The 115,343-nt window shown below is 62.6% G+C and carries 103 protein-coding genes, 4 tRNA genes and 1 pseudogene (2 of these 108 cut by a window edge); 44 read left to right on the plus strand and 64 right to left on the minus strand.

Annotation, left to right across the window (positions count from 1 at the left end; all coding sequences use genetic code 11):
• Positions 1–430, minus strand: the 5' portion of a protein-coding gene (locus DNK06_RS13800) for a helix-turn-helix domain-containing protein (RefSeq protein WP_242674673.1). Its footprint begins 503 nt before the window's first position; the window shows 430 of its 933 coding nt (coding positions 1–430); the start codon lies at positions 428–430; its stop codon lies off the left edge, out of view.
• 180 nt (positions 431–610) lie between these two features.
• Here DNK06_RS13800 and DNK06_RS13805 point away from each other — a divergent pair, with 180 nt between their 5' ends.
• The 12 genes from DNK06_RS13805 (at position 611) to DNK06_RS13860 (ending at position 18,629) form a co-directional block, all read left to right on the plus strand.
• The gene (locus DNK06_RS13805) at positions 611–1,369 is read left to right on the plus strand and encodes an SDR family NAD(P)-dependent oxidoreductase (protein ID WP_131180573.1); all 759 of its coding nucleotides are present in this window, start codon (positions 611–613) and stop codon (positions 1,367–1,369) included.
• Positions 1,370–1,791: 422 nt separating this feature from the next.
• The gene (locus DNK06_RS13810) at positions 1,792–2,562 is read left to right on the plus strand and encodes an AraC family transcriptional regulator (protein WP_317621891.1); all 771 of its coding nucleotides are present in this window, start codon (positions 1,792–1,794) and stop codon (positions 2,560–2,562) included.
• Between the two features lie 72 nt (positions 2,563–2,634).
• Positions 2,635–4,041 carry an NAD(P)/FAD-dependent oxidoreductase gene (locus tag DNK06_RS13815; RefSeq protein WP_131180574.1) on the plus strand — a complete coding sequence of 469 codons (1,407 nt, stop codon included), beginning with the start codon at positions 2,635–2,637 and terminating at the stop codon, positions 4,039–4,041.
• Between the two features lie 154 nt (positions 4,042–4,195).
• Complete coding sequence (locus DNK06_RS13820; RefSeq protein WP_131180575.1) at positions 4,196–5,005, plus strand: substrate-binding periplasmic protein; 810 nt, start codon at positions 4,196–4,198, stop codon at positions 5,003–5,005.
• A 54-nt stretch (positions 5,006–5,059) separates the two neighbouring features.
• A complete protein-coding gene (locus DNK06_RS13825; RefSeq protein WP_131180576.1) occupies positions 5,060–5,701 on the plus strand; it encodes an amino acid ABC transporter permease in 642 nt (213 codons plus the stop codon).
• 14 nt (positions 5,702–5,715) lie between these two features.
• Positions 5,716–6,483: an amino acid ABC transporter ATP-binding protein gene (locus DNK06_RS13830; RefSeq protein ID WP_131180577.1), complete on the plus strand. Its 768-nt coding sequence runs from the start codon at positions 5,716–5,718 to the stop codon at positions 6,481–6,483.
• On the plus strand, positions 6,480–6,842 hold the full coding sequence (locus DNK06_RS13835; RefSeq protein WP_131180578.1) for a RidA family protein: 363 nt from the start codon (positions 6,480–6,482) through the stop codon (positions 6,840–6,842). The genes DNK06_RS13830 and DNK06_RS13835 overlap by 4 nt, the downstream gene beginning before the upstream one ends.
• 54 nt (positions 6,843–6,896) lie before the next feature.
• A complete protein-coding gene (locus DNK06_RS13840; RefSeq protein WP_131180579.1) occupies positions 6,897–8,396 on the plus strand; it encodes a CoA-acylating methylmalonate-semialdehyde dehydrogenase in 1,500 nt (499 codons plus the stop codon).
• 323 nt (positions 8,397–8,719) lie between these two features.
• A complete protein-coding gene (locus tag DNK06_RS13845; protein ID WP_131180580.1) occupies positions 8,720–17,359 on the plus strand; it encodes a glycoside hydrolase family 94 protein in 8,640 nt (2,879 codons plus the stop codon).
• A 5-nt stretch (positions 17,360–17,364) separates the two neighbouring features.
• Positions 17,365–17,580: a CsbD family protein gene (locus tag DNK06_RS13850; RefSeq protein WP_131180581.1), complete on the plus strand. Its 216-nt coding sequence runs from the start codon at positions 17,365–17,367 to the stop codon at positions 17,578–17,580.
• A gap of 36 nt (positions 17,581–17,616) precedes the next feature.
• Positions 17,617–17,838, plus strand: coding sequence for a hypothetical protein (locus DNK06_RS13855; RefSeq protein WP_131180582.1), 222 nt, complete (start codon positions 17,617–17,619; stop codon positions 17,836–17,838).
• Positions 17,839–17,906: 68 nt separating this feature from the next.
• On the plus strand, positions 17,907–18,629 hold the full coding sequence (locus DNK06_RS13860) for a Crp/Fnr family transcriptional regulator (protein WP_131180583.1): 723 nt from the start codon (positions 17,907–17,909) through the stop codon (positions 18,627–18,629).
• A gap of 49 nt (positions 18,630–18,678) precedes the next feature.
• Here the strand turns inward: DNK06_RS13860 and DNK06_RS13865 are convergent, their stop codons facing one another.
• Both DNK06_RS13865 and DNK06_RS13870 read right to left on the minus strand, forming a co-directional pair.
• A complete protein-coding gene (locus tag DNK06_RS13865) occupies positions 18,679–20,025 on the minus strand; it encodes an ATP-binding protein (RefSeq protein WP_131180584.1) in 1,347 nt (448 codons plus the stop codon).
• Positions 20,022–20,735: a response regulator gene (locus tag DNK06_RS13870; protein WP_131180585.1), complete on the minus strand. Its 714-nt coding sequence runs from the start codon at positions 20,733–20,735 to the stop codon at positions 20,022–20,024. The genes DNK06_RS13865 and DNK06_RS13870 overlap by 4 nt, the downstream gene beginning before the upstream one ends.
• A gap of 167 nt (positions 20,736–20,902) precedes the next feature.
• Between DNK06_RS13870 and DNK06_RS13875 the strand changes: the two genes are divergently transcribed.
• Together DNK06_RS13875 and DNK06_RS13880 are read left to right on the plus strand one after the other, a co-directional pair.
• Positions 20,903–21,694: an MlaA family lipoprotein gene (locus DNK06_RS13875; protein ID WP_131180586.1), complete on the plus strand. Its 792-nt coding sequence runs from the start codon at positions 20,903–20,905 to the stop codon at positions 21,692–21,694.
• Positions 21,684–21,998 carry a hypothetical protein gene (locus DNK06_RS13880; RefSeq protein WP_317621892.1) on the plus strand — a complete coding sequence of 105 codons (315 nt, stop codon included), beginning with the start codon at positions 21,684–21,686 and terminating at the stop codon, positions 21,996–21,998. Before DNK06_RS13875 ends, DNK06_RS13880 begins: the two co-directional genes overlap by 11 nt.
• Before the next feature lie 84 nt (positions 21,999–22,082).
• Here the strand turns inward: DNK06_RS13880 and DNK06_RS13885 are convergent, their stop codons facing one another.
• The 18 genes from DNK06_RS13885 to DNK06_RS13970 form a co-directional block, all read right to left on the minus strand.
• Entirely contained in the window at positions 22,083–22,703 is a 621-nt protein-coding gene (locus DNK06_RS13885) for an RraA family protein (protein ID WP_131180587.1), read from the minus strand.
• Complete coding sequence (locus DNK06_RS13890; protein WP_131180588.1) at positions 22,700–23,482, minus strand: IucA/IucC family C-terminal-domain containing protein; 783 nt, start codon at positions 23,480–23,482, stop codon at positions 22,700–22,702. Before DNK06_RS13890 ends, DNK06_RS13885 begins: the two co-directional genes overlap by 4 nt.
• Entirely contained in the window at positions 23,479–24,270 is a 792-nt protein-coding gene (locus DNK06_RS13895; RefSeq protein WP_131180589.1) for an ABC transporter ATP-binding protein, read from the minus strand. Before DNK06_RS13895 ends, DNK06_RS13890 begins: the two co-directional genes overlap by 4 nt.
• Before the next feature lie 12 nt (positions 24,271–24,282).
• On the minus strand, positions 24,283–25,314 hold the full coding sequence (locus tag DNK06_RS13900) for a FecCD family ABC transporter permease (protein ID WP_131180590.1): 1,032 nt from the start codon (positions 25,312–25,314) through the stop codon (positions 24,283–24,285).
• Positions 25,307–26,296: a FecCD family ABC transporter permease gene (locus DNK06_RS13905; protein WP_131180591.1), complete on the minus strand. Its 990-nt coding sequence runs from the start codon at positions 26,294–26,296 to the stop codon at positions 25,307–25,309. Before DNK06_RS13905 ends, DNK06_RS13900 begins: the two co-directional genes overlap by 8 nt.
• Positions 26,293–27,210 carry an ABC transporter substrate-binding protein gene (locus DNK06_RS13910; protein ID WP_165493633.1) on the minus strand — a complete coding sequence of 306 codons (918 nt, stop codon included), beginning with the start codon at positions 27,208–27,210 and terminating at the stop codon, positions 26,293–26,295. The genes DNK06_RS13905 and DNK06_RS13910 overlap by 4 nt, the downstream gene beginning before the upstream one ends.
• On the minus strand, positions 27,200–29,071 hold the full coding sequence (locus DNK06_RS13915; RefSeq protein ID WP_131180593.1) for an IucA/IucC family protein: 1,872 nt from the start codon (positions 29,069–29,071) through the stop codon (positions 27,200–27,202). Before DNK06_RS13915 ends, DNK06_RS13910 begins: the two co-directional genes overlap by 11 nt.
• A 4-nt stretch (positions 29,072–29,075) precedes the next feature.
• Complete coding sequence (locus tag DNK06_RS13920; protein WP_131180594.1) at positions 29,076–29,849, minus strand: HpcH/HpaI aldolase family protein; 774 nt, start codon at positions 29,847–29,849, stop codon at positions 29,076–29,078.
• Positions 29,843–31,723 (minus strand): IucA/IucC family protein, encoded by a 1,881-nt coding sequence (locus DNK06_RS13925; protein WP_131180595.1) that lies wholly within the window; start codon positions 31,721–31,723, stop codon positions 29,843–29,845. The genes DNK06_RS13920 and DNK06_RS13925 overlap by 7 nt, the downstream gene beginning before the upstream one ends.
• Before the next feature lie 11 nt (positions 31,724–31,734).
• Positions 31,735–33,192 (minus strand): DHA2 family efflux MFS transporter permease subunit, encoded by a 1,458-nt coding sequence (locus tag DNK06_RS13930; protein WP_423228058.1) that lies wholly within the window; start codon positions 33,190–33,192, stop codon positions 31,735–31,737.
• Positions 33,189–34,403 carry a type III PLP-dependent enzyme gene (locus tag DNK06_RS13935; RefSeq protein WP_131180596.1) on the minus strand — a complete coding sequence of 405 codons (1,215 nt, stop codon included), beginning with the start codon at positions 34,401–34,403 and terminating at the stop codon, positions 33,189–33,191. Before DNK06_RS13935 ends, DNK06_RS13930 begins: the two co-directional genes overlap by 4 nt.
• The gene (locus DNK06_RS13940) at positions 34,396–36,132 is read right to left on the minus strand and encodes an IucA/IucC family protein (RefSeq protein ID WP_165493636.1); all 1,737 of its coding nucleotides are present in this window, start codon (positions 36,130–36,132) and stop codon (positions 34,396–34,398) included. Before DNK06_RS13940 ends, DNK06_RS13935 begins: the two co-directional genes overlap by 8 nt.
• A 106-nt stretch (positions 36,133–36,238) precedes the next feature.
• Positions 36,239–37,636: a diaminobutyrate--2-oxoglutarate transaminase gene (locus tag DNK06_RS13945; protein WP_131180598.1), complete on the minus strand. Its 1,398-nt coding sequence runs from the start codon at positions 37,634–37,636 to the stop codon at positions 36,239–36,241.
• 199 nt (positions 37,637–37,835) lie between these two features.
• Positions 37,836–40,262, minus strand: a complete 2,427-nt coding sequence (locus DNK06_RS13950; protein ID WP_131180599.1) for a TonB-dependent receptor — start codon at positions 40,260–40,262, stop codon at positions 37,836–37,838.
• A 211-nt stretch (positions 40,263–40,473) separates the two neighbouring features.
• A complete protein-coding gene (locus DNK06_RS13955; protein ID WP_165493635.1) occupies positions 40,474–41,421 on the minus strand; it encodes a FecR domain-containing protein in 948 nt (315 codons plus the stop codon).
• Entirely contained in the window at positions 41,418–41,930 is a 513-nt protein-coding gene (locus tag DNK06_RS13960; protein WP_131180601.1) for a sigma-70 family RNA polymerase sigma factor, read from the minus strand. Before DNK06_RS13960 ends, DNK06_RS13955 begins: the two co-directional genes overlap by 4 nt.
• A 213-nt stretch (positions 41,931–42,143) precedes the next feature.
• Positions 42,144–42,980: a UTP--glucose-1-phosphate uridylyltransferase GalU gene (gene galU / locus DNK06_RS13965; RefSeq protein WP_131180602.1), complete on the minus strand. Its 837-nt coding sequence runs from the start codon at positions 42,978–42,980 to the stop codon at positions 42,144–42,146.
• 49 nt (positions 42,981–43,029) lie between these two features.
• Positions 43,030–43,530, minus strand: a complete 501-nt coding sequence (locus tag DNK06_RS13970; protein WP_131180603.1) for a CinA family protein — start codon at positions 43,528–43,530, stop codon at positions 43,030–43,032.
• A 163-nt stretch (positions 43,531–43,693) separates the two neighbouring features.
• Between DNK06_RS13970 and DNK06_RS13975 the strand changes: the two genes are divergently transcribed.
• Together DNK06_RS13975 and ubiM are read left to right on the plus strand one after the other, a co-directional pair.
• Complete coding sequence (locus DNK06_RS13975) at positions 43,694–44,131, plus strand: hypothetical protein (protein ID WP_131180604.1); 438 nt, start codon at positions 43,694–43,696, stop codon at positions 44,129–44,131.
• Between the two features lie 85 nt (positions 44,132–44,216).
• Entirely contained in the window at positions 44,217–45,392 is a 1,176-nt protein-coding gene (ubiM, locus tag DNK06_RS13980) for a 5-demethoxyubiquinol-8 5-hydroxylase UbiM (protein ID WP_131180605.1), read from the plus strand.
• A 1-nt stretch (position 45,393) separates the two neighbouring features.
• On the opposite strand, the gene cysW is transcribed toward ubiM, so the two are convergent.
• The 13 genes from cysW to DNK06_RS14045 form a co-directional block, all read right to left on the minus strand.
• Positions 45,394–46,224, minus strand: a complete 831-nt coding sequence (gene cysW / locus DNK06_RS13985; protein WP_131180606.1) for a sulfate ABC transporter permease subunit CysW — start codon at positions 46,222–46,224, stop codon at positions 45,394–45,396.
• A complete protein-coding gene (gene cysT / locus DNK06_RS13990; protein ID WP_131180607.1) occupies positions 46,221–47,069 on the minus strand; it encodes a sulfate ABC transporter permease subunit CysT in 849 nt (282 codons plus the stop codon). Before cysT ends, cysW begins: the two co-directional genes overlap by 4 nt.
• Positions 47,070–47,264: 195 nt before the next feature.
• The gene (gene cysP, locus DNK06_RS13995; protein ID WP_131180608.1) at positions 47,265–48,278 is read right to left on the minus strand and encodes a thiosulfate ABC transporter substrate-binding protein CysP; all 1,014 of its coding nucleotides are present in this window, start codon (positions 48,276–48,278) and stop codon (positions 47,265–47,267) included.
• 243 nt (positions 48,279–48,521) lie between these two features.
• Complete coding sequence (locus tag DNK06_RS14000; RefSeq protein WP_131180609.1) at positions 48,522–49,421, minus strand: transporter substrate-binding domain-containing protein; 900 nt, start codon at positions 49,419–49,421, stop codon at positions 48,522–48,524.
• Positions 49,418–50,179, minus strand: a complete 762-nt coding sequence (locus DNK06_RS14005; protein WP_131180610.1) for an amino acid ABC transporter ATP-binding protein — start codon at positions 50,177–50,179, stop codon at positions 49,418–49,420. The genes DNK06_RS14000 and DNK06_RS14005 overlap by 4 nt, the downstream gene beginning before the upstream one ends.
• Positions 50,176–50,835, minus strand: coding sequence for an amino acid ABC transporter permease (locus tag DNK06_RS14010; protein ID WP_131180611.1), 660 nt, complete (start codon positions 50,833–50,835; stop codon positions 50,176–50,178). The genes DNK06_RS14005 and DNK06_RS14010 overlap by 4 nt, the downstream gene beginning before the upstream one ends.
• On the minus strand, positions 50,816–51,481 hold the full coding sequence (locus tag DNK06_RS14015; protein ID WP_131180612.1) for an amino acid ABC transporter permease: 666 nt from the start codon (positions 51,479–51,481) through the stop codon (positions 50,816–50,818). Before DNK06_RS14015 ends, DNK06_RS14010 begins: the two co-directional genes overlap by 20 nt.
• A gap of 164 nt (positions 51,482–51,645) precedes the next feature.
• Positions 51,646–52,662 (minus strand): ABC transporter substrate-binding protein, encoded by a 1,017-nt coding sequence (locus DNK06_RS14020; protein WP_131180613.1) that lies wholly within the window; start codon positions 52,660–52,662, stop codon positions 51,646–51,648.
• Between the two features lie 160 nt (positions 52,663–52,822).
• Positions 52,823–53,689: an ABC transporter permease gene (locus DNK06_RS14025; protein WP_131180614.1), complete on the minus strand. Its 867-nt coding sequence runs from the start codon at positions 53,687–53,689 to the stop codon at positions 52,823–52,825.
• 13 nt (positions 53,690–53,702) lie between these two features.
• Positions 53,703–54,566 (minus strand): ABC transporter ATP-binding protein, encoded by an 864-nt coding sequence (locus DNK06_RS14030; protein WP_131180615.1) that lies wholly within the window; start codon positions 54,564–54,566, stop codon positions 53,703–53,705.
• A 5-nt stretch (positions 54,567–54,571) separates the two neighbouring features.
• Positions 54,572–55,615 carry an ABC transporter substrate-binding protein gene (locus tag DNK06_RS14035; protein ID WP_131180616.1) on the minus strand — a complete coding sequence of 348 codons (1,044 nt, stop codon included), beginning with the start codon at positions 55,613–55,615 and terminating at the stop codon, positions 54,572–54,574.
• 192 nt (positions 55,616–55,807) lie between these two features.
• A complete protein-coding gene (locus tag DNK06_RS14040; RefSeq protein ID WP_131180617.1) occupies positions 55,808–56,701 on the minus strand; it encodes a TauD/TfdA dioxygenase family protein in 894 nt (297 codons plus the stop codon).
• 461 nt (positions 56,702–57,162) lie between these two features.
• Complete coding sequence (locus DNK06_RS14045; protein ID WP_131180618.1) at positions 57,163–57,942, minus strand: MetQ/NlpA family ABC transporter substrate-binding protein; 780 nt, start codon at positions 57,940–57,942, stop codon at positions 57,163–57,165.
• 222 nt (positions 57,943–58,164) lie between these two features.
• On the opposite strand from DNK06_RS14045, the gene DNK06_RS14050 reads away from it, so the two are divergent.
• The 4 genes from DNK06_RS14050 (at position 58,165) to tcyN (ending at position 61,512) form a co-directional block, all read left to right on the plus strand.
• Positions 58,165–59,172 (plus strand): D-cysteine desulfhydrase, encoded by a 1,008-nt coding sequence (locus DNK06_RS14050; RefSeq protein WP_131180619.1) that lies wholly within the window; start codon positions 58,165–58,167, stop codon positions 59,170–59,172.
• A gap of 90 nt (positions 59,173–59,262) precedes the next feature.
• On the plus strand, positions 59,263–60,063 hold the full coding sequence (gene tcyJ / locus DNK06_RS14055; protein WP_131180620.1) for a cystine ABC transporter substrate-binding protein: 801 nt from the start codon (positions 59,263–59,265) through the stop codon (positions 60,061–60,063).
• The gene (gene tcyL / locus DNK06_RS14060) at positions 60,060–60,728 is read left to right on the plus strand and encodes a cystine ABC transporter permease (protein ID WP_131180621.1); all 669 of its coding nucleotides are present in this window, start codon (positions 60,060–60,062) and stop codon (positions 60,726–60,728) included. Before tcyJ ends, tcyL begins: the two co-directional genes overlap by 4 nt.
• Positions 60,729–60,762: 34 nt before the next feature.
• Positions 60,763–61,512, plus strand: a complete 750-nt coding sequence (gene tcyN / locus DNK06_RS14065) for an L-cystine ABC transporter ATP-binding protein TcyN (protein ID WP_131180622.1) — start codon at positions 60,763–60,765, stop codon at positions 61,510–61,512.
• Positions 61,513–61,524: 12 nt separating this feature from the next.
• On the opposite strand, the gene DNK06_RS14070 is transcribed toward tcyN, so the two are convergent.
• The 3 genes from DNK06_RS14070 to gorA form a co-directional block, all read right to left on the minus strand.
• The gene (locus DNK06_RS14070) at positions 61,525–62,619 is read right to left on the minus strand and encodes an FAD-binding protein (protein WP_242674672.1); all 1,095 of its coding nucleotides are present in this window, start codon (positions 62,617–62,619) and stop codon (positions 61,525–61,527) included.
• Positions 62,620–62,944: 325 nt separating this feature from the next.
• Positions 62,945–63,568 (minus strand): trimeric intracellular cation channel family protein, encoded by a 624-nt coding sequence (locus DNK06_RS14075; protein WP_131180623.1) that lies wholly within the window; start codon positions 63,566–63,568, stop codon positions 62,945–62,947.
• Positions 63,569–63,575: 7 nt separating this feature from the next.
• Positions 63,576–64,931, minus strand: coding sequence for a glutathione-disulfide reductase (gene gorA, locus DNK06_RS14080; protein ID WP_131180624.1), 1,356 nt, complete (start codon positions 64,929–64,931; stop codon positions 63,576–63,578).
• A gap of 119 nt (positions 64,932–65,050) precedes the next feature.
• Here gorA and DNK06_RS14085 point away from each other — a divergent pair, with 119 nt between their 5' ends.
• Complete coding sequence (locus tag DNK06_RS14085) at positions 65,051–65,473, plus strand: VOC family protein (protein WP_131180625.1); 423 nt, start codon at positions 65,051–65,053, stop codon at positions 65,471–65,473.
• 44 nt (positions 65,474–65,517) lie between these two features.
• On the opposite strand, the gene galU (DNK06_RS14090) is transcribed toward DNK06_RS14085, so the two are convergent.
• A complete protein-coding gene (gene galU / locus DNK06_RS14090) occupies positions 65,518–66,354 on the minus strand; it encodes a UTP--glucose-1-phosphate uridylyltransferase GalU (RefSeq protein WP_131180626.1) in 837 nt (278 codons plus the stop codon).
• Between the two features lie 147 nt (positions 66,355–66,501).
• Here galU (DNK06_RS14090) and DNK06_RS14095 point away from each other — a divergent pair, with 147 nt between their 5' ends.
• Together DNK06_RS14095 and DNK06_RS14100 are read left to right on the plus strand one after the other, a co-directional pair.
• On the plus strand, positions 66,502–66,753 hold the full coding sequence (locus DNK06_RS14095; RefSeq protein WP_131180627.1) for a hypothetical protein: 252 nt from the start codon (positions 66,502–66,504) through the stop codon (positions 66,751–66,753).
• 129 nt (positions 66,754–66,882) lie between these two features.
• Positions 66,883–67,104, plus strand: a pseudogene (locus DNK06_RS14100) (outer membrane protein OmpK); the annotation flags it as partial.
• A gap of 133 nt (positions 67,105–67,237) precedes the next feature.
• On the opposite strand, the gene DNK06_RS14105 reads toward DNK06_RS14100, so the two are convergent.
• The 10 genes from DNK06_RS14105 to gacA all read right to left on the minus strand — a co-directional run bounded on the left by DNK06_RS14105 (position 67,238) and on the right by gacA (position 73,347).
• A tRNA-Leu gene (locus tag DNK06_RS14105) sits at positions 67,238–67,324 on the minus strand.
• A gap of 185 nt (positions 67,325–67,509) precedes the next feature.
• On the minus strand, positions 67,510–67,845 hold the full coding sequence (locus DNK06_RS14110) for an ElaB/YgaM/YqjD family protein (protein ID WP_165493632.1): 336 nt from the start codon (positions 67,843–67,845) through the stop codon (positions 67,510–67,512).
• Between the two features lie 92 nt (positions 67,846–67,937).
• On the minus strand, positions 67,938–68,189 hold the full coding sequence (locus tag DNK06_RS14115) for a hypothetical protein (protein ID WP_131180629.1): 252 nt from the start codon (positions 68,187–68,189) through the stop codon (positions 67,938–67,940).
• Positions 68,190–68,282: 93 nt separating this feature from the next.
• Positions 68,283–68,534 carry a DUF1652 domain-containing protein gene (locus DNK06_RS14120; RefSeq protein WP_131180630.1) on the minus strand — a complete coding sequence of 84 codons (252 nt, stop codon included), beginning with the start codon at positions 68,532–68,534 and terminating at the stop codon, positions 68,283–68,285.
• 633 nt (positions 68,535–69,167) lie between these two features.
• Entirely contained in the window at positions 69,168–69,704 is a 537-nt protein-coding gene (locus DNK06_RS14130) for a hypothetical protein (protein WP_131180708.1), read from the minus strand.
• Between the two features lie 324 nt (positions 69,705–70,028).
• Positions 70,029–70,102: transfer RNA gene (locus tag DNK06_RS14135), tRNA-Cys, on the minus strand.
• 39 nt (positions 70,103–70,141) lie between these two features.
• Positions 70,142–70,217, minus strand: a tRNA-Gly gene (locus tag DNK06_RS14140).
• A gap of 66 nt (positions 70,218–70,283) precedes the next feature.
• On the minus strand, positions 70,284–70,844 hold the full coding sequence (pgsA, locus tag DNK06_RS14145) for a CDP-diacylglycerol--glycerol-3-phosphate 3-phosphatidyltransferase (RefSeq protein ID WP_131180632.1): 561 nt from the start codon (positions 70,842–70,844) through the stop codon (positions 70,284–70,286).
• A 33-nt stretch (positions 70,845–70,877) separates the two neighbouring features.
• Entirely contained in the window at positions 70,878–72,716 is a 1,839-nt protein-coding gene (gene uvrC / locus DNK06_RS14150) for an excinuclease ABC subunit UvrC (protein ID WP_131180633.1), read from the minus strand.
• On the minus strand, positions 72,703–73,347 hold the full coding sequence (gene gacA, locus DNK06_RS14155; RefSeq protein WP_131180634.1) for a response regulator transcription factor GacA: 645 nt from the start codon (positions 73,345–73,347) through the stop codon (positions 72,703–72,705). The genes uvrC and gacA overlap by 14 nt, the downstream gene beginning before the upstream one ends.
• A gap of 353 nt (positions 73,348–73,700) precedes the next feature.
• On the opposite strand from gacA, the gene DNK06_RS14160 reads away from it, so the two are divergent.
• Positions 73,701–73,949, plus strand: coding sequence for a DUF1654 domain-containing protein (locus DNK06_RS14160; RefSeq protein WP_131180635.1), 249 nt, complete (start codon positions 73,701–73,703; stop codon positions 73,947–73,949).
• Positions 73,950–74,202: 253 nt separating this feature from the next.
• On the opposite strand, the gene DNK06_RS14165 is transcribed toward DNK06_RS14160, so the two are convergent.
• Positions 74,203–74,293 (minus strand) — tRNA-Ser (locus tag DNK06_RS14165).
• A 180-nt stretch (positions 74,294–74,473) separates the two neighbouring features.
• Between DNK06_RS14165 and DNK06_RS14170 the strand changes: the two genes are divergently transcribed.
• Entirely contained in the window at positions 74,474–75,142 is a 669-nt protein-coding gene (locus DNK06_RS14170) for a Bax inhibitor-1/YccA family protein (protein WP_131180636.1), read from the plus strand.
• A gap of 67 nt (positions 75,143–75,209) precedes the next feature.
• On the opposite strand, the gene DNK06_RS14175 is transcribed toward DNK06_RS14170, so the two are convergent.
• Positions 75,210–75,809, minus strand: coding sequence for an START domain-containing protein (locus DNK06_RS14175; RefSeq protein WP_131180637.1), 600 nt, complete (start codon positions 75,807–75,809; stop codon positions 75,210–75,212).
• A gap of 43 nt (positions 75,810–75,852) precedes the next feature.
• Complete coding sequence (locus DNK06_RS14180; protein WP_131180638.1) at positions 75,853–76,113, minus strand: YkgJ family cysteine cluster protein; 261 nt, start codon at positions 76,111–76,113, stop codon at positions 75,853–75,855.
• 389 nt (positions 76,114–76,502) lie between these two features.
• Between DNK06_RS14180 and DNK06_RS14185 the strand changes: the two genes are divergently transcribed.
• Together DNK06_RS14185 and ppnP are read left to right on the plus strand one after the other, a co-directional pair.
• A complete protein-coding gene (locus DNK06_RS14185; protein ID WP_131180639.1) occupies positions 76,503–77,045 on the plus strand; it encodes a 3'-5' exonuclease in 543 nt (180 codons plus the stop codon).
• 83 nt (positions 77,046–77,128) lie between these two features.
• Positions 77,129–77,410 carry a pyrimidine/purine nucleoside phosphorylase gene (gene ppnP / locus DNK06_RS14190; protein WP_131180640.1) on the plus strand — a complete coding sequence of 94 codons (282 nt, stop codon included), beginning with the start codon at positions 77,129–77,131 and terminating at the stop codon, positions 77,408–77,410.
• Between the two features lie 69 nt (positions 77,411–77,479).
• Here ppnP and DNK06_RS14195 read toward each other — a convergent pair whose 3' ends face one another.
• Positions 77,480–77,956 (minus strand): DUF1289 domain-containing protein, encoded by a 477-nt coding sequence (locus DNK06_RS14195; protein WP_131180641.1) that lies wholly within the window; start codon positions 77,954–77,956, stop codon positions 77,480–77,482.
• A 381-nt stretch (positions 77,957–78,337) separates the two neighbouring features.
• On the opposite strand from DNK06_RS14195, the gene acnB reads away from it, so the two are divergent.
• Positions 78,338–80,962: a bifunctional aconitate hydratase 2/2-methylisocitrate dehydratase gene (acnB, locus tag DNK06_RS14200; RefSeq protein ID WP_423228059.1), complete on the plus strand. Its 2,625-nt coding sequence runs from the start codon at positions 78,338–78,340 to the stop codon at positions 80,960–80,962.
• Positions 80,963–81,255: 293 nt separating this feature from the next.
• Here the strand turns inward: acnB and DNK06_RS14205 are convergent, their stop codons facing one another.
• From DNK06_RS14205 to DNK06_RS14230, 6 genes are all read right to left on the minus strand, one after another.
• The gene (locus DNK06_RS14205; RefSeq protein WP_131180642.1) at positions 81,256–82,422 is read right to left on the minus strand and encodes a HupE/UreJ family protein; all 1,167 of its coding nucleotides are present in this window, start codon (positions 82,420–82,422) and stop codon (positions 81,256–81,258) included.
• Positions 82,419–83,654 carry a DUF3500 domain-containing protein gene (locus DNK06_RS14210; protein WP_131180643.1) on the minus strand — a complete coding sequence of 412 codons (1,236 nt, stop codon included), beginning with the start codon at positions 83,652–83,654 and terminating at the stop codon, positions 82,419–82,421. Before DNK06_RS14210 ends, DNK06_RS14205 begins: the two co-directional genes overlap by 4 nt.
• A gap of 19 nt (positions 83,655–83,673) precedes the next feature.
• The gene (locus DNK06_RS14215; protein ID WP_207389987.1) at positions 83,674–84,990 is read right to left on the minus strand and encodes a carboxylesterase family protein; all 1,317 of its coding nucleotides are present in this window, start codon (positions 84,988–84,990) and stop codon (positions 83,674–83,676) included.
• Between the two features lie 377 nt (positions 84,991–85,367).
• Positions 85,368–86,813 (minus strand): efflux transporter outer membrane subunit, encoded by a 1,446-nt coding sequence (locus DNK06_RS14220; RefSeq protein ID WP_131180644.1) that lies wholly within the window; start codon positions 86,811–86,813, stop codon positions 85,368–85,370.
• On the minus strand, positions 86,810–89,938 hold the full coding sequence (locus tag DNK06_RS14225; RefSeq protein ID WP_131180645.1) for an efflux RND transporter permease subunit: 3,129 nt from the start codon (positions 89,936–89,938) through the stop codon (positions 86,810–86,812). The genes DNK06_RS14220 and DNK06_RS14225 overlap by 4 nt, the downstream gene beginning before the upstream one ends.
• A gap of 9 nt (positions 89,939–89,947) precedes the next feature.
• Positions 89,948–91,135, minus strand: a complete 1,188-nt coding sequence (locus DNK06_RS14230) for an efflux RND transporter periplasmic adaptor subunit (protein WP_131180646.1) — start codon at positions 91,133–91,135, stop codon at positions 89,948–89,950.
• Positions 91,136–91,299: 164 nt separating this feature from the next.
• Between DNK06_RS14230 and baeS the strand changes: the two genes are divergently transcribed.
• From baeS to DNK06_RS14245, 3 genes are all read left to right on the plus strand, one after another.
• Entirely contained in the window at positions 91,300–92,676 is a 1,377-nt protein-coding gene (baeS, locus tag DNK06_RS14235) for a sensor histidine kinase efflux regulator BaeS (protein ID WP_131180647.1), read from the plus strand.
• On the plus strand, positions 92,673–93,356 hold the full coding sequence (locus tag DNK06_RS14240) for a response regulator (protein ID WP_131180648.1): 684 nt from the start codon (positions 92,673–92,675) through the stop codon (positions 93,354–93,356). The genes baeS and DNK06_RS14240 overlap by 4 nt, the downstream gene beginning before the upstream one ends.
• A 410-nt stretch (positions 93,357–93,766) precedes the next feature.
• Positions 93,767–94,105, plus strand: coding sequence for a hypothetical protein (locus tag DNK06_RS14245; RefSeq protein WP_242674671.1), 339 nt, complete (start codon positions 93,767–93,769; stop codon positions 94,103–94,105).
• Positions 94,106–94,113: 8 nt separating this feature from the next.
• On the opposite strand, the gene ampC is transcribed toward DNK06_RS14245, so the two are convergent.
• A complete protein-coding gene (ampC, locus tag DNK06_RS14250) occupies positions 94,114–95,274 on the minus strand; it encodes a class C beta-lactamase (RefSeq protein ID WP_131180649.1) in 1,161 nt (386 codons plus the stop codon).
• 254 nt (positions 95,275–95,528) lie between these two features.
• Between ampC and alaC the strand changes: the two genes are divergently transcribed.
• The 6 genes from alaC (at position 95,529) to DNK06_RS14280 (ending at position 103,481) form a co-directional block, all read left to right on the plus strand.
• The gene (gene alaC, locus DNK06_RS14255) at positions 95,529–96,773 is read left to right on the plus strand and encodes an alanine transaminase (RefSeq protein ID WP_084303342.1); all 1,245 of its coding nucleotides are present in this window, start codon (positions 95,529–95,531) and stop codon (positions 96,771–96,773) included.
• Between the two features lie 87 nt (positions 96,774–96,860).
• Positions 96,861–98,270, plus strand: coding sequence for a sigma-54 interaction domain-containing protein (locus DNK06_RS14260; protein ID WP_131180650.1), 1,410 nt, complete (start codon positions 96,861–96,863; stop codon positions 98,268–98,270).
• 290 nt (positions 98,271–98,560) lie between these two features.
• On the plus strand, positions 98,561–99,952 hold the full coding sequence (locus DNK06_RS14265; protein WP_131180651.1) for a GntP family permease: 1,392 nt from the start codon (positions 98,561–98,563) through the stop codon (positions 99,950–99,952).
• A gap of 55 nt (positions 99,953–100,007) precedes the next feature.
• Positions 100,008–100,778 carry a 3-hydroxybutyrate dehydrogenase gene (locus tag DNK06_RS14270; protein WP_131180652.1) on the plus strand — a complete coding sequence of 257 codons (771 nt, stop codon included), beginning with the start codon at positions 100,008–100,010 and terminating at the stop codon, positions 100,776–100,778.
• A gap of 60 nt (positions 100,779–100,838) precedes the next feature.
• Positions 100,839–102,794: an acetoacetate--CoA ligase gene (locus DNK06_RS14275; protein WP_131180653.1), complete on the plus strand. Its 1,956-nt coding sequence runs from the start codon at positions 100,839–100,841 to the stop codon at positions 102,792–102,794.
• A gap of 168 nt (positions 102,795–102,962) precedes the next feature.
• Positions 102,963–103,481 carry a thioredoxin family protein gene (locus DNK06_RS14280; protein ID WP_131180654.1) on the plus strand — a complete coding sequence of 173 codons (519 nt, stop codon included), beginning with the start codon at positions 102,963–102,965 and terminating at the stop codon, positions 103,479–103,481.
• 7 nt (positions 103,482–103,488) lie between these two features.
• On the opposite strand, the gene DNK06_RS14285 is transcribed toward DNK06_RS14280, so the two are convergent.
• Positions 103,489–104,100 carry a DJ-1/PfpI family protein gene (locus DNK06_RS14285; protein WP_131180655.1) on the minus strand — a complete coding sequence of 204 codons (612 nt, stop codon included), beginning with the start codon at positions 104,098–104,100 and terminating at the stop codon, positions 103,489–103,491.
• A 318-nt stretch (positions 104,101–104,418) separates the two neighbouring features.
• Here DNK06_RS14285 and DNK06_RS14290 point away from each other — a divergent pair, with 318 nt between their 5' ends.
• The 6 genes from DNK06_RS14290 (at position 104,419) to ssuD (DNK06_RS14315) (ending at position 111,519) form a co-directional block, all read left to right on the plus strand.
• The gene (locus DNK06_RS14290; protein ID WP_131180656.1) at positions 104,419–104,697 is read left to right on the plus strand and encodes a peptidylprolyl isomerase; all 279 of its coding nucleotides are present in this window, start codon (positions 104,419–104,421) and stop codon (positions 104,695–104,697) included.
• A gap of 137 nt (positions 104,698–104,834) precedes the next feature.
• Positions 104,835–105,686: a 3-mercaptopyruvate sulfurtransferase gene (gene sseA, locus DNK06_RS14295; RefSeq protein WP_131180657.1), complete on the plus strand. Its 852-nt coding sequence runs from the start codon at positions 104,835–104,837 to the stop codon at positions 105,684–105,686.
• A 1,165-nt stretch (positions 105,687–106,851) separates the two neighbouring features.
• Complete coding sequence (ssuD, locus tag DNK06_RS14300) at positions 106,852–108,009, plus strand: FMNH2-dependent alkanesulfonate monooxygenase (RefSeq protein WP_131180658.1); 1,158 nt, start codon at positions 106,852–106,854, stop codon at positions 108,007–108,009.
• A complete protein-coding gene (locus DNK06_RS14305; protein ID WP_131180659.1) occupies positions 108,006–109,193 on the plus strand; it encodes an acyl-CoA dehydrogenase family protein in 1,188 nt (395 codons plus the stop codon). The genes ssuD (DNK06_RS14300) and DNK06_RS14305 overlap by 4 nt, the downstream gene beginning before the upstream one ends.
• Before the next feature lie 7 nt (positions 109,194–109,200).
• Positions 109,201–110,301 (plus strand): sigma-54 interaction domain-containing protein, encoded by a 1,101-nt coding sequence (locus tag DNK06_RS14310; RefSeq protein WP_131180660.1) that lies wholly within the window; start codon positions 109,201–109,203, stop codon positions 110,299–110,301.
• An 81-nt stretch (positions 110,302–110,382) separates the two neighbouring features.
• The gene (gene ssuD, locus DNK06_RS14315; RefSeq protein ID WP_131180661.1) at positions 110,383–111,519 is read left to right on the plus strand and encodes an FMNH2-dependent alkanesulfonate monooxygenase; all 1,137 of its coding nucleotides are present in this window, start codon (positions 110,383–110,385) and stop codon (positions 111,517–111,519) included.
• Positions 111,520–111,606: 87 nt separating this feature from the next.
• Here the strand turns inward: ssuD (DNK06_RS14315) and DNK06_RS14320 are convergent, their stop codons facing one another.
• The 3 genes from DNK06_RS14320 to DNK06_RS14330 form a co-directional block, all read right to left on the minus strand.
• Entirely contained in the window at positions 111,607–112,326 is a 720-nt protein-coding gene (locus DNK06_RS14320) for an ABC transporter ATP-binding protein (RefSeq protein ID WP_131180662.1), read from the minus strand.
• A 1-nt stretch (position 112,327) separates the two neighbouring features.
• Complete coding sequence (locus tag DNK06_RS14325) at positions 112,328–113,161, minus strand: ABC transporter permease (RefSeq protein ID WP_131180663.1); 834 nt, start codon at positions 113,159–113,161, stop codon at positions 112,328–112,330.
• A gap of 75 nt (positions 113,162–113,236) precedes the next feature.
• Positions 113,237–114,226 carry an aliphatic sulfonate ABC transporter substrate-binding protein gene (locus DNK06_RS14330; RefSeq protein WP_131180664.1) on the minus strand — a complete coding sequence of 330 codons (990 nt, stop codon included), beginning with the start codon at positions 114,224–114,226 and terminating at the stop codon, positions 113,237–113,239.
• A gap of 295 nt (positions 114,227–114,521) precedes the next feature.
• On the opposite strand from DNK06_RS14330, the gene DNK06_RS14335 reads away from it, so the two are divergent.
• Entirely contained in the window at positions 114,522–114,962 is a 441-nt protein-coding gene (locus DNK06_RS14335) for a hypothetical protein (RefSeq protein ID WP_131180665.1), read from the plus strand.
• A gap of 24 nt (positions 114,963–114,986) precedes the next feature.
• Here the strand turns inward: DNK06_RS14335 and DNK06_RS14340 are convergent, their stop codons facing one another.
• Positions 114,987–115,343 carry the 3' portion of an AAA family ATPase gene (locus tag DNK06_RS14340; RefSeq protein ID WP_207389988.1) on the minus strand. The gene runs 138 nt beyond the window's last position, so the window shows 357 of its 495 coding nt (coding positions 139–495); its start codon lies off the right edge, out of view; the stop codon is at positions 114,987–114,989.

Below are 115,343 nucleotides of genomic sequence, written 5' to 3' on the forward strand. Positions count from 1 at the left end.
GCAGCCGTACATGTTGGTCAACGAAAATATCCCGAGCAGCAAGATCCAGTAGACGCTGGCTGAGATACACGTGCACCACCTCGAAGCCAGCATCACTCTCTGTTTGCCAGCGCATCTCATAGGGGACTGGCGACATCGTCAGAAAAAAATCGTCAGCGGCAACAGCATTTGCTGTCCACTTCTGATCTCCTACACGCTCTTCCACGAGCGCAGCGCCTGAAACAACCAAAACGAGCAACGGTTCTGCTACGGCAGGGATGGTCAGGTTCCGACTCGTGGTGCGGTGTCTGAATATTTGTACTTGTACCTCCGAGTCCAGGTGATGGCCAACCAACCGATGCGCGGCAGCGGGCAGGTGGTCAGGCATTTTGTGTGCAGGAATTCGCTCATGGTGGTTTGAACTACGTATCTGCTGTTCGAGCTTTTCCATGGCGTTTTCGCTGGGGATCATTGGGGGAGGCGATTTGGACAGACTACAAATTTTGCGCAACTAAAAGCAAAACCCCAATAGTCTGGCAAAACCGCGTCAGATGCGAACATACCAATGGAGGAAGGTGTAGTTGTCTACAGCGGCAGTCCATGCGGCTGGACACATCATCTGGAGATAAGGATGGCATCTGATACACGTGGTGAGTTTGAAGGTCGAGTCGTTCTAGTGACCGGTGCAGCCAGCGGGATTGGCCGGGCTGTCGCGCTAATGCTGCATGAGCGAGGAGCTAGAGTCATCGCTGAAGACAAAAGCCCGACGGTCGAGCAGCTTGCGAGACCCGGCTTGATTCCACTGATTGCGGACATCACTCAGAATGGCGCTGCCGAAACGGCAGTGGCTACGGCGATTGCCCATTTTGGCCGCTTGGACATTTTGGTCAATAATGCCGGGTTCATCATTAACAAATTAGTTGTGGATATGACTCGCGATGACTGGGAGCGCATCCAGGCTGTCAATGTGACCGCAGCATTCCTGCACTCTCGAGAGGCCATAAAGGCGATGATCCCGAACCGAAGCGGGGCTATCGTCAACATAGTTTCCTACGCCGCTTATCAGGCATTTCCCACGATTGCGGCTTATACCGCCTCCAAAGGAGCGCTGGCCCAACTTACGCGGACACTCGCCCTGGAGGTCATCGACCATGGTATACGCGTCAATGCAGTCGGCTCCGGCGATGTAGTCACAAACATTCTGAACGATGTCGTTGATGACGGCCCGTCATTCCTAGCCCGGCATGGCGAGAAAACGCCTATCAAACGCGCCGCTCAGCCAGAGGAAATAGCCGAAGTAGTCGCGTTTCTGGCCTCTGAGCGGGCTTCCTATATTTTGGGTGCCATAGTCATGGCAGATGGGGGGATGAGCGTGCCAGCTGGCTCTTAACGGGAGTGGCTACGGAAGGCCATATTCCATATTTAAGATACCGGGTGTCTAAGCTTGATTTCATAGCTACAGCAGCCAGCAGCCGCGGCGTTTGCTGTAGTGATTTTTCTAGGGGGTGTGTTGCTTCGGCCTTACTCTTAGGTTCGCATAATGTATATTATGTTAAATTCAATATTATGTCAGAGCCCCTGAATACTATGAACTGGTCAGCCTTCGTTATTGCTGGTCTCCTCGAAAAACTCTTAAACTGGTGCCTTCTATCTAACAAGGGAGCAATCCCGCAGAGCGTTGTGGCGTTGTGGCGTGCCGCCGACCCGCGCGCTCCCAGCCTACCTGCTTCAGCTCATACAAGGATCGATAGCAGCCCACGGGCAGCTCCCCGTTTGACGCCCTGCACGGCTTTCGGCTTATGGAGGTATCCGTTGGATCCTGTTACCCGCCGCACCCGGGAGGTCATGACCCGTTACCACAAGGCCTGGATCGAACGAGACGTCGAAAGCATCCTGCAGCTCTATCACCCCGAGCTCGAATACTACGACTTCTTCAACAACCTGCGGCTCTCCTATGCCGACATGCAGGATTACGTCCGCACCGGCATGCCCAGGAATGCCGAGCAGCACATCGAGCATATCGACCGCATCCGGGTGGACGGCGACACGGCCTTCATCCAGTACTGCTCGCGCCTTTCGCTCAGGCGCAGCAGCCGCCTGGCCTCCTTCCGCGCCAGCGAGGCCATCACCGTCAAGGATGACCTGATCTGGCGTGTCCACGAATACGCCACCATGGTTCGCGACGAGCCGCTGGAGAGCCAGAGCAAGGTGCAACGCCTGGGCCTGTCGAGGCAGCAGCTGAGTGTCATGCTGCTGGATCTGGAGCAGTTCTTCGCCACGCGCAAGACCTTCCTGGAAGCCGACTTCGACCTGACCCGGCTGGCCACGACCATCGGCTACACGCGCAACCAGATGTCCTACCTGCTCAATCAGGTGCTGGGCCAGAGCTTCTACCAGTACCTCAGCCAGGCGCGGATCGACTGGCTGCTCGAGCGCCTGCGGGAAAATCCGCGACTGCGTCCGGACGACCTCGCCTTCATGGCGGGTTTCAATTCGCTGTCGGTGTTCTACCGCTGTTTCCGCGAACGCACGGGCATGTCGCCCAAGGCCTACATGAAGCAGCTGGCCAGCAAAAATTCCTGACGGGCACGGAAGAAAGACGCCGGGCCGCCCGCACTCCTAACCTCCGTCATGCACGTTGATTGGGAGTCGCAAATGCCGGCCTGGAAACATGTCAGTCTGTGGATGGATCAGCTTGGCGAGACGGTCGCCGCTCGTCCCTGCCTGGATCAGGATCGCGATGTGGACGTCGCCATCATCGGCGCCGGCTTCACCGGCCTGTGGACGGCGTACTACCTCAAGCGCCAGGCGCCGCAGCTCAACATCGTCGTCCTCGAAGCCCAGACCAGCGGTTTCGGCGCCTCCGGCCGCAACGGCGGCTGGCTGATCGGCGGGATGCTCGGCGAGGCACGCCTTCTCGGCCACCTGAGCGCCGAACGACGCAGGCAGGCGTACCGGCTGTTGCAGGCCATCCCCGACGAGGTTCAGGGCGTCCTCCAGCGCGAGGGGATCGATTGCCACTACCGCAAGGCGGGCATGCTCAACTGCGCGGCGCGCTACCCGGAACAGGCGACCCGCCTGCGCCAGGAGTTGCAGGCCCTGTACGAAGAGGGCCACGACGAAAACGATTACCGCTGGCTGGATCAGCAGGAGCTGGCGGCCCAGGTGCGCATCCCCGGCGCCTATGGCGCGATCTACTCGCCGCATTGCGCGACCATCAGCCCCGCCCGCCTGGTGCGCGGCCTGGCCGATGCCGTCGAACGCCTCGGCGTGAGCATCCATGACCAGAGCCCGGTCAGCGACTGGCGCGGACGTGAAATCCGTACCGACAAGGCGCGTATCCGCGCGCAGTGGGTGGTGCCCGCCGTGGAAGGCTACGCCGCGGATTTCGCCGCCCTGAAAAGAATCCAGATCCCCGTTCAGAGCATGCTGGTGGCCACCGAGCCGCTGTCGGCGGAGCGCTGGGAACGGATCGGCCTCGAGCGGGGCCAGGCCTTGTGCGAGCACAGCCGCCAGGTCACCTACGCTCAGCGAACCCTGGACGACCGCCTGGTGTTCGGCGCCCGCGGCGGGTATCGCTTTGGCGGTCGCCTGCGCGCGGACTTCCAGCTCAGCGAGGGTGAAATAGGCCTGCGCCGCATGCTCATGGAATCGCTCTTCCCCTCGCTGCGCGGTGTGCGCCTGACCCATGCCTGGGGCGGCAACCTGGGCATGGCCCGCCGCTTTCGCCCGCACATGCTGTGCGACAGGCAACAGGGCCTGGCCCTGGCCGGCGGTTTCGGTGGCGAGGGCGTGGGCGCCACGCACCTGGCGGGGCAGACCCTCGCCGACCTGATCCTCGAGCGCAGCAGCAGCCGCGTCGAACAACCCTGGGTGATCCGGGAGAAGCCCCTGTCGACACTGCCGACCTGGGAACCCGAGCCCTGCCGCTGGCTTGCCTACAAGGGAATCATGTCGGCATTCGCCAACGAGGATCGCCTGCTGGCAGATCCGAACACCGCGCCCTGGCGCAGGACGCTGGCGAGCAGCATTGCCGCGAGCCTGGAACGGCTGATGCGCTGAACCGAATCACCCATAAGAAAGAGCCACACGACTGCCGGCGCAGAGCCGGCCCGCAACACTTGCCAACTGCCTAGAACGCCTCGTGATGCCGGTACGCACCCGCCGCCGGCCGCGGAGCGCTCAGTTCCAATATCAATAATGAAAGGAGTTGACCATGTCCATGCAGTGCACACTCAGCAAGTCCCGGTTCAACGGAACCGCAGCGAGTCTCACCAGGCTCCTGCGCCCGCTCACCTCGCTGTTGCTGGCCGGCTCGCTGGCCTTCGCCGGCGTTGTCCAGGCCCAGACCTACAAGGTCGGCACGACCACCTCCGGCATGCCCTTCACCTTCCTCGACCTGGATTCGGAAGAAATCCAGGGCTTCGTTCCGGATCTCATGCAGGCCCTGGCCGACGAGCAGGATTTCACCTACGAGCTGGTGCCCAGTCGCTTCGACTCGCTGATCCCGGCCATCGGCACCGGCAAGATCCAGATCATCGCCGCCCCCATGTACATCACCGAGGAAAGGGAGAAGGTCGTCGATTTCACCCAGCCCATCTACACCTATGGCGAAGGCTTGCTGCAGCAGGCCGGCGACGCCACCGACTACCGCAGCCTCGACGATCTGAAGGGCAAGGTCGTCGGCGTCGAAACCGGCACGACCTTCATCGAAATCCTGCGCAAACGTGGCGACATCAAGGACATCAAGACGTACGGCTCGTCGGTGGATCTGATGCGCGACGTGGCCCTCGGCCGCGCCGATGTCGGCCTGTGGGATGCGCCGATCCTCGCCTTCCAGTTGCAGAAAAACCCCAACGCCAAGCTGAAGATGGCACCCGACTACCGCGCCCAGATGGCCGGCAGCATCGGCTTCTCCGTCAAGGATGGCGATAGCGAGCTGTTGAAGAAGCTCAATGACGGCCTCGACGCGCTGAAGCAGGATGGCCGCCTCGACGCCCTGTTGAAGAAGTGGACGCTCGAGTGACATCGGGTTCTCGAACCGCTGGTTCCTTTCAAGCTGTGACGAGATCGCCTAGTCATGATCGATAACGTTCTTCAGTTCCTGCCGCTGCTGCTGGCGGCCTCGGTGGTGACGGTGAAGGTTTCGCTGCTGGCCCTGCTCGTGAGCAGCGGGTTGGGCCTCGTTCTGGCGTTGCTGAAACTCTCGCCCAAGCGGGCGCTTGCCTATCCGGCAGGCGCCATGATCAACATCATCCGGGGTTTGCCGATCCTGATCGTGCTGTTCTACATGTACTTCGTCCTGCCGGAGCTGGGTATCGACCTGACGGCTTTCGAGGCCGGCGTACTCGGCCTCGGGATCGGCTATGCGGGCTACCAGGCGGAAATCTTCCGTGCCGGCATCCAGGCCGTCGACCAGGGCCAGGTCGAGGCGGCCAAGGCCATCGGCATGAAGTCCAGCATGACCATGCGCCGGGTCGTGCTGCCGCAGGCCCTGCGCATCAGCCTGCCGCCCTACGCCAACACCTTCACGATGATCCTCAAGGATTCGTCGCTGGTCTCGACCATCACGGTGGCGGAGATGACCCATGCCGGACAGCTGATCGCCTCCGCCACCTTCCAGAATCTGACGGTTTACACCCTGACCGCCCTGCTCTACCTCGCCATGAGCCTGCCGCTGCTGTTCCTGGTCGGCTGGCTCGAACGGCACCTGCGTCGATAAGGGAGGGAGTTTCCATGATCAAGCTATCCAACGTGCGCAAGCACTACGGCAACCTCGAGGTGCTCAAGGGCATCAGCCTGGAAGTGGCCAGCGGCGAAGTGGTCTGCCTCATCGGCCCCTCGGGCTCCGGCAAGTCGACCCTGCTGCGTTGCATCAATGCCCTGGAAACCTACGACGGCGGCGACATCCTCATCGGCGACAAGCGCGTCGATGCGCGGAGCAAGGACATCCACGAGTTGCGCACCCAGGTGGGCATGGTGTTCCAGCGCTTCAACCTGTTCCCCCACCGCACGGTGCTGGAGAACGTCATCGAAGGCGCCGTGCACGTTCGCCGTGAACGCAAGCAGCACGCCATCGACTACGCCATGGCGCTGCTGGAAAAAGTCGGCCTGCACAGCAAGCGGGACTGCAAGCCCCAGCAGCTTTCCGGCGGGCAGCAGCAACGGGTGGCCATCGCCCGCGCCCTGGCCATGCGGCCGGCGGCGTTGCTGTTCGACGAACCCACCTCCGCGCTCGATCCGGAACTGGTCGGCGACGTGCTGGGCGTCATGCGCGAGCTGGCCGACGAGGGCATGACCATGGTCGTGGTCACCCATGAAATGGGCTTCGCCCGCGAGGTCGCGGACAAGGTCTGCTTCCTCTACGACGGGGTCATCGCCGAGAGCGGGCCCGCGGCCCAGGTACTCGAGGCGCCACAGCATCCACGCACCCAGGACTTCCTGCGTCGCGTTCACCGGCACACGCCGCCCATCCCCCTCACTCCAGCAGAGACTTCCGCATGACCTCTATCAAACGCATCCAGCCCTATTCCGGGCTACTCAGCCATGCCTCCGTCTACAACGGCGTGGTCTACGTGACCGGCCAGGTCGCCGATGACTGCAGCCAGGATGTCCACGGCCAGACCGAGCAGATCCTGGCGCGCATCGACGCCTTGCTGGCCGAGGCCGGTTCCGACAAGAGCCATGTGCTCTTCGCCCAGGTGTGGCTCAAGCACGCCGTGCAGGACTTCGAGGAGATGAACAGGGCCTGGCGCAGCTGGGCGCCGCAGCAGTCGCTGCCCAGCCGCGCCACCGTCGAAGCCAACATGGCCGGCGAGGACATCCTCGTCGAGATCGCGGTTCAGGCGGCAGTCAAGGCCTGAGGCCTTCGCCCATCATCTGACGCCGGGTACGTACCCGGCCCTTGCGGAGCAACCATGACGAAAAGAATCCCCCACCTGATCGACGACAGCCACGTGGTGAGTACGGGGCGCAGCGCCGATGTCTACAACCCCTCCACCGGGCAGGTCATCGCCCAGGTCGGCCTGGCCGATACCGATGTGCTGCGCCAGGCCATCGACGCGGCCAGCGCGGCCTACCCCGCCTGGCGCAACATGCCGCCGGCCAAACGCGCCCAGATCATGTTCCGCTTCAAGCAATTGCTGGAGACGCACGAAGCGGCCATCGCCCGCCTGATCAGCGAAGAACACGGCAAGACCCTGGAAGACGCCGCCGGCGAACTCAAGCGCGGCATCGAGAACGTCGAATACGCCTGCGCCGCGCCGGAACTGCTCAAGGGCGAATACAGCCGTAACGTCGGCCCCAACATCGACGCCTGGAGCGACTTCCAGCCGCTCGGCGTGGTCGCCGGCATCACCCCGTTCAACTTCCCGGCCATGGTTCCGCTGTGGATGTATCCACTGGCGATCGTCTGCGGCAACTGCTTCATCCTCAAACCCTCGGAGCGTACCCCCAGCTCTACCCTGTACATCGCCGAACTGCTCAACGAGGCCGGTCTGCCCAAGGGCGTCCTGAACGTCGTGCAGGGCGACAAGCAGGTTGTGGATGCCCTGATCGAGGCCCCGCAAGTCAAGGCGTTGAGCTTCGTCGGCTCGACGCCCATCGCCGAGTACATCTACCGCGAAGGCACCAAGCGCGGCAAACGCGTGCAGGCGCTCGGCGGCGCGAAGAACCATGCCGTGGTGCTGCCGGATGCCGACCTGGACAACACCGTCAACGCGCTGATGGGCGCCGCCTACGGCTCCTGCGGCGAACGCTGCATGGCGATCTCGGTGGTGGTGGCTGTGGGCGACCAGGTCGCCGACAGCCTGGTCGACAAACTGCTGCCGAAAATCCGCGGGCTGAACATCGGCGCCGGCACCTCCGTCGGCCTGGACATGGGCCCGCTGGTCAGCGCGGCAGCGCGGGACAAGGTCGTGGGCTACATCGCCAGCGGCGTCGAACAGGGCGCCAGGCTGTTGCTGGATGGCCGCGACCTGAAGGTGCGGGGTAACGAGGCTGGGTTCTTCGTCGGCGGCACCCTCTTCGATCACGTCACGCCCGGGATGACCATCTACCAGGAGGAAATCTTCGGCCCGGTGCTGTGCATCGTGCGGGTCGCCAGCCTGGAAGAGGCGATGGCCCTGATCAACGCCCACGAATACGGCAACGGCACCTGCATCTTCACCCGCGATGGCGAGGCGGCCCGGCTGTTCTGCGACGAGATCGAGGTCGGCATGGTCGGCGTCAACGTACCGTTGCCGGTACCGGTGAGCTACCACAGCTTCGGCGGCTGGAAGCGCTCTCTGTTCGGCGACCTGCACGCCTACGGCCCGGACGGCGTGCGCTTCTACACCCGGCGAAAATCGATTACCCAGCGCTGGGTCAAGCGCAAGAGCCATGAGGCGGCGCAGTTCGCCTTTCCCAGCAACGGCTGATTGCGGGATCTGGAACGTGGAGCACGGCGGGCCTCGCCAGCCGTGCCTACGCTCCTCGCCCTATCGCGAGGCTCGGCCGAACGTTAGGGGCGCAAGCCCTATCCTGGTCTAATTCCCACGCCCTCCTCCCTACGGCTACGCGAGGTTTTAAAGCCAAGCGTGATCGGCTGGCGACGCCGCTATGTGCGCTAGCAGACAGACGCCCTAACGGGAGGATTTCACACTGTAGGACTGTACCCTCCTCATTCGTCATGCCCGCAGCACTTGCGTGACACGCATCACGGCAACGTTGCCAGCGCTTCACGTTGCACGCCAAGGAAAACATGGACAGGCAATGGCTTCGAGCAATCCAACGGTTGTGGCGGCCCGCGCCGCGCACCTTCGAGTACGAGCCGGCCCTGCGCGCGGAATTGTTCAGCGCAGAACAGATGGCCACCCACGGCGCCCAACTGGCCCGGCAGCATCACCTCAGTCCCGACACCACCTCCGACGCCCTGCTCCACCGGCTCGCCGAAAACACCGCCGTACTGGCCAGTAGTTGCCAGGCCATGACCGTGGCCGCACTTTCCAACCGGCGCGCGACGCCAGCTGCGGAGTGGCTGCTGGACAATTTCTACCTGGTCGAAGAGCAGATACGCACGGCGCAGAAACATCTGCCCAAAGGCTACTGCCGCGAATTGCCCGGCCTGGCCGATGGGCCATCACGCACGTTGCCGCGGGTTTACGATATCGCCCTGGAAACCATCGCCCACGGTGACGGCCGGGTCGACAGTGACAGCCTGGGCCGTTTCGTGGCGGCCTATCAGGCGGTCATGCCGTTGACCCTGGGCGAACTATGGGCCATTCCCATCATGTTGCGTCTGGCGCTGATCGAGAATCTGCGTCGAGTCGCCTCCAAGGTGATGGCCAACTGGAACGACCGTAACCTGGCCAATGACTGGGCGGATCGCCTCACCGCGACCGCTGAGCGCGACACCAAGAGCGTGGTGCTGCTGGTGGCCGACCTGGCACGCTCGGCACCGCCCATGACCAGCGCCTTCGTTGCCGAACTGGCGCGGCGCCTGCAGGGTCAGAGCACGGCGCTGATCCTGCCGATGACCTGGGTCGAACAGGCTCTGGCCGAATCCGGCCAGAGCGTCGAGCGTCTGGTGCATCTCGATGCCCAGTTGCAAGCGACGGATCAGGTGTCGATCAGCAACAGCATCAACAGCCTGCGTCTGCTCTCGGCCACCGACTGGCGCGAGTTCGTCGAGCACATGAGTGGCGTCGAGCACGCACTCGCTGAAGACCCGGCTGCCGTCTACGCCAGCATGGATTTCGCCACCCGCGACCATTACCGCCACGCCGTCGAGCGCCTGGCGCGCACCTGTCCGCACTCGGAAATCGACATCGCCCACGCGGCCATCGGCCTGTGCCATGCCGCGTCGGCCGAAGATCCGTTGACGAAGCATGTCGGCTTCTATCTGCTGGGCGCAGGGTTGCCCGAGCTGGAGCGGCAACTGGATGTGCAGCCAGCCGTAACCGAGCGCTGCCGGCGTCTGCTGCGCCAGTCGCCGCTGGTTTTCTTTATGGCTCCGGTGGTGGTGCTCAGCGGTCTGCTGGCCTGGCCCTTCTTCGCCATGCTGCGAGCTGACGGCTGGAGCCCCTGGTCGTTGCTGCTGCTCGCCGTGCCGACGCTGTTGATGACCAGTCACCTGGCCATTGGCCTGGTCAACCGGCTGGTGACCCTCAGCCTGCCGCCGGACATTCTTCCGCGCCTGGATTACAGCGCGGGCATTCCGCCTCAGGCACGTACGCTGGTGGTGGTGCCGACGCTGATCGGTAGCGCCCAGGATGTAGAGGAATTGGTGGACGGTATCGAGGTACGCTTTCTCGCCAACCGTGATGCCAACCTGCACTTCGCCCTGCTCACCGATTTCATGGATGCCCAGAGCGAGGTACTCGACGCCGATGCGGCACTGTTGCAACAGGCCAGCCAGGCGATCGAAGCGCTGAACCTCAAGTACCTGGAACCCGGTGCGCCACGGTTCTTCCTGTTGCATCGCCCGCGGCGCTGGAACCCCACCGAACAGTGCTGGATGGGGCATGAGCGCAAGCGCGGCAAGATCGCCGAGCTCAATGCACTGCTGCGCGGCCATGGCCGTGAACGATTTTCCCTCATCGTAGGCGATATCGCCGCGCTGCCGAGCATCAGCTATGTCATCGCACTGGACACCGACACCCAACTGCCGCGCGATGTGGCGCGGCAGTTCATCGGCGCCATCTGCCATCCGCTCAACCAGGCCCGCTTCGATCCGCTGCAACGACGCATCGTCAGCGGCTACGCGATCCTGCAACCGCGCGTGGGCATCAGCCTGCCGAGCATCGCCCGCTCCGCCTACGCCCAGCTGTTCGGCAGTGACGCCGGCGTCGATCCATACACCCGCGCGGTGTCCGACGTGTACCAGGATATGTTCGGCAACGGTTCCTTCATCGGCAAGGGTGTCTACGCCGTGGATGCCTTCGAGCAGGCCCTGCAGGGCTGTTTTCCCGACAACCGCATTCTCAGCCATGACCTGATCGAGGGCTGCTACGCCCGTTCCGGGCTGATCAGCGATGTACAGCTCTATGAAGAACACCCGGCGCGCTACAGCGCCGATGCCAAGCGCCGTCATCGCTGGATCCGCGGTGACTGGCAGTTGCTGCCCTGGCTGATGCCCTGGACACCGAAACCCGGTGGCGGCCTGGAGCATAACCGCCTGACGAATCTGGCCTGCTGGAAGATCGTCGACAACCTGCGCCGCAGCCTGGAACCGGCCACCTTTCTCTGCATGTTGCTGTGGGGATGGTTCGCCAGCACCCAACCGCTGTTGTGGAGCCTGGGCGTATTCCTGCTGATCATCGCCCAGCCGCTGCTCAGCACCTTGCTGGAACTGCTGCAAAAAGGCCACGACATCACCCTCGGCCAGCACCTGAAGGTCACTTTTCGCGGTGCAGCGCAGAACTTCAGTCGTGCGCTGCTGACCCTGGTGTGGCTACCCTTCGAGGCATTCAGCAGCCTGGACGCGATAGCCCGCACGCTGTGGCGCATGACCGTCAGCCAGCGCCGCCTGTTGCAATGGAATCCCTCGCGAGAAGTGGAACGCAGCAGCCGCAACGACCTGCCAAGCCTGTACCGGCTGATGTGGGTGGCGCCGCTGCTGGCGGTCGCCGTGGCCGTGCTGCTGTTCGGCCAACCCGTGGTGCTGGCAATCGCCGCGCCCTTTCTGCTGGCCTGGTTGCTGGCACCTGCCATCGCCTGCTGGCTGAGCAGGCCTGCAACCTATGTGGCCTTCGCCCCCTCGCTCGAAGAGCAGCAGTTTCTGCGTCGCCTGGCGCGCAAGACCTGGGCCTTCTTCGACGATCACCTGGGCCCGGCGGATAACTGGCTGCCGCCGGACAACATCCAGGAGCAGCCAACAGCGGTAACCGCCCACCGAACCTCGCCGACCAACATGGGCATGGCGTTGCTGTCGCACTTGGCCGCTTACGACTTCGCCTACCTCAGTGGTGGTCGCCTGCTCACGCGCCTGGATAATGCCCTGACCAGCATGTCGCGGCTTGAGCGCCATCGCCGCCACTTCTACAACTGGTACGACACCCAGACGCTGAAACCGCTCTCGCCGCACTACGTCTCCACCGTCGACAGCGGCAACCTGGCCGGCCTGCTGCTGACCCTGCGCCCCGGCCTGTACGAGCTGCCGGATGCGGCGTTGATCGGCCCGAACTGGCTCAGCGGCCTGGCCGACAGCCTCGGCGTGCTGCACGACGCACTGCTGGCCAGCGAACTGGACGGGCACCTGCTCGATGAAGCATTTAGCGAACTGGCGGCGGCACACACCCTTGAACCCGAGAGCCTGACGGAGATCAGTGCTGTCCTGCAGCGTCTGATCGTTCTCGCCCAGGGTCTGGAAACCGCTCTGTCAGCGGTTCCCGAAACGGACTACTGGCGCCAGGCCCTGCTCGCCCACTGCCAGGATCTGCACAGCGAACTGGCCTGTCTGACCCTGCCCGGCAACCCCCTGGCATCGTCCAGTTGGCGAGAACTGGCGCAGCTCGACGCCGATCAATGGCCAGCCGCCGAGCAGGCCCAGGCTCGCGCGGTCATCAGCCACGCTGCCGAACGCATCACTACCACACTGCGCCTGGCAGATCTGGCCGCCGCGCTGGCGGACATGGATTTCACCTTCCTCTACGACCCGCAACAGGAGCTGCTGGCTATCGGTTACAACGCCGATGAGCAGCGCCTGGACAGCGCTTACTATGACCTGCTGGCATCGGAAGCACGGCTAACCAATTTCGTGGTCATTGCCCAGGGGCAACTGCCCCAGGAAGGCTGGTTCACCCTAGGCCGGTTGCTGACCAGCAATGGTGGCGTTCCCGTGCTGCTGTCCTGGACCGGCTCCATGTTCGAGTACCTGATGCCGATGCTGGTCATGCCCAGCTATGCAGGCACCCTGCTCGACCAGACCTGCCGCGCAGCAGTGGCGCGGCAGATCGAATACGGCCAGCAACTGGGTCTGCCCTGGGGTGTATCCGAGTCCGGTTACAACACCCTGGATGCGCAACTGAACTATCAATACCGAGCCTTCGGTGTTCCCGGCCTGGGTCTCAAACGCGGGCTTGGCGAAGACGTGGTGATGGCGCCCTATGCCTCGGTGCTGGCCCTGATGGTGGCACCGGAAGCCGCCTGCAAGAACCTCCAGCGTCTGGCCGGCATGGGCATGGCCGGACGTTACGGCCTGTACGAAGCCATCGATTTCACCAGCGCCCGCCTGCCACCGGGACAGAGCGCTGCGCTGATCCAGTCCTTCATGGCCCACCACCAGGGCATGAGCCTGCTGGCACTGGCTTATGTACTACTCGACCGCCCCATGCAGCGCCGCTTCGAAGCCGACCCGCAATTCCAGGCCACGGCTCTGCTGCTCCAGGAGCGTGTGCCGAAAAGCGCGGCGCAGTACCTGCACACCGCCAATGCCTCGCTGGAGGGCAAGGTCGCCCGGATCGACGAGAACAAGCTGCGGGTCTACACCGACCCGGGGCGCCGGCACCCGGCCGTGCAACTGCTCTCCAACGGCCGTTATCACGTGATGATCAGCAATGCCGGCGGTGGTTACAGCCGCCGCGACGATATGGCGGTCACCCGCTGGCAGGAGGATATAACCTGCGATAACACCGGTACCTTCTGCTACCTGCGCGATGTCGACAGCGGTGATTTCTGGTCGTCCGCGCACCAGCCCACCTTGCGCGTGACCGAAGGTTTCGAGGCGATCTTCACCGATGCCCGTGCCGAGTTCCGCGTGCGCGAACGTGGCTTCGACACCCACACCGAGATCGTTGTCTCACCGGAAGACGATATCGAACTGCGCCGCCTGCACATCAGCAACCGTGGTGCGCAGCGCCGTACCCTGGAGCTGACCAGCTACGCCGAAGTGGTGCTGGCCCCCGCACGCAGCGACGCCCTGCACCCGGCCTTCAGCAAGCTGTTCGTAGAAAGCGAATTGCTGACGCCGCTGCAGGCGATCCTGTGTAGCCGACGACCACGCTCCAGCGAAGAAAAGGTGCCCTGGCTGTGCCACCTGCTGGCAGCGCACGAGGTGGACATCGCAGCGATTTCCTATGAAACCGACCGTGCCCGCTTCATCGGTCGCGGACGCAATCTGACGCATCCCGCGGCGATGGACAGCGAGGTGCTTTCCGGTACCTGCGGCGCAGTGCTCGATCCCATCGTGGCGATCCGCTGTCGGATCACCCTGGAACCTGGCCAGACCGCGACCATCGACCTGGTGACCGGAGTCAGTGACAGCCGTGACGGTTGTCTGCAACTGATCAACAAGTACCGCGATCGACACCTGGCCGACCGGGTCTTCGACCTGGCCTGGACCCACAGCCAGGTGCTGTTGCGCCAACTCAACACCTCCCATGCAGAGGCCCGTCTGTTCGAACAGATGGCCGCGTCGATCCTCTATACCAACCCCTCGCTGCGCGCCGCACCCGGCGTACTGACGGCCAATCAGCGCAATCAGAGCGGCCTGTGGGGTCAGGCGATTTCCGGCGACCTGCCCATCGTGCTCCTGCAGATTTCCGCGGTCGCCCATATCGACCTGGTGCGGCAACTGGTGCAAGCCCATGCCTACTGGCGACACAAGGGCCTGAGCGTGGATCTGGTGATCTGGAACGAAGACCAGGCCGGTTACCGACAGGATCTGCAGGATGTCATCATGGAACTGGTCACCTCCGGCAGCGAGGCCCACCTGCTGGACAGGCCTGGCGGTATTTTCGTACGCCCCGCCCAACAACTCTCCAGCGAGGATCGCGTGTTGATGTTGGCTGTGGCTCATCTGGTGCTCAGCGACGAGCGCGGCAGCCTCGCCGAACAGATTCACCGGCGCCGGGCAGAACCCGCCCTGCCCGCCTTCGACTCCAGGCTGCTGCCCAGGCCGGCGCCGGCTGTAGTCGTTCCGCTAGCCGATTCGTCGTTGATCCTGAGCAATCCCCATGGTGGCTTCAGCGCCGATGGCAAGGAATACGTCATCCACCTCCATGCAGGCCAGCCTACGCCGGCGCCCTGGGTCAACGTACTGGCCAATCCGAACTTCGGCAGCGTGATCTCGGAAAGCGGCAGCGCCTACACCTGGCATGAAAATGCCCATGAGTTCCGCCTTACGCCCTGGCGCAACGACCCGGTCAGCGATCCCGGCGAAGAAGCCATTTACCTGCGCGATGAAGACAGCGGCCACTACTGGTCGCCAACGCCACTGCCCCGCGCTGGCAAGGGCGGCTACGTGACCCGCCACGGTTTCGGCTACAGCGTCTTCGAACACGAGGAAGATGGCATTCGCAGCGAACTGTGGGTCTACGTATCGCTACAGGATCCGGTCAAGTTCTCGCACCTGAAGATCCACAACACCTCCGACCGGCCTCGGCGCCTGTCGGTGACCGGCTACGTGGCCTGGGTACTGGGTGATCTGCGGGAAAAATCGTCCATGCACGTGGTCAGCGAGGCCGACCCGAACAGCGGCGCGCTGTTCGCGCGCAATGCCTACTCCATCGAATTCCCTGGCCGGGTGGCATTTTTCGATGTCGACGCACCGCTTGCCAGCAGTACCGCTGGGCGCAGTGAGTTCATCGGGCGCAACGGCAACCTCAGCGCCCCAGCGGCCATGGCCCAGCCGCACCTGTCGGGGCGCAGCGGCCCAGGCCTCGATCCTTGTGCGGCGTTGCGGGTCGATCTGCAACTGGAGCCCGACGAAAACGGCAGCGTGATCTTCCGCCTGGGCGCCGCACGGGATAGCAATGCGGCCTCACGCCTGGTACAGCGCATGCGCGGCAGCAGCACCGCCAAGGTCGAGTTGGAGCATGTGCGCAACCATTGGCACAAGACCCTGAGCAGCGTGCAGATCGAAACCCCGGAGCCCGCCGTGGATGTACTGGTCAATGGCTGGCTGATGTACCAGGTGATCGCCTGCCGCTTCTGGGCCCGCAGCGGCTATTACCAATCCGGTGGCGCCTTCGGCTTTCGCGATCAATTGCAGGACAGCATGGCCATGCTGCATGCCGACCCGGCAGCGGTACGCCAGCACCTGCTGCTGTGCGCCGCCCATCAGTTCATAGAAGGCGACGTGCAGCACTGGTGGCACCCGCCGCTGGATCGTGGCGTGCGTACCGGCTGCTCCGACGATTACCTGTGGCTGGTTCTGGCGACCAGCCGCTACGTGCAGGTCAGCGGGGATCACAGTGTGCTCGCGGAAACCGTGGGCTATCTGGAAGGCCGCATGCTCAATAGCGGCGAGGAGTCCTATTACGACCTGCCGAACCACTCTCACCTGCAGGAAACCCTCTACCAGCACTGCGTACGGGCCATCGAGCACAGCCTGGCGCGCGGCATTCACGGCCTGCCGCTGATGGGCCACGGTGACTGGAACGACGGCATGAACCGCGTCGGCGAACGGGGCAAGGGCGAAAGCGTCTGGCTCGGTTTCTTCGGTTACGACGTGCTGCGCCGTTTCTCCACCATCGCCCTGCTCAACGGCGACGCCGAATTCGCCAGGCGTTGCAACGAACAGGCCGATGCCCTGAACCTCAGCCTGGACGCCCACGCCTGGGATGGCGCCTGGTATCGCCGCGCCTATTTCGACGATGGCACGCCATTGGGCTCGGCCAGCAATGACGAATGCCGCATCGACTCCATCGCCCAGAGCTGGTCGGTACTGTCCGGCGCGGCACCCGATAACCGCCGGCGTACCGCCATGGACTCGCTGGAACAGCATTTGCTGCGCCGCGACATCGGCCTGGTGCAACTGCTTGCACCGCCCTTCGATCGCGGCGTGCTCGACCCGGGCTATATCAAGGGCTACGTGCCCGGCGTGCGCGAGAATGGCGGCCAGTACACTCATGCGGCGGTGTGGGCGAGCATGGCCTTCGCCGAACTGGGCGACAGTGCACGAGCCTGGGAACTGCTGCGCCTGATCAACCCGGTCAATCACGGCAACAGTGCAGAAGCCATCGCCACCTACAAGGTCGAGCCCTATGTGATGGCCGCCGATGTCTATGGCATGCCGCCCCATGAAGGACGCGGAGGCTGGAGCTGGTACACCGGTTCGGCCGGCTGGATGTATCGGCTGATCGTCGAGTCGCTGCTCGGTGTGCAGCGCAGCGGTACGCAGTTGCGCATACAGCCGGTGCTGCCGGCGCACTGGCCTGGGTTCACCCTGCACTACCGCTTTGGCGCGACGCTCTACCGCATCGCCCTGTGCTGCACGGATACAGGCGATTCGAGCCTCCATCTGGACGGTATCGCAGTGCTAGGAGACAGCATCACCCTGCTCGACGACGGCCAGGAGCATCAGGTCGAGATCCAGTGGCCTCATCCGGAGCCTGGCACACCGACGGACATGGCAAAACCGGCCAGAGTAGCTCCTAAGCCGCAACCAATACGAGGGTAGATGTCATGGACAGACCACTGACCGAGATCATCAAGGGTAAATGGCGGCTATTGGCGGGCCTGGCCCAGATTGTCTGGGACGAGCTCACCCTGGACGAGCTGCTCAAGTCCGACGGCGACCTGGACAAGCTCACCCACCTGGTACAAAAACGCTACGACATGACTCACGATCAAGCGCACAAGCAGATCGTGAGCTTCTTCGAGCGGCACCGCACGACCTGACAGGCAAACCATCCCAACGCCTCTGGAGGCTGCCCCATGCTCGACGCCTACTTCGTCGTTTCACACAGTTCGGGCAACATCATCCGGGTGACTCGGCGCAACGCCAGGCCTGCCGATTCGGCAACCGTCACCCACGTTTATGCTTCATTGAACCACCTCGAATGCTATGAGCGGCTGTTCGCCGCTGGCCAGGATCTGATCAGCGTCGACAACGTACTGCACGGCGAAGCGGAACACTCGACGAACTATATTCGCTAAGCAACGGAGCAGCGTGTTTTCCAGGCGTATAGTGAGGGGTCAACAGGAATAAATAGCGAAGGAATTTCATGCTCGAAGACTGCATGCCGCAGCAGAACCACTTGTTGGCTGCTCTGCCTGGCGAAGTCCAGCAGAGGCTCTTCTCGCACCTGGAACATGTCCCTCTACCACTCGGTCAGGTTCTCTATGAGTCCGGCGAATCCGTACGCCATGTGTACTTCCCGACCGATTCCATCATCTCCCTGCTCAATGTCACGGAAAGCGGCGCCTCTGCGGAAATCTCCGTAGTCGGCAACGAAGGGCTGGTGGGCATTTCCCTGTTCATGGGGGGCGAAAGCACGCCAAGCCGTGCCGTGGTGCAAAGCAGTGGCTACGCCTACCGCCTGCAGGGGCAGCGCCTCAAGGATGAATTCAATCGTCATGGCGAACTGTTGGTGCTGATGCTGCGCTACACCCAGGCACTGATCACCCAGATGTCGCAGACCGCCGTATGCAACCGCCACCACTCGATCGACCAGCAGCTGTGCCGCTGGTTGTTGCTGTCACTGGATCGCCTGCCCGGCAACCAGCTGACCATGACCCAGGAACTGATCGCCAACATGCTCGGCGTGCGCCGCGAGGGTGTTACCGAGGCCGCCGGCAAGCTGCAACGCCAGGGCGTGATCGAATACAGCCGTGGACATATCACCGTGCTCAACCGCAAGCGCCTCGAACAAATGAGCTGCGAGTGTTATGCCGTGGTGAAAAAGGAAACCGACCGTCTGCTGTCCTACATGCCGATGCGCCACTGAGGCGCTCGGCGGCAAAGCTGAAGGTGATGAGGTAGCTAGCGTAATCGTCTTAGGCGAAAGGCAGAACGATGCTGACCGCCAGGCCCCCATTGCGTCGATTGCGAAGCGTCATGGTACCGCCATGCTCGAGCACCGTTGCACGGGCCGCCGACAAACCCAGACCAACGCCGCCCGTATGCTTGTTGCGGGAACCCTCGATTCGAAAGAAGGGTTTGAACACGGCCTCATGAAATTCGATGGCGATGCCGGGCCCGCGATCCAGCACACGGATATCGAGCTTGTCCCCGCCCTTCTTCAGTCGGATGGCGGGTTCCTGGCCATATTTGATGGCGTTATCCAGCAGGTTGGTCAGCATCCTCTTGATGCCGATGGGCCGGCCCACGTAAACCACTCGGCCCGGCCCGCTCAGGAGAACCTCGACACCTGCGTCCTTGTAATCATCGACCACGGTATGCAACAGCTCGGCCAGGTCGAAAGCGGTCGCCGGTTCGAGCCTGGCGTCATCACGAAAGAACTCCAGGGCGCTGTTCACCATCGCCTGCATCTCATCCACGTCCCTGAACAACTTGGCTTGCTGGTCGACGTCTTCGATGAATTCGCCACGCAGGCGCATACGGGTCAGCGGCGCACGAAGGTCATGGGAGATGGCCGCGAGCATCTGCGTACGGTCATTGATGAAGTGCTGCAGTTGCGCCTGCATGGCATTGAACGCGATGATCGCCTGGCGAATTTCCTGCGGCCCTTCCACGACAATCGATGGCGCACGGAAGTCCGTGCCAAAGCGCCGCGCGCCTCTCGCGAAACGCTCCAGCGGGCTGGCCAGATGCCGGGTGGCGACCAGGGCGACGATGATGGTCGAGAGCAACACCAGGGCGATGACGATGAGGTTGCGCGGCAGCTCGTTGAGGCCCCAGTTGCGTGTTAGCGCGGAGAACTTCACCCAGGAGCCGTCGCGCAATTCGACCAGCAGGGCGTAACTCGCATCGGGATCATTCGCTGGCCAGTCGGCAGGCTCGTAGCCTTCGATCCTGGCATCTGGGTTGCGCAACTGACTGCGCAGAAAGTCTTCGCCGGTGCGAAAGTCCACGTCGTCGTCCGTCCCTGGCAGTCCCGCATCTTCGTATTTCTGTAGCCAGGTGGTGGTGTAGATATCGTCACTCGCGGATCTGGCGATGGCCGGCCGTTGCTCGCGCGGCGCTGCGTCGATGATGCGGCTGATGCTGCCCAGGCTTTCCAGCAAGCCGGTTTCCTGCAGCGGCGGCCGGGCCCAGACACCAGCCAGTTGGCTGAGCAGCCAGGTGAGTGCCAGCGCCGTCAACATCGCCGCCATCGTGGTCAGTGCAATCCAGCGCGCCACCGTATCGCGGGGGCGATGAAGCCTCTCTAGCAGCCTCATCGCTTCACCAGCACGTTGGGGGTGAACAGATAACCGCTGTTGCGCACGGTGCGAATCACCGGTGAACCACTGAGATCGCTCTCCAGCTTGCGGCGCAGGCGACTGACCTGAACGTCGATGCTGCGATCGAAGGCGTCGTGGGCTTCACCCCGCGTCATGTCGAGCAACTGCTGGCGGGTCAACACTCGGCGCGGATGTTCGGCGAACACCAGAAGCAGTTCGAATTCGCCGCCGGAGAGCGGAATCATCACCTTTTCCGGCGAGCGCAACTCACGGCGCGTGACATCCAGCTGCCAGCCGGCGAACTCCAGGGTTGGTCGCGGTTTGTCGTTCAACACGCTCTTGACCTCCCCTGTGCGGCGCAGCACCGCACGCACCCGGGCCAGCAGCTCGCGGGCATCGAAGGGCTTGGTCAGGTAGTCATCCGCACCGAGCTCCAGGCCCACCACGCGATCACTGAGCTCGCCCATGGCGGTGAGCATGATCACCGCCACCGCGTGCTCGCTGCGCAGTCGCTGGCACAGCACCAGGCCACTCTCGCCGGGCAGCATGACGTCGAGAATCACCAGATCCGGCAATTGCCGCTCCATCGCCTGCCACAGGCTGTGGCCGTCGGTTGCCACATCGACGCAATAGCCGTGTTGCTCGAGGAATTTCTTCAGGAGGGCGAGAACTTCGAGGTCATCGTCCACAAGCAATAAATGGATCACGGAAAACACGCTGCACGGTAGGTTCTGGAACGGCTATCTAAAACCATTGGCTGAGGCGCGTCATATATTTCAATTCGGCAATAAAGCTGCCGCTTTGCAACACGAGAGAAATCCTCGGGAAAAAAGCCGTAGGCAGCATGCGGGCAGTCCCTATCGAGGTTTCACGCATGCCGACCATCACGATCGCTCCGCCCCTTGCTCGCAGCCTTTCGCTTGCCGTCGTCGTAGCACTTGCCAGTGGCTGTGCGAGTTCACCGCCAAGCATTACGGCGGAAACCTGCCTGGCCACGGTCTATACGCCCCATGATCCTGTCGAGCCCGTCAATCGGGGCATCTTCGCGTTCAACAAAACGGTCGACGACTACCTGCTGTCGCCGGTTGCGCGGGGCTATCGACACCTGCCGGGCTTCATGCAGAGCGGCGTGCACAACTTCGTCGCCAACTTCGGCGAGCCCAAGGTGTTCATCAACGATGTGCTGCAGGGCAACGCCAGGCGCTCGGCGACGACGGTGGGTCGCTTCGCGCTCAATACCACCGTGGGCATCGTCGGCCTGGTCGATGTATCGGGGCGGCTGGGCATGGAACGGCACAAGGCCGATTTCGGCCAGACCTTCGGCGTATGGAATATCGCCGACGGCCCGATCATCGAGCTGCCGCTATTGGGCACCGCCAACCTGAGAGACGCGACAGGCAAGGTGCTGAGCTTCGCGGTATCACCGTTGGGCAGCAACAGCGATACGGTGGAGACCTTGAGCACCGTGAGTACGGTGGGCGGTATCGTCGATGGCCGCGCAGAGGCCTTGCCGCTGACCGACGAACTGAGAAAGGAGCCTGACTACTACGCGGCACTTCGTGATGCCGTGGCCGAGCAACGGGCGCACTTCGTCAGCGAAGGAAAGCTCGGTGCGGAGATGGATCTTCCCGAGGGTTGTGAGAGCGGAGCGAACGATGAGCAATGAAGGCGTGCTGGTTCTGCATCGGCGGATAAGAACGCCCGATCTGGCATCGCTGCATTGCCGCGAACTCGAATTGCGCCTGGCCGATGACGGGCGCCACCTCGTACTGAGCCGCTATACCGAGCTGTATTGCGAGGACAGATCCATCTGGGGCGCCACCCACGATCACAAGGTGCCACTGGTAAGCCTGATTCGCTGGGTGATCAGCCAGGGGAACATGTCCAAGTCGGTCGACCAAGGCCCTAAAGAGCCTGTTCACGATTTTTCGACACGAATCCACGTTCAATGGCAGCAAAGTAGAGCGTAAGCGGCCGTTCGTAGGGTGGATCGGGGCGCGCAGGTGCAACCCATCGGCAATTGATGGGTTTCACCCATCCTACGACTGAGCCCGCTATAGGCGTTCGGCGAGCAGCCGCGCCTGCAGTTCGGCACGTCGCGAAGCATCGGCGGCTTCTTTGTTCTGCAGCCGTGGCAGCAACTGACTGGCCTGCTGCGCCTCCAGCACGTAGATACCATCGTCATCGGCTATCAACAGGTTGCCGGGCTGCACGCTGACGCCACGGAGGGTCACCGACACGTTCACGGCGCCGTGCTCACCGATCGAGCGCGTGGTGTAGGCGCTGACGCCGTCGCAGAAGATCGGCAGGCCGAGTGCCCTCAGTGCTCGTATGTCGGTGACAGGGCCATCGATCACCACACCGGCCAGACCTTTGATTTTTGCGGCCAGGGTGCGCAGCTCGCCCCAACAGGCACAGCCCTGCTCGCCTCGGTTGGCGACCACCAGCACGTCGCCGGGATGGCTGGCGATCAGGGCGTCGCGCAGGACGCTGCCGTCCGGTGCATGGATTTGCGCCGTGGTGACACGGCCAACGATGTGCACATCACCCACCAGCGGCGACAGGCCACGAATATGGCCTTCGCGCAGGAGGTGGCCGATGGTCGACGCGGCGATGCCTCGGTAGGCGTCGATCAGCGCTGCCGGGATGGTTTCGGTTGGTGCTGCGAACGTCATCGTGCGGCCCTCGGTCGGATCAATGGGCAGGTCGAGCAATACTCCACCGGGTCGCTGGCCTGGTAGTAGAAACAGCAGGTTCTGCGAAAGCGCACGGCGCGAGCACCGTCGTCGACCAGCGTCACCGGCCGGTTGAAATGTTTGAGCGGGTTGTAGTCGAGGCCGAACACGCTGCCAGGCGCCTGCTCGGTCAGCCACCTGAAATCCTCGGCACAGCGCTGACGGGTTTCGGCGCACTCGAGTTTTGCCAGGCGACGCTCATACAACGAGTACACCCGCACCGCCGTGTTTTCCCAGAGGATGCGCCGTGACACGCCAGTGACGCCGTAGAAGGTGCCCCACAAGGGCTGCAATAGGCCGGCGAACAGCTGCGTGGCGACGGCCTGACGCCAGTCCGCTCTTCTGCCCGGTTCAGGCCGGGTGATGGCGAGGCTGTACAGCGGCAATGACGAGACCCACACGCCCGCGTCGTGACCGTACTCGATGAGCGTATTGTCCAGGGACAGCTGTAGCCCTTTGTCGTAGGCCGACATCGCATACAGGCAGGCGCCAGTGAACAGGAACGACAGGCGCTTGCCCAGCAGGGACGCGGTGATGCGCCTCGACGGCGAGATGATGATGGGCCCAAGCTCGTCCAGCAGCGCGACGCAGACGCTTTCGTCCAGCAATTCGGTTGCCGCCAGGCTGCGCGGCAGATCCCGCTCGGCTTCGCTTCTCAGCCGCAACGGCCCCGAAAGCATGGCCCATTCGGGCTCGGTGAATGGGTGCAGGTGGCTCATCGCGGGATATCCCGGCCGAAGGGGATGCACAAGGGCGTATGGAAGAACGGATCGGGGATGATGCGACAATCCAGATCGAACACGGTCTTGACCAGGGCTTCGGTGAGAATCTCTTCCGGGCGGCCCTGGGCATAGGCCGTTCGCTGGTGCACGGCGACCATGTGATCGGCGTAGCGACAGGCCAGGTTGAGGTCGTGCAGCACCATGACGATAGTCTTGCCCTCCTGGCGGTTGAGCTCGCGCAGCAGATCCAGCACTTCGATCTGATGGGCCAGATCGAGGAAGGTGGTCGGCTCGTCGAGCAACAACAAGGGCGTTTGCTGGGCCAGGGTCATGGCGATCCAGGCGCGTTGCCGCTGGCCGCCGGACAAGGCGTCCACCGGGCGCTCGGCCAGATCATCCAGGCCGGTGCGGCTCAGGGCACGGGCCACCACGGCCTCGTCTTCGGCGGACCATTGCTGCATCCAGCTCTGGTACGGATAGCGCCCCAGAGCGACCAGCTGGCGCACGCTGATGCCCTCGGGCGGCACCGGCATCTGCGGCAGGATCGCCAACTCCCGGGCCACGGCGGCGGTCGCCTTGCGCTGAATGTCGGTGCCATTGAGGATGACCGTTCCCGCCTGGGGCTTGAGCAGCCGCGCGAAGGACTTGAGCAGGGTGCTCTTGCCGCAGCCGTTGCTGCCGATCAGTACCGACACTTTTCCGCGCGGCAACTGCAGATCCAGGGACTCGATGATGGTTTGTCGTTGATAAGCCAGCGTCAGGTTGCGGCTCGCGATCGATGTCATGTCGAGGGTTCCTCACTGCCGCTGCTTGATCAGCAGGTACAGAAAATAGGGTGTGCCGAACACGGCGACGAAGATGCCGGCGGGCAGATCCAGCGGCAGGAACAGGGTGCGCCCGGCCAGATCCGCGAGCATCACCAGGTTGGCGCCGACCAGCGCGGCCATGCAGGCCTGGGCGGCGAAGCCGATGGGAATCAGTTGCCGGGCGATATGCGGTGCGATCAACCCCACGAAGGCCATGGCGCCGCCCCAGGCGATGGCGGAACCCGCCAGGGCCACGCTGACGGCCAGCAACGCGGCGCGCAGCCACTGCACGCGCACGCCGATGCCGCGGGCCAGACCTTCATCCAGCTGCTGAACCACCACATGCCGCGACAGCAGCATCAGGATCGGCAACAGGCAGACCAGCCATCCAGCCAGGGCACGCACTTCGGGCCAGCCGGCGCCGTATACGCTGCCGGTCAGCCAGACGTAGGCCGACAGCGTGGTGGTCAGTGGGCTGAATACCAGCATGAAGGTGGTGGCGGCAGCCAGCATCGCCGACACACCGACACCGATCAGCACCAGCCGCAACGGTGAGGTGCCCTGCTTCCAGGCCAGCGCATAAACCGCCAGCGCAGCGGCCCCCGCCCCCAGCATCGCCGCCAGGGGCAAGCCGCCCATGCCCCATGCGGCGGCGAAGCTGGACAGGTACAACACCGCTGCCGCACTGGCGCCGCTGGACAGCCCGAGCAGATCCGGCGAGGCCAGCGGATTGCGCACGATGGCCTGGAGAATCAGCCCGGAAACCGCCAGAGCACCGCCGATCAGTGCGCCCAGCAGCAACCGGGGCAGGCGCAGCTGCTCGACGATAAACGACAAGGCTGCACCGCCCTCGCCTGCCAAAACCTGCAGTACGCTCTGCGGCGACAGCACGACCTTGCCCAGACACAGGCTCAGCAGCATCACCGCTGCGCTGAATAGCACGGCCAGCAGCAGACGCAACGAGCCCTTGCGCTCGATACGACGGGAGAAGCCGCGCCAGCGCAGCACGACGGGGTTAAGCATGACGACCTCCGCGCCTGGCTAGTGCAATGAAGAATGGCGCGCCGAACAGCGCCGTCATCACCCCCACCGGGACTTCCTGCGGGAGAATCACCACCCGGGCCAGCATATCCGCCACCAGCAGTAGCGTGGCACCGAGCAGCGCACAGCCGGGCAACATCACCCGGTGATCGATGCCGACCAGGCGGCGTACCACGTGCGGCACGATCAGGCCGATGAAACCGATGCTGCCCGCCAGGGCCACCGCGCTTCCGGCCAGCATCACCACCAGCACGCCCAGTTGCAGGCGAATCAGCCCGGTGCGCTGGCCCAGCCCGATGGCGATCTGCACACCGGCGTTGAGGACGTTGACCTGGGCGCCGAGCAGACAGGCGACCAGCAAGGCCACCAGGGCGCAGATCAGCAACGGCTGGGCGGTCGCCAGGCTGCGCTCGCTGAGGGAACCGGCCAACCAGAACAGCACCGTATCCAGTCCTTGCTGATCGATCACCAGCAGCGCCTGGCTGAACGCCGTGAACAAGGCGGTGATCGCCGCGCCGGCGAGTACCATGCGCAAGGGGTTGAGCGCGCCCTGTCCGGTATTGCCCACCAGCCAGACCAGCGCACCGGCCAGCGCAGCACCGATGAAAGCACTCCACAGCCACTGCTCGGGCGAACTGATGGAAAACAGCGACAGGCAGAGAATCAGCGAAAAGGTCGCGCCGGCGTTGATACCGAACAGCCCTGGCGAGGCCAGCGGGTTGCGGGTCATGGCCTGCATCAGCGCGCCGGCCACCGCCAGGCTGGCCCCCACCACCGCCGCGACCAGGGTGCGCGACAGCCGTGTGGTGCTGACCAGCAGTTGCTCGACGTTCAGCGGATCGGCATGCAGCAGCGCGGTGAGCACCGTACGCGGCGCGATCCAGCTGGCACCGATGGACAGGCTCAGCGCACAGCAGCCCAGCAGCACCAGCAGTGCGATGCCCAGTTTGCTTACCGGCCTCATGACTGGGCGTCCCGCAGAATCGTCCGCTCGATATCGTCGAGCATGCGGTTGGCGCCGAGGATGCCTCCGGAGAATATCCAGGCCACCCCGTCGACCCACCAGACCCGCCCCGCCTGTGGCGCCGCCATGCGCTGCCACATCGGGTGCGCGGTCAGGCTCTGGTAATGGCGCTGTACGCCCGCGCTGTCGGCGCGCCCGAAGACGAAGAATATGTCGGCATCCACCACTGGCAGGCTTTCCCGGCCGCTGATCTTGATGGACACGCCCTGGGCACTACGGCCCTGCTCGTTCCATACGAAACCCAGTTGGCCGAGCACGCTGCCGGCGAAACTGTCGGGCAGGTAGCTGCGCAGGTGATCCTCACGGATATCCAGCACCGACACGCTGAGCGGCCAGCGTTCGCCGAAATGCGCTTGCAGGCGTTCCCTGAGCGCGGCGATGCGTGCGTTCCAGCTCGCCTGCAAAGCGTCCGCCTCGACCCTGCGCGCGGTGGCAACGCCCATCACGCTCAGGGTCTTCTGGAATTCGAAAACCTCGTCCAGCATCACCACCGGGCACAGCTGTTCGAGCAGCCCCTTGATCCGCTCATGGCGAAAGCGCGAGGCGACGATCAGATCCGGTGCGAGCAAGGCGATGTCCTCTAGGCTCGGCTGGGTTTCCAGGCCGACATGGGGCACACCCGCCAGGGCTGGGCGCAGGTAGCGATACATGGGCTTCTCGCTCCACGAATCGACCACGCCAGTTGGCCGAATGCCGAGCGCCACCGCGGTATCGGTGGCGCCCTGAAACAAGGTGATGACGCGCTGCGGTGCAGATCCGGCCTTGGCCAGTGGGATTGCACCTGCAGCGAGAGCTCCCAGGGACAGGCGCATCAATGTGCGCCTGGACAACGACCCGGTCTTTTCAGGTTTCAAACTCGATCCTATTGAATGGATTGACGACCAGCCCCTTGCCGAACGGCATACTGCCAGGCCCACCGGCTCGTTCGATCATCGGGCGCAGCAGGAGTTTCTGCGGCCAGGTCTCGGACTCGAACAACTCGCGACGCAGCAACGCACGGGCGGACTCATCGAACGGCAAGGTAGCGATACACTCGCTCAGCGAGTCACGCAGTACCCGCCAGGCCTGGGCCGAGGGCACTGCATAGACCCGTTCCAGGGTGTCGATGATGCCACGCAGGTTGACCTGGATGCCCAGCGTTTGCAGCCAGAACAGCAGATCCTCCGGGCGCTCGTGGTAGAGCGTCTGGGCATGGCCCTTCTTGATCCGGTATTGCGGATCGAGCATACCGTTGCGCTCCAGCCAGGGCACGTACAGGCGCAGCGAGTCATGGTCACGCAGCAGCAGGCCCCTGGCCTTGCCCGCTTCGTACACCAGCACCGCGTTCTGGCCATGCACCTCACCCAGCATGCCGAGGCGGAACATGCGCAGGTTGACGTCGAAGAACAGCTCGCACAGTTCACTGAACAGCTGCAGCACCGAGGACGAACCGGCTGGCAGGCCGCGCTGGCTCATGCAGTCGTCGAAGAAATGCCGCTCGCTATCGGGCAGCGGGGTGCCCAGCGCAGCCATGGGCAGCAGGCGCGTGGCGGCATCTTCGAACAACTTCGGCGGATAGCCACGTACCATGGCCGAGAGGTGCCGGGGCGCCTCGTCGAACAGCGTGCCGCCGTCCGGCATGTAGCCCCACCATTTGCTTTCGTCGCAGATATGCAGGGCCTCGCGCAGCACCGGGTCGCGCTCGCGACCCTGGCGCAGCAAGGCTTCGCTCAGCCCGCCGTTGATCATCTTCACCGCCGGCAGGTAACGGGAGGCGCCCAGGGAATACACCGCCATCGGCAACTTGATGTGATCCGCCGGCGCCGCCGCACAGGCCAGCGAACGCAGGGATGAAGTGGGGTTGAAGCTGCCGTCCTGGAAATCAAGGCGGCGGCACTCGCCGCGCTCGAAAGCCGCACCGAGCTGCGCGGGCAGCACCCGCTGCAGTTGCCAGGGGTGCACAGGCAGGGCGACGTGGCTGTCGGCGATGCCGAGCGCGCGCAACTCGGCGTCGAGGCTGGCGCGCTGGTCGGCGCTGAGGATGTACTGGGCCGGCTGGCAGCCGTCCAGCCCGTCGATGCCAGCGCCGAAGGTCAGGCTGGCCTTGGCCACCGCCACCCAGTTGAGCGCCAGGGACTGGTCGAACTCCGCCTGGTACTGACGGTACTGAGCGTCGTCCAGGCCCTGCTTGGCCTTGGCCAGGGGGTGGAACGGACGGTCGCGCAGCGAGGCCCATTGCTCCATGGCCAGGAAGAAGGCGGCGCCGTCCTTCTCCAGCAGACCGCTGGTAGCGACCTTGTGGTCGAGGGACAACGCGGTCTGCCGGACGCTGGTACGCAGCACGTCCATGAACAGCTCGATGCCCTTGTCGTTGTCGAGCGCATCGACTTTCACGCCCTTCAGGGCCAGGGTCATGAACGAATCGGGGCTTAGCACCCGGGTGCTGTCGCCCTGCACATCCAGCACCGGGGTACCCGGCACTTTCTCCCAGGCCTGGGTGATGCCGGCCCGCAGGGCGACCGCCAGACCGCGCTGTTCGGCGGCGTCGTAGTGCCAGTGCCAGACCTTGTGCGGCACCTCCAGGTCGGCGAACGGCGCCTGGGGGTGAGCTGCGTGCCAGGCGGCAGGTTCGATCAGGTTGGCGTCGAGAGTGCCGAAGAAGTCTTCGGCCAGCAGGCAGTCGAGCAGATCCTGCATCACCAGGTCAGCGGCAATCGAATGGTGGGTGTTTGTCATGAGATCAGTTTCCTCTCGTCGAGGTGGCGGCCAGTCTGGCCTGGAGGGCACGGAACGCGATGCCGCGTTCGTCGCCCAGCACGAAGGTATTGACGCCCCGCTCGAGCCACCGCAGGTGGTCATCGGGCTGGCGTGGAATGGCGCAGTACGGGATACCGGCAGCCTGGGCGGCACGCCAGGTATCGATCAGCGCTTCCTGCACCGCAGGCTGGTCGATACGCCAGGGCGTGCCGAACGACTGCGAGAGATCGGCAGCGCCCTCGAGGATCATGTCCAACCCCGGTACGGCAGCCAGTTCGGCGGCACGGCGCACGCCCTCGACGCTCTCGATCATGGCCACGACCATGATCTGGCCGTTGGCCCGGGTAACGTACTCGGCCAGGCTGGCCTTGCCGAAGGCACCGGGACGACCGGCATTCAGGCTGCGCTCGCCCAGCGGGTAGTACTTGCAGGCGCGAATCGCCGCGCTCAGATCCTCCGGCCGTTCCATCTGTGGCAGGACGATGCCCTGGGCGCCGCCGTCGAGCAGCCGCAGCATGCGCTTGGGGTCGAAATCCGGCACCCGCACCAGGGGCGTGAGCGAATAGCTCTCGGCGGTGCGGATCATGTGCTCGACGGTTTCCGGGTTGATCAGCACATGTTCCAGGTCGATGATCACGAAGTCGTAGCCGGCCTCGGCGATCAGCTCGATGGATGCCGGCGCGGGAATCGACGCGATCAGGCCTCGAGCGCCCTCGCCCGCGGCCAGTTGCGCCTTGAGTCGATTGCTTCTCAGCATGTGCGTGGCCCATGGCTGTGCAGTGGATTGGGCACCCGCTTGAAGCGTCGCTCACCGTCGCCGAGCAGTCGGCGCTTGGTCAGTTCTTCCACTTCGTACTCGGCGGCGAACACGTCGAACACGGCGAAGCGTGCCGCGTGCTGCGGGTGTTTGCGCTGGTAGTCGAGCACCACCTCGGCGGTCATGCGCCAGAACTCGCCCTCCTCCAGGCTGTAGTGCTGACGCAGGAAGATCGCCAGCTCGGCTAGGCAGATGAAGAAGAACGCATCGCAGGAAAAGTCCCGCACCGCATCGACATCCTCGGTGAGGATGAACGAGTTGCGGTTCAGCCGCGCATGGCTCTCGGGCAGCGGCACCAGCTGTGGCGCCAGTTCGGGGCGGGCCAGGTGCGCCGGCGAGTAGCGCACGCCATCGTGGAAGTCCTTGAGGGCGATACGCTGCGGCCAGCCATCGCGGTGAATCAGCACGATGTTCTGGCCGTGGGACTCCATGCCGATGCCTTCGGCGTAGAGCATGTGCACGATGGGCGCCACGCTCACGCGCAGCAGTTGCTCCACCCAGGCGTGCAGGCCGTAGCGGGCGATCCAGGCGTCGATGAAGGGCTGCTGATCGCCTTCGGCATAGCGATTCTCGACATGGCTCAGGCCATTGAACGGCACGCCCTGCTCGCCCTCCTTCAGGTAGCCATTGAGGTTTTCCCGCCAGATCGCGCCCAGGGTGCCGTAGGCCTGGCTTTGCCGGATGGCAGGCAGTTGCGCGTAGTCGAAGCTCACCCCGGCGACCTCGCCAAGAATCACGAAATCCAGCTCCCGCGCCGTGGCATCGGTGGCGATCAACTGCTGCAGCCAGTCATTGATGATCGGCCCGTTCAGCACCGTGTGCCGCGCCAGGATGCGCGTGCTGGAGGTGTTGGTCATGCTTAGCGCGAGCTTCACGTAGGGCTTCGCCGGCTCCTCGACATTGGCCAGGGTGCGGATCGACTGTTGGGCCCGGTAGTGGGCACCCGAGGTGCCGAGGTAGAGCAGCTCGCCCTGGGCCAGCTCGGCCTGGAAGGTCGGCACTATCACCTGCTCCCACTGCCAGGGGTGCACGGGGATCGGCCAGTAGTCGTCCAGGGAACGGCCCTGCTCGGCCAGCGCCCGGTCGATCTCGGCCCAGCGCTGCTCGCCAAAGGCTTCCTGTAGAAAAGCCTGCAGATCCACATCGCGCGACTGATTGGCCGAACCCAGGTGGCGGGCGATGCCCAGCCAGACCACGGCCAGCGGCTGGCCGAACTCGGGGCCGTAGCGGCGGTTGTCGTCCAGGGAAAAGCCGATGCGTGACTTGTAACAAGGGTGGTAGCTGTGGGCATCCATGAAATGCCGCTCCAGGGCGTCGGCATCCAGGGTGTGCGGCGCGGCGGCGGGTCGGTAACTCTGGGTGCGCGACTGCAGATCCTTGAGCAGCGTCTGTTCCAGTTCCTGGATGAACCGCGGCATGTGCGGGCCATCGGACAGGGCGCCGAGCAGCTCCGACAGCGCCTGGTGCAGATCCGGCTGGCTGGACTGACCTTGCGCATCGACGCGCTCCAGGGTCGCCGGATCCAGGCGGATGATGGCGAAGCTGTCGCTGAGCAAGCCAAGGCAGCGGTACTCGACCACGGCCTGACGCTCATCGACGCCCTCGACGATAAAGCGTTGGCGACCCTCTTCGAGTGGCCCGCATTCGAGTGTCTCGCAGCGATAGCTCAGCACATCCTCGAAGAGCAGGGTTTGCAGCAATTGCCCGATCACCCGTTGTGACACCTGGCGGTAGCGCTGGGGATCCGCCGGAGTCAGCCACTCGTGGGCATGGGCGATGAGTTCGGGCAGGCGAAGTGGAGAAAAGGAAGACATGGATAGACACCTCATGAACGGTGTTCGGACAGGGCCGAGCCTGGCTCGACCGGGTCGTTGGAAAGGGAATACGGAAAGCGCCAGGCGAAAGGCAGCGCGAGCAGGATCAGGGCACCGGTGGCGATGAAGACTTCGCCGATGGCGCTGGCCGTACCGGCATGGGCCACGCCAGCATGGGCTGCCCCCCAGTTATCACCCAGGCGGATCTGCAGCCACAGCGAGGCCAGCACGATGGCCAGGGACGACAGCAGGCGCCGCGAGATGTTGTTCATCGCCGCGCCCTGGGTAACCAGCGCCTCGGGCAGCACGTCCAGCCCGGCGGTGGTCACCGGCATGTAGGACAGCCCCAGGCCGGCACCGCGTACCACCATCAGCAGGCAGATGGCGAGCATCCCGACATCGTGATCGATGGTGCCCAGGGCGAAGGTCGCCAGGCCGGTCAGCAGCAAGCCGGCAGAGACGATGCCTCGTGGCCCGTGGCGGTCGAGCAACTTGCCGCCGTAGTGGCCGAACAGGCTGGCTGACAACGCGGTGCAGAGCAGCGCGATACCGGTCCAGATGGCGCTGTGACCCATCACCATCTGTACCAGCAGCGGCACCAGCACCAGGCACTCGAACATGCCGATGGACTGCACCACGGCGATGATCACGCTCGACCGATAGCCTTTCAGGGCGAAGATGCGCAGCTCCAGCAGGGGCGACCTGTGCCGCAACTGGTGCCTGACGAACGCCACCAGACAACCCGCCGCCAGCAACAGGCCGAGCAGATTGAGCGGATCCTGCAGGGCCTGCATGTGGCGGAGCCGCCCCACGGTAACCATCAGCGCGCCGATGCCGACCGCGACCAGCAGGTAGCCGGTCAGGTCGAACGGCTTGCCCGCCCCCGCCTCGTTTCTGGGCAGCACCTTGACGCCCAGGCCGAAGGCCAGCAAACCGATGGGCACGTTGACCAGAAACAGCGCACGCCAGTCGTACCACTGCAGCAGCAGGCTGCCGCACAGCGGCCCGACCGCGGGCGCGAGCATCACCGCGGCGCCCCAGAGGCCGGTGACCGCGCCACGCGCGCCCTTCGGGTAGACCGAAAAGATGATCGCCAGGGACAGCGGAATCATCAGCCCGCTGGCGATGCCCTGCACCACCCGCGCGGTGATCACCCAGGCGATGGAGTCGGCCATGGCGCCCAGCAGCGAGCCAGCCACGAACAGCGACAGGCCGGCCAGATACATAACCTTACGCCCCACGCGCTGGGCCAGGTAGCTGGTCAGCGGCATGCTCATGCCCATGCTCACCATGAAGGCCGCCACGATCCACGTAGCCATCACCGGGCCCAGTCCGAACGCCTCGATGAAGGCCGGCAATGCCGGATTCAGCGAGGTGTTGTTGAGGCTCACGGTAGTGGTACCGAGGATCACGGCGACCACCACCAGCCGGCGCGACATCGCTGCTGGCGCCCGTGCCGGCGCCATCATCCGTCACCTCCCCGACTGCCCTCGCCCCTGACGAACAGCTGTTCGGGGCGCGGATGGCAGAGGAAATCGGCATGCGAGATGTTGTAGCCGTAGGCACCGGCCAGCGGCAGTACCAGCAGATCGCCCACGGCGGCATCGACCAGTTGGCGACCGCGGCTGAGCACATCCTTGGGCGTGCACAGTTGCCCAACCACCGTCCACAGCCGGGGCACGCCACTCGCTGCACGACCGGGCGCCGGTACATGGATCACCGGATGATCGTGACCCTGGGCGACCGGCAGGCGGAACTGGTGGGTACCGCCCCGGCAGACCAGAAAGTGCTGGCCGTGACTGGATTTGGCGTCCAGCACCTCCATGGCGTAATAGCCGCAGAACGCACTGATGAAACGCCCCGGCTCGAAGCGCACCACCGGCGCATCGTGCAGTGCGCCCAGGCGCTGCTCCAGATGGCGGCAAAGCCGCGGCCAGTCGAAGCGCTCGCCACTCAGGTAGTCCACCCCGATGCCACCCCCGACGTTCAGATGGGTGACGGTCTCGGGCCGCGTGGCCAGAGCCTTCCATTGCGCCCAGCGCTGCAGATACAGATCGAGCAGCTGCTCGTGGCGTTCCACCTGCTGCTGATGGGACATCGCATGCACATGGAAGCCCTGCAGGCGCAGGTGGCTGCAGGCTTCCACCCGCCGGATCGCCTGCGCTACCTCGGATTCATCCAGGCCGAAAGGCGTCGCGGTGCCCGCCATGGCCAGCCGGCTGGACAGCGTGGCCGGCAGTTCCGGGTTGATACGGATGAACACCGCTTGCACGCGGCCGAGCTGTGCGGCGATGCGTTGCAGGCGGTCGATCTCGTTGAGACTCTCGATATGGATCGCTTCCACGCCGTGCGTCAGGGCGGCACGCAGGTCGGAGTCGAGCTTGCCGGGGCCAGAGAATACGAACGGCTTGTCGCTGGCGGCCGCCTGCAGCCGCTCGATCTCGCCACCGGACGAAATCTCGAAGCCATCGACCAGGGGCAACAGCGTCTGCAGGATCGGCGCCTCGCTGTTGGCCTTGATCGCGTAGTACAGCTCCACGCCTGGAGGCAGCGCAGCCATCACCTCGCGGACATGCTGCGCCAATGCATCGAGGTCATAGACGAACACCGCCAGGGGATCCGCCGCACGGCTGCGGGCCTGCTCGATGGCGTCGAGCACCGCGGTGGGCAGCTTATCCATGCTGCACCCCCTCGGCCCATGGGCACGCCAGCTGCACGTAACCGGCATGACGGTCGGCCTGGGCCGACAGACGCACCTTGAGGTTGGTCTTGCAGGCGATGGGCTCCCCGGCGAGCAGCGCGTCCAGCTCCGGCGCGGGCCTGACCAGTTCGCCACGCAGCTCACGCAACTGGCGCTCGACCCGCTGCCACATGGTCGCGGCCCGGTGCGGACGATCCCAGCTCAGCGCCAGGATCGCTTCGGACAGGTTGTTGACGAACAGGCAGTAGCTGATGCGTTTCCAGCCTTGCTGACGCGAGTAGGTCAGCGATTGCCGAACACGCTCCTGCACACCCTCTTCGAGGTAGCGCACGCCCAGATCATCGGTGAGTTTCACGCCTTCGAAGTCGCGCAACAGCAATTGCGCTGGCCAGCCGTTGTCGTGCACCAGCACCGCGTTCTGCAGGTGTGGCTCCAGCACCACGCCATGGTTGAAGAACAGCGACAGCACCGGGCGCAGCAATAGCGCCTGGTAGGCGTCGAACCAGCCCAGCAGGTGTTCGTCGCTGGGCTTTTTCGCCCTCTGCTGCAGAAAGCCATGGATCAGCGGCTGCAACTGCAAGTCCCTCGCGAACAGCGTGCCGGCCATCAGGCAGGATTCGGCAGGCGCATAGCGGCAGAAGTTCTCCCGCAGGATGGCGCCGGTCTGCTCGCGAAACCAGTGGCTGTCCTCGGCGCTGCTGCCCGCCGGCGCCCAGCTGAGCGAACCCGGCTCGCTGACCAGGGTGGCGCCGCCGATCGTGGCCTTGTGCTCGCGCTGCAGGCGCGTGAACAGGTGGTCGATCAGCAAGGCGCTGTCCAGCTCGTACCAGGCATTCTTGCGCACGCAATTGGTGATGCGCACGTTGAGCGACCCTTTGAGGAAGTAGCCGCTGCCTTCCCCGTACCAGGTGCGCATCGAGGCCGTCGGGCTGGCCAGCGGCCCCTTCTGGCCGAGATCGACGATCTCGCCACGGTCGATCAGCCCCTTGACCCGCGGATCGGCGAGAAACAGCTGGGCCTGCACCGGGTGCAGACAGATCGCCGCACGGCCGCTGTGCGCCAGTCGCTGGTTGGCGAAACCCTCGAGCACCTGCTCATCGCTCAGATCATTACCACGTAATTGCAGGCCGTCACGGGGCACTTCGAGGACATGCAGCGGAACGCGGGCGCGAAACTCCGGCGCATAGGTCTTCTGCCCCAGGTGCTCGGGCCACAGCCGGGCCTTGGGCGCTGGGTGGTTGGGGTGGCCGAACCAGAGCCCCTGTTCACTGGCGAGATAATCGCGCAGTGGGTCGTTCTCTTCGGACTCCAGCGCGCTGTCGACGATAGCCGCGGTAACGCCCTGGCTTTGCATGACCTGCTCGAGCAACTCCTCATTGCGCGAACCGGTGAGTTGTTGGCAGGCCTCCAGCAGTTGCGCGGCGAACTCGGCGAATGGCGGGCAACGCCAGTCGGCATCGCCCTGGCGCGTGTACACATCGCTCAGGTATCGCTGGCTACCAAGCGGATCGCGGCGATCCACCAGCACCAGAAACTGCCACTTTTGCGGCAGGTCGATGACCAGCGGCATGCCCTTGCCCTGAATGGCCCGCAGGTAGCTGGCGGGTGCGATACCCCGCACATGGGACGGCCAGGCATAGCGCGCGCGGTTCTCCGGCAGCGCGAATTCCTTGATCAGGCAGTTGAGCAATGCATGGGACGCGGCCATTTCACTGACCACCTGCGCCAGGCTGGCGCGCACGGAATCGATGCGAGTGACGTCGACTGGCTGCACATCGAGGTCTGGGTAAGCGCGCACGGCGCTTGCGGACAGATCAGCCACGGGCACCTCCCGGCGCAGCGGCTAGTGCCGCATCCAGCGCGCGTTCGAAACGCACGATCACTTCGCCGCACTGCGCCTCGTCGATGATCAATGGCGGCAACAGGCGGATGACACTGCCGTGGCGCCCGCCTCGTTCGAGCAGCAAACCCTGCTTGAAGCAGTGGCTCTGGATGGAAGCCGACAGCGCAGCATCCATGGGATGGGCGCCCAGGGCGTCGGCTGGCTGGCGTTCGTCGACGATCTCCAGGCCCAGCATCAGCCCACGGCCACGTACCTGCCCAATCGCCGGGTAGCGCTCACGCAGCGCGTTCAAACGCTCTTTCAGCCAGTCGCCGCGTACCCGGGCCTGTTCGGCCAGGGCGTCGTTCTGGATGATCTGCAGGGTGGTCATGCCGCTGGCCATGGCCATCTGGTTGCCGCGGAAGGTGCCGGTATGGGCGCCTGGCTGCCAGGCATCGAACTCGCGCTTGATGGCCAGCACGGCCAGGGGCAGACCGCCGCCGACCGCCTTGGACATGACGATGATGTCGGGTTCGATATCGGCGTGCTCGAAGGCAAACATCCGCCCGGTGCGGCCAAAACCGGCCTGGACTTCATCGACGATCAGCAGGATGCCGTGGCGCCGAGTGACTTCACGCAGGGTACGCAGCCATTCATTGGGTGCCGGGTTGGCGCCGCCCTCACCCTGCACCGCCTCGACGATCACCGCCGCCGGCAGGCAGACGCCGCTTTCGACATCCTCGATGAACTGGGTGAAGTAATACGACAGCGCACGGGTGCCCGCCTCGCCACCGATGCCCAGCGGGCAGCGATACTCGTGGGGATACGGCATGAACTGCACGCCGGGCATCAGCGAGGCCACGGCATCTTTCGGGCCGGTATTGCCGGTCACCGCCAGGGCGCCGTGGGTCATGCCGTGGTAGCCACCGGAAAAGGCGATGACGTTGCTGCGCCGGGTCACGGTCTTGGCCAGCTTGAGCGCGGCCTCCACTGCATCGGCGCCGGAGGGGCCGCAGAACTGCAGGCAATAGCCCTGGCTCGGCAGCACGCCCAGCAGTGTCTCGCTGAAGGCATCCTTCAGCGGCGTGGTGAGATCCAGGGTGTGCATGGGCACCCCGGAAGCCAGAAAACCGGACAGGCTATCGACAATGGCGGGATGGTTGTGGCCCAGCGCCAGGGTGCCAGCGCCGGCCAGGCAGTCGAGATAACGCCGCCCCTCTACATCTGTCACCCATACGCCCTGCGCCTTGGCGATCGCCAGGGGTAGTTTGCGTGGGTAGCTGCGCACATTGGATTCGAATCGCTCCTGGCGTTCCAGGTAATCCGCATTGTTGCTCTGGGCCGAATCGCGATGGACTCGATCCAGCGGGATGGTTCGTTCACTTAACATGGTGCTCGCCTCTATCTGTTCGAGGCTCCGGGTGGAGCCGTTGAAAGTCGTCAGCACTGCACTCATCAGTCAATGGCAGGTCACGCAAAATGCGGAGCAACCCCTTTGGGGTCTCCCGCGTCATCCCTGAGTAATTGGTTTTATTGTGTGCAGCGAACGCCCGGTGCACAGGCGTTCGCTACAGAGGTGCTACGGACGCTCAGAACCCAACGGTTGCCGACAGAATGAAAGTACGTGGCGTGGAAATGGTCAGTCCCGGCTCGCTGTCGTCCGACGCGCCGGCCGAGATCCAGTCCCGGGAGTCGAGCACGTTCTCGACGGTGCCGCGCAGGGTGATGTCCTTGTCGTCGACCTTGAAGGCGTAGCGCGCGCCGACGTCATAGCGCGTCCACGAATCGATTTCCTTGGTGTTGGCCTGGTCGAGGTACTGCGAGCTGCTGTAGATGCCGCGCCCGGTCAGGGTCAGCCCCTGTAGGCCAGGCACATCCCACTCGGCACCCAGGTTGGCGTTCCATTTCGGCGTGGCCGGTGCGCGGTTGCCGTCGGTGGCACCGCCAATGGTGTCGCGCAGTTCGCTGTCGATATACATCACCCCGCCAAGCAGGCGGAAGCCATTCGCGGGTTCACCGAAGACACTGAGCTCGACGCCATCGTTGACCCGCTTGCCGTTGGGGCCGAACAGCCGCGATGTGGAATTGGTCTCATAGGCCGGTTGCTTGATGCGGAACACCGCGGCAGTGACGGCAAAGCGTCCCATGTCGTACTTGGCACCCGCCTCGATCTGACGGCTGATGAAGGGTGGGAAGATTTCGTCGTTGTTGTCCGAGGTCGATGGCGCGATCTTGCCCTGGCTGAGCCCCTCCATATAGTTGGCGTACAGGGACAGCTGGTCGGTGGCCTTGAACAGCACGCCAACCGACGGCGATACCTTCTCCTCGTCGTAGCCGGTAGGTCGTTCGACACCGTCGCTCCAGTCGTTGATCTTGACCCGCTGCCAGCGGGCGCCGAGGGTCAACAGCAAGCGATCCTCTATAAAGCCCAGGGTGTCCGAGAGCGCCACACCGCTGAAGCGGCTCTCGGTGTAGATCTTCGCATCGAGACGCGTCGGGACGAGCGGCTTCGGCGTCTGCACCGGATCGTAGAGATTGCTGTCGCCGTTGGCGTAGCGAGCGCCACCGTTCTCGAAATCCAGCTCGAAGTAGTCGGCGGCCAGATTGACTTCATGGCTGACAGCACCGGTGTGGAACCACTTGCGTACCCCCATGTTCACCGTGCGTACTTCCTCGTCGCGGGTGAAGTCGCGGGGCTGCACGGTGAAGTCGCCCGCCGCATTGGTGATCGAGACGTTGTGGCGGAGGAAATCGTGGTTGCTCTTGCGTGCGCCCACGGCACCATAGACCAGGGTCGAATCATCGATATCGAACTCGCCGCGCAGGGCGCCGAAGGTGTCGTCGGTCTTGGCCTTGCTCCAATGCTGGGCATAATTGTGGCGTACGTCACCGGCCTTCGGCACCGGCGCCGCATCGGCGATCAGCACACGCTCCTGGGGCGCGTCGGTATCGCGCTCGGTATGCCCCAGATCCATCGACAGACGCAGGCGCTCGTCGCGGTAATCCAGCCCCAGCACCGCCATTTCGCGGTTGACCTTCTGGTGATCCCACTCGGTGTCGCCGGACTGCTTCACGCCGTTGAAACGGATGCCGAAGCGGTTGTCCTCGCCGAAGCGGCGGCCCACGTCCACCGCGCCGCCGACCTGGCTATCCGAGGCGTAGCTGCCGGTGAACTCGGTGATCGGCTTGTCGGTGGCACGCTTGGGCACGATGTTGATACCGCCGCCTACGCTGCCGCGCGGCGAGATGCCGTTGACCAGTTGGGTCGGCCCACGGAGGATATCGACGCGATCGGCCATTTCCATGTCGATGGAATAGGTCGGCATGATGCCGTACAGGCCACCGTAGGACACATCGGTGTTGAACAGGCTGAAGCCGCGAATGGTGAACTGCTCGTAGCGGCCGCCCGCCGGGTTGGTGGAACGCACCGCCGGGTCGCTGGAGGTCAGGTCGGCCAGGGTGCGCGCCTGATTGTTCTTCACCGTCTCGCTGGTGTAGGTGGTCATGCTCAGCGGCGACTCCATGAAGTCCCGAGAGCCCAGCAGCCCTTGCGAACTGCGACGCGCCACCTGGCCACCGGCATAGCGCTCGCCTTCGAGACTCTCGGAAGGAACCGTGACGCCAGTGATCGCCGTTGGTGCGATTTCCATGGCGTCGGCCCCCTCATTGGCCAGTACCAGGGTATAGGCCTCGCTGCCTACCGCCTGCAGACGCAGCCCGCTGCCCTGCAACAGGCGCGCGAAGCCCTCATCAACGCTGTAACTGCCGGAAATCCCCGGAGTACTGCGGCCACTGACCAGTGCCGGATCGACGGAAAGACTCACCCCAGCCTGGCTGGCGAAGCGGCTCAATGCCGCGCCGAGGTCACTGCCCGGCACGTTGTAACTGCGCTCCTGAGCCTGGGCATGACTGATGAACGGCGCAATGGGCCCGAAGCCGAGCAACAGGCTCAGGCACACCGTGGGGTAGGAAATGGATGACACCAGACGTGGCCGATGACGTGTCATTGATAGCATGGCAAACGCTCTCTTTTTAATTCACTTACTTCCCATGACAGGTCAGTGAAAAAAAAGGGACAGGTTTCAGGAAAAAACTTCAGCGCCCTACATGTAGGAGCTGGCTTGCCGGCGATTGGTGGGGGCTCCACGGATGGTTCGCAATGGCTACGATCGTATCGCCCGCAAGGCTATGCGCCCCCGCAGCTCCTGCCGGTTAATGGAGGCAGGTTTAGGCCGCTCGCTCGCGGGGTACGAGGGTCACCCAGTAACGCGTGCGGGCACGCACCTCCAGCGGCAGGCTGGCAGCGAGAAGAGCAAGGATCTGATCGGTGTCGGCGAGGCGGAAACTGCCGGTCACCCGTAATGATTCCAGCGCTGCAGACCAACGCAGGATGCCCGCTCGATAGCGGTCGAGCTCACGCAGGAAATCGCCCAGCGGCTGGTCGTTGGCCATGAGCACGCCGTCACGCCAGCCTGGCACTCCGGTGTCGAAGGTCTGTCTGGATTCGATACGCCCTTCGCGCAGCCGCACGCGCTGGCCAGGCCTCAGCACGAACGTGTCGTACCCCGTTGGCCGTAGCTGCGCGCTACCGCTGAAAACCGAGAATTCGCAGGTATCGCCTTGCTGGCGCACGCAGATCTCACCCGCACCGAGCGTCGCCCTCCCCTGAGCCGTATCGATGATGAACGGTGAGGCTCCAGCCACGCGCAAGGCAATTTCGCCACGTACCAGCGTCAGGCGTTGACGACCTGCGTCGATATTCACCGCCGAGGCGGTATTCATATCCAGCACACTGCCACTGGCGAGCGTCACGCTGCGCCGCTCGCCGGTGCCCGTGGAGAGATCCGCACGCCAGGCATCGATGGGCAATTCCCGCGTTACCAGCCAGGCCGCAGGTGCCACCGCCGCAATACCGAGCATGCCCTTGAGCATTCGCCTACGGCCCTGATCAGGGCGATCGAGGCTGGCCATGGCCAGTTCGGGCGGCAGACCATCGAAACGGGTGCGCAGTGCCTGAATCCGCTGCCAGGCATGTTCGTGGCTGGCACTGTGCTCACGCCAACGCTGCAGACCAGCGTGGTCGCGCTCCCCGGCTTCGCCAGATTCGATCAGCGCCAGCCAGCGTGCTGCGGAACGCGCGACACGGCGGGTATCGTCACTGGCCTCGCGGTTCAGCACAGCTCGACCAGCAGGCAGTGTTCGTAGGCTTGAACCATGTAGCGTTTGACGCTGCGCTCGGAAACTTCCAGCCGTTCGGCGATTTCCCGATAGCCCAGCCCTTCGAGCTGGCTGAGTAGAAAGGCGCGACGCACCATTCGCGGCAGGCCATCGAGCAATTCGTCCAGGGCTTGCAGGGTTTCGAGCACCAGCCAACGCTGTTCGGGCGACGGTGCGCAGGCTTCGGGCAATTGCATCAGAGCATCGAGATACGCCTGCTCCAGGCTGCGGCGCTTGTGCAGATTGATCAGCAAGCGCTTGCCGATGGTTTTCAGGTAGGCGCGCGGCTCTTGCAGCTCGGCGATAGCCTGAGAACCGGCCAGTACACGAATGAAGGCATCCTGGCTGAGATCAGCCGCATCCCAGCCGTTGCCCATCCGCCGGCTCAGCCATTGCTCCAGCCAGCTGCGGTGGTCACGATAGAGATCGTGAAAAGCCTGTTCATTTGATAAAGCCGAACCGAACATGCCGGGCACCCGTCGCGAGAGTCAATAACGAGATCGATTCTAATTAACAACTGACTCGAACGGTAGTCTTGCTTGTGGATACTGAGCCAATGAAGGTAACACCGGCCTTTATGGCGTGTTCAAGCAACGGTTTCGAGCCCTCGTAGCCGGTTCTGCTTATCGCAGGTACAAAAAACCGGGCTCATGGCCCGGTTTCTCATTCAGGTTCGCGTGTTAGCCGCTACCTTCGCGGTAGAGGTTTTCGAAGCAGAAGTTGGTCGCTTCGATGTAGCCCTCGGCACCACCGCAGTCGAAACGACGACCCTTGAATTTGTACGCCAGTACGCAGCCTTCCTGGGCCTGCTTCATCAGCGCGTCGGTGATCTGGATTTCACCGCCCTTGCCTGGCTGGGTGTCCTTGATCAGATCGAAGATATCCGGAGTGAGGATGTAGCGGCCGATGATCGCCAGGTTCGAGGGTGCATCTTCGGCCTTCGGTTTCTCGACCATGTGGCTGACGCGGAAGATATCGTCACGGATCATCTCGCCGGCAATCACGCCGTACTTGTGGATTTCTTCCATCGGCACTTCCTGGACAGCCACGATCGAGCAGCGGAACTGGTTGTACAGTTTGACCATCTGGGTCAACACGCCATCGCCGCCGAGGTTGATACACAGGTCATCGGCCAGCACCACGGCGAACGGCTCGTCACCGATCAGTGGGCGGCCGCTGAGAATGGCGTGTCCCAGCCCCTTCATTTCCACCTGGCGGGTGTAGGAAAAGGTGCAGTTGTCGATCAGACGACGGATACCGACCAGGTATTTTTCCTTTTCGGTGTCGCGGATCTGGTGTTCCAGCTCATAGCTGATGTCGAAATGGTCTTCCAGGGAACGTTTGCCGCGACCGGTCACCATGGCGATCTCGTTCAGGCCGGCGTCGAGTGCTTCTTCCACGCCGTACTGGATCAACGGCGTGTTGACCACAGGCAGCATTTCCTTGGGCATGGCCTTGGTCGCCGGCAGAAAGCGAGTGCCGTAACCGGCGGCTGGGAACAGGCATTTCTTGATCATGTTTTTTCCTTGAATGGTCGATGTTGCACGAGTCGCTGAACCGGTGGCGTCAGGAGGTCTGACGCAGCCGTTCATAGTAATAAGGCAGTTGCAGCAAGGCATGGCACGCCGCAGCAGCGCGCCTTTCGTTGTTGTCTCCGGGGAAAGTGATGGTCTCGCTGGTCACACCCTGATGTTCGGCAAGGCGGGTGACGCAGGCAAAACACATGGCACCATCAATCATCTGCAGGCCGCTCTTGTCGTCCGCGGTTGGCGCGCCAGTGATGGCCAGGATGATGTCCGCACTGCTGGCCAGCAGCACACCCAGCGCCATCTCCCGGGCGACCTCTTCGCTATTCATGCCGAAGGTCTCGATGGTCTCCAGTTTCACCCCGAGGCTGGCCTGCATGGCCCGTTTGGAGTAAACGACGAAGCCACTCTCGAGCACGCCATCACAGCCCGGTACGGCCGCAACGGTGGCGGCCAATAGCCCGGCCGTGGCCGACTCGGCAGTGCTCAGTACCAGGTTGTACTTTTCCAGGAAATGAACCGCCTGCTCGATGTTTTGCATGCTGGCGAAAGTCTCCAACCCAACCGTTACTGTGTGTCTATGGCAGTACTTGGGGGCTACAAGTTCCAGATATTTAGTAGAGACCATCCATCGACCCGGCTGAACTCTGGAGCCCGCTTGTTTTTCCCACGCTAGACAGCAGACGAACCCAAGGGGCAATGAAGTGAATACTCTGCGCAAGCTGCAAGACACCCATGAACTGCACGATGTGAGCGATGGTTCGATTCGCGATGCATTCATCCAGGCATTGAGCGAGAAAGCGCGCCCTCTGTTCGAAGAAGCAGCCAGCTACGCACGCAACCACGATCTCGACGTGGTGGTCGATCTGGCGCTGGAAAACGACAAGCCGCGCCTGATCCTGGCGGTCAGCCGGCCCGATGAAGGCCTGGTCAGCAGCTACAGTCTGGTCGCCAATATCGCGGCGCAGCGCATGCTGCATGAGGAGTACTACGCCGACAGCGGCGATATCCACCGCCAGGAATCGCTGCTGGCATCGGTCAACGAAAAGGTCATCGACACCCGTCTGGCCAACTTCTTCCGCAAAGGCTTCGCTCTGCCGCTCGATTACATCAACGAGCGCCACCCCATCGGCTTCTGGTGACCGTCCTTTTGCCTGATCCCGAGCAATGCCTCCCGGTGGCCGCTGACCTACAGTAAGTGCCTGTCAGCAACTGCGGGGAGCCGCCATGCAAGCGGATGTCGTCATCGTCGGAGCCGGGCCGGCGGGCCTTTGCCTGGCGCGATCATTGTCCGGCCACGGGCTTTCCATTCGACTGATCGAACGTCAGTCGCTCGATGATTTGGCAATGCCGCCCTTCGATGGCCGCGAGATCGCCCTCACCCACGCATCGCAACAGACGCTGCAGTCGCTGGGGCTGTGGCAACACGTCTCGGCTGAAGACATCGCTCCGCTGCGCGACGCCCGGGTGCTCAATGGCCCTTCCCCTTACGCACTGCGTATCGCCGCGGCGGCAGCCGGCCAGGATCGGTTGGGATGCCTGGTGCCCAATCAGGCGATCCGTCGCGCCGCTTTCGCTGCAGTAAAGGAATGCCCTGACGTTCAGTTGCTGACCGAGTGCACGGTCAGCGATCTGCGCTGCACGACGCGAGGCGTGACGTTACGCCTGAGCGATGGCCAGAGCCTGGGTGCGCGATTGATCGTGGCTGCCGACAGCCGTTTTTCGGAAACCCGGCGACGTCTGGGAATCGGCGCGCGCATGGAGGACTTCGGCAAGACCATGCTGGTCTGCCGCATGGCCCACGAACACAGCCATGAGCAGGTTGCCTGGGAGTGGTTCGGCTACGGGCAGACACTTGCCCTGCTGCCCCTGAACGGCAACTGCGCCTCGGCGGTGCTGACGTTATCGCCTGAGGAAATGAGCAAAGTGATGAGCCTCGATGCCGAGGCCTTCGCACGCGATATGGAGCGACGTTTCGACCGACGCCTGGGGCGTATGGAACTGCTTGGCGAGCGTCATGCCTACCCGCTGGTTGGCGTCTATGCCGAGCGTTTCGCCGGGTTACGCAGTGCCCTGGTAGGCGATGCCGCGGTGGGCATGCATCCGGTGACGGCGCATGGCTTCAACTTTGGCTTGCAGAGCCAGAAACGGCTGGCGGATGTGCTTCTCGACGCGTTGCATCAGGGCCGAGATATCGGCACCCCCGCCGTTCTTCAGCGTTACGCCCGCGCCCAGCAGCGAGCCAGCTGGCCCTTGTATCAGGCCACCAGCCTGCTGGTGCGGCTGTACACCGATGATCGAATGCCCTCTCGCCTGCTACGCAATGCCGGCCTGCGCCTGGCACAGAACCTGTCGCCGCTCAAATCGGCGCTGGCTCGACATCTGACGCAGGTATCGAGCTGACTCAGCTGTCGGCAGCGCGTTGCATGTTGACGCGCTGACGCCACTCCATGTAGGTCTTGAGGAACAGGGTGAACAACGCCATGCAGGCCAACAGGCCCGCTGCGGTAAAAGCCGCTACGGGTTTGTAATCGTTGTTCAACTGATCCACCAGCAGCGGCAGGGTCAGAGTCTGGTTGAGGATGGTGCCGGACACCACCGACACCGCCCCGAATTCCCCCACTGCCCGCGCGTTGGTGACCACCACGCCATACAGCAACGCCCACTTGATATTGGGCAGCGTGATATGGCGGAAAATCTGCCAGCCATTGGCTCCCAGGCACAACGCCGAGGTTTCCTCGTCATTGCCTTGGGACTGCATCACCGGAATCAGGATGCGCGCCACATAGGGTGCGGTGACGAACACGGTGACCATGACGATGCCGGGCCAGGCGAACATCAGTTGCATGTCGTTATCGTAGAACCAGCGGCCCAGCGCGGTTTCCAGCCCATAGACGACCAGATAGCAGAGGCCCGCGACCACCGGTGACACGGCGTAGGGAATATCCACCAGAGTGGTCAGCAGCTTGCGGCCACGGAAGTCGTAATGGGTCACGCACCAGGCCAGCAGAATGCCGAAGCACAGGTTCAGCGGCACGGTGAGCGCAGCGACCAGCAGAGTCAGGCCGATGGCGTGCTGCATGTAGTCCTGGGACAGGTTGTCGACCAGTACGCTCCAGCCACCGCTGAGCGCCTTGGTGAAAATCAGTGCCAAGGGAACCAGTAGCATCAGCGCGACCGCACCGAGGCCGAGGATGATGAGTAACCATTGATGCCAGTGCTGAGGTTTTTTCATCTGCTTTGCCGCTGCCATTTGAACAAGCGCCCCTGCACCACCTGCAAGGCGAAGAGCAGGAACAGTGATGCCAGGAGAATCACCGAGGCGATCGCCGCCGCTGCCGGGTAATTGAATTCCTGCAGGCGCACGAAAATCATCAGGGACGAGACTTCGGTTTTGAACGGGATGTTGCCGGCGATCATGATCACCGCACCGAACTCGCCCAGGCTGCGCACGAACGCCTGGGACGCCCCGGTGATCAGCGCCGGGGCCAGGCTCGGCAGCACCACGTAGGCGAAGCTCTGCCACTTGTTGGCGCCCAGGGTGCTGGCCGCCTCTTCGTACTCCGTGCCCAGGCTCTGCAGCACCGGCTGCACGGTGCGCACCACGAACGGCAGGCTGGTGAACACCATGGCGATCAGCAGGCCGGGATACGCATAGGCGATCTTGATGCCGACAGCGTCGAAATACTGGCCGAGCCAGCCACCGGGAACCAGCAGGGTCGCCAGGGTCAGACCGGCGACCGAGGTCGGCAGCGCGAACGGCAGATCCACCAGCGCATCGACCAGGCGTCGGCCGGGGAATTCGTAACGGGTGATGATCCAGGCGATCAGCAAGCCGATCAGCAGCACGATCACGGTGGAATAGAAGGCACCGCTGATGGTGACCTTGTAGCTCTGCACCACGCGCGGATCGCTGATCGCCTGCCAGTACTGCGCCCAACTCATGTCGCTGACGTAGAGCAACAGGGCGGACAGCGGAAACAGGATGACCAGCGACAGATAGAAGACGCTGAAACCGAAGCTCAGGCCGAAGCCCGGCAGCAACGGATTCTGCAGAAAGAAAACGGGGGTCTTGCTCACTCGAAAGTCCTTCAATGCACAAACCGCCGAAGGATCGGCGGTTTGTGAAATACATCTGATGCGGCTCAGCCCTCGGCGACGATCGAGATCTCGCGAGCTAGAGCCATGCACGGGCTAGGCGCCCCCGTGGAAACAGGCAAAGCGGCCTGTTTCCAACGCTGCAGGGCCGACGCGCAGCAGATCGATACTAGACGATCAGCGACCTTCGGCCAAAAGCTGGTCAAGGATAGCATTGCCATCGAAGTGCTTGGCAGTGATCTCGTCCCAGGTACCAAGGACTTCGGTCGGGTTGATCAGGCGCAGATCCTGGAACTGGCCTGCGGTTTCGGCAGCCACTTCCTTGTCTTGCACACGGTAGTGGTAAGTGGTCAGCAGCTTCTGAATGTCCTTGCTGTACTGGAAGTCTAGGTAGGCTTTGGCGACATCGCGGGTGCCCTTCTCGTCAACCACCTTGTCCACCACGGCAACCGGGAATTCGGCCAGCACGCTTACCGGCGGCACCACCACTTCGAACTCGCCGGATTTGAACTCTTCGCCATTGGCGATATTGACCACTTCCGATTCGAAACTCAGCAGTACATCGCCCTGACCGTTCTGTGCGAAGGCCACGGTGGCACCACGGCCGCCGGTGGGGAAGTTCTCGACGTTGTGAAGGATCTTGCCGACGAATTCCTTGATCTTGGCTTCATCGCCCTTGAACGCTTCGTTGGCGTACAGCCAGGCACCCAGGTAGCTGTAGCGGGCGTTGCCGGAGGTTTTCGGGTTGGGGAACACCAGCTTCACGTCCGAACGGGCCAGGTCGTCCCAGTTCTTGATGTTCTTCGGGTTGCCCTTGCGAACCAGGAAGGCAGTGGTGCTGTAGTACGGCGAGCTGCCATTGGGGAACTGCTCGGCCCAATCCTTACGCACCAGGCCACGCTTGGCCAGGATATCCACGTCGGTAACCTGGTTGAAGGTCACGGTGTCGACCTTCTTGCCCTGGATGATGTCCTGAGCCTGACGCGAGGTACCAGCGAACGACTGATCGATCTTCAGATCCTTGCCGGTTTCGGCTTTCCAGTGGGCCTGGAACTTGGGGTTGATCTCGGCGAACAGCTCACGGGCCACGTCATAAGAGGCATTGAGAATCGGCTTGTCTGCTGCCAGCACAGCAGCGCTACCGAGCAGCGAGGTGGTGACGGCAGTCGCCAACAGGAGTTTCTTCAGCATGATCCAGGGTTTCCTTACGGGGTAGGTGCGGATGACGGCATCAGTCTGCTTGATGGCCTTATGCCTTAAAAGAATCTATTTATCATAACCATATTCCTCTATGAACTAGAAATACCTTCACCCTCCTCTTTCCTGTAACCAGCTCTTGGCAAATCACCTGAATTCCTAAAAAGAATTGAAGGAAAAAAGCCCGCCTGGTTTCCCGGGCGGGCTTTCTTCATTGCAGCGGTTGTCAGTGGCGGATCACTCCTCCCACTTGCCGCCTTCGACGATGATCGCTTCTGGATCGGTGCCCTCGGCCAGCTCCGGACGAACGTACTGATCGTACAGGCTGAGCAGGAATTTCTCCTCGCCCAGCTTGGCCAGCTCATCGTTAACCCAGTCGCGCAGTTCGCTGTTGCCCTTCTTCACTGCCGGGGCGATCGGTGCTTCATCGCCCAGGGTTTCGGCGAGGACGCGATAGCCCGGATTCTGCTTGGCCCAGCTGAACAGCACCAGGTTGTCCTGGGCATAGGCATCGCCACGACCGTTGGCCAGGGCCTGCAGCGACTCGGAGTTCTTCTCGAACTTGAGCAGTTTCCACTCCGGATGGTTCCTGGTCAGCCAGATATCGGCGGTGGTGCCGGTGGTGACGATGGTGGTCTTGTCGGCCAGGTCGTCGAGCTTCTGTACGTCACTGCCGTCGGCCACCAGGGCCTGAACGGCGACGCGCAGGTTCGGGTTGGTGAAATCCACCGCCTCGGCGCGCTCCGGGGTGACGGTCATGTTGGCGAGGATCAGGTCGACCTTGTCGCTCTGCAGGAACGGGATACGACTGGCCGGCTCGACGACCACGAATTCGACTTTCTTCTCGTCGCCGAGCAGATCCTTGGCGAAGCGTTTGGCGATATCGGTATCGAAGCCGACGTACTCGCCCTGCTCGTTGACGAAGCCGAATGGCGGCTTGTCGCTGAAGACACCGACGATCAGCTTGTCGCGGGCCTTGATCTTCTCCAGGTAGCTGTCGCTGGGCGCAGCTTCGGCGGCCGGCGGCGTCGGTGCGGCGGGCTCGGCCGCGGCCTGCTTGGGTTCATCGGATGGGCCGCAACCAATCAGCAGGCTGGCAGCGAGCAAGGGGAATGTCAGGGCAGATTTAAAGGTCATTGCGCTTTCCTTTTGGGCATGTTTTCCACGTAGGAGAACTTCTCCAGAAACTGCTGCGCGCGTGCGGTTTGCGGGTTGCTGAAAAAAGTTTCAGGGTCGTTCTGTTCGGCGATCACGCCGCCGTCCATGAACAGGATTCGGTCGGCCACCGCCCGGGCGAAGGCCATTTCGTGAGTGACGATAAGCATGGTCATGCCGCCTTCGGCGAGGCCGAGGATCACTTCCAGCACCTCCTTGACCATCTCCGGGTCGAGGGCGGCGGTCACCTCGTCGAACAACATCACCTGCGGGTTCATGCACAGCGCCCGGACGATGGCGATGCGCTGCTGCTGGCCGCCAGACAACTCACGCGGGTAGGCATTGCGCTTGTCCAGCAGGCCGACCCGCTCCAGCAGCGCCTTGGCCTGCGCCAGGGCCTCACCGAAGGCACGTCTCTGCACCTTGAGCGGGCCGAGCAGGATGTTCTCCAGCACCGTCTTGTTGGGGAACAGGTGGTAGCTCTGGAACACCATGCCGATTTCCTGGCGCACGGCGCGCCAGTCGGTCTTGCCGCCCAGCTCGCGCCCGGCGAAACGCAGGCTGCCGCCCTGCCCCTGCTCCAGACCATTGAGGCAGCGCAGCAGAGTGCTCTTGCCGCAACCGCTGGGGCCGAGGATCACCACCACCTCGCCGCGCTCGACACGCAGGTCGACCTTGCGCAGCACCGGCGTGGCGCCGAAGCTTTTGCTGAATGAATCCAGTTCGATCAACGCGGTCATGCATGACTCCAGCGACGTTCCAGCACGCGCGAGGCGGCCGACAGCGGATAACAGAGGACAAAGAAAAACAGGAACAGGAAGCCGTAGATCAGCACCGACTCGTAGGTGCGCTCGATGATCTGCTGACCGACCTTGATCACATCCACCACGCCGATCAGCACCGCCAGCGAGCTGGTCTTGATCAGCCGCGTATAGACGTTGATGGTCGGCGGCGTCATGCGCTTGAGCGCCTGGGGCAGCAGCACCTCGCCGTACAGCTGCCAGGTGTTCAGGCCGATGGCCAGACCGGCCTCACGCTGGCCACGGGGCAGCGAACGCAAGCCGCCGCGCACCACCTCGCCCACCTCGCTGGCGCCCCATAACGACAACACCAGCACCGCGCACCAGAAGCTCGGCACGCTGACGCCGGCGAAGATCGGCAACCCGAAGAAGAACAGATACAGCCAGACCAGCACCGGGATCGCCCGGAACAGTTCCAGGTAGACCCGCAGCAGCCCATCGAGCCAGGCCGAACCGAGACTGCGCAACACCCCGTAGAGCACGCCACCCAAAGTGCTGAAGGCGATGGCCGAGGCAGAAATGCTCAGGGTTTCCCAGGCGCCGCGGGCCAGCTGCGGCGCCGACACCCAGAGCAGCTCAAGACCCGAACTGGCCATGTTGCAGCCTCCTTTCCAGTACACCCAACAGCAGCGACAGCGGCAGGAACAGCAGCACGCACAGGGCGGTCATCACTGCGAGCATCTCGTAGGTCTTGTAGTACAGGGCGATGTAGCTCTTGGTGGTGTAGAGAATCTCCGGCACCGCCACCGCCGAGACCACGGTGGTTTCCTTGAGCAGGAAGATGAAGTTGGCGAACAGCGCCGGCAGGCTGAGCAAACCGGCCTGGGGCAGGATCACGTGGCGCAGCAGTTGCCAGCGCGACAGGCCGATGGACAGCCCCGACTCGATCTGCGCTTTGGGCACCGCCTCCACACCGGCGCGCAGCACTTCGGTCAGGTAGGCGCCACCGAGAAAGGTCATGGCGATGATCGCCGCAGCGAACCCGGACAGACGGATGCCGATCACCGGCAAGGCGAAGTAGATGAAGAACAGCTGGATCAGCAAGGGGGTGTTACGCGCCACTTCAACGTAGAGGCCGACCAGGCGCCGCAAGAACGGCACGCGCCAGACCAGAATCGCCGAGTTGAGCAACGCCACCAGCAAGGAACAGGCAATGGCGATGGCGCCGACTTGCAAGGTGACGCCAACGGCCTTGAGAAAGGCTGGCAGCGTCGACAATACGAATGGCCAATCGAAGCTCATGGCTGCGACCCGCCGTCACACAAAAGGGCTTGCAACTGCAGCCCGACTACCACGAACGAACGCATCGTCAACACCAAAATCGACTACCGCGTTGTGCGCAGCAGTACATGGCCAGGAGCACGCGGGAAGGGATGACGCCCACGTGCCGGTTTTCAATCTGGTTATCAGCTACCCGGATTGGCGTGGGCTTCCTCGAAGAAGTAATCCTTCCAGGAACCAGCCTTGTTCTTCAACACGCCCAGCTCATGCAATTTCTCGGCGTAGATGAAGGTTCGCTCCGGCGATACGGTGAAGTCGATTTCCGGATCGATGACGATCTTCTGCACGAACTCCAGCGGCAGCTTGGAGTTCTCGACCTTGATGTAGGTCTCTGCCGCGGCGGCCTTGTCGGCCTTGATGATCTGCGAAGCCTCGACCAGCGCATCGTAGAAGGCCTTGTAGGTCTTCGGGTTCTGGTCGTGGAATTTCTCGGTGGCGTACAACACGTTGAACGTGGCCTGGCCGCCGAGGATGTCGTAGGAGCTGATCAGCTTGTGCACGTCGGGGTTTTCCAGCGCCTGGTACTGGAACGGCGGGCTGGAGAAATGCGCGGTGATTTCCGAGCCGCCCTTGATCAGCGCAGCGGTGGCGTCCGGGTGCGGCAGGCTCACGGAGATCTTGTCGAAACGCTGGAAGTCGGCATTGCCGTACAGCTTGGCGGTTTCGATCTGCAGGGTGCGCGACTGGAAGCCCACGCCGGCGGCTGGCACGGCGATGCGATCCTTCTCGCCGAGATCCTGCAGGGTCTTGACCTCGGCCTTGTTGCTCAGCAGGTAGTTGGGCATGGAACCCAGGGACGCGACAGCCTTGACGTTCTGCTTGCCGTGGGTGCGATCCCACACGGTGAGCATCGGCGGTACACCGGCCGAGACCACGTCGATGGCGCCAGCCAACAGGGCTTCGTTCATTGCCGTGGCGCCGGAGATGGTGCGCCACTCGACGTCGATGCTGTCCAGGCCCTGGGCCTTGGCGTGCTTCTCGATCAGTTGCTGATCCTTGACCACATGCAGCACCAGATAGCCGATACCGAACTGCTGGGCAATGCTGATCTTGCCTTCCGCGTGGGCGACCAGCGGGGTTGCCAGGGCGCCAAGCAGGCCCAGAGCAGTGGCCAGACGGCCGAGTTTGAATGTGTTGGTCATCAATTTTCTCGTTATGTCATTCAGTGGACGTGGTGAGTTTCGTAGGGTGGATCGGGGCGCGTAGCTGACGCTTTTTTCATCCACCATTGCACTCGAAATCGGTGAATCGGTCGGGCCGCACAGGTGGATCGGTGAAGCGTGATCCACCCTATGAAGGGCTCTACCTCTGCATCCCCCAGCGCTTGACGGTGATGCGCTCGACGGTGGCGAACACCAGGTTCTCCACCAGCAGGCCAATCAGAATCACCGCCACCAGGCCGGCGAATACCTTGTCGGTGTACAGCTCGTTGCGGTTCTGGAAGATGTACCAGCCCAGGCCGCCCTTGCCGCTGGAAGCACCGAACACCAGTTCGGCGGCGATCAGCGTGCGCCAGGCGAAGGCCCAGCCGATCTTCAGACCGGCGAGGATCGACGGCAGCGCCGCGGGAATCAGGATGAACAGCACGAAGCGCATGCCCTTGAGGCCATAGTTGCGCCCGGCCATGCGCTGGGTTTCCGACACACCGAGAAAGCCGGCGTAGGTATTCAGTGCCAACGCCCAGAGCACGGAGTGCACCAGCACGAAGATCAGGCTGTTCTCGCCCAGGCCGAACCACAGCAGCGACAGCGGCAGCAGTGCGATGGCGGGCAGCGGGTTGAACATCGAGGTCAGGGTCGACAGCAGGTCGCGGCCCAGTTGCGTCGACACCGCCAGGGTGGTGAGCAGGAAGGCCATGCCGATACCGATCAGGTAGCCCTTGACCAGTACCGACAGCGAAACCGCCACCTTCTCCAGCAGCTCACCACTGCCGATGCCTTCGACGAAAGCCTTGGCGGTCTGCAGGAAGCTCGGTAGCAACAGGTCGTTGGCCTGGTAGCGCGCCGCGGCTTCCCAGATCAGCGCGAGTGCCAACAGAATCACCGACTTGCGCAGCCAGCCCTGCTGCCAAAGACGCTGCCCCAGGGACAGCTCGCGCTCCACTTTGAGGCCGGGCAACGGTTGCAGGGGGATTTCGTATTCCTCACGCCGTGCGGGGGAAAGACTCATGGTTTCATTCTCCTCAGTAGGCGATGCGGATGTCGTGGAAGCCCAGCTCGACGGCATGGCCGCTGTCGACCTCCTCGTCGAACAGCAGGCGATGGATGCGCTGTGCGGTCTGCTGGAACCCCACACCGCCGAGGCTGTGCAGGTCGTACTGGTGGCTGTTGATTTCCGCCCTCACCCGCCCCGGATGGGGCGACAGCAGCAGGATGCGGTTACCGACGATCAGCGCCTCTTCGATGGAATGGGTGACGAACAGCAGGGTGAAGCGCACCTCCTCCCACAGCTCCAGCAACTCCTCCTGCATCTTGCGACGGGTCAGCGCATCGAGGGCGGCGAAGGGCTCGTCCATCAGCAGGATCTTCGGCTGCATGGCCAGCGCGCGGGCAATCGCCACACGAGCTTTCATGCCGCCGGACAGGGTGTGCGGGTAGGCATCGGCGAAAGCGGCCAGGCCGACCTTCTCCAGGTAATGCAGGGCGCGCTCCTCGGCTTCGCGACGCTTGAGCGTGCGCGAAGCCAGCAGCGGGAACATCACGTTCTGTTTCACCGTCTTCCAGGGCGGCAACTGGTCGAACTCCTGGAACACGACGATGCGATCCGGGCCTGGATCGCGCACCTGGATGCCATCCAGGCGAATGTTGCCGCCGACCGGTTCGATAAAACCGGCCACCGCCTTGAGCAGGGTGGACTTACCGCAACCGGACGGGCCGAGCAGCACGAAACGATCGGCACGATCCACCTCGAAGCTGACTTCGTGGGTGGCACGTACGACGCGCTGCGGGGTGCGGTACTCGAGGCTGACCTTCTTCACCTGCAACAGGGTGTCGAAGGCGCCTCGATCCAATGTGCTGGCCGTGTGGCCTTGCAGAGGGGCATTCATGGTTTTCAGCTTCCCTGACCGATGGCGGCGTCTTCAAAGAAGTAGTCCTGCCACGTGGCCGGTTTGTTTTTGATGGCGCCGACACGGTGCAGGAAGTCGGCCAGCGGATAGGTGTTGGTGGGCGTGACGGAGAACTGGAACTGGTCGTTGTCGATGATTTTCAGCAGGTCTTCACGGCTGATCTTGGCGCCGGTGACGCGGATGTAGGTGTCCGCCGCCGCGCCTTTGTCCTTCTGGGCGAACTCGGCCGCTTCGGCCAGCGCGCCGACGAAGGCCTTGTAGGTCTTGGGGTTGTCGTTACGGAATTTCTCGGTGGAATACAGTACCGTCGGCGAGTTCGGGCCGAGCAGCTCGTAGGTGTCGAGCACCACATGCACATCCGGGTTCTCCAGCGCCTGGTTCTGGAACGGCGGGTTGGAGAAGTGCCCGGTCAACTCGGTGCCGCCCGCTTTCAGCGACGCGGTAGCATCCGGGTGCGGCAGCGCCAGGGTGTACTTGTCCAGGCGGTTGAACTGGTCATCGCCCCACTGCTTGGCCGCGGCGTACTGCAGGAAACGCGACTGCACCGACACGCCCACCGCAGGAACGGCGATGCGATCCTTCTCGGTGAAGTCGGCGATGGTCTTGACCTTGGGGTTGTTGCTCAGCAGGTAGTACGGGAAGTTGCCCAGCGAGGCCACGCCCTTGACGTTCTGGCGACCATGGGTGCGATCCCATACGGTCAGCAGCGGGCCAATGCCGGCACCGGCGATATCGATGGCGCCGGACAGCAGCGCATCATTGATCGCCGCACCACCGGACAACTGCTGCCAGTTGACCTTGATGTCCAGGCCTTCGGCCTTGCCGTGCTTCTCGATCAGTTGCTGGTCGCGCACCACGTTGAGCAGCAGGTAAACGATACCGAACTGCTCGGCGATACGGATCTGCCCCTCGGCGTGAGCCGCTTGCGGCGCGACCAGGCTGCCTGCCAGCAGGCTCAGACTCAGGGCGATGCCGCCGGCCAGGCGGCCAAAACGGGGAACGAAGGGAAAGCGCTTACCTGCCGACATGTCGAGGCTCCATGAAAATGGGTCAAAAATTTAAAGGGTGTCGAATCGATTAGCAGGTCGTTGAAAAACGTAGGCGAGGCAGGCAGCGCAAGGCAAAAACAGGCGAGAAAGCGGAGTGTACGAGTAGTACATGAGCATTTTGAGCCTGTTTTTAACGCAGCGATGGCAACGCAGGTAGTTTTCAGCAGCCTGTCAGAACGGCACGTCACCCTGGATTGTTGTGCGGTGCATGCGCCGGCGCAGATGGCTCGGGCAGCCGGTCGCCAGATGGATCAGCGCGCGGTTGTCCCAGAACACCATGTCGTTCGGCTGCCACTGGTGGCGGTAGATGAATTCGGGCTTCGCACTGTGGGCGTTGAGCTCGGTGAGGATCTGCCGGCTCTCGTCCTCGGGGACGTCGAGAATATGGGTGGTGAAGTTCTCGTTGACGAACAGCCCTTTGCGCCCGGTTTCCGGGTGGGTGCGTACCACCGGATGCACCACCGCCTTGACCTCGGCCAGTTGCGCCTCGGTCAGCGTCGGGCGGCGGATACCCTTGAACACTTCATCGGCATAACGGGCGGTGTAGGAATGCGCGGCGCGCTTGCCATCGATGGCCTGGCGCAGCTCGGCCGGCAGTGTCTCGTAGGCCAGTTGCTGGCTGGCGAACAGCGTATCGCCGCCCTCTTCCGGCAGCTCCTGGGCGAGCAGCATGGAGCCCAGGCTAGGGAATTCCTTATAGGACAGATCCGAGTGCCAGTATTTGCCGGCATCGCCCAGACCGACCGGCTGACCGTTCTCGACGATGTTGGAAATGATGAAAACTTCCGGGTGGTTGGCCAGCAGGAACTGCTTGAGCACGTGGATCTGCAGCACGCCGAAACGACGGCTGAAATCGATCTGCTGCTGCGGGGTAATACGCTGGTCGCGAAACACCACCACGTTGTAGTCGAGGTGAGCGCGGTGAACGCGGGCGAAATCGGCGTCATTCAGCGGACGGCTGAGGTCGAGGCCGACGATCTCGGCACCGACAGCAGCGGAAAAGGGGCGTACTTCAAAATTCTGCGTTGGCTGATGGATAGCAGAACTCAAGGACACGGCAGACATTCGCGCAACTCCACACGTAAGGGCGCCAGCAAGGCGCATCTCAGAAGCAGGTGTTCGGCACCTGTATTCAGTCGTGCGGCGCGCCGGTTAGCCAGCGGGTACGCATATGCGAACTATATAGGCATAAGAATCAGCTTTTAAATATCGTTTTAGAATTAACTTATGGCTGGATCATCGGTGCGCCATCATCACCCCAAGCATGGCTCCAACGCCCGTGCAGCCACCTCGCAGCGGCATCGAGCAGAAAGCCCAGCAGAAGATGCCGATGGCCAGGTCTCACGACTGCTCAAGCAGGGAGTGGCCGTTGCCGAGGTCGTCGGCATATTGCCCGGGGCATTTCGCAAGCAGTTCAACGGTGCTACAGCGCTATAAAATATGACGGCCATAAAAAACGCCGACAGAGGCTTTGCCTCTGTCGGCGTGGTCAGCAGCGGCGGCAGCGAGCGTGAGCTCGCCACGTCTTAGAACGCGGGTACTACAGCGCCCGAGTACTTCTTCTCGATGAATGCCTTCACCTCCGGGCTGGTCAGTGCGTCAGCGAGTTTCTTGATGGCTTCGCTGTTCTGGTTGTCCGGACGCGAGACCAGATAGTTCACGTACGGTGAATCCTTATCTTCGAGCACCAGAGCGTCTTCAGTCGGGTTGAGCTTGGCTTCCAGCGCGTAGTTGGTGTTGATCAGCGCCAGGTCGACCTGATCCAGCACGCGCGGCAGCATCGCCGCTTCCAGTTGCTTGAACTGGAAGTTGTGCGGGTTGGTCGCCAGATCCTTCGGCGTGGCCTGTATATAGGTCGGATCCTTGAGGGTCAGCAGGCCGGCGTGTTGCAGCAGTTGCAGAGCGCGGCCGCTGTTGCTGGCTTCATTGGGGATGGCGATGGTGGCGCCGTCCGGCAGATCCTTCAGGCTCTTGTACTTGCTGGAGTAGCCGCCGAAGGGTTCGACGTGCACGCCCTTGACGATCACCAGGTGGGTGCCGCGGCTTTCATTGAAACCGTCCAGATAAGGCTTGGTCTGGAAGTAGTTGGCATCCAGTTGCTTCTGCTCGACCTGCAGGTTGGGCTGCACGTAGTCGGTGAATACCTTGATCTGCAGGTCGATGCCCTGCTCTGCCAGCTTCGGCTTGATCAGTTCGAGAATCTCGGCATGGGGAACCGGGGTTGCCGCTACGCTGAGTTTTTCGGCGGCGAATGCGGTGGTGGACAGAACGGAGGCCAGTGCGGCCAGCAGAAGTGTTTTTTTCATGATTGTTCTCGTATGGTTACCGTTGGATCGACAACGGCATGATCGTGTTGGCCATTCCGGGTAGGTCGGCGCGCTGACGATACGGCCCGTCTTTATTCAAACGAAATACTTTTAATTCATCTTGTTATTCATTTAAAGAATAAGCATGAGTAAATTCGCTTGTTGTGTTTCGGGCTCACTTCTACAGTGATACCCATCCTCACCTTCCGGCAGTGAATCCCCATGATCAGTGAAGCTCTGAACCGCTTCGAGCGGCTCGAACTGGTTCCTCATGTAACACCACTGCAGCGCCTCGAACGGCTGTCCCGCCATTTCGGCCGTGACATCCATATCAAGCGTGACGATCTGACGCCTTTCGCATTGGGCGGCAACAAGGCACGCAAGCTGGAATACCTGGGCAGCGATGCGCTGATACAACAGGCCGATACCCTGATCACCGCGGGCGCCATCCAGTCCAACCACGTACGGCAGACCGCCGCGCTGGCGGCACAGCTAGGCCTGTCCTGCGTGGCACTGCTGGAAAACCCCATCGGCACCCAGGATCAGAACTACCTGAATAATGGCAACCGCCTACTCCTCGATCTGTTCGGTACCCGCGTGGAACACGTCGACACCCTGGAAGACGCCGACATACAGCTGATGGCCAAAGCCGAGCACCTGCGCGCGGCTGGCAAGCGCCCTTATGTGATCCCGATCGGCGGTTCCAATGCCCTGGGTACACTGGGTTATGTCAAAGCCGGTTTGGAGCTGGCCGAGCAGATCGAACAGGTGCAGATCCCTGCCGGCACGCTGGTGCTGGCCTCCGGCAGCGGTGCGACCCATGCCGGTATCGCTCTCGCCCTGGCTTACCTGCTGCCTGACTGGCGGGTGGTTGGCGTTACCGTATCGCGTAGTGCCGATGCCCAGCGCCCCAAGGTTGCCAGCCTGGTACAACATACTGCCGAACTACTCGGTATCCCGGTGCCCGAGACGCTTTCCATCGAACTCTGGGATGGTTATTTCGCACCACGCTACGGCGAGGCCAATGCCGGCACCCTTGATGCCATTAGCCTGTTGGCCAGCAACGAGGGGCTTCTACTCGATCCGGTTTACACCGGAAAAGCCTTCGCGGGCCTGCTGGACGGACTGCAGACTGGTGCATTCGAAGACGGCAGACCGGTGGTCTTCCTGCATACCGGCGGCACTCCAGCGCTGTTCGCTTACCAGTCCCTGACTGATCAACAAAAATGAATATATAAATAATTTTTTATTATTTTATCGAATATACCTAGACCCATTAGAGTGCCGCACTTCGCACACAACAAGACCAGAGGCTCAGCTATGACATTCACAACATTGCGTCGCCAGTTCCTTATCGGCAGTTTTAGTCTGGCCCTCTGCGCCGGCCTCGGTAGCCAGGCATTTGCCGCAGACGATCTGCTGCAGAAAATCAAGGGCAACGGCAGCATCAAGGTGGGCCTCGAAGGCACCTATCCACCGTTCAACTTCCAGGACGCAAGCGGCAAGCTCGCTGGCTTCGAAGTGGACTTCGCCAACGCTTTGGCAAAAGAACTGGGCGTGGATGCCAGCTTTCAACCCACCAAATGGGACGGCATTCTTGCTTCTCTCGAGTCAGGGCGACTGGATGTCGTGATCAATCAGGTCACCATCTCGGATGAGCGCAAGAAGAAGTACGACTTCTCCACGCCTTACACCGTATCTGGCATTCAGGTGCTGACGCGCAAGGGCCAGGAAGATCAGTTCGGCAAGCCGGAAAACCTCAACGGCAAGAAAGTCGGTGTGGTGCTGGGCAGCAACTACGAGCATTGGCTGAAAGAGAACGTGCCACAGGCCGATATCCGCACCTATGACGATGACGCCACCCGCAACCAGGATGTGCGCGTTGGTCGCGTCGATGCAATTCTGGGCGACCGCCTGGCCGCTTTCGAGCTGATCAGCAAGACCGGCGACACCCTGGCCGTCGCAGGCGAACCATTCGCCCGTCAGGAAGCGGGTGTGGCACTGCGCAAAGGCAACCCGCAATTGCTCGCCGCCATCGACGAAGCCATTGCCAAGCTGCGCGCCGACGGCACCCTGAAAACCATCTCTGAAAAATGGTTCAAGGCTGACGTCACCCAATGATGCAAGACAGCCTCCAGCTGGCGCTGGACTCACTGCCCTTTCTACTCAAGGGCGCGGTATGGACGGTTGTGCTGAGCCTTGGCGGCATGTTCTTTGGCATGCTGCTCGGCTTCGGGCTTGCGCTACTCAGGCTCTACGCCATTGCGCCGCTGGGCTGGCTGGCCCGGGTGTATATCTCCTTCTTCAGGGGCACACCGCTGCTGGTGCAGCTGTTCATGATCTATTACGGCCTGCCGCAGTTGGGGCTTCAGCTGGAACCGTTAAGCGCTGCATTGATCGGCTTCTCGCTGAATATGGCCGCTTATGTAGCGGAAATCATGCGTGCGGCGATCGCCTCCATTGATCGCGGTCAGTGGGAGGCCTCGGCCAGCATCGGCATGAGCAAAACCCAGGCCATGATTCGCACCATTCTGCCCCAGGCAGCGCGTACGGCCTTGCCGCCGCTGGGCAACAGCTTCATCTCGCTGGTCAAGGACACCGCACTGGCAGCCACCATCCAGGTGCCGGAACTGTTCCGCCAGGCACAGTTGATCACCGCCCGTACTTTCGAAATCTTCACCATGTACCTGGCAGCCGCGCTGATCTACTGGATTCTCGCTAGCCTGCTGGCGCATCTGCAGAGCCGCCTGGAAGCACGGGTAAACCGCCACGAGGCGGAAAACTAATGGCCCTCGCCCACACTCGGATACAGAGCGAAGCATGATCACCGTTCGCAACCTGACCAAGGCCTTCAAGGGCCAGACCGTTCTCGACGGCATCGACCTGAGCATCGCCCCCGGCGAGGTGGTGGCCATCATCGGCCCCAGCGGTTCGGGCAAGACCACCCTGCTGCGCTGCCTGAACCTGCTGGAAACGCCCGATGGTGGCAGCATTCGCGTGGGTGACATCGAAGTCGACGCCAGCAAACCCATCAGCCAGCAACAGGGGCTGATCCGCAAGCTGCGTCAGCATGTGGGGTTCGTGTTCCAGAACTTCAACCTGTTCCCGCACCGCACCGCGCTGGAGAACGTTATCGAAGGCCCGGTGGTGGTCAAGAAACAGCCACGCAACGGAGCACTCGAGCGTGGCCGCCAGTTGCTTGCCAAGGTCGGCCTGGCCGGCAAGGAGGATGCGTATCCCAAACGCCTCTCCGGTGGCCAGCAACAGCGTGTGGCGATTGCCCGTGCACTGGCCATGGAACCGGATGTGATTCTGTTCGACGAACCCACCTCGGCGCTGGATCCGGAACTGGTGGGTGAAGTGCTGGCGACCATTCGCGCCCTGGCCGAAGAAAAGCGCACCCTGGTCATCGTCACCCATGAGATGAGTTTCGCCCGAGACGTGGCCAACCGCGCCATCTTCATCGACAAGGGCGTGATCGTCGAACAGGGCGATGCCCGCGAGCTGTTCAGCGCGCCCAAACAGGTACGTACCCAGCAGTTTCTCAGCAAGTTTCTCGGCAACACCTGAAGTGACCGATAGTCACAGCGGGTAGTAGGCATCCCACAGGCGATTACGAAACTTGTAGGTGGGATCCAGCTGGCGTTTGAGCACGAAGTACTCCGGCGCGCGTGGATAAGCCTGCAGAAACTGCTCGCGGCTGGCGTGGATCTGATAAGGCAGATAGTGCCGCCCGCCGCAGCGTAGCGCGGCGGCGATCAAGTCGCGCGTCCAGGCCGCTGCTTTCTGCCGTTCGCTGTCCGAGCTGCCCTGACGGTAGTAGAGCACCAGGGCGAAGACCTCCTCGGGAGCCCAGCTCAACAAGGTATCGGGATCCGCCTTGGCATGGCGAATGGAGACATTGATCAGCGTCGCCTGATGCTGATGGGTCAGGCGCCCCAATTCGCCGATGAAACGTTCCAGTTGTGCCGGCGGTACGAAATACTCCTGCAGCACATAACTGAAGCCGGGGCCGGAGATCGGTTCCAGCTCGCTGACATCGAGGCTGGCCTCGCGGTTACGCCATTGCACCTTGGGGTTGCGAAACAGCAGAGGGTCGAGCGTCGTTTCACGCAGTTTGATGCCCGAAGGCGATCCGCTCAGGCGAATCCCGGCCCGTTGCAGGTGGCTGCCCTGCTGCGTGGGGATCAGCCGTTCGACTTCCGTCAACGCAGCGTCAGTACGCCGATAGGACACCGCACGCACCGTAGAAAAATCGTCGGGATAAAGAATGCCGTTGTGCATCACCAGATCCGCCTGCGAGGCGACCTCACGGTAGAACCAAGGGCGGTACTCCTGCAGCGGCATGACCTGGCTTTCCCGGGCGATGCGGGTATTCTCCACCAGGCCCAGCGTGGCTTCGACTATCACCCCCAGGCCACCGTAGCCGCCAATCGCGCCATGGAACAATGCGATGTTGTGGGTCGGGCTGGCGTCCACCACGCTGCCATCGGCCAGCACAACGCGGATGGCCCGCACCGAACCGACGATCGGGCCTTCGCCCACGTAACGGCCGTGCACATTGACCGACAGCGAGCCGCCCACCGTGAAGTTGGCGTAGGACTGCATGATCTGCGGCGAGAGGTCGTACGGGTCGATGTATTCGAGCAACGCACGCCAGGTGATGCCGCTCTGCACGCGGATCTCGCGGCGCTCGGCGGAGAATGCCAGGATCTGATCGAGGCCGTCTGCCCACCCATGCTGTAGCGGCCACCACCGATACTGATCGGCCCTGCATGGTTGCGCAGCGCATCGATGACCTCCTGCTCGCTGCGCGGCACGATCACCCGCTCGACCGCAACCGGGTTGAGGCCTGTCACGTCATTGACGACCTCCCGAGCGGCAACGCCCAGGCTCAGCACGCACAGACACAGGAGCAAACGGCGCATCGACCTTCCTTGGTAAATACAAACGGGTACAGAGATCATGTGAACGCTCGCCGCACCCTTGACGCCGGAGCGCTTCAGTCGCGGTCGAGCAGGTGAAACCGGGGTAGCGAGAAGTGCCAGCGGATCGCTGCAAGCCGAATCACCAGCACCACCAGCATGGCAATGCCGGTATCCAGCCAGTGCGGCGTTTCCAGCATGCGCAGCAGCACGAAGGTCACGGCGCCGGCCAGGCAGGCGGTGGCGTAGATCTCCTTCTTGAAGATCAGCGGGATCTCGTTGCAGATCACATCGCGCATCACGCCACCGGCAACGCCGGTCATCACGCCCATGATCACCGCCGTGCTGGATGGCATGGCGTACTGCAGGGCGACTTCGGTACCGATCACGGTGAACACTGCCAGGCCAAAGGCATCGGCGATCAGCAAGCCCTTTTCGTGGATCGGTCGGGTCAGGCGCACCCAGATCACCGTACCCACAGCGGCCAGCGAGGCGACCAGGATATAGGTGTCGTTGCGAATCCAGCTGACCGGGTGGTTGTCGAGGATCACATCGCGCAAGGTGCCGCCACCGAGCGCGGTAATGATGGCGATCACCAGCACGCCGAACAGATCCATGGACTTGCGCCCAGCCATCAGCGCGCCGGTGATGGCGAACACCGCCACCCCGAACAGATCCGCAAGGTAGAACAGCAGGCTCATCGACAAGTCAGTTCACCGGCGTGCGCAGGGTGACGAACTCCTCGGCCGCGCTCGGATGAACGCCGATGGTCTCGTCGAACACCTGCTTGGTCGCACCCGCCTTGAGCGCGACCGCCAGACCCTGCACGATCTCGCCGGCATCGGGGCCGACCATGTGGCAACCCAGCACGCGATCCGTCTTGGCATCTACCACCAGCTTCATCAGGGTGCGCTCATCGCTTTCGGTCAGAGTCAGCTTCATCGGCCGGAAGCGGCTTTCGAAGATTTTCACCTCGTGCCCGGCTTCGCGCGCCTGCTCTTCGCTCAGGCCCACGGTGCCGATATTCGGCAGGCTGAACACCGCGGTCGGGATCATCCGATAATCGACCTTGCGGTATTCCTCTGGCTTGAACAGGCGGCGTGCCACGGCCATGCCTTCGGCCAGAGCCACGGGTGTCAGTTGTACGCGGCCAATCACGTCACCGATAGCCAGGATCGACGGCGCCTTGGTCTGGTACTCATCGTCGACCTCGATATAGCCCTTGTCATCGAGGCTGATGGAGGTGTTTTCCAGCCCCAGATTGTCGAGCATCGGCCGCCGCCCGGTGGCGTAGAAGATGCAATCGGCCTGCAGGGTGCGGCCATCCTTCAAGGTGGCCTGCAGGCTACCATCGGCCTGCTTGTCGATCCGCGCGATATCGGTATTGAATTGCACATCCAGACCACGCTTGCCCAGTTCTTCATGCAGGTGCGTACGCAGGGAATTGTCGAAGCCACGCAGGAACAGATCGCCGCGATACAGCAGCGAGGTTTGCGCGCCGAGGCCGTTGAAGATCGAGGCGAACTCCACAGCGATATAACCACCCCCCATCACCAGAACGCGTTTGGGCAGCTCTTCCAGGAAGAACGCCTGGTTGGAATTGATCGCGTGCTCGTGCCCTGGAATATCGGGGATGTGCGGCCAGCCACCGGTAGCGATCAGAATGCGCTCGGCGCTGTACGTCTTGCCGTCGACTTCGACGCTGTGCTCGTCGAGCAGGCGCGCATGGCCTTCGAGCAGGGTCACACCACTGTTCACCAGCAGTTTTCGATAAATGCCATTGAGGCGCTCGATCTCGCGGTTCTTGTTGGCGATCAGCGTCGGCCAGCTGAACGTGGCCTCGCCGGGCGTCCAGCCAAAGCCCTGGGCCTGTTCGAAATCGTCGGCGAACTGCGCGCCGTACACCAGGAGCTTCTTCGGCACGCAACCAACGTTGACGCAAGTACCACCCAGATAACGGCTTTCCGCCACGGCCACGCGCGCACCATAACCCGCGGAGAAACGCGCCGCACGTACACCGCCGGAACCGGCACCGATAACAAACAGATCGAAATCGTAGGTCATTACAGCCTCCTGAACAGATGCAGAGCATACCGTAAACGAAGCGCCCTGCCCGCCCGCTGCATAGGTCAAACTTATCGTTCGTTTGGCCAGTCTAGAGTCATTAATGAAGGAGCCCGATCATGCGCCCAACCCTCACCCACCTGGCTTTGCACGTACCGGATCTGCAGGCCTGCATCGCGTTCTATGAAGACTTCTGTGGAATGCACGTCATCCACCGGCGGCCCGGCAAGGGTTCGCAGATCGTGTGGATGGCAGAACCAGGTCGGGAAAGCGAATTCATCTTCGTGATCATGCCCGGCGGCGAGCCGCGGCGCCTGGCGGCCAACGATTACAGCCATTTCGGTTTCGCCCTGCAGAGCCGCGAGGAAGTCGACGCCATCGCCGCCAAAGCCGAGGCCGCCGGTTGCCTGATCTGGGCACAACGCGACGAGCCTTACCCAGTTGGCTATTACTGTGGTGTGCAGGATCCCGCGGGCCATTACATCGAGTTCAGCTACGGCCAACCGCTGGGGCCGGGTGCCAGGCCGATCAACGAAAGCTGAAATGAAAAAACCGCCCGAAGGCGGTTTTCTTGTCAGCGAGCCATTCAGCCCCTACCGGTCTTGTAGAGGTTCTCGTAGCAGAAGTTGGTCGCCTCGATATAGCCTTCTGCGCCGCCGCAGTCGAAACGCTGCCCCTTGAATTTATAGGCCAGTACGCAACCATCCTGAGCCTGTTTCATCAGCGCGTCGGTGATCTGGATTTCACCACCCTTGCCCGGCTCGGTTTTTTCGATCAGCCCGAAGATATCCGGGGTCAGGATGTAACGGCCGATGATCGCCAGGTTCGACGGTGCGTCTTCCGGCTTCGGCTTCTCGACCATGCTGTTCACACGGTAGATATCGTCGCGGATCATCTCGCCGGCAATCACGCCGTACTTGTGGATTTCTTCCATCGGCACTTCCTGGACGGCCACGATCGAGCAGCGGAACTGGTTGTACAGCTTGACCATCTGGCTCAGTACGCTGTCACCTTCCAGGTTCAGGCACAGGTCATCGGCCAGCACCACGGCGAACGGCTCGTCACCGATCAGTGGGCGGCCACTGAGAATCGCATGCCCCAGGCCCTTCATTTCCACCTGACGGGTATAGGAGAAGCTGCAGTTGTCGATCAGACGACGAATACCGACCAGGTACTTCTCCTTGTCGGTGTCGCGGATCTGCTCTTCCAGCTCGTAGCTGATGTCGAAGTGATCTTCCAGGGCGCGCTTGCCGCGGCCCGTCACCATGGCAATCTCGTTGAGACCGGCAGACAGCGCCTCCTCCACGCCGTACTGGATCAAAGGCTTGTTCACGATCGGCAGCATTTCCTTGGGCATGGCCTTGGTTGCCGGGAGAAAACGAGTGCCGTAGCCAGCGGCGGGAAACAAGCATTTCTTGATCATGGAAGTCCCTGAATGAGAGAGGGTTATCGATGCCGCAGCAGTTTATCAGGACGCCTGCTGCTTACAACGGCAGGACGGTAAACACCTAAAACGTTTGCGCGGCCAGGCAGTCAAAAACGGTGAAACCCACCGCGACGCGAGGTTCGCATGTCCATTGACAATGATTTGAAGAAAGAGGTTCTCACCCGCCTGCTGCATGCCCACCCTGCCGGCCTGGGCAAGGAGGTGCTGGATAATTTCCGCGGCGAACACGCGGTCGTCGACATTCTCAAACACCTGCAGGACAGCGGGCTGATTCAGGACGGCAGTGTCTCGAGCACTGATGGTGAACTGTCCATCCACTACCCCATCAAGCTCGGCGCCTCTGGCGTCGAAGCGGCCAAACAGTTCGACGCCTGATCCGCCGCCAGGCCATCACGGCACTGTATTGAGCGCTGCCACCAACGCCGTTTTCTCGCGATGAGAAAACGGCGTTCTCATATCTGCCGGCCACCCGATATCGGCACGATCCGGCACAGCATCGACTAGGTGGTCGACAACGACGACAGCTACCACGCCAACCTGCACATCAACCCGCAGATCAAGTACGACCTGGCCAAGGCCATGAGTTAGGGCAGGAAGTTCTACGTGAGCGTCGAGTACGGCTACTGGAAGCACAAGTACGGCATCGACAACGACAGCCCGCTGGGTGACGAAAACCTGGGCGGCACCAACCAGAGCGCCATCAGTCTGCTGGTCAAGGCTCACTTCCAGGCAGTGGTCGGCCCTAGTCGCCTGCGAGATGGCGACAAGGCTACGCACGCTCCATTCGATGGCTCGTGACGTAATGATCAAAGATGACAGAGAGAAATCGCACGGAGGGTTTGCAGCTTGATGCCGCAGATGGTGCCCCGAGCCGGAATCGAACCGGCAAGACCTTGCGGTCGGCAGATTTTAAGTCTGCTGTGTTTACCAATTTCACCATCGGGGCAGCGAAATATGCGAGGGCTGGACTATATACACCCCCAGGCGACGCTGCAAGGTTAAAGCATGCAATAAAAAGCCTCGTAAATCAGTGATCTACGAGGCTATTTCGTTGACCGCGAGCTGACCACGCAGCTACGGCCTGATCGATTCAGGCGGGTCGCACCTCAGGTGTGCGCCGCCGGTATCGATTTACTTGCTGCTGCGACCGACCAGCAGGCCGATCAGCAGACCGAAACCCGAGGCGACGGCAACGGAAGTCCAAGGATTGCTTTCGATGCGATCCTGAGCGTTACCAATGGTTTCACGACCCAGTTCGACGGCCTCGCGGCTTTTGTCGGTGATCGAGCCTTTGGCTTCATTAAGCAGCGCGATCACTTTCTCACGGGCCTCGTTTGCCTTGTCGCCAGAAAAGGACTCGGCATCACCCAGCGCTTTGCTGGCCTGGTCGAGAAGTTTCTTCAATTCCTTGGCGCTTTCCTGCTGAAACTGATCCAGGCCGCTTTCCAGCGAAGTTTTACGAGCCATTAGCGAATACTCCATAAAGTGATTGACGCTATTTTGGAGGTGCCGCTGATCGCCAGAGTTCAGGTTTTTTGCCGATCACGGCCATTCGGCCCTCAAGAGTCCAGTTCGATGAGCCCGGTATGAGCGACATGATCGCCGGCCATGCCCCGCACACGGGCGCGCAGATCGAATGGCATATCGTGCTTGAACGTAATGGCGTGGCCGATCAACTGGCCGTCCTCATCGACGCGCTCGCGCTCTTCTTCCATCCAGGTTTCCAGCTCATCCTCCGTCAGCCCCAGCTCTTCAGCCAGCAGCGAATGGAAGCGCTCGAGGTCGTAGCCATCGAATTTTCCACCGTCCATATCGTCATCCTCCTCAATAGTCAGTCTTGCTAACTGAGGCTGCGGGATGTGGAGGCAGTTCACTCTGTCTGACCGCGAGCGCGGACGACGGCATCAGGCCTGCTTGCGATCACTCCCTGAATTCAGCGTGCGCAGATCCTGGCGTAGCTGCGCCACCAACTGAGATATCTGCCGCGAGGTCGACAACTCGGCGCGCGAAATGCCGGTGACATTCAGGTAAACCTGCGCAGTGACCGGATCCCTGATCTGGATAGTCACCGACTCGCTGCCATCTATGTAGCACTTGCAGGCCAGGGGTAGAAACGCACATTCGACGATGTGGCGCTGTTCGAGAACGGACATCATCCTGGAACCTCCTTCCTCAATGTTGACGACCCTCGGAGTTTAGTCCGTATAAAATCGCCCGGCATGAGGCATTTTGTCCCGTCTATCGGCTGGCAAGTCTTGGCCATTCAAAAATGCATCGTCTCAGCCTGTTCAACCACTGGTAAGTATCCCTGAACCTTGCATCAGTGACACCCCTCCCTATTCTCACCACCCCATGCGAGGGTGAGCCCAATAGCCGATGAGGTGTCACATGCACGCGAACAATGTTGAAGGTACCGAGCGTTTACTCTCACTAGCCGTTGGGATAATGGGAGTTGCTAGCGGCATCAAGCAGGGCGGGATCCGCGGTTTGATAAAAATCGCGGCGTCAACGATGATTGCGAAGCGCGGAATAACGGGGCATTGCCAGCTCAAAGGCCTGTTGAGCGCCTGTGAGCGAGAGGGCACCCAGGACGAGCGAGGCGCATCAGCTCCAGAGCGAGATAGAGGTCCAGCTCCGAAAGCCAGTAGCCAACTGCAGGATAGGGAGTCCCGCATGGATAACGCGCTCGAGGAGACCTTCCCGGCCAGCGACCCCATTTCGCCATAAGGCTACCGCCACTCCATCACGTGGCCAGCAGGATCAACAGGCCACGAGGTGGCCTGATCCCATCAGATATTGGCAGTCGAAAGCTGCAGCCATACCGAGAACGCGCCCAGAATTCCCCAGAACGCGCTGAACAACCAGGGCGCCCGGAGCGAGAACAGCAACGACTTGCGGTAGCGCTCTTCACAGGCCTCGGTTTCACAGAACAGCGGCGAATCATCATAGGCATGCCCGAATCGGGGTTCGCTGCGCAGCAGGGTGTCCTGCTTGAATTGCCAGTGCCCGATGATCGCTGCAGAAGCCCTGATACCAGGCCATGCGCTCAGAGAACTGACGATCCCCAGCAAAACCAGCAACACAGGAATGATCAGCGTGAACAGATCGCCCCAGGTCTCGTTGGTATTGGCCATCGAAGACGCATAGGCGATCACCAGAAACGACTGTGCACCCAGGTAGGCGTTGGTGCGGCTCGACAACTGGCCGGTCTCGTAATGAATTTCCTTGCGATAGAAATCCAGGCGCTCCTTCGGCGTACCAAACATCATGGAGTCGCTGGCGGATGTTTCAGTTTCGGGTGAATCGGGGGTAGCGATCAGAGACACAACGGTTACCGCGGGCAATGAGTACATTGCTTGGAAAGCCGCAGGAGTTTGCCGTTCACATTGATCGTCCTTCTCGATATCAACCAACACCAGATTCTCTCCGGCCCTGCATCAACCCTTGCACAGTTGTGGCCAGCAAAATCAAGGTTCGTGATCTTCTTTTATTTCGCGCACTATAATTCCGATCCGCCGGGAATCACGCCAGCCCCAACCAGCATCACTTACGCGACAGCGGATTTCAAAGCACACCCACGTGTTGAAGCCGGCCATCAAATCGCACGCAAAGAAAAAGCCCCATGGTCAGTAACCACGGGGCTTTCTATTTGGAGGCTGAGGTCGGAATCGAACCGGCGTTCACGGATTTGCAATCCGGTGCATAACCACTCTGCTACTCAGCCTTTAAACCGAACGGGCCGTACGTGACGGCCCGTTGAAATTGGAGCGGGAAACGAGACTCGAACTCGCGACCCCGACCTTGGCAAGGTCGTGCTCTACCAACTGAGCTATTCCCGCTTGTCTTGTCGACGGGCGCCATTCTATAGCTTCGCAACGCCCAGTCAAGCTCTTGATTCGAAAAAGTTATTTCTTTTCTGCGGTTACGCTGAGGTGCGGCCAGGCGGCCAGCAGGTATTGCACCATCGACCACAGGGTCAGTACCGCTGCGATGATCAACAATACATAGCCGATCAGCACCCAGAAGCCGAACAGCGGCGGGTTGCCGAGCAGGATCACCAGCGCCACCATCTGCGCGGCCGTCTTCCATTTGCCCAGGCTGGACACGGCCACATGCGCCCTCGCCCCCAGCTCGGCCATCCACTCGCGCAATGCAGAGACGACGATCTCGCGGCCGATGATGATGGTCGCCGGTACGGTCAGCCACAGGTTGGCGTGTTCGGCGACCAGCAGCACCAGTGCGGTGGCGACCATCAGTTTGTCGGCAACTGGATCGAGGAAAGCGCCGAACGGCGTGCTCTGCTCCCAGCGACGCGCCAGATAGCCATCGAGCCAGTCGGTAACGGCGGCAAAGGCGAATACCGCGCTGGCAGCCCAGTAGCTCCACGAAAATGGCATGTAGAACAACAGGATGAAGATCGGGATCAGCAGAACGCGGAGCACCGTTAGGAGGTTGGGGATATTCATCGGCTCGACTGGGCGGTTAGGTGAGGCGGCATTCTACTCGCTGTGCAGGGCTGCATAAATCAACCCTGCCAGCTTTTTACTGATACCGGGCGCTTTAGCGATTTCTTCGGCACTGGCACGGGACAACTCTTGCAGACCACCAAAGTGGTTGAGCAGTTCACGGCGTCGCTTCGGCCCTACTCCAGCCACCTCCTCCAGACTTGAGGTGCGCCGCACCTTACCACGGCGGGCACGGTGCCCAGTGATGGCAAAACGGTGCGATTCGTCGCGAATTTGCTGGATCAGGTGCAGTGCCGGTGAATTACCCGGCAGGGTGAACTCGTGGGCAGCATCATTCAGATAAAGGGTTTCCAGGCCGGGTTTGCGCGTAGTGCCTTTGGCCACACCAAGCAGGATCAGTTCTGGCACTTCCAATTCCGTCAGCACCTCGCGGGCCATCGCCAATTGGCCCTTGCCGCCATCGACCAACAGAATATCCGGCAGCTTGCCCTCGTTCTGCTTGATCTTGCTGAAGCGACGGCTCAGCGCCTGGTGCATGGCGGCATAGTCGTCGCCGCCGGTCACACCCTCGATGTTGTAGCGCCGATAGTCCGATTTGAGAGGGCCTTCAGGGCCAAACACCACGCAGGAGGCGACGGTCGCCTCACCGCTGGAGTGGCTGATATCGAAGCATTCCAGGCGCTGTGGCACTTCGTCCATGTCCAGCGCCTCGGCCAGGGCGTCGAAGCGCCCCGCCATGTGCGCACGGTTGGCCAGCCGGGCGCCCAGCGCCTGCTCGGCGTTGGTCACGGCCAGCGCTTGCCAGCGCGCGCGGGTGCCGCGGACACGGTAGCTGATGCCCAGCTCACGCCCGCGCAGCTCATTGATGGCGGCGATCAGGACGGGATAGTCTTCATGGGGCGCGTTGACGATCAACTCGGTCGGCAGGTCGCGCTCCTGGCTGCCCAGGTAGTACTGGCCGAGGAATGCCACGAGCACGTCCTGCACCTCTTCCTCGATCGCCACCTGGGGAAAGAAATTCTTGCTGCCAAGCACGCGCCCGCCGCGCACGCTGATCAAGTGTACGCAGGCGCCGCCCGGATTGACCATGGCGGCGATAACGTCGACGTCGCCAGTGCCGCCTTCCATGCTCTGCTGATCCTGCACACGACGCAGCAGGGCCATCTGGTCACGCAGTTCGGCAGCCTTCTCGAAATCCAGCTCCATGGCCGCCTGCTGCATGTTCGCGGACAACTCGGCATTCAGGGCGTTGCTACGCCCTTCCAGGAACATCACCGAGTGGCGCACATCCTCGGCATATTCGGCCGGTTCGACCAGGGCGACACAGGGCGCCTTGCAGCGCTTGATCTGATACTGCAGGCAGGGCCGCGTGCGGTTCTTGAAGTAGCTGTCTTCACACTGGCGCACCAGAAAGGTCTTTTGCAGCAGTGCCAGGCTTTCGCGGATCGCGCCGGCGCTCGGGTACGGCCCGAAATAGCGCCCTTTGCGGTTCTTGGCGCCACGATGAATATCCAGACGTGGATAGTCGCCATCCGACAAAAATACGTACGGATAGGACTTGTCGTCGCGCAGCAGGATGTTGTACGGCGGCCGCCATTCCTTGATCAGCGTCTGCTCGAGCAGCAGCGCCTCGGTCTCGTTGGCGGTGATGGTGGTTTCCACCTGGGCGATCTTGCCGACCAGCGCGGCGGTCTTGGTCGCCAAGCCGGTCTTGCGAAAGTAGCTGGCAAGGCGCTTCTTCAGGTTCTTGGCTTTACCGACATACAGCAGGTTGGAGTTCGCATCGAACATGCGATACACACCTGGGCGACCACTGCAGGTGGCGAGAAAGGCACTTGCATCGAACACGGCAATGACTTCAGCTGGTGGCATCGACCATGCCATGACGGACTGCCAGCAACGCCAGCTCCACATCGCTGGTGATCGACAGTTTTTCGAAAATCCGATAGCGGTAGGTGTTCACCGTCTTGGGCGACAGGCAGAGCTTGTCGGAAATGCTCTGCACTTTATGGCAACCGGCGATCATCAGGGCGATCTGGATCTCACGCTCGGAGAGCAAATCGAATGGCGAATTGCTGCTCTGTGGCTGGAACGACTTGAGGGCCAATTGCTGGGCAATCTGCGGGCTAATGAAGCGCTGCCCAGCGAAGACCATACGAATGGCCTGAACCATTTCCTCCAACGCGGCGCCTTTGGTCAGATAGCCGGCGGCACCCGCCTGCAAAAGACGCGTAGGAAACGGATCTTCTTCGCAAACGGTGACAGCTACAACCTTGAGGTCGGGATGGCTGCGAATCAGTTTGCGGGTGGCCTCGAGGCCACCGATGCCAGGCATTTTCACGTCCATCAGGACAACATCCGGCTTCAGCTCACGAACCTTCTTCAGCGATTCCTCGCCGGAACTGGCCTGACCGATGACTTGCAGGCCCTCGATATCGGCCAGCATGCGCGAAATGCCCGTACGAACGAGGTCATGATCATCAACAACCAATACCTTAATCAAACGAACACCTCGTACCTGCGCGAGCGCCGCACAGCGACTGCCTGGGAGAACCGCACCATATCAAAAAACCTGACGCCTGAGTTAACTCCGAACGTCAAGTATAGGCGCATGGTCAAATGCTCTCACCCTCCGCAGACGCTAATAAATGACGAAAAACATATTGAAGTAGAGGCCTTGATAAGCAAGGTCGCTATTAGCCTGACCTGGTGCCAGCCTTCTACAGCGCCCTGGCCTCCTCGACTCCGTCATCGGAACACGAGTAGATAAGACCATCGACGCGAACGAGAAGGCAGATTGACTTTTACAAGCCTCACCATCACTGTATACACATACAGCTAACAGGGTGAGTACTCATGGCAAAAAGCACCTCATCGGCGGCAGCGACGCCTCTCTCGTACGAACTGCTCGGAGCCCGAGTTTCACGGGTCATCAACTCACCGGCGGCGCAAAAGGCTCGAACGGCAGTGTTACTCCGGGCTGATGACGACAGCCCGGATGACTGGGCACGCATCCTGGAGGAAATCGGTGAGAACGATAACGTGACGATCGCCCACCGGGACGACGGTTACCAGCTCTTCTGGACGGTGCCAAAAGAGGACTGATCCGTCGCGCGCGCTGAAATTGCCTCTTCCAGCTCGCGCCCAAGCACCAGAAGCCAACGCTGACCTGCGCAATTGCTACGCCGGTATGGATGCCTGAACAGACAAGAACACATGTCGAGACGGTGATCTTTCAAGCACGAGACGGCCTTGGATCAAGCAGTGAAATTCGCACCTGCCCACCCACTCAGCCAGCTACAAAACAGGTAAAAAAAAGGCCTAGAAATCATCTAGGCCTTTGATCTTGCTAAAAATTTGGTGGAGGGCCAGGGATTCGAACCCTGGGAACGCTATTAACGTTCGCCGGTTTTCAAGACCGGTGCATTCAACCGCTCTGCCAACCCTCCAGATTGGTATGCTCTGCTTCATCTAGCCGAAACATCCCTTTGCAACCTTATCGACTGCGGGCGGCATCTTACCGGAACGTAACACACTGTCAAACACTCTGATTTGGCAGTACCCAAGGCTCTGTTATGATGCCTTCCGACCTTGGTCACGGAACCATTAGCCTTTACAGGAGTGTCGCCATGCGCGAACAAGATTACGCACACAGCCCTACGCAGGTTGAACAAACCGCAGTCAGCAGCGTTCTGCGCAACACGTACGGCTTGCTGGCTCTCACCCTGGCATTCAGTGGCATTGTGGCGTTCATGGCACAGCGTGCCAATGTGCCCTACCCGAACATCTTCGTGGTGCTGATCGGCTTCTACGGCCTGTTCTTCCTGACTGCCAAGTTGCGCGACTCCGGCTGGGGCCTGCTGTCCACCTTCGCACTGACCGGTTTCATGGGTTACACCCTGGGCCCGATCCTCAACCGTTACATGGGCATGGCCAACGGCGCCGAAGTCGTCAGCTCGGCATTCATGATGACGGCTGTCGTCTTCTGTGGTCTGTCCGCCTACGTGCTGACTACCCGCAAGGACATGAGCTTCCTGAGCGGCTTCATCACGGCCGGTTTCTTCGTTCTGCTGGGTGCGATACTCGCTAGCTTCTTCTTCCAGATCAGCGGCCTGCAACTGGCGATCAGCGCTGGCTTCGTGCTGTTCTCGTCGGCCTGCATCCTGTTCCAGACCAGCGCGATCATCCATGGCGGTGAGCGTAACTACATCATGGCGACCATCAGCCTGTATGTATCGATCTACAACCTGTTCATCAGCCTGCTGCAGATTTTCGGCATCATGGGTGGTGACGACTGATCCGCTAAGCGCCATACAAAAGGCCCGCCATTCAGGCGGGCCTTTTTATTTGTGAAGCATTCGAAAGCTATTGCTGAGCCTTTTCACGCATTCCTTTAAGGGTGTTGAATGGTGCATCCACGACGAATTTGTTAGATAGCCAGGAGGGAACGCTACCGCCTGGATCCGTATGCACCTCGTAGATGACCTCGACCAGGCCGTCGGCCTTGGGCGTCATCGTCCAGTATCCTTCCACGCTAGCCACCCGCACATATCCTTTTTCTTCCGGCCTGTAGTCGGGCACGCCATGCAGTTTTCGAGTGATGCTGCCATTGGCGCCCCGTTCAGTCGTCACTTCGATAATTGAATCACGCGGCGTCACAGGCCATGGGGTATTGAAGCGCGTATACGTCCAGCTCTTGTCGCCCTCGTGCTCGAGCAGCCGCTGCTCCTGGCACTCATGAATCCAGGCGCAGGAAGCTACGACATCCTCCTGCAGCGCCTTGAGCTTGCCTATGTCCGCTTTTACCAGGGTCACGCCGCGGTAAGCCTTGTATGGGGAGCCGGCCACTTCGCTCAGGTACACCTTGATGCCCGACTCGTCTTTCGTCAGACGCCAATCCTCGGCGTGAGCGGCAGACGCGATACAAAGGAGTGTGCTTGCTACCACCAAACGGCTCAACGACATGTTCTTCTCCGAATTCACGTTTTCTTGGCACCTGTTCACCGCATCAAACGGCTGTTGCCGTAGCGCCCTCCAGCCAGGCGAGCAGGCGGACGGCTTCTTCACGGCTATTACCGCAGACATCGAAATCCGCTGAAAATGCCGAGCACACTTCAGGGCGATCCGGATGACCGAAGATATTGCAGCGGTTGTCCTGGGTGAGATTCACGCAGCGCTGACCTGCCGGCTTGCCGTTGGGCATGCCAGGGATGAAGGAACTGATAGAAGGGGAAATGCAGCAGGCGCCACAACCGGGACGGCATTGCATGAGACGAAACCTCGAACGAACGACACTGCGCTGAGCAGTGCCAATTCTAGCGCGCCAGACAGGCCGTCGGCACTCCCTGCCAGCAGCCTCGATCCAGCGAGTGCCGAATCACTGGCGATATCCGGTTGAGCATCGAGAATATCCACTTCCAACTGATAAGTAACAGGACGATGTCCTGCTGTTCGCCGAAGATCATCGTCGTTTCACGACTACTGAGCGCCTGGAAAAGAGGAACATGATCTTCTATGTCGTAACGTATAGCCAGCAGCGGGAAGAGACAGAATGCATGGCGGCACTTCGCAATGGCACGAAACGGGCCATTCGTCGGTCAGACTCTGCAGTGCTTATGGCCGAGTGGAACGCACCGCGTTTACGGACAAGGAGAAGCTATGGGGTATTGGCTGGTCATCGACCTGGAAGCCACCACGGAAGAAGGTGGCTGGCCCATCGAACATATGGAGATCATCGAGATCGGCGCCAGCCTGGTGAACGCCAGTGGTCATGAGATCGACCATTTCCAGCGCTTCGTGCGGCCGCTGCGGCGCCCCAACCTCACCCGTTTTTGCCGGGAACTGACCCATATCAGCCAGGCAGAGGTCGATTCAGCGTCGACACTGGCCGCCCTCTGGCCGCAATTCGAACGCTGGCTGGAACCGCATCGACCGCGCCTGCAGGGCTGGTGCAGTTGGGGCGACTACGACCGCAAGCAGTTGCAGCATGATTGGCAAAGCAGCGGGCTGGTCAGCTACCTGCAGACTCTGCCCCACCTGAATCTCAAACGACGTTTCGCCGAAGAACGCCACCTGGCCCGCCCGGTCGGGCTGAATGCGGCATTGCAACTGGCCGGCATCGGCTTCAGCGGCCAGCAGCACCGCGCCCTGAGCGATGCCCGCAATACCGCCCGCCTGCTGCCGCTGGTGATGACCGGCTGAAGGTGCACGCCTACAGGTGACGTCAGGAAATGCCTTGGGCATACTTGCCGGCCATTTATTTCTGTCCCTTAGCGAGGATGCACATGTTCAAGGTCAATGAGTATTTCGACGGCACCGTCAAATCCATCGCGTTCGGCATGGCAGAGGGTCCGGCCACTATCGGCGTAATGGCTGCAGGCGAGTACGAGTTCGGCACCAGCCAGCTGGAAGTCATGCATGTCATCGCTGGCGCGCTGACCGTGCAACTACCGGGTAGCGACAACTGGGAAACCTTCACCGCTGGCAGCCGCTTCACCGTACCGGCCAACAGCAAGTTTCAACTGAAGGTCGAGCAAGACACCGCCTACCTGTGCGAATACCGCTGACAGGTTGCTCCCGCTCCAGTGAAAACGCCCCGTGATCGGGGCGTTTTCACTTCTGGCGCAAGCGAGCGCCTAGACGCGCAGTTCCATACCTTCCCTGAGAAATCGCGGGGCGATGTAACGCTCGAAATGCGCCTCGGAGAGCAGGAAGAACTCGCGGTCGATGGCGTCACGCAGGTCAGGCAGTTCCCAGTCGCGAAACTCCGGCAGCAGGGAAATACCGTAGGCGTCCACCTGGGTGATCACCCGGGCGCCACGGGCCAGCAACTGGTAGGCCCAGCAATAGGCGGATTGGTGTGGAACGAAGCGGATCTTTCGCTGCTCTAGCTGTTTAAGCAGAAGCCCCTCGTCGAAAACCTCCAGCTTGGCGGTCATCACCTGTACCAGCAGCATCTCCAGACGCAGCCACACCGCCTGTTTTTCCTCGTCGCTGTAGCCGTTCCAGTTGATCACCTCGTGGTGGAAGCGCTTGCAGCCGCGGCACACGGAGTCCCCGAATACCGTGGAGCAAAGGCCTACGCAAGGCGTCTTGATACGTTGATTGGACATGCGTTGCATCGATACACAGGACTATAGAGGGTGCATCTTAGCCCTTTGTCTAATACGGATCACCCCTGAGGGTGATGGGTCTTTCGCTTAACTTTGCTCCAGTTTTCCGCTAGAATCAGCGCGCCTTGCGAAAGGCGCCAATGTCCGTTGGAAGCTGTTTTCAAAGCGTCACGAGCACAGTCGATCCTGCAGGTACGATGTTGGCATGGTCATCCCTCGACCATGCCAACCCCTCATCAAGCCCGTCCTGCCGGCGTAAAACTTTGAAAGCAGCTTCCGGATGGAAGCGTTGAAACCATCGCACGCGGCCCATGAGGCTGCGCTGCGGATGTGTTTAACGTGTTCCTGCATGCGTCCCGGACTCCCTATTTGGGATCACTGATGAGGGTAATAACTGTGCTTGAAGCCTACCGCAAACACGTAGCAGAGCGTGCCGCCCAGGGTATCGTGCCCCAGCCGCTAAACGCCGAACAAACCGCTGGTCTCGTCGACCTGCTGAAGAACCCGCCGGCCGGCGAAGAAGAATTCCTCCTCGACCTGATCACCAACCGCGTGCCGCCAGGCGTCGACGAAGCGGCCTATGTAAAAGCCGGTTTCCTCTCCGCCATCGCCAAAGGCGAAGCCACCTCCCCCCTGCTCGACAAGAAGCGCGCGACCGAACTGCTCGGCACCATGCAGGGTGGCTACAACATCGCGACACTGGTCGAGTTGCTGGATGACGCCGACCTGGGCGCCATCGCCGCCGAACAGCTGAAGCACACCCTGCTGATGTTCGACGCCTTCCACGACGTTGCCGAGAAAGCCAAAGCGGGCAATGCTCACGCTCAGGGCGTGCTGCAATCCTGGGCCGATGGCGAGTGGTTCAAGAAGCGCCCTACCCTGGCCGAGAAGATCAGCCTGCGCGTTTTCAAGGTAACCGGCGAAACCAACACCGACGACCTGTCGCCCGCTCCCGATGCCTGGTCGCGCCCGGATATCCCGCTGCACGCCCTGGCCATGCTGAAAATGGCCCGCGAAGGCATCGTGCCTGACGAGCAAGGCGCCATCGGCCCGATGAAGCAGATCGCTCAGATGTACGGCGACGGCTTCCCGGTTGCCTACGTCGGTGACGTGGTCGGTACCGGTTCCTCGCGTAAATCCGCCACCAACTCGGTGCTGTGGTTCTTCGGCGACGACATTCCGTACGTGCCAAACAAACGTGCTGGCGGTTTCTGCTTCGGCACCAAGATCGCTCCGATCTTCTACAACACCATGGAAGATGCTGGCGCCCTGCCAATCGAGTTCGACGTGTCGAACATCAACATGGGCGACGTGATCGACGTTTATCCTTATGCTGGCAAAGTCTGCAAGCACGATAGCGACGAAGTGATCACCACCTTCGAACTGAAGACTCCGGTTCTGCTGGACGAAGTTCGCGCTGGCGGCCGTATCCCGCTGATCGTTGGTCGCGGCCTGACCGACAAGGCGCGCGCCGAGCTGGGCCTGGGCCCAACCGACCTGTTCAAACTGCCGGAAGCACCGGTCGACACCGGCAAGGGCTACACCCTGGCGCAGAAGATGGTCGGCAAGGCGTGCGGCCTGCCGGAAGGCAAAGGCGTTCGTCCTGGCACCTACTGCGAACCGAAGATGACCACCGTCGGCTCCCAGGACACCACTGGCCCGATGACCCGCGACGAGCTGAAAGACCTGGCTTGCCTGGGCTTCTCCGCTGACCTGGTGATGCAGTCCTTCTGCCACACCGCGGCCTATCCGAAGCCGATCGACGTCACCACCCACCACACCCTGCCGGATTTCATCCGCACCCGTGGCGGCGTATCGCTGCGTCCTGGCGACGGCATCATCCACAGCTGGCTGAACCGCATGCTGCTGCCGGATACCGTCGGTACCGGTGGTGACTCGCACACCCGCTTCCCGATCGGCATCTCCTTCCCGGCCGGTTCCGGTCTGGTCGCCTTCGCCGCAGCCACCGGCGTCATGCCGCTGGACATGCCGGAGTCGGTTCTGGTGCGTTTCAAGGGCAAGCTGCAACCGGGCATCACCCTGCGTGACCTGGTGCATGCCATCCCTTACTACGGTATCCAGAAAGGCCTGCTGACCGTCGAGAAGAAAGGCAAGATCAACGCCTTCTCCGGCCGCATCCTGGAAATCGAAGGCCTGGACGACCTGACCGTCGAGCAAGCATTCGAGCTGTCCGACGCCTCTGCCGAGCGTTCCGCCGCAGGTTGCACCATCAAGCTGCCGGAAAAAGCCATTGCCGAGTACCTGAAGTCGAACATCACCCTGCTGCGCTGGATGATCAGCGAAGGCTACGGCGATGCGCGCACCATGGAGCGTCGCGCTCAAGCGATGGAAGCCTGGCTGGCCAACCCTGTACTGCTCAGCGCAGACAAGGACGCCGAATACGCCGAGATCGTCGAGATCGACCTGGCCGATATCAAGGAGCCGGTACTCTGCGCACCTAACGATCCGGACGACGCTCGCCTGCTGTCCAGCGTTCAGGGCCAGAAGATCGACGAAGTCTTCATCGGTTCGTGCATGACCAACATCGGTCACTTCCGTGCTGCCGGTAAACTGCTGGACAAGGTCAAAGGGCAGCTGCCAACCCGTCTGTGGCTGTCGCCGCCGACCAAGATGGATGCTCACCAACTGACCGAGGAAGGCTACTACGGCATCTACGGCAAGGCTGGCGCACGCATGGAAATGCCGGGCTGCTCGCTGTGCATGGGTAACCAGGCACGTGTGGAGCCGAACTCGACCGTGGTGTCGACTTCGACCCGTAACTTCCCGAACCGTCTGGGCGATGGTGCCAACGTGTTCCTGGCCTCCGCCGAACTGGCTGCCGTTGCTTCGATCCTGGGCAAGCTGCCAACCGTCGAGGAGTACATGGAGTACGCGGCGAATATCGACAGCATGGCTGCCGATATCTATCGCTACCTGAGCTTCGACCAGATCGCCGAGTTCCGCGAAGCTGCGGCCAGCGCGAACATCCCGGTCGTGCAAGCCTGATGCATCATCGGTAATGAATGAAGGAGCCCCGCTTTATGCGGGGCTTTTTTATGGTGCATCAGACAGAGGCGCACTCATTGCAGTCGCCTGGATTTGAATCGAATATTGCGTGGTTCGACAGCCAGGGATTGGTACATCTCTCACAACCTCCCGAACCGCCGGGTTGCGCCCCCCATGTGGGGAACACCCTATGGCGGCCGCCCCTTATGCCGAGTTCATGTGTCGTCTTCTCCGGCTTTTTGTACGCCAGGAGGATACCGACAAGGCGTCGACGCTGATTGCATGGTGCTCGCTCACGCATTCCCAGCGAGGGCCGCGCTGAGGTAATACAGGCCGGCCAGTGCAACGCCACCCGACCCGAAGCGCCGCAGTGCCATCGAAAGGCGTGTTTGCCTGGCATTTCCCAGGAACTGGCTATGCGTCACCTTGAGAAGGACGAACAACGGCAGCAACAGCACCTGATGACCGAGTTCGACGCCGAGGCTGAAGCCCAGCAGTGCATACAAGATAGTCTCTTTGGGCATCTGCTGCATAAGGTCGAGCAGGCCGCCGGCGAAACCCAGGCCGTGGAACAAGCCGAAGCAGAAGGCCACGGCCAGCCGGGCACGCCCATGTGTCGAGGCCGGCCAGAAGAGGTTCTGCAGCGCTACGACGACGATGCTGGTGGCGATCAGCGGTTCCACCACCATCGCAGGCAGGTGTACCCAGCCCAGCGCGGCCAGCGTCAAGGTGATCGAATGCGCGAGCGTAAAGGCCGTGACCACCTTTAGCAGTTTCCAGAACGTCGCTGCCGCAAGTGCCAGGGCGGTGGCGAACAACAGGTGGTCGTAGCCGGTGAGGATGTGGTGGACGCCGTGCCAGAAGAAGGTGCCGATCACCGGCTGGCGCTGTTCCATGCCCGCCCCCAATACGGAAGCGCCGCCGACCGTGAAATCCAGCCGGTAGCTGGACTGGTCGGAACTGCGCTGTTGGCCACGGATGTGGACAGCCGGATCGCTCGGCATCAGGGCGTTCACCAGATAGACGACTCTGGCGCTCGGGTGGCGCTGCTCCAGCGTGAGCCGGTAATCGCCATCACTGGATGACAGCTCGGCACGGAGCGCGAACGCGATGTCGCCCAGGCCCCAGCGTATGGCCTCGACCGGCGCATAGGCCGAAGATACCAGTCGCAGTGACAATGGGTGGCCATCAATGTCGAGCGCAAGCTCCCCGGCCACCTGCTCCGCATAGGCCCGCTGCTCGACTTCGGAGAGGACGCCATCGCCGTCCGTGTCGATATCGGCAAGTATCGCACCTGCCACCTCCACGCCTGGCGTCAGACGCAGTTGCAGGACAACATGATCTCTTTCGACGCTCACCATTGTGGCGTGCAGGTATTCGTCCAGCCGGTGCGCCGGCGCGGACGCGCTCCAGCAGGCGCACAGGAGGAAGGCGAGCAGCGCCCGCCAGGCTTTCGTCATGGCTGGGTGAGTTGCTGGCCGTAGTCGTTGGTGGGATCGCGATAGACCGTGTGGACGTGCATCGTCGGGTCGCCGCCCACGCCCTGGGGCGAGAATTCGATGACCAGCTTCGGCCCCTGGATGCGGTAGTAGGCGCTGCCGTTCCTGCCCGGCTCATGAGTGGTCGGGCCGCTCCAGGCGAACCAGGTGTCGTCCAGCCCGGCGCGGATCTCGGCCATGCGCGGCGCGGCATAGGCGTCGCCCACGATGCCGGCCCATTCGCCGATCAGGTCGAGCAGCAGCGCGCGCTGGCGCTCGTCCATGGCCGATGCCTTCAGGCCCTCGGGCACGATGGTCTCTGCGCTGCTCCCCGGCCCGAGCACCAGATCGCCCACGCGGTAGTCGAGAATGGCCTGCTGACGCTGCGGGTCGTCCAGCGCCCCTAGCAGCGCGAACGCCTTGTCGTTTTCCCCGGCGAGCACGCGGACGGTTCTGCCGCCCACCGTATAGACGGACGGCTGGGCGCCGGTGAGGGTCGGCGTGAGCACGCCGCGTGCACCGATGATCACCACGTTGAGGCCGAGGTGGTGTCCACCGAACTGCACCATCCACGGCGCGCTGGCGCTTGGCGTGCCGAAGATGCCGAGGGTGTAGTACGCCGTGCCGGAGGCGTAGTTGGTGCCGCCTTCGGACAAGGCCTGGTCGGAGCCCATGATGTCCAGCACCTTCTGGTAGCCCTGGGGACTGAGCAGCGTTTGCAGCAGGTGCAGCGCCGCAGTGCGCTGGGCGTCGTTCAGGTTGCCGAGCTGCAGGCCGGGGCGTGGCACGTCGCTGACCGGATAGTTGGACCAGACGGCCGCGCCATACTGCTCGCCGACAAAGCCGCCGGCCGGCCCCATGCCGGAACCACCGCCGCCTGCCCCGCCCTCAGGCCGCTGGCCAGGAGGACGCCCCGCTTCTCCTGCACGAGAATCCTGACCACCATTATCCGATTCGTCCGGCTGCGGCTCGCTGCGAGCGAATGTCGCGGTGGTCGCGCTCTTTTGCGGCGTGAAAGGGAATTGCACCTTCGCGCGCTGCTCGGCATCGAGTGCGCTCAGGAAGGCGGCCGTTGCGGTCACCACAGCCTGCGTTTGCTCTTGTGCCGTGATCGGCACCACGACGCCAGTGGAAGAGTCGGCCGCCCAGCCCTCGCTGCCGAGGGCCGCACCGGTCAGCATCAGGGCCGATACGATGCATGTCAGTTTGCCCATTCTCGATACTCCCCTTGAATTACTTGTGCTGCCGGAAGATCCATTCACGGATGGGCTCGATGCTGTAGGCGATACGCCAGGTATTACGGTGCCCGCTTGCACCTGCGGCCGACTGCCCCGGGGGAATGACGGTGCCCTTGGCGAAGGTTACGTAGTTGATCGGGCTTCCCTCGGCGTCAATCTTCTCGAAGGCGGCGCGATATTGATTGGCCGACCAGGTGCCGTCCCAGGTGGCGCGACTGATCCTGGCGCCCTCGTTCTCTAGAACTTCGACGATAGCATTCTGCCCGGGATAGGCCTTGTCGTCGTCCTGCGACACAAGGATCCACAGCTTCTGCCGGGCCAGCGGCTTCACCAGCGCCGGATCCCATTGGCCGGCGACCAGGAAGGACGCGGCAAAAAAATCCGGGTACTTGATATCCATCGCGATCGACATCATGCAGCCGCCCGACTGGCCGGTGGTATAGAGGCGCTTGCGGTCGATGCTGTACTGATCCGCCAGCGCCTCGATCAGGTCGATGGTGGTGTCGAGCATGCTGCTGGTCTGCGAGTCGTCGTCGGCGATGATCTCGGCGAACTGCGGCGCCAGCACGAAGCACGGGCGCCTGGCCTGATCCTCAGGGCTGGCCCAGGCGATCGCGCCCAGGCCCTGAAACAGAGTCGTTCGCGTCACGTCGCTGGTCGCGCCGGCATCGTGCATGAACAGCACCAGTGGATAGGACTTCGCATCGTCGTAGCCCTTCGGCACGAACAGGTTGTAGCGTAGAGTCTTGCCCGTATTCGAGTCGTGGAACTCCAGTTGCCGGAAATCGTCGACGACCAGGTTGCGAGCGGCCGTCGTCGCCAACGTGCCTGCACCGGGCGCCACGAGCGTGGTCTGGGCGGTCTTGTAGACCGTGTCGTAAGTCGGGATGTCACCCGCGCCGCCGGGGCCGCGCCGGTTCTGGCCATCGGTTTGCCCGCCAGCCTGGCCGTCTTGCGATTGCAGCGTTTCGGCCAGGAGCGTATGGGTGTCCTCGGACGACAGGGTGACGATGACGAAACGGCCAGTATCCGTCCGGCTCGCCGGGTCAGTGGATGTGCTGGCGAAAACGCCAGTGACCGTGCGACCTTCGACCCGGAAGTCGGCGGCAGACAGATCCGCAGTCTTGACCGGTTTGGCGTACTCCACCGCAACAGCGGTCAGGCGAACGCCATCGCCGAACACCTGAGTGATGGCGGTGGCGCTCCTGGCCTGTCCCGCGTCTTGTTTCGCCAGGGCCGGCGCACCGATCGCCAACAGCGCTCCTGCGCTGGCCCCCATGATCAGAAACTCCCGACGTGTCCGCATCTTCATTGACTTTTAACTCCCGTCTCCGTGCATCTGTTTCAGCTTGTCGATGATTGCCTCAGCCGCCGCTTCAGCGGCGCCTCGGGCATTAGGGCGAGCTGGGCGGCTCGTTGGTATAGCGATCGTAGCTTTGTGCATCCGGCATGTACTTGACCGTGCCATCGCCTTTCGTCGCCAGCATAGTGGCGGATAGGCAGAGTCAGCGCGACTCTTCGCACCGGGTCGGTAGCCGAAACCGGTGCGGCCTGAGTGGTCATTTCCATGTGCGCGCGTTTTATCTTCAGCGTCTGTCCGGACATCGATTCGAATTTCATGGGCAACACGCACGATTCTGCCACCAGTCCCCTTCCTGACCGCATGCATCATGCCCTGCCCCTCCGTCCTCATTCGCTGGCGTCGGCTCCGCCGCCGAATACCTTGTACAGGGTCACACGGTTGCTGGCTTCGCTCAGGCGAAGGGTGATCAGATCCTGCTGCGCACTATAGAGCGTGCGCTGCGCGGTCAGGGCCTGAAGAGAGCTGTCCACGCCATTGCGGTAGCGCGCATCGGCCAGGGTATAGCCGCGCCGGGAGGCGACGACCAAGGCACGCTGCGCATCCAGGCGCTCGTCCAGGCGGGCGCGCTCGGCCAGGACATCGGCCACTTCGCCGAAGGCGGTCTGGATCGCCTTCTCGTACTGGGCCACGGCGACATCGGCGGAGAGCTCCGCCGCGTCCAGCGAGGCCTGGAGCGCACCGGCCTGAAAGATCGGCACGCTGACGGTGGGAATGAACGACCAGGTTCGCGTACCGGCATCGAACAGGTTCGACAGGGCGCTGCTGCCGACGCCCACTGTCGTGGTCAGCGAGATGGTTGGAAAGAAGGCCGCGCGCGCGGCGCCGATATCGGCATTGGCGGCTTTTAGCACGTACTCGGCAGACAGTACGTCGGGGCGCTGCAGCAGCACCTTCGAGGAGAGGTCGGCGGGCAGCGGAGCTAGTACCACTGCGGCTTCGGCATCGTCGGTGTCAGGCAGAAAGCGGTCGGGGACGGGGGCGCCCACGACCAGCTCGAGCGCATGGCGTGCCTGCTCCAGCGCGGTGGCGTAGGTGGCGACGTCGGCCCGCGCGCTTTCCACGCTGCCCTGGATGGAAGCCAGGTCGACGCCGGAGGCCGCGCCTTCGCCATGCAGGAGCTCGGTGAGCTGCAGCGTCCTGCGCTGGCTCTCCAGGGTCTGCTGCGCCAGGGCCACGCGCTGGCGGTAGGCGCCCACGCTCAGCCAGTCGCTGGCGACTTCGGCCAGCAGGCTCATGCGTGTGTTGCGCTGGGTTTCGGCAGTGGCCAGGAAGGTCTGCGCGGCCTCGTCCTGCAGGCTGCGGATGCGCCCGAACAGATCCAGTTCCCAACTGCTGAAGCCGACCGTGGCCGAGGCGCTGCGACTCACCGCCGCGACTCCGCTGCTGCTGGCGGCCGCACTGCTGCGTGCGGCCGTCCGGCTGAGCGTCGCGTCCACCGACGGCAGCAGGTCGGCGCTCTGGATGCGGTACTGCGCGCGCGCCTTCTCGATGTTGAGCAGCGCCACGCGCAGGTCGCGGTTGCTCTGCAGCGCCTGGGCGATCACCTGGCGCAGGCGCTCGTCCAGAAACACCTGGCGCCAGTTGAGTTCCGTCACCGGCATCGCGTCCGCAGCGGCCGGCGGGGCGTCGCGGAACTGCGCCGGCACCGGTGCGGCGGGCTGTACGTAGGACGGCGCCATGCTCGCGCAGCCGGCCAGCGCGGCGGCGCAGAGAACGGCCAACGCCAGGCGAACCGGGCGCGGGGAACGCCGGGTGACGGACGGCCTGGTCATTCATTCACCTCCGTCGGCGCAGCGGGCTGGCTCTTGCGGCCGGGAAACAGACTGCGCACGATCACGTAGAACAGCGGCACGAAGAAGATGCCCAGCACGGTCGAGGCCAGGGTGCCGCCGAACACGCCGGTACCCAGCGAGTGGCGCCCAGCGGAGCCGGCGCCGCTGCTGACCATCAGGGGCAGCACGCCGAGCAGGAAGGCCATCGAGGTCATCAGGATCGGCCGTAGGCGCAGGCGCGCAGCCTCCAGTACAGCCTCGACCAGTGGCTTGCCCCGCTCCTCCAGTTCCTTGGCGAACTCGACGATAAGGATGCCGTTCTTGGCCGCCAGACCGACCGTAGCGAGCAGGCCCACCTGGAAATACACGTCATTGCTGAGTCCGCGCAGCGAAGTCAGCAGCAGCGCGCCGCCGACACCGATAGGCACGGCCAGCATCACCGAAAACGGGATCGACCAGCTCTCGTACAGCGCCGCCAGACAGAGGAACACGAACAACAGCGACACCGCGTACAGCAAAGGAGCCTGCGCCCCGGCCTGCTGCTCCTGGAAGGACAGGCCCGACCACGCATAACCGAAGCCGCCCGGCAGTTGCTGCACCAGCCTGACTATCTCAGCCATCGCCGTGCCCGAGCTGACGCCCTGGGCCGGTTGGCCACTGATCTCCATGGCGGCGATGCCGTTGAAGCGCGCCAGCGATGCCGGAGCGTAGCTCCAGCCGCTGCTGGCGAAGGCCGAGAATGGCACCATTGCATCGTCGCTGTTGCGCACCGTCCAGCGGTAGACATCCTGCGGCAGCATCCGCGCCTGCTCCTGGCCCTGCACATAAACCTTCTTGATCCGGCCGCGGTCGACGAAGTCGTTGACGTAGGTGGCCCCGAACGCCGTGGACAGGGTGGCATTGATGTCGCTCTGGGTCAGTTTCAGCGCGCCGGCCTTGGCATCGTCGATCTTGATGTCGAAGGTCGGCGCATCCTCCAGGTTGGCATAACGCACCGCGCTCAGCGACGGCTCCTGCGCGGCCAGCGCCAGCAGCTTCTGGCGCGCGTCCACCAGGGCTTCGTGGCCGGCGCCAGCGAAATCCTGCAGCTCCAGGGTGAAGCCGGTGGCCTGGCCCAGCCCCGGAATGCCCGAGGGCGCGAAGGCGTAGATCTGCGCATCGGGAAAGCGCCCGAGCATCGCTTCGCTGATGCGCACGCCGATATCGGTGGCACTGGCCTCGCGCTCGCTCCAGTTCTTGAGCCGGATGAAGGCCATGCCGGCGTTCTGGCCGCTGGTGCCCTGGCTGAAGCCGGCGACCGCCATGACCGTCTCGACCTCCGGCTGCCCGCGCACGTAGTCCGAGACCTCGGAGATCACCTGCTGCGTCTTCTCCTTGGTCGCGCCTGGCGGCATCTTCAGTTGCACCATCAGCGTGCCTTGATCCTCCTCGGGCAGGAAAGAGGTCGGCAACTGCCAGAACTGCAGGCCCAGCACCACCAGCAGCACCAGATAGACCGCCACGCCCGCGCGGCGGTGGCCAACGACGCGCGCCACGCCGCGTTGGTAGCGCTCGGCACCCTGATCGAATCGGGTATTGAACCCTGCGAAGAAGCGACCGAGCGGCCCGCGCCGGGTAACCTGCCCGGGCGTCAGCAGCGTGGCGCACAGCGCTGGCGTCAGGGTCATGGCCACGAGTACCGAAAGGATCATCGCCGAGGCGATGGTCACCGAGAACTGGCGGTAGATCACCCCGGTGGAACCACTGAAAAACGCCATGGGCAGGAACACTGCCGTCAGCACCAGGGCGATGCCGACCAGCGCGCCGGTGATCTGGCCCATCGATTTGCGCGTGGCCTCGCGCGGCGGCAGTCCTTCCTCGCGCATCACCCGCTCGACGTTCTCCACCACCACGATCGCATCGTCCACCAGCAGGCCGATCGCCAGTACCATGCCGAACATGGTCAGGGTGTTGATCGAGTAGCCCAGCAGCGCCAGCACGCCGAAGGTGCCCATCAGTACCACCGGCACGGCAATCGCCGGGATCAGCGTCACCCGCCAGTTCTGCAGGAACAGATACATGATCGCCAGCACCAGCACGACGGCTTCGACCAGGGTCTTGACCACCTCCTCGATGGAGATCTTCACGAACGGCGTGGTGCTGGAGGCCACGTGGTAGCTGATTCCCTCGGGGAAGTAGGACTGCAACTCCTGGAGCCTGGCCTCTACGGCCTCCGACACCTGCATGGCGTTGGCGCCGCTGGCCAGCTCGATGCCGATGCCCGCGGCCGGCTTGCCGTTGAACGTGCTGGTCATCGCGTAGTCCTCGCTACCCAGCTCGACGCGGGCGACGTCGGACAGGCGCACCACCGCGCCGTCGCTGTCGGACTTGACGACGATCGCCTTGAACTGCTCCGGCGTCTGCAGTCGGCTGCGCGAGCTGATGGTCGCGTTCAGCGCCTGGCCCTGCGTCGCTGGCAACGCGCCGAGCTGCCCGGAAGACACGTCGGCGTTCTGCGCCGTGATCGCGGCCGTCACGTCGGAGGGCATCAGCGAATAGGTGCGCAGTTTCTCCGGATCGAGCCAGACACGCATCGAATACTGCGAGCCCATCACCTGCACCCGGCCAACGCCGGTGACGCGGCTGATCGGATCCTGGAGGGTGGACACCATGAAGTCGGCAATGTCGGTGCCACTCAATCTGCCGTCGTCGGAGGTGAAGGCGAGCACCTCGAAGAAACTGCCGCCCACCGACTTGCTCACCGTGAGGCCCGTGCTTTTGACCACATCGGGCAGCATCGCCTCGGCCTGCTGCAACTTGTTCTGCACCTGCATCTGCGCCACGTCCGGGTCGGTGCCGGCCTTGAACGTCAGTTGCACCTGCGCGCTACCGGCCGCGTTGCTGCTGGCGGACATGTACATCAGATTGTCCAGCCCGCTCATCTGCTGCTCGATGACCTGGGTGACCGAGTTCTCCACGGTCTGCGCCGAGGCACCAGTGTAGGTGGCGCGGATCGAGATCGTCGGCGGCGCGATGTTCGGGTACTGCTCCACCGCCAGGTTGAACACCGCCAGCGTACCGGCCAGGGTGATGACGATGGCGATGACCCAGGCGAAGATGGGGCGGTCGATGAAAAAGCGTGACATAGCGCCTCCTTAGCTCGGCTGATCGGTTGTCGGGAGAGGCACTCCAGTAAGATCCGGCGCCGGGGCCGCCACCTCGTGCGTCTTCACTGCCTGACCCGCCTGTACCTTGCTGCCACCTTCGACCACCAGTTGCTCGCCGGGCTGCAGGCCCGCGCTGATGATCCACTGATCCTTCTGCGCATCACCGGTCTGCACCATGCGCTCGATGAGCCTGCCGTCGTCGCCGACCAGCTTGACCGTCGCCTCGCCCCTGGTATTGCGGCCGACCGCGCTCTGCGGCACCAGGATCGCCTTGTCGTTGATCGCCACCGGCAGGATGGCGCGCACATAGGCGCCCGGCAGCAGCAGGCGATCCGGGTTGGGAATCAGCGCACGCGACACGACGTTGCCGGTGCCGGTATCCACCGAGGTGCCAACGAATTCCAGCGTGCCGCTGTGCTCGTAGAGGCTGCCATCCTCCAGCTGGATCTGCACCGGCACCTTGCCGTCCAGCGAGGTGAGCGCGCCGCTGTCGAGCTGCTTGCGCAGCGCCAGCAGCTCGGCGCTGGACTGGGTGACGTCGACGTAGATCGGGTCGAGTTGCTGGATCGTAGCCAGCGCCGTGGTCTGGCCAGCCGTCACCAGCGCGCCGGGCGTATAGACCGAGGCGCCGATGCGGCCGTCGATCGGCGCGCTGACGCGGGTGTAGTCGAGGTTGATCCTGGCCGTCTGCAGCGCGGCCTGCGCCACCATCACCGCCGCCTCGTTCTGGCGCAGCGTCGCGACGGCCTCCTCGAGATCCTGCTGGCTCACCGCGTCCAGCTTGGCCAGGTTGGCGTAGCGCTGCGCCTTGGGCCGCGCCGACAGCACCGCCGCCTGTGCCTGGGCCAGGGCGCCCTTGGCGTTGTCGTAGGCGGCCTGGTAGGTCGCCGGGTCGATCTGGTACAGGATCTGTCCGGCCTTCACGTCCTGGCCTTCGGTGAACAGGCGCTGCTGGATGATGCCGCCGACCTGCGGCCGCACGTCCGAGACCATGTGGGCCACCGTGCGTCCGGGCAGGGTCTGATGCATGGCCAGCCGCTGTGCACGCACCGTCCAGACTCCGACTTCCGGCGTCGATGCAACCGATACCGGTTCGGGCGAACAGGCAGCCAGCAGCAGTATCACCGGCAGAAAACACAGGTGCTTAAACAGTGGACGAGGGATCGGAAAGAGCATGCGCAATATCCTCGCAATCGCGGGAAACAGATAATGAGCGGCATGCTGGAGGAGGAATGTGCAGCGAATATGGAGTTTGCGATCCAGTCGCAACTCTTCCTTGTTCCCCGGCCTGGCAGCATGGTCGAATACGGCTTTGCGCCCCTACTCTGGCCACCCACCCTATGAAAATCGGCATTACCGCCAAACTCTTCCTCGCCGTGATCGCCTCCTGCGCCATCGTACTGCTGGTCAATGGCGTTGCGGCGCACGTCAGTTTCCAGCGCGGCTTTCTCGGCTATCTCAACGAGCAGGGCATGGAGCGCATGGAGACGGTGCTGCCGCGCCTGGAGGATACCTATCGCCAGCACGGCAGCTGGGACTTCCTGCGTGGCGACCTGGAGGCCTGGTTCGCGCTGATGCGGCCCGCCCCCGATCCGGCACGGGCGCTGACCGGCCCGCCGGTGTCCGACCAGACCGGCGCCGTGCCGCGCTTCGCGCTGCTCGACCGTACGTACGCCCGGGTCGTTGGCAACCCTGGCGCCGACCGGGAATCGCTGTTGCGGCCGGTCGTCGTCGACGGGAAAACGGTGGGCTGGATGGCGATGGTACCGTTCCAGAAGGCCGTCGCCGCCGGCGACGTGCGCTTCTACGAAGCCCAGTTGTACACCTGGTGGCTGATCGCGGCCTTGTCGGTCGTCGTGGCGGCCCTGCTCGCCGGCCTGCTGTCGCGCATGCTGCTGCGCCGCGTGCATGGCCTGGCCTCGGCAACGCACCGCCTGGCGGCCGGCGACTATGCCATACGGGTAGATGCCGGCACCCGCGACGAGCTCGGCGGGCTGGCGCGCGACTTCAACCAGTTGGCCCAGGCGCTGGAGCACAACGAGCGCACGCGGCGCCATTTCATGGCCGACATCTCGCACGAGCTGCGCACCCCGCTGGCCGTGATGCGTGCTGAACTCGAAGCGATCCAGGACGGCATCCGGCCCATGGCGCCGGCGTCGCTGCAGCCGCTGGGCCAGCAGATCCTCCAGCTCGGCAAGCTCATCGACGATCTGCACGACCTGTCGCTGACCGACGTGGCCGCCCTCACCTACCGGCATGAGCCGATCGACCTGGCGACCCTGCTGGAGGCGATGCTGGCGACGCTGGAACCGCGCTTCGCCGGCGCCGGGCTGCAACTGCGCCGGTGCATGGCCCCTGGCGCGTACCCGATCCACGGCGACGAACGCCGGCTGCAGCAGCTGTTCGGCAACCTGCTCGAGAACGCCCTGCGCTACACCGATCGCGGCGGCATCGTCGAAGTCGGCTGCGAACGGCGCAACGGCCGTTTCCTCGTCACCTTCGACGACAGCCCGCCGGCGGTGGACGCGGACAAGCTGCCGCGCCTGTTCGAGCGCTTCTACCGCACCGAGGCATCGCGCAACCGCGAAAGCGGCGGCAGCGGCCTCGGCCTGGCGATCTGCCGCAACATCGCGCAGGCGCACGACGGCAGCATCCGCGCCGACGCCTCGCCGCTCGGCGGCCTGCGCATCACGGTCGATCTGCCGGAGGCCGCATGACGGCCGCGCCGCCAGGAGGGCGGATTCTCATCGTGGAGGACGAGCCACGGCTCTCGGCGGTGCTGCGCGACTACCTGCAGGCGGCCGGCTACAGCTGCCAGCAGGTCTTCGATGGCGCCGATGCCGTGCCGGCCTTCCGGCAGCAGCAGCCCGACCTGGTGATCCTCGACCTGATGCTGCCGAACCGCGACGGCATCGACATCTGCCGCGAACTGCGCAGGCTGTCCGACGTGCCGGTGATCATGGTCACGGCCCGGGTCGAGGAGATCGACCGCCTGCTCGGCCTCGAACTGGGCGCCGACGACTACGTCTGCAAACCCTTCAGCCCGCGAGAAGTCGTTGCACGCGTGCACAGCGTACTACGGCGTCACCGCCACGTGCCCGAAGCCGTAGAATCCACACGGGGATTGTCTATCGACAATGCTGCCTGCCGAGCGTGCCTGCACGGGCACGACCTCGGGCTCACGCTGGTCGAGTTCCGCCTGCTGCGCACCCTGGCGGCGCAGCCCGGCCGGGTCTATTCACGCGATCATTTGATGAACCAACTCTACGACGATCACCGCATCATCACGGATCGAACCATCGATAGCCACGTGAAGAACCTGCGTCGCAAACTCGGCGACGTCGGGGAAGAGTGGATCAGGTCAGTCTATGGTGTCGGCTACCGTTTCGAGACATGACCGGGAAGGGTCTCGCCACGCGCGCATGGCCCGGGATCGGGACGACGGCATTGAGCAGCCCCTCATAAGGCGCCTCATGCAGGGTACAGATCGCTCAGCGTGACGACACCCAGAGTACGCAGCGAATATCGACAGCATGGCTGCCATCTACCGCTACCTGAGCTTCGACCAGATCGCCGAGTTCCGCGAAGCTGCGGCCAGCGCGAACATCCCGGTCGTTCAGGCTTAAGGCTTCACCCCCGTTGAAAGCCCCGCCTGGTGCGGTTTTTTATGGCCAGTCATCCCTGGTCGCCACCCTTGGGGCGTCGTAGAGATGCCCTGGCCGCCGCGATGAACAGCAATGCAGCCCCAGGGCCTCGAAAGAGGCACAGAAGAACCTGACGCTGGAGTTCTCCAGGCGTGCCCGAGGCGTGGCTATCTGGGCGGCGCTGGCCAGCCTGGGCCGCAATGGCCTGCGTGAGCTGATCGACCGACATATTCGCCAGGCTGGATACCTGGCCGAGGCACTACGCACAGGCGGCTATCAGGTGCTCAACCGGGTACGCCTCAATCAGGTACTGGTACGCGCCGACTCCGACGAAGAAACCGCCGCGATCCTAGAAACGGCGCAGGCGTCAGGCGAAGTCTGGTTCGGCGCGACCATCTGGCAGGGCCGCCCGGCCTTTCGCCTGAGCGTCAGTTCCTGGCGCACCACGGATGGCGATATCGAAACCCTCATCGCCCTCCTGTTGCGCCTGAAAAATGCCTGAGCGCCCGCTCACTGATCGGCCAGCATCTGTTGGAGCAGCGTGAAAGACGCATCCACACGCGCTTCGAGCGGCACGTTCCGGTTGGCGAGAAAGACCAGGCCAATGTCCTCATCGGGGATGAAGGCGATATAGCCGCCAAAACCATTGGTCGAACCGGTCTTGCCGAACAGCACGCCATGCTCGGAGGTATCCCTGGCGCTCAAGCGGCTGGCCGGCTGACTGTCGAGGGCGAAGGCCGGTGCATTGCCGGCTAGAAGACGCTCGCGGGAAACAGGCCAGGGATAGCGTTCCCAGACCATGGCCTGGGTGAACTCTGATGTTCGGGTAATGCCCTGGTGCGTCGTCGCAATAGCAGCGGAAAGCTGCTCGGGTAACGCCACCGCGCCCAGGTTGATGTCGACGAAACGCAGCATGTCGTCGATATTCGATTTCAAGCCGTAGGCTTCAGCATCGAGCATCCCCGGATTGACCCGGGTCGCCGTATTGTCCTCGCGCGCGTAGCCATAGGCGTAGCGCTTCATCTGCGTGGCAGGCACCTCGACATAGGTATCCTCAAGCGTCAGGGGCTGCAGCACGTTGTCGTGAAGCGCCTGGGCATAGGGCTGCCCGAATGCCCTGGCCGAAATCCGCCCCAGCATGCCGATACTGACATTGGAGTAGGAACGTTCGTGGCCGATGCCTGCAACCGGCTCCCACTGCTTCAGCCAGGTCATCAGGCTGGCGTCGTCCCTGGCCTCATCCGGCGGCTGCAATGGCAGGCCGCTGCTCTGGTGGCTGGCGAGATCCATGAGGCTCAACGCGCCGAACGGGCGTCTGTCCAGTTCGGGGATATGCGCGGCCACCCTGTCATCGAGCGACAACAGTGAACGTTCCTGCGCAAGCGCCGCCAGGGTGGCGTTGAAGGTCTTGCTCATCGAGCCCAGCTCGAACAGCGTGTCGGACGAAACCGGAATGGCTGCCGCTCTGTCTGCCATGCCCTGGGTGTACACATGATGCTTGCCCTTCCAGGTTACGCCGACAGCCAGGCCCGGAACGTCGTACTTGGCCATCAGAGGCTTGAATACCTCAGCCGCCCGCGTCTGAAACGCCTGCTCCGACATGGCGACGGCCGGAAGCGAGGCGGCCAGGCTGGCGGTGAACAGGCCTATGGCGATATATCCATGATTCATCTTCGTTGCGGCTCTCCGTTTCGTTGTGATGCGACACTCGCCTCCTCTCTGCTTAGTAGAGCCTGTTCAAAACGAGTGTCGGTGTTCGAGTCGAAGCCAAGGATATCGTTTCATGCCAAGCCATGGGCCACTGACGCAAACCTCGCACAGAGCCTCTCGACAAAGCCTGCGGCTGGCCTTATTGTCGCGCCAGGCCACCGCAGTGGCCTACGTCGCTCGGACGGTTCCGGGCGCTTACGTTCTTCGAGGAAAGCATGGCTGACCAAGCTCCGCGCCGCTTTGCGCGCATCGATCGTCTCCCCCCTTACGTTTTCAACATCACCGCTGAACTGAAGATGGCCGCTCGCCGCCGTGGCGAGGACATCATCGACCTGAGCATGGGCAACCCCGATGGCGCGACGCCGCCGCATATCGTGGAAAAGCTGGTGCAGGTCGCTCAGCGTGACGACACCCATGGTTACTCCACGTCCCGCGGTATCCCGCGCCTGCGCCGGGCGATCTCGCGCTGGTACCAGGATCGCTATCAGGTCGACATCGACCCGGAAAGCGAAGCCATCGTCACCATCGGTTCCAAGGAAGGCCTGGCGCACCTGATGCTGGCCACCCTGGATCATGGCGATACCGTGCTGGTGCCCAACCCCAGCTACCCGATTCATATCTACGGTGCGGTGATCGCCGGCGCCCAGGTGCGCTCGGTGCCGCTGGTGCCTGGCGTGGACTTCTTCATCGAGCTGGAGCGGGCGATCCGCGAGAGCATTCCCAAGCCGAAGATGATGATCCTGGGCTTCCCTTCCAACCCCACCGCCCAGTGCGTGGAGCTGGATTTCTTCGAGCGCGTGGTGGCCCTGGCCAAGCAGTACAACGTGCTGGTGATCCACGACCTGGCGTATGCCGACATCGTCTACGACGGCTGGAAAGCCCCGTCGATCATGCAGGTGCCGGGCGCCAAGGACATCGCCGTGGAGTTCTTCACCCTGTCCAAGAGCTACAACATGGCGGGCTGGCGGATCGGCTTCATGGTCGGCAACCCGGAGCTGGTCAACGCCTTGGGGCGGATCAAGAGCTACCACGACTACGGCACCTTCACGCCGCTGCAGGTGGCGGCCATTGCCGCACTCGAAGGCGACCAGCAGTGCGTGCGCGACATCGCCGAACAGTATCGTCAGCGCCGCAACGTGCTGGTCAAGGGCCTGCACGAACTGGGCTGGATGGTCGAGAACCCCAAGGCTTCGATGTACGTATGGGCGAAGATTCCCGACGCTTACGCCCACCTCGGTTCTCTGGAGTTCGCCAAGAAGCTGCTGGCCGAGGCCAAGGTCTGCGTGTCGCCGGGCATCGGTTTCGGCGATTACGGCGACGATCACGTGCGCTTCGCACTGATCGAAAATCAGGATCGTATCCGCCAGGCCGTACGCGGCATCAAGTCCATGTTCCGGGCCGACGGGCTGATCGAAGCGACACCCGCGAAGGCTCCGCGCAAGGCAGCTGACGCGTCCTGAGTGAAGTGGCGTGGCACGCGCCCGCGTGCCACGCCCGCCCGTCCATGCGAACAACTGGTTTATGATCGGCGCTCTGCATCCGCCACGATGAGCGCCATGAACGACCTCGGCAATTACCCCTATGTCCGCCAGTTGGCCATCCACTCGCTGTTCGAGATCTTCGAGCAGTCCAGCGAAGGCACCATCATCGTCGACCGTGAGGCGCGCATCGTGTGGATCAACGAGCGCTACGCCCAGCGCTTCGGTCTCGGGCATGCCAGCGAAGCCATCGGCAGACCCTGCGAAAGCGTGATTCCCGGCAGCCTGCTGCGTGATGTGGTGAAGAGCGGCCGGCCGATCCTGCTGGACATGATGGACACCCCCCGGGAACCGCTGGTGGTCATGCGTCTGCCCATCCACGACGATGCCGGCGAGGTGATCGGCGCCATCGGTTTCGCCCTGTTCGAGGAACTGCAATCGCTATCGCCGCTACTGGCCCGCTACCAGGCGATGCAGCAGGAGCTGGCCTCCACGCGCTCGCAACTCAAGTCCCGCCAGGCCAAGTACAGCTTCGCCCATTTCATCGGCACCAGCGCCCGCAGCCTGGAGGTCAAGCGCCTGGCCCGACGCAGTGCGACCAGCGACTCGGCGGTATTGCTGCTGGGCGAAACCGGCACCGGCAAGGAGCTGCTGGCCCACGCCATTCACAATGCCTCGCCTCGGGCCAGCAAACCCTTCGTCAGCCTGAACACGGCGGCGATCCCGGAAGCCCTGCTCGAAGCCGAGTTCTTCGGCACCGCCCCGGGCGCATTCACCGGCGCCGACCGCAAAGGGCGGGCTGGCAAGCTGCAGATCGCCCACGGCGGCACGCTGTTTCTCGACGAGATCGGCGATATGCCGCTACCGCTGCAGAGCAAATTGCTACGCGTGCTGCAGGAGAAGGAGTTCGAGCCGGTGGGCTCCAACGAGGTGCTGCGCAGCGATGTCCGGCTGATCGCCGCCACTTCCATCGATCTGGAAGCCGCGGTGCGGCGCGGCACGTTCCGCGCCGACCTGTACTACCGGCTCAACGTGCTGACCATCGCCGTGCCACCGTTGCGCGAGCGGCTGGAAGATCTGCCGGCGCTGTGCGAAGCGATCTTCGATGCGCTGCAGGGGCGCCACGAACTGCACCCCGAGGCCATGGCACTGCTCTCTCGCCATGCCTGGCCCGGCAACGTTCGTGAGCTGCACAACGTGCTGGAGCGCGCCTGCCTGCTCAGCGATGAAACACTGCTCGATCGCGCTGCCGTGGCGGCGGCAATCGGCACGCTGCAGGCGTTACCCGAAGCAGGCGCTGTCGCTGCGGATGCCGGCCAGATCGAGGACTTCCATCAGGCCAGGGCCAACTTCGAGCGGGAACTGATCCGCAAGGCCCTGGCCGCTACCGCAGGGGATGTACCGCAGGCCGCACAATATCTGGGGCTGGGCCGCTCCACCCTGTATCGGAAAATGCTGGAGCTCGGGCTTTCATCCTGATTTCGGGACTAATCCTGTTTTCGGGACAGGCACATCAAGCCCGCTGTTGGGGCTTGAGGCTCGACTCGCGTCCCGAAATCGGGACCAGCAGAACATTACGAAATCAATAATCGAATAAAATCATTTAAATTCAACAAGTTATTAATATGGCATAGATCTCGCTATGTATCTGGGGCGGGCCTTCCCCGCCGCCGACAACAAAAACAAAAGCGCCCACAGCGTCTGTGCGAGTTACTCGAAGGCTACGGCAGCCTCTCGATTCGCCGTGCTGCAGGGTCAGGAGATAGTCGATGAGTGTCATCATCGCCCTCGCTGCACTGGCTCTACTGATGCTGGCCGCCTACCGTGGCTACAGCGTCATCCTCTTCGCTCCCATCGCCGCCCTCGGTGCCGTTCTGCTCACCGATCCCAGCGCCGTGGCGCCCGCGTTCACCGGGGTGTTCATGGAGAAGATGGTTGGCTTCATCAAACTCTATTTTCCGGTGTTCCTGCTCGGTGCCGTGTTCGGCAAGCTGATCGAGCTGTCCGGGTTCTCGCGCTCCATCGTGGCTGCCGCCATCCGCCTGTTCGGTACTGGCCAGGCAATGCTGGTGATCGTGCTGGTCTGCGCCCTGCTCACTTACGGCGGCGTTTCGCTGTTCGTGGTGGTGTTCGCGGTCTACCCGTTCGCCGCCGAGATGTTTCGCCAGAGCAACATTCCCAAGCGGCTGATTCCGGCAACCATCGCCCTCGGCGCGTTCAGCTTCACCATGGATGCCCTGCCCGGCACACCGCAGATCCAGAACATCATCCCCACCACCTTCTTCAATACCACGGCCTGGGCCGCGCCCTGGCTGGGGCTGATCGGCAGCCTGTTCGTGCTTGGCATCGGCATGCTCTACCTGCGTCGGCAACTGGGCAAGGCCCTGCGCGCTGGCGAGGGTTATGGCACTGAGCTGCGCAACGAGCCGGAAACCCCGGACGACATCAAGCTGCCCAGCCCGTGGCTGGCCATCGCGCCACTGATTCTGGTGGGCGTGGCCAACCTGCTGTTCACCCACTGGATTCCCGAGTTCTATGGCAAGACCCACAGCCTGCAACTGGCCGGAATGGCAGAGCCGTTGCAGACCGACGTCAGCAAGCTGACCGCCATCTGGGCCGTGCAGGCGGCGTTGCTGCTGGGCATTGTGCTGGTGCTGATCAGCGCCTTCGGGGTGATTCGCGAGAAACTCGCCGAAGGCACCAAGAGCGCGGTGAGTGGCTCGCTGCTAGCCGCGATGAACACCGCCTCGGAGTACGGTTTCGGTGCGGTGATCGCGTCGCTGCCGGGCTTCCTGATCCTCGCCGACGCCCTCAAGGGCATCCCGGATCCGCTGGTCAACGAAGCGGTGACCGTCACCCTGCTGGCCGGCATCACCGGGTCGGCGTCGGGTGGCATGAGCATCGCCCTGGCGGCCATGTCCGACAGTTTCATCGCCGCGGCCAACGCCGCCAACATCCCGCTGGAAGTCATGCACCGCGTCGCCTCCATGGCCAGCGGCGGCATGGACACCCTGCCCCACAACGGCGCTGTCATCACACTGCTGGCGGTGACCGGGCTGACTCACCGCGAAGCCTACAAGGACATTTTCGGTATCACCATCATCAAGACCCTGGCGGTGTTTTTCGTGATCGGCGTCTTCTACAGCACCGGCATCGTCTAATTTTATGAAGCGAGCGGCCTGTGGTATCGGGCCGCTCGCACGCAAGGAGTCCAGCATGAATCTGAAAGGCAAGACTGCACTGGTCACCGGTTCCACCAGCGGCATAGGCCTGGGTATCGCCCTGGTATTGGCTGAAGCCGGCGCCGATCTGGTACTCAACGGCTTCGGCGATGCCCAGGCGGCCATCGATGCCGTGGCGGCGTTCGGCGGCAAGGTCGGCCACCACTCGGCGGACGTGTCAGCTCCGCAGCAGATCGAGGCGATGATCGCCTACACCGAGCAGGAGTTCGGCGCGGTCGATATCCTGGTCAATAACGCCGGCATCCAGCACGTGGCGCCGGTGGAAACCTTCGCCCCGGAACGCTGGGACGCGATCATCGCCATCAATCTGTCGTCGGCCTTCCACACCACCCGGCTGACCCTACCCGGCATGCGTCAGCGCAACTGGGGACGCATCATCAATATCGCCTCTGCCCACGGACTGGCGGCTTCACCCGGCAAGAGCGCCTATGTGGCAGCCAAGCACGGGCTGATCGGCCTGAGCAAATCCGTGGCGCTGGAAACCGCCACCACCGGTGTCACCTGCAACGCCATCTGCCCAGGCTGGGTACTGACGCCCCTGGTACAGGCACAGATCGATGCCCGCGCGGCCGAGAGCGGCGACAGCGAAGGCGAACGGCGTAACCTGCTCGCAGAGAAACAGCCGTCGCTGGAGTTCGTGACGCCCAGACAGCTCGGTGAGTTGGCGCTGTTCCTGTGCAGCGATGCCGCTGCCCAGGTACGCGGCGCGGCCTGGAACATGGATGGCGGCTGGCTGGCACAATAGACGCAAACCGGCAGGGCTCAACGGCCCTGCCCACGAATAAAAAAGTGATGAGGTAACCCAATGCAGCAACCGCTCTGGACGCCCATGGCCGAACGCATCAGTGCCACACGCATGGATGCCTTCCGCCGCTTCGTCAACAGTCGCCACGGCCTGGATCTGGCCGATTACCCGGCGCTGCACGCCTGGAGCGTGAGCGAGCGCGAAGCGTTCTGGCAAGCCATCGTCGATGTCTTCGACATTCGCTTCAGCCATCCACCCCAGGCGGTACTCGAAGAAGGCGCGGCCATGCCCAGCGCCCACTGGTTTCCAGGTGCCACCCTGAATTTCGCCGAGCACCTGCTGCGCCGCCGCGACGAGCATCCCGCCATCGTCGCAGTAGCCGAAGACGGCAGCCACGAACAGCTCAGCCATGCGCAACTGGCCGCACACGTCGCCGGCCTGCAGCGCAGCCTGCAGGAGGCTGGCGTGGGTATTGGCGACCGGGTCGCCGCCTTCATGCCCAACACCTGGCAAACCCTGGTCGGCATGCTCGCCACCGCCAGCCTGGGCGCGACGTGGTCGAGCTGCTCACCGGATTTCGGTACCCAGGGCGTGATCGACCGTTTCGGCCAGATCGAACCCAAGGTACTGATCGCCTGTGCCGGCTACCGCTACGCTGGCAAGACGCTGGATTTGACGGACAAGCTCAACGAGGTTCTCTCGCACCTACCCAGCCTGAAACACTTGGTTGTGGTGCCTTATGCACGAACAGAGGCCAGACCTACTGATTACAAGTCAGTTGCTCTAACCACTCTCTGGCAAGACTTCTACCAACCCGGTGGAGAACCGCAATTCACCGCCGTGCCCTTCGAACAGCCGCTGTACATCCTCTACTCCAGCGGCACCACCGGCGTGCCCAAATGCATCGTCCACGGCGCAGGCGGAACACTGCTGCAGCACGTCAAGGAACTCGGCCTGCACAGCGACCTGACGGCCGACGACACGCTGTTCTACTACACCACCTGCGGCTGGATGATGTGGAACTGGCTGGTCTCCGGCCTGGCGCTGGGTGCCACCCTGGTGCTGTATGACGGCTCGCCGTTCCACCCGGATGCCAACCGCCTGATCGACCTGATCGACGCCGAGGACATCAGCATTTTCGGTACCAGCGCCAAGTTCATCGCGGCCCTGGAAAAGGCCGGCGCCAAGCCGCGCGAAAGCCATCGTTTGCAGCGCCTGAAGGCGATTCTCTCCACCGGCTCGCCATTGGCCCACGAGAGCTTCGATTACGTCTATCGCGACATCAAGGCCGATGTCTGCCTGTCGTCCATCTCCGGCGGCACCGATATCGTTTCCTGCTTCGCCCTGGGCAATCCGGTTTCGCCGGTGTACCGCGGCGAGATCCAGTGCAAGGGCCTGGGCATGGACGTGCAGATCTGGAACGATGACGGCAAGGCGGTGACGGGCGAAAAAGGTGAGCTGGTTTGCGCCCGCCATTTCCCTTCCATGCCCGTGGGCTTCTGGAACGACGCCGACGGCGAGAAATTCCGCAGCGCCTATTTCGACACCTTCCCCGGCATCTGGGCTCATGGCGACTACGCCGAGCAGACGCTGCATGGCGGGCTGATCATTCATGGTCGCTCGGACGCCGTGCTCAACCCTGGCGGCGTACGGATCGGCACCGCCGAGATCTACCGCCAGGTGGAAAAGGTCGATCAGGTACTGGAGTCCATCGCCATCGGCCAGCAATGGGATGGCGACGTGCGCGTGGTGCTGTTCGTGCGCCTGCGTGAAGGCGTGAAGCTCGACGAAGCGCTGGAGAAACAGATCTGCCAGGTGATCCGCGCCAACACCACACCGCGCCACGTACCCGCGCGGATCGTCGCGGTGACGGACATTCCGCGCACCATCAGCGGCAAGATCGTCGAGCTGGCGGTGCGCAACGTGGTGCACGGCCAGCCGGTGAAGAACACCGACGCGCTGGCCAACCCCCAGGCCCTCGATCTGTTTCGGGATCTGCCGCAGTTGCAGACGTGATGGCATGAGCAGATGCTGCGATGCGTCGTCGTCCACCACGCCTGCCATCCAGTGTCGCAACGACTAAGCAGAGTAACGGCCCGACAGCGTCCACGCACCGGCGTAACGATTTGCCGCGCCGCCGGGTTTATGCTGGACTGCCCTGCCAACCCTGCACGAGAACTGAGCATGACTCCCTTTCAGGCGCTATTCGCCATTGGCGAACGCTTCGATGCCTTCGTCAGCCACGGATTGCCCGCCGAAATTGCCGCTGTGCAGACCGCACAGGGGCTGCTGAACGCCGAAGACGCCCTGAGCCCCAACACCTACCAGCGGCTAGAGGCCGTGGAAGGCCGCTATTACCTGCTGGCGGCTGCTGAGATGTGGTGCCCGGACTGCCAGCTCAACCTCACGGCGATGGATCACCTGCAGCGCTTGCAACCTCGCGTAGCACTGGCGATCGTATCCAAGGGCCGTGCCGAGCATGATCTGAAAGAGCGCCTGAACCTGGAACGTATCCCGATTCCGCTGGTAGTGGTACTGGACGAACGCTTCGAGCCGATCGGCCGCTTCGTCGAGCAGCCGCAGGCGGTCATTGCTGGCGGCGAGGCGATCAAACCTGACTACCGTGCCGGCCGTTACCTGGAGAGCACGCTGGATGATCTGCTGACGATCATCGAGGCACACGAGGGGCATACCCGCTCTTGAGTGACCATCAGGCAGCAGACTCCAGCAGATAGGGGCGAACCACATTCAGTGCCCGCTCGACGAAGTCTTCCTTTTCGCCCACCGGCGCCACGTAGTGCAGAACCTCGGCACACGCTTGCTCGCCGGCCAGCCGCGCGATGGCCCAGGCGGCCAGGTATGGCGCGGACAGGCAGCCGCCCGCCGTCGCCAGGTTGCCACGTGCGAAGAATGGCTGGTTCAGCACGTCGACGCCCGCCTCGATCACCCAAGGCTTGCTAGTCAGATCGGTGCAGGCGGGTATCCCTTGCAACAACCCAAGCCGCGCCATGAGCAAGGCACCGGAACACTGGGCGCCGATCAGTTGCCTTCGCGGGTCAAGTTGCAGGCGTTCGAGGGTACGGGCGTCCTCGGCAATCTGGCGGGTTCTGATGCCGCTGCCAAAGAGCACCACATCCGCTTCGCGGGCGAACTCCAGCGACTGCTGGGCCTGAACCTGCACGCCATTCATGGACATCACCTGCTCGCCAGGGCAGGTAATCTGCGCCTGCCAGCCGCGATCCCGCAGGCGGTTGAACAGCGCGCTGGCGACAAAGGAGTCGAGTTCGTTGAAACCATCGAATGTCAGTACGGCAATGCGCATGCCCTTTCTCCCGGGAAATTAAACGCTAGGCAGAATCTACGGCCATGGGGCCTTGCGCGCTAAGCACAGAACCGGGCAATTATTCCCATACAGTGAGCTCGCCGGAGCTCAGATGCCCTGACGGTCGGCTGCTCACGTCATTGAATTTGGCGCAGGACGGTGCGCCGGTCGAAAGATGGAAACCGGAATCACCCTGACTGGAGAGAACGTCCAGATTCGCTGATATACCAGCCAGCATGAGCCGGAAAAGCGATGCTGTTCTGATGGTGCAGCAAATGCTGGCACAATACGCGCCCGGTAAAAATGAGGTGCCCCGTCATGGCAAAGGCAATGGCCCGCCACATCCTGGTCAAGACCGAAGCGGAAGCTGCTGGTCTGAAGAAACGTATCGCGGCGGGCGAGGCGTTCGATGTGCTGGCGCGCAAGCACTCCACCTGCCCCTCTGGAAAAAAAGGCGGCGACCTGGGCGAAGTGCGCCCCGGCCAGATGGTGCGCGCCATCGACCAGGTAATCTTCAAAAAACCGCTGCGCGAAGTCCATGGCCCGATCAAGAGCCAGTTCGGCTATCACCTGGTGCAGGTGTTCTTCCGCGACTGACGTGCTTGTCTATACATAGGTGAAAACGGTCTAGCGAAGCTGGGGTACAACCGGATGCGACGCACCTGCCAAGCTGGCAGGATGCAAGACTATTCCCATTTCAGCGCATGCCGCCCCAGACGAAAGGAGATGGAAGGATGAGTTTTGGCCCCCTGGTCACCAGCGAATGGCTCGCCCGCGAGGGTGATGCCGCGGACGTGGTGCTGTTCGATGCCAGCACCTACCTGCCCAACGAAGCGAAGAACGGCCACGAGGAATACCTCAAGGCGCACATCCCCGGCGCACGTTTCTTCGATATCGATGCCTTTTCCGATCCCGATACGCCGCTGCCCCACACCGTGCCATCCCAAGGCCGTTTCGCTCGGCTGATCGGAGCCCAGGGCGTCGACAATGCCAGCCGCGTGGTGGTTTACGACCAGAAGGGGCTGTTTTCCGCTGCCCGTGCCTGGTGGTTGTTTCGCTATTTCGGTCATGAGCGCGTTGCCGTGCTCGATGGCGGGCTGCCCAAGTGGCTGGCCGAAGGCCGCCCCAGCGAAACCGGCGAACCTGCCGCTGTCACTGAGCGTACCTTCGAGACCAATGTGCATACCCGCAGGCTCAGGGGCCTGGGTGATGTGCTCGAGGCCATCGACCACCGCGATACCCTGATCCTCGACGCCCGCGCCGCCAATCGTTTCGACGGCAGCACCGCGGAAGCACGTCCAGGCGTTGCCTCCGGCCATATCCCAGGCAGCCACAATCTGCCCTACAGCCGATTACTGCGCAGTGACCACACCTTGCTGCCAGCCGACTCGCTGCGCGCCCTGTTCGCCGAAGCCGGTGTCGACGGCAAAAAAACCGTGATCACCAGTTGCGGCAGTGGCGTAACGGCCGCCGTATTGTTGCTGGGCCTGGAGGTCGCCGGCCTGCCCGAGGCCGCGCTGTACGACGGCTCCTGGACAGAATGGGGCGGCCGCCAGGACACGCCCAAAGCGACTGGGGTCGTTTGATACGCCTGGCGCGCATGTATCCCTGAGGGAAATGTGCGCCAGCCTGCTATGCGCCGTTCCAATCGTCTCGCCCGATCCTCATTTGAATGCGCTTCGCTAGCGGGTCAAAAGAGCGGCGATCATGAGTAACGCCTGCAACTCCTCTACGGCTTGGCACAACAGGGTTGAGGAACATCACGCCCGAGAGGATCAGGGCGGTACGGTGAAAGAGTGGCCTGCGCACATCCATGTGCATTCAAACATTCGATCCTTTGCACAACCCAGGCACTGATGCGCTGGCGAATCAGTCCGGCTAAGCCACCAGACGCATCGCATTGCGTGCCTGGGAAATCTTCTCCTAGGGTGGCGTCCGGCGAAAATTAGCCAAATCAGGTGATAGTTTCTTTATAAATCAGCTCTATCCTATTGATAAAAAACGACTTACACATTGATATGAGACAGGAGAAATCGAAACCCTCAGAGAGGAAAGGAGCCGCAGTAGGTACAACTCATAGAAAGCGCAGTACTATTGCAAGACAGACACCCAGGCATGAAAACCGCCGAAAATGCTGCCAAATGATGAGAACTCCAGGAATAATCATCTTCACGTGCTCGCTCATAAGGGGGTAGGTGCCAAGTCAGTTACGAACACGCCTCACTGCTCAGACAAGATTTTCTCGAAAGATAATTAAATAACTCATATAACTACATGATATTTATAGAGTTAATATTACAAATCTCGAAACAGAATCAACATCTAGACATCGAAAACAGCTATAACCATATCCATTCAAATTCTTTTGAAGAATAAGTCATTGCTCGTATAACCCTGATGAACAGGACTCGAACGAGCACGCCATGCCCTGCACCATCCGACCTTTTTCTGCATCTGTGCTGTACGCCCATCAACTGTTGCCTCATCAACAGTTGCACAACATTACGTTTGGCAGAGAAACACCTGACACTTATCCAGGCGGTTCAAGGCCCCGTAATTCGTGGCAAATGATGCTGGTACAGCTCTTGCTGTCTGCGTGCACCGCCCTGTTCACAGGGCTCTGTCACAGGACGCGTACATGATTGCTCGCCGCATCAACCCTACGATCAAGCGCAGACCGTCAACGGTCTCGCCCCATGCTCCCCGACAACAGCACCGATGCCCGGCCCGTAATGAGCGGGAGGCAGCCCTATGAACGTTTTCTGGTTTCTGCCAACCCATGGCGACGGCCACTTTCTCGGTACCAGTCAGGGCGCCCGCCCGGTAAGCCTCAACTACCTCAAGCAGATCGCCCAGGCAGCCGATGGCCTCGGTTACTACGGCGTGCTGATTCCAACCGGCCGTTCCTGCGAAGACTCCTGGGTCGTGGCCTCGGCTCTGGCGCCGATGACGGAACGCCTGCGTTATCTGGTCGCCATCCGTCCGGGGATCATCTCGCCTACGGTCTCGGCGCGCATGACCGCGACCCTCGATCGCCTGTCAGGCGGGCGTCTGTTGATCAATGTCGTCACCGGCGGTGACCCTGACGAAAATCGCGGCGACGGCATTCACCTGAGCCATGCCGAGCGCTACGAAGTCACCGATGAATTCCTGCGTATCTGGCGTCGAGTCCTGCTGGGAGAAGCCGTGGATTTCGACGGCAAGCACCTGAAGGTCGATAACGCCAAAGCCCTCTATCCACCGTTGCAGCGCCCTTACCCGCCGCTGTACTTCGGTGGGTCGTCGGAGGCGGCCCATGAGCTTGCCGCCGAGCAGCTCGACGTCTACCTGACATGGGGCGAACCGCCTGCCGCGGTGGCCGAGAAAATCGCCGACGTGCGCGCCCGCGCCGCTAAACATGGTCGTACCCTTAAATTCGGTATTCGCCTGCACGTGATCGTCCGGGAAACGGCGGAAGAAGCCTGGGCAGCTGCAGATCGCTTGATCGAACACATCTCGGACGAAACCATCGAGGCTGCGCAGAAGTCATTCGCGCGTTTCGACTCCGAAGGCCAGCGGCGCATGGCCGCCCTGCATGGTGGGCGCCGCGACAGCCTGGAAATCGCCCCCAATCTCTGGGCTGGCGTGGGCCTGGTACGCGGCGGCGCTGGCACCGCCCTGGTCGGTGACCCGCAGCAGGTGGCGGCTCGCATCAAGGAGTACGCCGACCTCGGCATCGACAGCTTCATTTTCTCGGGCTACCCCCACCTCGAGGAAGCCTACCGCTTCGCCGAGCTGGTCTTCCCTCTTCTACCCGAGCCCTATGCCAGCCTGGCCGGGCGTGGCATCACCAATCTCACTGGCCCATTCGGCGAAATGATCGCCAACGACGTGCTGCCCAGTACCCAGACCGCGAGGAGCAACGCGTGAGTGCCCATCAGAAAACTGCAGTTCTCAGCCCACTGCAAACCGCGCGAAAGCTGGCGGCCGGCTTTGCCGAAACCGCTGTCGAACGCGATGAAGCAGGTGGGACGCCAAAGGCCGAGCGCGACGCCATTCGCCAGAGCGGCCTGCTTGCACTCAGCATCCCGACGCAGTTCGGTGGCGTGGGCGCCAGCTGGGCCGAGACCCTGGGGGTGGTGCGTGAGTTCGCCAAGGTCGACAGCTCCATCGCCCATGTCTTCGGCTTCCAGCACCTGATGCTGGCAACCGTGCGCCTGTTTTCCCGGCCAGAGCAATGGCAGCCCTGGTACGAGCAGACGGCCCGCAAGAACTGGTTCTGGGGTAATGCTCTGAACCCGCTGGACACCCGAACCATCGTCAAGAAGTTCGATGGCTGGCGCGAGTTCTCCGGCAAGAAGAGCTTCTGTTCGGGCGCCACCGACTCGGAGATGCTGATCGCCTCGGCCGTCGACGAGAGCGCCGGGGGCAAACTGCTGATTGCCGCAATCCCCAGTGGCCGTACCGGCATCACCCTGCATGACGACTGGAACAACATGGGCCAGCGACAGACCGACAGCGGCAGCGCGACCTTCGAGCGGGTGCGTGTCGAGGAAGAGGAGCTGCTGCTCGACCCAGGCCCGCTGAGTACGCCATTCGCCTGCCTCAGGCCGCTGATCGCGCAACTGCACTTCTCCCACATCTTTCTCGGCATCGCCGAAGGTGCCCTGGAAGACGCACGCCACTACACCCTCAAGGAGGGTCGCCCGTGGTTCAGATCCAAGGCCCAGCACACCAGCGAGGATCCGTACATCCTGCGCCATTACGGTGAATTCTGGGTCGGCCTGGAAGGTGTGCGCCTGCTCGTCGAACGTGCCGCAGCGCAGCTCGATGAGGCCTGGAGCAAGGAACATGCCCTGAGCGCCGAAGAGCGCGCTCGACTGGCCATTTCCATTTCCACCGCCAAGGTGGCAGCCAGCCGTACTGGCCTGGATATCTGCAACCGCCTGTTCGAAGTCACCGGTGCTCGCGCCACCCATGCCTCGCTGCGCCTCGACAGGCACTGGCGCAACCTACGCACGCAAACCCTGCACGACCCCGTGGACTACAAGATCCAGGAACTGGGCGACTGGGCTCTCAACCAGACACGCCCCACGCCAACCTTCTACTCATAGGATAACCATGCAGCTGCTGACGCTTCCTCCCTCTCCCGCACTGGCTACCTCGATTCGGGCAACCGCACAGGTTTTCGAAGACCCAAAATCGCAGGCGCTGCTCGCCCACTTACAACAGGTCGCACCCAGCGAGGCCAGCGTCCTGATAATCGGCGAAACCGGTACAGGGAAGGAACTGGTCGCGCGGCATATCCATAACCTCAGCGGCCGGCGCAACGGGCCATTCATGGCGGTCAACTGCGGAGCCTTCTCCGAATCGCTGGTCGAGGCCGAGCTGTTCGGCCACGAAAAGGGCGCCTTCACCGGCGCCCTGGCCGCCAAGGCCGGCTGGTTCGAAGAGGCCAACGGCGGCACCCTGTTCCTCGACGAGATCGGTGACTTGCCGATGCCCATTCAGGTCAAGCTGCTGCGCGTTCTGCAGGAACGCGAGGTGGTACGCCTGGGCTCACGCAAAAGCATTCCGATCAACGTCAGGGTGCTGGCGGCAACCAACGTGCAGCTGGAAAAGGCCATCAACGCCGGGCATTTCCGCGAGGATCTGTACTACCGCCTGAATGTAGTCAGCCTGCAATTGCATCCGCTGCGCGAGCGCCCTGGCGACATTCTGCCGCTGACCCGTCACTTCATCACGGCCTACAGCAACCGCCTGGGCTACGGCGAGGTACGCCTGACCGACGAGGCACAGGCCAAGCTGGTCAACTACAGCTGGCCCGGCAACATCCGTGAGCTGGAAAATGTCATCCACCATACGTTGCTGATCTGCCGCGCCGGTGTGATCGAGCGCGACGATTTGCGCCTGTCGAACATGCGCATCGAACGCCAGGATGGCACGCCGCCCGTCGATGAGTCCGCCGAGGCCCTGTTGCAGCGGGCGTTCCAGCGGCTGTTCGAAGAGCAGAGCGGCGCCCTTCACGAGAAGGTCGAAGATAGCCTGCTAAGGGCCGCCTACCGCTTCAGTCACTACAACCAGGTGCATACCGCCAGCCTGCTGGGGCTGACGCGCAACGTCACGCGGGCCCGGCTGATCGCGATTGGCGAGCTGGTCGTCAACAAACGAAAACCTGCGCAAAGTTCGCAGGGCAACCGGGTCATCAACCTGTCGATATGACACTCGATGCCCATGCCGAGCATGCGATAGACGAAGGCGCGTGAATCGCCTTCCCCAACAATCGCGTAAAGGATGCACTTCATGAGCCTGGACATATTCTGGTTTCTTCCCACCTCCGGCGACACCCGCTACCTGGGCCACTCCGGGAGCGGGCGCCCCGCCACCAACGCCTACATGCGGCAGATCGCCGTGGCAGCCGATCAGCTCGGTTACGATGGCCTGCTGATTCCAACCGGCGCCAGCTGTCTCGATCCCTGGGTCACGGCGGCGAGCCTGGTGCCGGTCACCCAGCGCATCAAACTGCTGGTTGCCCTGCGCACCTCGCTTGGCAACCCCACCGCCTCGGCACGCCAGGCGGCCAGCCTCGACCAGGCCAGCGGCGGCCGGCTGCTGCTCAACGTGGTGCCGGGCGGCGACGCCACCGAGCTGGAAGCGGACGGTGTGTTTCTCGATCATGATCAGCGCTACGAGGCCTCCGACGAGTTTCTCACCATCTGGCGCCAGCTGCTGCAAGGCGAAACCGTCGACTTCGATGGCAAGTACCTCAAGGTACGCGGTGCGCAGAACTTCTTCCCGCCGGTACAGACGCCCTACCCGCCCCTGTACTTCGGCGGCTCGTCCCCTGCGGCCCACGACCTGGCAGCCAAGCATGTCGACGCCTACCTGACCTGGGGCGAGCCGCCAGCGGCAGTGGCCGAGAAGATCGCCGACGTGCGTGCCCGGGCAGCCGCCTATGGCCGCACGGTGCGCTTCGGCGTACGCCTGCATGTGATCGTGCGCGAGACCAACGACGCCGCCTGGGCGGCGGCCGACGAGTTGATCAGTCATCTGGACGACGAGAGCATTGCCGCCGCGCAAAGCAACTACGCCAAGATGGATTCCGAAGGTCAGCGGCGCATGGCGGCACTGCATGGCGGCCAGCGCGACAAACTGGAGGTGGCGCCCAACCTGTGGGCCGGCGTTGGCCTGGTACGCGGAGGCGCCGGTACCGCGCTGGTCGGCGACCCGCAAACGGTAGCTGCACGTCTTCAGGAATATGCCGACCTGGGCGTCGACAGCTTCGTGCTCTCCGGCTACCCGCACCTGGAAGAAGCCTACCGCTTTGCCGAACTGGTGTTCCCGCTGCTGCCTGGCAAGGGCAAGGTCACCGTCGATGGCGCCTTTACCGGCGGCGCCTTCGATATCCGCGCTGGCCAGAAGAAGGAGAACGCGGCTTGATCCTGCCCATGGACGAGTGACACATCCCGGGCGGGATCTGCCAGTTGGAGAGCCCTGCCCGGAATCATCATTCACCAGACACGATACTCAGATCGCATGGGCCAGGTGCAGCTCGGTCAGCGCTTCGGCTTTCAGCCGCGACAGTTCACCATCGCGTCGGTCTCGGGGACGCGACAGGTTGACGATGAGTTCCTGACGGATGCCGCTGGGGCGACTGCCCATCACCAGCACCCGGTCACTGAGATACAGCGCCTCGTCCACGTCGTGGGTCACCACCAGCAGGGCGATGGCATGGTGCTTGGCAAGCTCGAGGAGCAGATCCTGTAGTTTCATGCGGGTGAAGGCATCCACCGCGCTGAAGGGTTCGTCGAGCAGCAACACCCGCGGCCGCGAATAGAGCCCGCGGGCCAGGGCCACGCGCTGCGCCATACCGCCGGAGAGCTCCTTGGGCAGCGCCTTGGCGAAACCATCCAGCCCCACTTCGGCGATCAGTTGCGCCACTCGCTCACGGTCGTAGTCGCGGTCGTCGGCAAAACCGATGTTCTGCTCCACCGTGAGCCAGGGCATCAGCCGCGGCTCCTGAAACACGAAAGAGACGTCGCCGCCCTGCTCACCGAGCTGCACGCGGCCATTGAACTCACGTTCCAGCCCCGCGACGATACGCAGCAAGGTGCTCTTGCCGCAGCCACTGGGGCCCAGCAGGCTGACGATCTCCCGCTCGCCCAGGGACAGACCGACGTTCTGCAGTACGGTCACGCCAGCGAAACTCTTGCGCTCCACGCGTATATCCAGCAATGACGCAGCCATCTCAAACCTCCTTGCCGTTGAATGCGTCACGCCAGCCCAGCAGACGCTGCTCCAGCTTGGCCAACAGGCCGTCGCTGAGCTTGCCGAGCAGTGCCAGGACGATGATCGAGGCCAGGACGATATCCGGCCGCGAGGTTTCCCGGCCGTCGGTGAGCAGGTAGCCGAGCCCCCTCGTGGCGGCGATCAGTTCGGCGGCGACCAGGAACATCCAGGCCAGGCTGAGTCCGCTGCGCAAGCCAGTCATCAGACCGGGCAACGCCGCCGGCAAGAGGATGCGCCAGACCAGGCGACGCGAACTGAAGCCATACATCTGGCCCACCTCGACCAGCTTGCGATCGATGTTACGGATGGCCGCGACGCCGTTGACGTAAACCGGAAAGAAGGCACCGATGGCGATAAGAACGACCTTGGAGGTCTCGTCGATGCCCAGCCAGAGCAACAGCAGCGGCACCCAGGCCAGGCTGGGAATCGCCCGCAGCCCGGCGAAAGTGGGCTCCAGATAGGCTTCAGCCTCACGGCTCAGGCCAACCCAGGCGGCCACCAGCAAGGCCAGCCCGGCGCCGATGGCGAAACCGGCGAACACCCGCGCCAGGCTGGCGCCGATATGCCCCCACAGCGGCCCTTCGGCCAGCTCGTGCAGGGTCAGCACGATCTCGCTGGGCGCCGGCATCTGATAGGACGGAATCCAGCCGATGCGCACCACGATTTCCAGAAACACGATCAGCAGCAGCGGGATGACCAATCCCTTGGCGCGCCGACGCCAGGCACTGGCATCGAACCCCGGTTTCCATGGGGAACGGCGCAAAGCCGGCAGCGACTTGCTCTTGATTGTCATGAAAGGCTCCGATTGTTGAAGCGACGTGAACATAGCGCTGCCGCAGCGAATGGCGGCAAGCGCTGCACTCACGCCTTATTTGGCGGCGATGGCCTGCTTGCCGAACGCTGGCTCGATCAGTGCGTCCACCACGGCGTTCACGTCAGTACCACGGCGTACCAGTTGCTCTTCGAGCAGGATGGGTGCGGCAGCCTTGAGCGCTGCGACATGTTCAGAGCCGGGCTGGGCGTTGCTGAAGTCGGTGCGCTGCAGTTGCAGCTTGGCCACTTCCAGCGGCAGCTTGGCTTCTTCGGAGAGAATCTTGGCGAGCTCTTCGGGATTGGCGCGGGCCCATTCGCGCGCCTTTTCGTAGGCTGCCAGCACCTTGTCGATGGCCTGCGGATGCTCCTTGGCGAACTTCTCGGTAACGCTCACCACGCCGTAGCTGTTGAAGTCGAGATTGCGATAGAGAATGCGCGAGCCGGCCTGCAACTGGCTGGCGGCGAGCAGCGGGTCGAGACCGGCCCAGGCATCGACGTCACCCTTTTCCAGGGAGGTGCGGCCATCCGGATGCTGCAGGTGCACCAGCTCCACATCGTTCTTGTCGAGGCCGACCGTGGCCAGGCTGCGCAGGGTGAACAGGAAGGGATCGGTGCCTTTGGTGGCAGCGATCTTCTTGCCTTTCAGATCCTGCAGGGTCTTGATCGGCGAGTCCTTGCCCACCACCAGTGCCGTCCACTCCGGGCGGCTGGCGACGTAAACGGTCTTGATCGGGCTGCCATTGGCACGGCTCAGCACTGCGGCCAATCCTGCGGTGGATCCGAAATCCACACCGCCGCTGTTGAGGTATTCGAGGGAGCGGTTGCTGCCCTGGCTGAACACCCAGCTCACCTTGGTATCGGGGCCTACGCTCTCCTCCAGCCAGCCAAAGCGCTTGAGCACCAGGCTGGTCGGTGAGTAATAGGCGTAGTCGAGCTTCAGCTCCTTGGGCAGATCGGCCGCCTGAAGCGGAGCAGACAGGGTGAAGGCGGTAGCGGCTAAAGCCAGCAGCCGTACGAACGAATTGGCGACGCGGGATTGGCGCATGGAATGCTCCTGACAGGAAATGACGCGGCATTTTTCGATCTGGCACGACACTCAGATCGACTCCGCGATTACCTGTGGCTTTGCAGCACTCATGCCAGCGCCCGCAGCCCGATTCACGAGGGCTTTAGCGCGCTCACCTGCCACCCCACAGGCAAACTGCACATCCACTGTTGCTGGACAAACAATTGAAGGCTGAAATTGCCACGACGCCCAGCTCAGGCGACAGGGCGATGGCATTTGGCAGTTGTCAAAATGCTCGACTAGAGTCAGACGACATCACCGAGGAACCAACGGAATGGCAAGCAAACGTGATTTGGTAATAGCCCTGAAGATCTACCGAGAAAGAACCGATGACGCCATCGCCGAGCGGAACAGGCAAATCAACGTGGCCAGGGAACAGTTGGCCGAGCTGTTCAGGATGGTGAATGTCGATATTTCCGGCGTTGGTGGCCTCGATCTGATCCGAACCGAAGAGCAGCACGCATTCGACGGCGCGATAGTCGAGCTCGAGTCACTCAAGATCGTCCTCGCAGGGAACACCGTTGATATCAAACCTGACATCATCGACTCGTCCCTGCGGGTGATCGTCAGCAACCTGTCCCCCGAACATCCATCGCTGATCATTCGAAAAGAGCACGGGCAATGGATTGTCTTTTCGTCGGCCGATACCTTCTTGTCACAGTTCAGCAATGACTTTCTCTTGAACCACCTCGTCGATCTGGTGAATCGCTCCTAGGGCAGTGCATAACGAAAGCGCAGGTCATTCGGCTGCGCTGTTCAGTGCACTGCGGTGCAGGATGACGGTATCGATCCCCTCTTCAACCGAAGGCACTTCCAGCATTGCAAAAACGCTGCGCAGCGCATGCTCCGGCACAATCTTGTCCGGTGCCCTCGCGGCGTTGCGTGATAGAGCCTGTTCCAGGCTTGCCTGCACGAACACCGCAGTTACCGGTACGTCATGAGCTCGGGCCGGCTTTAGCATGCGTTCGCGATGACGGCGTGCCGGCAGGGCCGCGTCGAAGATCACTGCGTGCCCCTCCAGGCCAGTGGCATGACGGGCAACCCAGCTCGACTTGCCCGCGCCTTGCACGCCCATGACCAGATAGAGCCTGCTTGC

Origin of the sequence: Phytopseudomonas daroniae (assembly GCF_004327285.1) — a bacterium.
GTDB classification, from domain to species: Bacteria; Pseudomonadota; Gammaproteobacteria; order Pseudomonadales; family Pseudomonadaceae; genus Aquipseudomonas; species Aquipseudomonas daroniae.

Bases quoted from the DNA above. Each gene is read 5' to 3' on its own strand.
- DNK06_RS13890 (WP_131180588.1), bottom strand. From the start codon at position 23,482: ATGAGCCACCTGCACCCATTCACCGAGCCCGAATGGGCCATGCTTTCG.
- DNK06_RS13840 (WP_131180579.1), top strand. From the start codon at position 6,897: ATGACGAAAAGAATCCCCCACCTGATCGACGACAGCCACGTGGTGAGT.
- DNK06_RS14275 (WP_131180653.1), top strand. From the start codon at position 100,839: ATGCAGCAACCGCTCTGGACGCCCATGGCCGAACGCATCAGTGCCACA.
- DNK06_RS14225 (WP_131180645.1), bottom strand. From the start codon at position 89,938: ATGTCACGCTTTTTCATCGACCGCCCCATCTTCGCCTGGGTCATCGCC.
- DNK06_RS13915 (WP_131180593.1), bottom strand. From the start codon at position 29,071: ATGACAAACACCCACCATTCGATTGCCGCTGACCTGGTGATGCAGGAT.
- DNK06_RS13805 (WP_131180573.1), top strand. From the start codon at position 611: ATGGCATCTGATACACGTGGTGAGTTTGAAGGTCGAGTCGTTCTAGTG.
- DNK06_RS13950 (WP_131180599.1), bottom strand. From the start codon at position 40,262: ATGCTATCAATGACACGTCATCGGCCACGTCTGGTGTCATCCATTTCC.
- DNK06_RS14030 (WP_131180615.1), bottom strand. From the start codon at position 54,566: ATGAATGCCCCTCTGCAAGGCCACACGGCCAGCACATTGGATCGAGGC.
- DNK06_RS14115 (WP_131180629.1), bottom strand. From the start codon at position 68,189: ATGGACGGTGGAAAATTCGATGGCTACGACCTCGAGCGCTTCCATTCG.
- DNK06_RS13860 (WP_131180583.1), top strand. From the start codon at position 17,907: ATGCTCGAAGACTGCATGCCGCAGCAGAACCACTTGTTGGCTGCTCTG.
- DNK06_RS14215 (WP_207389987.1), bottom strand. From the start codon at position 84,990: ATGAAGATGCGGACACGTCGGGAGTTTCTGATCATGGGGGCCAGCGCA.
- DNK06_RS13835 (WP_131180578.1), top strand. From the start codon at position 6,480: ATGACCTCTATCAAACGCATCCAGCCCTATTCCGGGCTACTCAGCCAT.
- ubiM (WP_131180605.1), top strand. From the start codon at position 44,217: ATGCAAGCGGATGTCGTCATCGTCGGAGCCGGGCCGGCGGGCCTTTGC.
- DNK06_RS13905 (WP_131180591.1), bottom strand. From the start codon at position 26,296: ATGAGGCCGGTAAGCAAACTGGGCATCGCACTGCTGGTGCTGCTGGGC.
- DNK06_RS13970 (WP_131180603.1), bottom strand. From the start codon at position 43,530: ATGCAAAACATCGAGCAGGCGGTTCATTTCCTGGAAAAGTACAACCTG.
- DNK06_RS14015 (WP_131180612.1), bottom strand. From the start codon at position 51,481: ATGAGCTTCGATTGGCCATTCGTATTGTCGACGCTGCCAGCCTTTCTC.
- DNK06_RS13935 (WP_131180596.1), bottom strand. From the start codon at position 34,403: ATGGATAAGCTGCCCACCGCGGTGCTCGACGCCATCGAGCAGGCCCGC.
- DNK06_RS13920 (WP_131180594.1), bottom strand. From the start codon at position 29,849: ATGCTGAGAAGCAATCGACTCAAGGCGCAACTGGCCGCGGGCGAGGGC.
- gorA (WP_131180624.1), bottom strand. From the start codon at position 64,931: ATGACCTACGATTTCGATCTGTTTGTTATCGGTGCCGGTTCCGGCGGT.
- DNK06_RS14220 (WP_131180644.1), bottom strand. From the start codon at position 86,813: ATGACCAGGCCGTCCGTCACCCGGCGTTCCCCGCGCCCGGTTCGCCTG.
- DNK06_RS14185 (WP_131180639.1), top strand. From the start codon at position 76,503: ATGGGGTATTGGCTGGTCATCGACCTGGAAGCCACCACGGAAGAAGGT.
- sseA (WP_131180657.1), top strand. From the start codon at position 104,835: ATGAGTTTTGGCCCCCTGGTCACCAGCGAATGGCTCGCCCGCGAGGGT.
- tcyJ (WP_131180620.1), top strand. From the start codon at position 59,263: ATGACATTCACAACATTGCGTCGCCAGTTCCTTATCGGCAGTTTTAGT.
- DNK06_RS14050 (WP_131180619.1), top strand. From the start codon at position 58,165: ATGATCAGTGAAGCTCTGAACCGCTTCGAGCGGCTCGAACTGGTTCCT.
- DNK06_RS14035 (WP_131180616.1), bottom strand. From the start codon at position 55,615: ATGTCGGCAGGTAAGCGCTTTCCCTTCGTTCCCCGTTTTGGCCGCCTG.
- DNK06_RS14240 (WP_131180648.1), top strand. From the start codon at position 92,673: ATGACGGCCGCGCCGCCAGGAGGGCGGATTCTCATCGTGGAGGACGAG.
- DNK06_RS13845 (WP_131180580.1), top strand. From the start codon at position 8,720: ATGGACAGGCAATGGCTTCGAGCAATCCAACGGTTGTGGCGGCCCGCG.
- DNK06_RS14270 (WP_131180652.1), top strand. From the start codon at position 100,008: ATGAATCTGAAAGGCAAGACTGCACTGGTCACCGGTTCCACCAGCGGC.
- acnB (WP_423228059.1), top strand. From the start codon at position 78,338: ATGAGGGTAATAACTGTGCTTGAAGCCTACCGCAAACACGTAGCAGAG.
- DNK06_RS14000 (WP_131180609.1), bottom strand. From the start codon at position 49,421: ATGACCTTTAAATCTGCCCTGACATTCCCCTTGCTCGCTGCCAGCCTG.
- DNK06_RS13820 (WP_131180575.1), top strand. From the start codon at position 4,196: ATGTCCATGCAGTGCACACTCAGCAAGTCCCGGTTCAACGGAACCGCA.
- uvrC (WP_131180633.1), bottom strand. From the start codon at position 72,716: ATGCCACCAGCTGAAGTCATTGCCGTGTTCGATGCAAGTGCCTTTCTC.
- DNK06_RS14205 (WP_131180642.1), bottom strand. From the start codon at position 82,422: ATGACGAAAGCCTGGCGGGCGCTGCTCGCCTTCCTCCTGTGCGCCTGC.
- galU (WP_131180602.1), bottom strand. From the start codon at position 42,980: ATGATCAAGAAATGCCTGTTCCCAGCCGCCGGTTACGGCACTCGCTTT.
- DNK06_RS14335 (WP_131180665.1), top strand. From the start codon at position 114,522: ATGGCAAGCAAACGTGATTTGGTAATAGCCCTGAAGATCTACCGAGAA.
- ampC (WP_131180649.1), bottom strand. From the start codon at position 95,274: ATGAATCATGGATATATCGCCATAGGCCTGTTCACCGCCAGCCTGGCC.
- DNK06_RS14180 (WP_131180638.1), bottom strand. From the start codon at position 76,113: ATGCAATGCCGTCCCGGTTGTGGCGCCTGCTGCATTTCCCCTTCTATC.
- ssuD (WP_131180661.1), top strand. From the start codon at position 110,383: ATGAGCCTGGACATATTCTGGTTTCTTCCCACCTCCGGCGACACCCGC.
- DNK06_RS14175 (WP_131180637.1), bottom strand. From the start codon at position 75,809: ATGTCGTTGAGCCGTTTGGTGGTAGCAAGCACACTCCTTTGTATCGCG.
- DNK06_RS14210 (WP_131180643.1), bottom strand. From the start codon at position 83,654: ATGGGCAAACTGACATGCATCGTATCGGCCCTGATGCTGACCGGTGCG.
- DNK06_RS13930 (WP_423228058.1), bottom strand. From the start codon at position 33,192: ATGATGGCGCCGGCACGGGCGCCAGCAGCGATGTCGCGCCGGCTGGTG.
- DNK06_RS14325 (WP_131180663.1), bottom strand. From the start codon at position 113,161: ATGACAATCAAGAGCAAGTCGCTGCCGGCTTTGCGCCGTTCCCCATGG.
- DNK06_RS13945 (WP_131180598.1), bottom strand. From the start codon at position 37,636: ATGTTAAGTGAACGAACCATCCCGCTGGATCGAGTCCATCGCGATTCG.
- DNK06_RS13825 (WP_131180576.1), top strand. From the start codon at position 5,060: ATGATCGATAACGTTCTTCAGTTCCTGCCGCTGCTGCTGGCGGCCTCG.
- DNK06_RS14095 (WP_131180627.1), top strand. From the start codon at position 66,502: ATGTCCATTGACAATGATTTGAAGAAAGAGGTTCTCACCCGCCTGCTG.
- DNK06_RS14110 (WP_165493632.1), bottom strand. From the start codon at position 67,845: ATGGCTCGTAAAACTTCGCTGGAAAGCGGCCTGGATCAGTTTCAGCAG.
- tcyN (WP_131180622.1), top strand. From the start codon at position 60,763: ATGATCACCGTTCGCAACCTGACCAAGGCCTTCAAGGGCCAGACCGTT.
- DNK06_RS13960 (WP_131180601.1), bottom strand. From the start codon at position 41,930: ATGTTCGGTTCGGCTTTATCAAATGAACAGGCTTTTCACGATCTCTAT.
- DNK06_RS14285 (WP_131180655.1), bottom strand. From the start codon at position 104,100: ATGCGCATTGCCGTACTGACATTCGATGGTTTCAACGAACTCGACTCC.
- cysP (WP_131180608.1), bottom strand. From the start codon at position 48,278: ATGCTGAAGAAACTCCTGTTGGCGACTGCCGTCACCACCTCGCTGCTC.
- DNK06_RS14075 (WP_131180623.1), bottom strand. From the start codon at position 63,568: ATGAGCCTGCTGTTCTACCTTGCGGATCTGTTCGGGGTGGCGGTGTTC.
- baeS (WP_131180647.1), top strand. From the start codon at position 91,300: ATGAAAATCGGCATTACCGCCAAACTCTTCCTCGCCGTGATCGCCTCC.
- DNK06_RS14230 (WP_131180646.1), bottom strand. From the start codon at position 91,135: ATGCTCTTTCCGATCCCTCGTCCACTGTTTAAGCACCTGTGTTTTCTG.
- DNK06_RS13940 (WP_165493636.1), bottom strand. From the start codon at position 36,132: ATGGCCGCGTCCCATGCATTGCTCAACTGCCTGATCAAGGAATTCGCG.
- DNK06_RS13885 (WP_131180587.1), bottom strand. From the start codon at position 22,703: ATGACGTTCGCAGCACCAACCGAAACCATCCCGGCAGCGCTGATCGAC.
- DNK06_RS14085 (WP_131180625.1), top strand. From the start codon at position 65,051: ATGCGCCCAACCCTCACCCACCTGGCTTTGCACGTACCGGATCTGCAG.
- DNK06_RS14170 (WP_131180636.1), top strand. From the start codon at position 74,474: ATGCGCGAACAAGATTACGCACACAGCCCTACGCAGGTTGAACAAACC.
- cysW (WP_131180606.1), bottom strand. From the start codon at position 46,224: ATGAAAAAACCTCAGCACTGGCATCAATGGTTACTCATCATCCTCGGC.
- pgsA (WP_131180632.1), bottom strand. From the start codon at position 70,844: ATGAATATCCCCAACCTCCTAACGGTGCTCCGCGTTCTGCTGATCCCG.
- DNK06_RS14005 (WP_131180610.1), bottom strand. From the start codon at position 50,179: ATGACCGCGTTGATCGAACTGGATTCATTCAGCAAAAGCTTCGGCGCC.
- DNK06_RS13855 (WP_131180582.1), top strand. From the start codon at position 17,617: ATGCTCGACGCCTACTTCGTCGTTTCACACAGTTCGGGCAACATCATC.
- DNK06_RS14010 (WP_131180611.1), bottom strand. From the start codon at position 50,835: ATGGCCAGTTCGGGTCTTGAGCTGCTCTGGGTGTCGGCGCCGCAGCTG.
- DNK06_RS14290 (WP_131180656.1), top strand. From the start codon at position 104,419: ATGGCAAAGGCAATGGCCCGCCACATCCTGGTCAAGACCGAAGCGGAA.
- DNK06_RS14160 (WP_131180635.1), top strand. From the start codon at position 73,701: ATGGCAAAAAGCACCTCATCGGCGGCAGCGACGCCTCTCTCGTACGAA.
- tcyL (WP_131180621.1), top strand. From the start codon at position 60,060: ATGATGCAAGACAGCCTCCAGCTGGCGCTGGACTCACTGCCCTTTCTA.
- DNK06_RS14045 (WP_131180618.1), bottom strand. From the start codon at position 57,942: ATGAAAAAAACACTTCTGCTGGCCGCACTGGCCTCCGTTCTGTCCACC.
- DNK06_RS13895 (WP_131180589.1), bottom strand. From the start codon at position 24,270: ATGACATCGATCGCGAGCCGCAACCTGACGCTGGCTTATCAACGACAA.
- DNK06_RS13900 (WP_131180590.1), bottom strand. From the start codon at position 25,314: ATGCTTAACCCCGTCGTGCTGCGCTGGCGCGGCTTCTCCCGTCGTATC.
- ssuD (WP_131180658.1), top strand. From the start codon at position 106,852: ATGAACGTTTTCTGGTTTCTGCCAACCCATGGCGACGGCCACTTTCTC.
- DNK06_RS14265 (WP_131180651.1), top strand. From the start codon at position 98,561: ATGAGTGTCATCATCGCCCTCGCTGCACTGGCTCTACTGATGCTGGCC.
- DNK06_RS13880 (WP_317621892.1), top strand. From the start codon at position 21,684: ATGAGCAATGAAGGCGTGCTGGTTCTGCATCGGCGGATAAGAACGCCC.
- DNK06_RS14020 (WP_131180613.1), bottom strand. From the start codon at position 52,662: ATGACCAACACATTCAAACTCGGCCGTCTGGCCACTGCTCTGGGCCTG.
- DNK06_RS14280 (WP_131180654.1), top strand. From the start codon at position 102,963: ATGACTCCCTTTCAGGCGCTATTCGCCATTGGCGAACGCTTCGATGCC.
- DNK06_RS13865 (WP_131180584.1), bottom strand. From the start codon at position 20,025: ATGAGGCTGCTAGAGAGGCTTCATCGCCCCCGCGATACGGTGGCGCGC.
- alaC (WP_084303342.1), top strand. From the start codon at position 95,529: ATGGCTGACCAAGCTCCGCGCCGCTTTGCGCGCATCGATCGTCTCCCC.
- DNK06_RS13850 (WP_131180581.1), top strand. From the start codon at position 17,365: ATGGACAGACCACTGACCGAGATCATCAAGGGTAAATGGCGGCTATTG.
- DNK06_RS14025 (WP_131180614.1), bottom strand. From the start codon at position 53,689: ATGAGTCTTTCCCCCGCACGGCGTGAGGAATACGAAATCCCCCTGCAA.
- DNK06_RS14040 (WP_131180617.1), bottom strand. From the start codon at position 56,701: ATGTCTGCCGTGTCCTTGAGTTCTGCTATCCATCAGCCAACGCAGAAT.
- DNK06_RS14195 (WP_131180641.1), bottom strand. From the start codon at position 77,956: ATGTCCAATCAACGTATCAAGACGCCTTGCGTAGGCCTTTGCTCCACG.
- DNK06_RS13815 (WP_131180574.1), top strand. From the start codon at position 2,635: ATGCCGGCCTGGAAACATGTCAGTCTGTGGATGGATCAGCTTGGCGAG.
- DNK06_RS14120 (WP_131180630.1), bottom strand. From the start codon at position 68,534: ATGATGTCCGTTCTCGAACAGCGCCACATCGTCGAATGTGCGTTTCTA.
- galU (WP_131180626.1), bottom strand. From the start codon at position 66,354: ATGATCAAGAAATGCTTGTTTCCCGCCGCTGGCTACGGCACTCGTTTT.
- DNK06_RS14330 (WP_131180664.1), bottom strand. From the start codon at position 114,226: ATGCGCCAATCCCGCGTCGCCAATTCGTTCGTACGGCTGCTGGCTTTA.
- DNK06_RS13830 (WP_131180577.1), top strand. From the start codon at position 5,716: ATGATCAAGCTATCCAACGTGCGCAAGCACTACGGCAACCTCGAGGTG.
- ppnP (WP_131180640.1), top strand. From the start codon at position 77,129: ATGTTCAAGGTCAATGAGTATTTCGACGGCACCGTCAAATCCATCGCG.
- DNK06_RS13925 (WP_131180595.1), bottom strand. From the start codon at position 31,723: ATGTCTTCCTTTTCTCCACTTCGCCTGCCCGAACTCATCGCCCATGCC.
- DNK06_RS14310 (WP_131180660.1), top strand. From the start codon at position 109,201: ATGCAGCTGCTGACGCTTCCTCCCTCTCCCGCACTGGCTACCTCGATT.
- DNK06_RS13875 (WP_131180586.1), top strand. From the start codon at position 20,903: ATGCCGACCATCACGATCGCTCCGCCCCTTGCTCGCAGCCTTTCGCTT.
- DNK06_RS14320 (WP_131180662.1), bottom strand. From the start codon at position 112,326: ATGGCTGCGTCATTGCTGGATATACGCGTGGAGCGCAAGAGTTTCGCT.
- DNK06_RS14260 (WP_131180650.1), top strand. From the start codon at position 96,861: ATGAGCGCCATGAACGACCTCGGCAATTACCCCTATGTCCGCCAGTTG.